This window comes from Paraburkholderia sp. J63, from assembly GCF_905220245.1.
In the GTDB taxonomy this organism is placed as follows: domain Bacteria; phylum Pseudomonadota; class Gammaproteobacteria; order Burkholderiales; family Burkholderiaceae; genus Paraburkholderia.
This window is the reverse complement of sequence record NZ_CAJMZF010000011.1, coordinates 56049-171391: the sequence shown is the minus strand read 5'-3', so window position 1 is coordinate 171391 and position 115343 is coordinate 56049. Positions and strand designations below refer to the sequence as shown.

General features: G+C 65.6%; 95 protein-coding genes, 1 tRNA gene, 2 pseudogenes and 2 riboswitches (2 of these 100 cut by a window edge). Of the genes and pseudogenes, 41 read left to right on the top strand and 57 right to left on the bottom strand.

Features of this window, described 5'->3' with window-relative positions; all coding sequences use genetic code 11:
* Positions 1 to 296 carry the 5' portion of an H-NS histone family protein gene (locus U5775_RS14760; RefSeq protein WP_322058857.1) on the bottom strand. Its footprint begins 1 nt before the window's first position, so 296 of the gene's 297 nt are visible here — the first part of the coding sequence; its start codon is at positions 294 to 296; its stop codon straddles the left edge of the window (only 2 of its three bases are visible, at positions 1 to 2).
* A 284-nt stretch (positions 297 to 580) separates the two neighbouring features.
* On the opposite strand from U5775_RS14760, the gene aqpZ reads away from it, so the two are divergent.
* Both aqpZ and U5775_RS14750 read left to right on the top strand, forming a co-directional pair.
* Positions 581 to 1327 (top strand): aquaporin Z, encoded by a 747-nt coding sequence (aqpZ, locus tag U5775_RS14755; RefSeq protein WP_322058856.1) that lies wholly within the window; start codon positions 581 to 583, stop codon positions 1325 to 1327.
* A 293-nt stretch (positions 1328 to 1620) separates the two neighbouring features.
* A complete protein-coding gene (locus tag U5775_RS14750) occupies positions 1621 to 2355 on the top strand; it encodes a histidine phosphatase family protein (protein WP_322058855.1) in 735 nt (244 codons plus the stop codon).
* Between the two features lie 71 nt (positions 2356 to 2426).
* Here the strand turns inward: U5775_RS14750 and U5775_RS14745 are convergent, their stop codons facing one another.
* Both U5775_RS14745 and U5775_RS14740 read right to left on the bottom strand, forming a co-directional pair.
* A complete protein-coding gene (locus tag U5775_RS14745) occupies positions 2427 to 3251 on the bottom strand; it encodes a Cof-type HAD-IIB family hydrolase (protein WP_322058854.1) in 825 nt (274 codons plus the stop codon).
* A 151-nt stretch (positions 3252 to 3402) separates the two neighbouring features.
* Entirely contained in the window at positions 3403 to 4287 is an 885-nt protein-coding gene (locus tag U5775_RS14740) for a BadF/BadG/BcrA/BcrD ATPase family protein (RefSeq protein WP_322058853.1), read from the bottom strand.
* A 214-nt stretch (positions 4288 to 4501) separates the two neighbouring features.
* On the opposite strand from U5775_RS14740, the gene U5775_RS14735 reads away from it, so the two are divergent.
* Together U5775_RS14735 and U5775_RS14730 are read left to right on the top strand one after the other, a co-directional pair.
* Positions 4502 to 5131, top strand: coding sequence for a DNA-3-methyladenine glycosylase I (locus tag U5775_RS14735; protein WP_322058901.1), 630 nt, complete (start codon positions 4502 to 4504; stop codon positions 5129 to 5131).
* Between the two features lie 284 nt (positions 5132 to 5415).
* Complete coding sequence (locus U5775_RS14730) at positions 5416 to 5862, top strand: hypothetical protein (RefSeq protein WP_322058852.1); 447 nt, start codon at positions 5416 to 5418, stop codon at positions 5860 to 5862.
* Positions 5863 to 6002: 140 nt separating this feature from the next.
* Here the strand turns inward: U5775_RS14730 and rpsU are convergent, their stop codons facing one another.
* On the bottom strand, positions 6003 to 6215 hold the full coding sequence (gene rpsU, locus U5775_RS14725; protein WP_006401410.1) for a 30S ribosomal protein S21: 213 nt from the start codon (positions 6213 to 6215) through the stop codon (positions 6003 to 6005).
* Between the two features lie 396 nt (positions 6216 to 6611).
* The gene (locus tag U5775_RS14720; protein WP_322058851.1) at positions 6612 to 7553 is read right to left on the bottom strand and encodes an aldo/keto reductase; all 942 of its coding nucleotides are present in this window, start codon (positions 7551 to 7553) and stop codon (positions 6612 to 6614) included.
* 381 nt (positions 7554 to 7934) lie between these two features.
* Here U5775_RS14720 and U5775_RS39465 point away from each other — a divergent pair.
* The 4 genes and pseudogenes from U5775_RS39465 to fliT form a co-directional block, all read left to right on the top strand.
* Positions 7935 to 8481, top strand: a pseudogene (locus tag U5775_RS39465) (flagellin); the annotation flags it as partial.
* 650 nt (positions 8482 to 9131) lie between these two features.
* Positions 9132 to 9677 (top strand): annotated as a pseudogene (locus U5775_RS39460) (flagellin); the annotation flags it as partial.
* Positions 9678 to 9819: 142 nt separating this feature from the next.
* Positions 9820 to 11409: a flagellar filament capping protein FliD gene (gene fliD, locus U5775_RS14710; protein WP_322058849.1), complete on the top strand. Its 1590-nt coding sequence runs from the start codon at positions 9820 to 9822 to the stop codon at positions 11407 to 11409.
* A gap of 20 nt (positions 11410 to 11429) precedes the next feature.
* The gene (gene fliT / locus U5775_RS14705) at positions 11430 to 11729 is read left to right on the top strand and encodes a flagellar protein FliT (RefSeq protein ID WP_322058848.1); all 300 of its coding nucleotides are present in this window, start codon (positions 11430 to 11432) and stop codon (positions 11727 to 11729) included.
* Positions 11730 to 11936: 207 nt separating this feature from the next.
* Here fliT and U5775_RS14700 read toward each other — a convergent pair whose 3' ends face one another.
* Positions 11937 to 14102 (bottom strand): phosphocholine-specific phospholipase C, encoded by a 2166-nt coding sequence (locus U5775_RS14700; RefSeq protein WP_322058847.1) that lies wholly within the window; start codon positions 14100 to 14102, stop codon positions 11937 to 11939.
* A gap of 55 nt (positions 14103 to 14157) precedes the next feature.
* The gene (locus tag U5775_RS14695) at positions 14158 to 14412 is read right to left on the bottom strand and encodes a hypothetical protein (RefSeq protein ID WP_322058846.1); all 255 of its coding nucleotides are present in this window, start codon (positions 14410 to 14412) and stop codon (positions 14158 to 14160) included.
* Positions 14413 to 14654: 242 nt separating this feature from the next.
* Between U5775_RS14695 and U5775_RS14690 the strand changes: the two genes are divergently transcribed.
* Entirely contained in the window at positions 14655 to 15563 is a 909-nt protein-coding gene (locus U5775_RS14690) for a LysR family transcriptional regulator (RefSeq protein WP_322058845.1), read from the top strand.
* 92 nt (positions 15564 to 15655) lie between these two features.
* Here the strand turns inward: U5775_RS14690 and U5775_RS14685 are convergent.
* A tRNA-Arg gene (locus U5775_RS14685) sits at positions 15656 to 15731 on the bottom strand.
* A 356-nt stretch (positions 15732 to 16087) separates the two neighbouring features.
* On the opposite strand from U5775_RS14685, the gene U5775_RS14680 reads away from it, so the two are divergent.
* Positions 16088 to 17014 carry a c-type cytochrome gene (locus tag U5775_RS14680; RefSeq protein ID WP_322058844.1) on the top strand — a complete coding sequence of 309 codons (927 nt, stop codon included), beginning with the start codon at positions 16088 to 16090 and terminating at the stop codon, positions 17012 to 17014.
* 120 nt (positions 17015 to 17134) lie between these two features.
* Here the strand turns inward: U5775_RS14680 and U5775_RS14675 are convergent, their stop codons facing one another.
* Positions 17135 to 19225 (bottom strand): UvrD-helicase domain-containing protein, encoded by a 2091-nt coding sequence (locus tag U5775_RS14675; RefSeq protein ID WP_322058843.1) that lies wholly within the window; start codon positions 19223 to 19225, stop codon positions 17135 to 17137.
* 303 nt (positions 19226 to 19528) lie between these two features.
* On the opposite strand from U5775_RS14675, the gene U5775_RS14670 reads away from it, so the two are divergent.
* The 9 genes from U5775_RS14670 to U5775_RS14630 all read left to right on the top strand — a co-directional run bounded on the left by U5775_RS14670 (position 19529) and on the right by U5775_RS14630 (position 33216).
* Positions 19529 to 20578, top strand: a complete 1050-nt coding sequence (locus tag U5775_RS14670; RefSeq protein ID WP_322058842.1) for an oxidoreductase — start codon at positions 19529 to 19531, stop codon at positions 20576 to 20578.
* A gap of 216 nt (positions 20579 to 20794) precedes the next feature.
* Positions 20795 to 21166: a hypothetical protein gene (locus U5775_RS14665; protein ID WP_322058841.1), complete on the top strand. Its 372-nt coding sequence runs from the start codon at positions 20795 to 20797 to the stop codon at positions 21164 to 21166.
* A gap of 118 nt (positions 21167 to 21284) precedes the next feature.
* Positions 21285 to 21400: riboswitch (glycine riboswitch) on the top strand.
* A 56-nt stretch (positions 21401 to 21456) separates the two neighbouring features.
* Positions 21457 to 21599: riboswitch (glycine riboswitch) on the top strand.
* A 101-nt stretch (positions 21600 to 21700) separates the two neighbouring features.
* The gene (gene gcvT, locus U5775_RS14660; protein ID WP_322058840.1) at positions 21701 to 22819 is read left to right on the top strand and encodes a glycine cleavage system aminomethyltransferase GcvT; all 1119 of its coding nucleotides are present in this window, start codon (positions 21701 to 21703) and stop codon (positions 22817 to 22819) included.
* 79 nt (positions 22820 to 22898) lie between these two features.
* Complete coding sequence (gene gcvH, locus U5775_RS14655) at positions 22899 to 23279, top strand: glycine cleavage system protein GcvH (protein WP_322058839.1); 381 nt, start codon at positions 22899 to 22901, stop codon at positions 23277 to 23279.
* A 67-nt stretch (positions 23280 to 23346) separates the two neighbouring features.
* Positions 23347 to 26322: an aminomethyl-transferring glycine dehydrogenase gene (gcvP, locus tag U5775_RS14650; RefSeq protein WP_322058838.1), complete on the top strand. Its 2976-nt coding sequence runs from the start codon at positions 23347 to 23349 to the stop codon at positions 26320 to 26322.
* Positions 26323 to 26690: 368 nt separating this feature from the next.
* Complete coding sequence (locus U5775_RS14645; RefSeq protein ID WP_322058900.1) at positions 26691 to 27737, top strand: alginate lyase family protein; 1047 nt, start codon at positions 26691 to 26693, stop codon at positions 27735 to 27737.
* 86 nt (positions 27738 to 27823) lie between these two features.
* Positions 27824 to 29212: an L-serine ammonia-lyase gene (locus U5775_RS14640; RefSeq protein WP_322058837.1), complete on the top strand. Its 1389-nt coding sequence runs from the start codon at positions 27824 to 27826 to the stop codon at positions 29210 to 29212.
* A 67-nt stretch (positions 29213 to 29279) separates the two neighbouring features.
* Positions 29280 to 31001 carry a thiamine pyrophosphate-binding protein gene (locus tag U5775_RS14635; RefSeq protein ID WP_322058899.1) on the top strand — a complete coding sequence of 574 codons (1722 nt, stop codon included), beginning with the start codon at positions 29280 to 29282 and terminating at the stop codon, positions 30999 to 31001.
* A gap of 289 nt (positions 31002 to 31290) precedes the next feature.
* Complete coding sequence (locus tag U5775_RS14630) at positions 31291 to 33216, top strand: clostripain-related cysteine peptidase (protein WP_322058836.1); 1926 nt, start codon at positions 31291 to 31293, stop codon at positions 33214 to 33216.
* Positions 33217 to 33291: 75 nt separating this feature from the next.
* On the opposite strand, the gene U5775_RS14625 is transcribed toward U5775_RS14630, so the two are convergent.
* Positions 33292 to 34440 (bottom strand): branched-chain amino acid ABC transporter substrate-binding protein, encoded by a 1149-nt coding sequence (locus U5775_RS14625; protein WP_322058835.1) that lies wholly within the window; start codon positions 34438 to 34440, stop codon positions 33292 to 33294.
* A gap of 92 nt (positions 34441 to 34532) precedes the next feature.
* Positions 34533 to 38486: a trifunctional transcriptional regulator/proline dehydrogenase/L-glutamate gamma-semialdehyde dehydrogenase gene (gene putA / locus U5775_RS14620; RefSeq protein ID WP_322058834.1), complete on the bottom strand. Its 3954-nt coding sequence runs from the start codon at positions 38484 to 38486 to the stop codon at positions 34533 to 34535.
* Positions 38487 to 38773: 287 nt separating this feature from the next.
* On the opposite strand from putA, the gene U5775_RS14615 reads away from it, so the two are divergent.
* Entirely contained in the window at positions 38774 to 38920 is a 147-nt protein-coding gene (locus U5775_RS14615; protein WP_322058833.1) for a hypothetical protein, read from the top strand.
* Here U5775_RS14615 and U5775_RS14610 read toward each other — a convergent pair whose 3' ends face one another.
* Positions 38921 to 41215: a primosomal protein N' gene (locus U5775_RS14610; RefSeq protein WP_322058832.1), complete on the bottom strand. Its 2295-nt coding sequence runs from the start codon at positions 41213 to 41215 to the stop codon at positions 38921 to 38923.
* A gap of 424 nt (positions 41216 to 41639) precedes the next feature.
* Positions 41640 to 42731, bottom strand: coding sequence for a uroporphyrinogen decarboxylase (gene hemE / locus U5775_RS14605; protein ID WP_322058831.1), 1092 nt, complete (start codon positions 42729 to 42731; stop codon positions 41640 to 41642).
* Between the two features lie 405 nt (positions 42732 to 43136).
* Here hemE and U5775_RS14600 point away from each other — a divergent pair, with 405 nt between their 5' ends.
* Positions 43137 to 43871 carry a transporter substrate-binding domain-containing protein gene (locus U5775_RS14600; RefSeq protein WP_322058898.1) on the top strand — a complete coding sequence of 245 codons (735 nt, stop codon included), beginning with the start codon at positions 43137 to 43139 and terminating at the stop codon, positions 43869 to 43871.
* Positions 43872 to 44430: 559 nt separating this feature from the next.
* Here U5775_RS14600 and U5775_RS14595 read toward each other — a convergent pair.
* From U5775_RS14595 to U5775_RS14460, 28 genes are all read right to left on the bottom strand, one after another.
* Entirely contained in the window at positions 44431 to 44577 is a 147-nt protein-coding gene (locus U5775_RS14595; RefSeq protein WP_322058830.1) for a hypothetical protein, read from the bottom strand.
* 153 nt (positions 44578 to 44730) lie between these two features.
* Positions 44731 to 46473, bottom strand: a complete 1743-nt coding sequence (locus tag U5775_RS14590; RefSeq protein ID WP_322058829.1) for an AMP-binding protein — start codon at positions 46471 to 46473, stop codon at positions 44731 to 44733.
* Positions 46474 to 46797: 324 nt separating this feature from the next.
* Positions 46798 to 47223, bottom strand: a complete 426-nt coding sequence (locus U5775_RS14585; protein WP_134747342.1) for a F0F1 ATP synthase subunit epsilon — start codon at positions 47221 to 47223, stop codon at positions 46798 to 46800.
* A 99-nt stretch (positions 47224 to 47322) separates the two neighbouring features.
* The gene (gene atpD / locus U5775_RS14580) at positions 47323 to 48717 is read right to left on the bottom strand and encodes a F0F1 ATP synthase subunit beta (protein ID WP_134747339.1); all 1395 of its coding nucleotides are present in this window, start codon (positions 48715 to 48717) and stop codon (positions 47323 to 47325) included.
* 89 nt (positions 48718 to 48806) lie between these two features.
* Positions 48807 to 49691 (bottom strand): F0F1 ATP synthase subunit gamma, encoded by an 885-nt coding sequence (gene atpG / locus U5775_RS14575; protein WP_322058828.1) that lies wholly within the window; start codon positions 49689 to 49691, stop codon positions 48807 to 48809.
* A 90-nt stretch (positions 49692 to 49781) separates the two neighbouring features.
* Positions 49782 to 51323: a F0F1 ATP synthase subunit alpha gene (gene atpA / locus U5775_RS14570; protein WP_322058827.1), complete on the bottom strand. Its 1542-nt coding sequence runs from the start codon at positions 51321 to 51323 to the stop codon at positions 49782 to 49784.
* Positions 51324 to 51390: 67 nt separating this feature from the next.
* Positions 51391 to 51930, bottom strand: coding sequence for a F0F1 ATP synthase subunit delta (locus U5775_RS14565; RefSeq protein ID WP_322058826.1), 540 nt, complete (start codon positions 51928 to 51930; stop codon positions 51391 to 51393).
* Positions 51931 to 51932: 2 nt separating this feature from the next.
* Positions 51933 to 52403 carry a F0F1 ATP synthase subunit B gene (locus U5775_RS14560; protein ID WP_322058825.1) on the bottom strand — a complete coding sequence of 157 codons (471 nt, stop codon included), beginning with the start codon at positions 52401 to 52403 and terminating at the stop codon, positions 51933 to 51935.
* A 143-nt stretch (positions 52404 to 52546) separates the two neighbouring features.
* A complete protein-coding gene (atpE, locus tag U5775_RS14555; RefSeq protein WP_028203308.1) occupies positions 52547 to 52816 on the bottom strand; it encodes a F0F1 ATP synthase subunit C in 270 nt (89 codons plus the stop codon).
* 66 nt (positions 52817 to 52882) lie between these two features.
* Positions 52883 to 53734, bottom strand: a complete 852-nt coding sequence (atpB, locus tag U5775_RS14550) for a F0F1 ATP synthase subunit A (RefSeq protein ID WP_322058824.1) — start codon at positions 53732 to 53734, stop codon at positions 52883 to 52885.
* A 186-nt stretch (positions 53735 to 53920) separates the two neighbouring features.
* Positions 53921 to 54586, bottom strand: a complete 666-nt coding sequence (locus U5775_RS14545; protein WP_415913578.1) for an ATP synthase subunit I — start codon at positions 54584 to 54586, stop codon at positions 53921 to 53923.
* Positions 54587 to 54857: 271 nt separating this feature from the next.
* The gene (locus U5775_RS14540; protein ID WP_322058897.1) at positions 54858 to 55967 is read right to left on the bottom strand and encodes an SLC13 family permease; all 1110 of its coding nucleotides are present in this window, start codon (positions 55965 to 55967) and stop codon (positions 54858 to 54860) included.
* Between the two features lie 62 nt (positions 55968 to 56029).
* Positions 56030 to 56917, bottom strand: coding sequence for a ParB/RepB/Spo0J family partition protein (locus U5775_RS14535; protein WP_322058823.1), 888 nt, complete (start codon positions 56915 to 56917; stop codon positions 56030 to 56032).
* Between the two features lie 19 nt (positions 56918 to 56936).
* Positions 56937 to 57707, bottom strand: a complete 771-nt coding sequence (locus U5775_RS14530; protein ID WP_322058822.1) for a ParA family protein — start codon at positions 57705 to 57707, stop codon at positions 56937 to 56939.
* 127 nt (positions 57708 to 57834) lie between these two features.
* Positions 57835 to 58533 carry a 16S rRNA (guanine(527)-N(7))-methyltransferase RsmG gene (gene rsmG / locus U5775_RS14525; RefSeq protein WP_322058821.1) on the bottom strand — a complete coding sequence of 233 codons (699 nt, stop codon included), beginning with the start codon at positions 58531 to 58533 and terminating at the stop codon, positions 57835 to 57837.
* Complete coding sequence (gene mnmG, locus U5775_RS14520) at positions 58530 to 60488, bottom strand: tRNA uridine-5-carboxymethylaminomethyl(34) synthesis enzyme MnmG (protein ID WP_322058820.1); 1959 nt, start codon at positions 60486 to 60488, stop codon at positions 58530 to 58532. Before mnmG ends, rsmG begins: the two co-directional genes overlap by 4 nt.
* 193 nt (positions 60489 to 60681) lie before the next feature.
* Complete coding sequence (locus U5775_RS14515) at positions 60682 to 61428, bottom strand: ABC transporter ATP-binding protein (protein WP_322058819.1); 747 nt, start codon at positions 61426 to 61428, stop codon at positions 60682 to 60684.
* Entirely contained in the window at positions 61428 to 63215 is a 1788-nt protein-coding gene (locus tag U5775_RS14510) for a branched-chain amino acid ABC transporter ATP-binding protein/permease (protein WP_322058818.1), read from the bottom strand. Before U5775_RS14510 ends, U5775_RS14515 begins: the two co-directional genes overlap by 1 nt.
* Before the next feature lie 4 nt (positions 63216 to 63219).
* On the bottom strand, positions 63220 to 64275 hold the full coding sequence (locus U5775_RS14505) for a branched-chain amino acid ABC transporter permease (protein ID WP_322058817.1): 1056 nt from the start codon (positions 64273 to 64275) through the stop codon (positions 63220 to 63222).
* Between the two features lie 266 nt (positions 64276 to 64541).
* Positions 64542 to 65711: an ABC transporter substrate-binding protein gene (locus U5775_RS14500; RefSeq protein WP_322058816.1), complete on the bottom strand. Its 1170-nt coding sequence runs from the start codon at positions 65709 to 65711 to the stop codon at positions 64542 to 64544.
* A gap of 318 nt (positions 65712 to 66029) precedes the next feature.
* Entirely contained in the window at positions 66030 to 67175 is a 1146-nt protein-coding gene (locus tag U5775_RS14495; protein WP_415913577.1) for an ABC transporter substrate-binding protein, read from the bottom strand.
* A 635-nt stretch (positions 67176 to 67810) separates the two neighbouring features.
* Positions 67811 to 68782, bottom strand: a complete 972-nt coding sequence (locus U5775_RS14490) for a branched-chain amino acid ABC transporter permease (RefSeq protein ID WP_322058814.1) — start codon at positions 68780 to 68782, stop codon at positions 67811 to 67813.
* On the bottom strand, positions 68782 to 69666 hold the full coding sequence (locus tag U5775_RS14485) for a branched-chain amino acid ABC transporter permease (protein WP_322058813.1): 885 nt from the start codon (positions 69664 to 69666) through the stop codon (positions 68782 to 68784). Before U5775_RS14485 ends, U5775_RS14490 begins: the two co-directional genes overlap by 1 nt.
* Before the next feature lie 155 nt (positions 69667 to 69821).
* Positions 69822 to 71039, bottom strand: coding sequence for an ABC transporter substrate-binding protein (locus U5775_RS14480; protein WP_322058812.1), 1218 nt, complete (start codon positions 71037 to 71039; stop codon positions 69822 to 69824).
* Positions 71040 to 71150: 111 nt separating this feature from the next.
* Positions 71151 to 71918: an ABC transporter ATP-binding protein gene (locus U5775_RS14475; protein WP_322058811.1), complete on the bottom strand. Its 768-nt coding sequence runs from the start codon at positions 71916 to 71918 to the stop codon at positions 71151 to 71153.
* Positions 71915 to 72694, bottom strand: coding sequence for an ABC transporter ATP-binding protein (locus U5775_RS14470; RefSeq protein WP_322058810.1), 780 nt, complete (start codon positions 72692 to 72694; stop codon positions 71915 to 71917). Before U5775_RS14470 ends, U5775_RS14475 begins: the two co-directional genes overlap by 4 nt.
* 385 nt (positions 72695 to 73079) lie before the next feature.
* Positions 73080 to 74804, bottom strand: a complete 1725-nt coding sequence (locus U5775_RS14465; RefSeq protein ID WP_322058809.1) for a GMC family oxidoreductase — start codon at positions 74802 to 74804, stop codon at positions 73080 to 73082.
* Positions 74805 to 74907: 103 nt separating this feature from the next.
* Positions 74908 to 76431, bottom strand: coding sequence for a CoA-acylating methylmalonate-semialdehyde dehydrogenase (locus U5775_RS14460; protein WP_322058808.1), 1524 nt, complete (start codon positions 76429 to 76431; stop codon positions 74908 to 74910).
* Positions 76432 to 76596: 165 nt separating this feature from the next.
* Here U5775_RS14460 and U5775_RS14455 point away from each other — a divergent pair, with 165 nt between their 5' ends.
* Positions 76597 to 77484, top strand: a complete 888-nt coding sequence (locus U5775_RS14455) for a LysR family transcriptional regulator (protein WP_322058807.1) — start codon at positions 76597 to 76599, stop codon at positions 77482 to 77484.
* A gap of 217 nt (positions 77485 to 77701) precedes the next feature.
* The gene (locus U5775_RS14450) at positions 77702 to 78229 is read left to right on the top strand and encodes a class IV adenylate cyclase (protein WP_322058806.1); all 528 of its coding nucleotides are present in this window, start codon (positions 77702 to 77704) and stop codon (positions 78227 to 78229) included.
* A gap of 52 nt (positions 78230 to 78281) precedes the next feature.
* On the opposite strand, the gene U5775_RS14445 is transcribed toward U5775_RS14450, so the two are convergent.
* On the bottom strand, positions 78282 to 78773 hold the full coding sequence (locus U5775_RS14445) for an Lrp/AsnC family transcriptional regulator (RefSeq protein ID WP_065062258.1): 492 nt from the start codon (positions 78771 to 78773) through the stop codon (positions 78282 to 78284).
* Between the two features lie 141 nt (positions 78774 to 78914).
* On the opposite strand from U5775_RS14445, the gene phhA reads away from it, so the two are divergent.
* Complete coding sequence (gene phhA / locus U5775_RS14440; protein WP_322058805.1) at positions 78915 to 79835, top strand: phenylalanine 4-monooxygenase; 921 nt, start codon at positions 78915 to 78917, stop codon at positions 79833 to 79835.
* A 190-nt stretch (positions 79836 to 80025) separates the two neighbouring features.
* Positions 80026 to 80358, top strand: a complete 333-nt coding sequence (locus tag U5775_RS14435) for a 4a-hydroxytetrahydrobiopterin dehydratase (protein ID WP_322058896.1) — start codon at positions 80026 to 80028, stop codon at positions 80356 to 80358.
* Between the two features lie 113 nt (positions 80359 to 80471).
* On the opposite strand, the gene U5775_RS14430 is transcribed toward U5775_RS14435, so the two are convergent.
* Positions 80472 to 80702, bottom strand: coding sequence for a DUF3717 domain-containing protein (locus U5775_RS14430; protein ID WP_322058804.1), 231 nt, complete (start codon positions 80700 to 80702; stop codon positions 80472 to 80474).
* Between the two features lie 123 nt (positions 80703 to 80825).
* Here U5775_RS14430 and U5775_RS14425 point away from each other — a divergent pair, with 123 nt between their 5' ends.
* Positions 80826 to 81512, top strand: a complete 687-nt coding sequence (locus tag U5775_RS14425) for a response regulator transcription factor (RefSeq protein WP_027815974.1) — start codon at positions 80826 to 80828, stop codon at positions 81510 to 81512.
* A 360-nt stretch (positions 81513 to 81872) separates the two neighbouring features.
* On the top strand, positions 81873 to 83474 hold the full coding sequence (locus U5775_RS14420; RefSeq protein ID WP_415913574.1) for a sensor histidine kinase: 1602 nt from the start codon (positions 81873 to 81875) through the stop codon (positions 83472 to 83474).
* 124 nt (positions 83475 to 83598) lie between these two features.
* Here U5775_RS14420 and U5775_RS14415 read toward each other — a convergent pair whose 3' ends face one another.
* From U5775_RS14415 to mnmC, 7 genes are all read right to left on the bottom strand, one after another.
* Positions 83599 to 84099 carry an SET domain-containing protein gene (locus U5775_RS14415; protein WP_322058803.1) on the bottom strand — a complete coding sequence of 167 codons (501 nt, stop codon included), beginning with the start codon at positions 84097 to 84099 and terminating at the stop codon, positions 83599 to 83601.
* A gap of 167 nt (positions 84100 to 84266) precedes the next feature.
* Positions 84267 to 85379, bottom strand: coding sequence for an NADH:flavin oxidoreductase/NADH oxidase (locus tag U5775_RS14410; RefSeq protein WP_322058802.1), 1113 nt, complete (start codon positions 85377 to 85379; stop codon positions 84267 to 84269).
* Positions 85380 to 85587: 208 nt separating this feature from the next.
* Positions 85588 to 86325: a glutamine amidotransferase gene (locus U5775_RS14405; RefSeq protein WP_322058801.1), complete on the bottom strand. Its 738-nt coding sequence runs from the start codon at positions 86323 to 86325 to the stop codon at positions 85588 to 85590.
* A gap of 239 nt (positions 86326 to 86564) precedes the next feature.
* A complete protein-coding gene (locus tag U5775_RS14400; RefSeq protein WP_322058800.1) occupies positions 86565 to 87203 on the bottom strand; it encodes a MarR family winged helix-turn-helix transcriptional regulator in 639 nt (212 codons plus the stop codon).
* Positions 87204 to 87871: 668 nt separating this feature from the next.
* The gene (locus U5775_RS14395) at positions 87872 to 88987 is read right to left on the bottom strand and encodes a YbdK family carboxylate-amine ligase (protein WP_322058799.1); all 1116 of its coding nucleotides are present in this window, start codon (positions 88985 to 88987) and stop codon (positions 87872 to 87874) included.
* 98 nt (positions 88988 to 89085) lie between these two features.
* Positions 89086 to 90291: a cation:proton antiporter gene (locus U5775_RS14390; RefSeq protein ID WP_322058798.1), complete on the bottom strand. Its 1206-nt coding sequence runs from the start codon at positions 90289 to 90291 to the stop codon at positions 89086 to 89088.
* A gap of 1082 nt (positions 90292 to 91373) precedes the next feature.
* The gene (gene mnmC, locus U5775_RS14385; protein WP_322058797.1) at positions 91374 to 93416 is read right to left on the bottom strand and encodes a bifunctional tRNA (5-methylaminomethyl-2-thiouridine)(34)-methyltransferase MnmD/FAD-dependent 5-carboxymethylaminomethyl-2-thiouridine(34) oxidoreductase MnmC; all 2043 of its coding nucleotides are present in this window, start codon (positions 93414 to 93416) and stop codon (positions 91374 to 91376) included.
* 428 nt (positions 93417 to 93844) lie between these two features.
* Here mnmC and U5775_RS14380 point away from each other — a divergent pair, with 428 nt between their 5' ends.
* Entirely contained in the window at positions 93845 to 94123 is a 279-nt protein-coding gene (locus U5775_RS14380) for an HU family DNA-binding protein (RefSeq protein ID WP_027815965.1), read from the top strand.
* 110 nt (positions 94124 to 94233) lie between these two features.
* Here U5775_RS14380 and U5775_RS14375 read toward each other — a convergent pair whose 3' ends face one another.
* Positions 94234 to 95568, bottom strand: coding sequence for a GTP-binding protein (locus tag U5775_RS14375; protein ID WP_322058796.1), 1335 nt, complete (start codon positions 95566 to 95568; stop codon positions 94234 to 94236).
* 254 nt (positions 95569 to 95822) lie between these two features.
* Positions 95823 to 96269 carry a lytic transglycosylase domain-containing protein gene (locus U5775_RS14370; RefSeq protein ID WP_322058795.1) on the bottom strand — a complete coding sequence of 149 codons (447 nt, stop codon included), beginning with the start codon at positions 96267 to 96269 and terminating at the stop codon, positions 95823 to 95825.
* Between the two features lie 580 nt (positions 96270 to 96849).
* On the opposite strand from U5775_RS14370, the gene gspD reads away from it, so the two are divergent.
* From gspD to gspF, 3 genes are read left to right on the top strand one after another with little or no spacing between them, the layout of a single operon-like run.
* Entirely contained in the window at positions 96850 to 99255 is a 2406-nt protein-coding gene (gspD, locus tag U5775_RS14365; protein ID WP_322058794.1) for a type II secretion system secretin GspD, read from the top strand.
* A gap of 2 nt (positions 99256 to 99257) precedes the next feature.
* On the top strand, positions 99258 to 100766 hold the full coding sequence (gene gspE, locus U5775_RS14360; RefSeq protein ID WP_322058793.1) for a type II secretion system ATPase GspE: 1509 nt from the start codon (positions 99258 to 99260) through the stop codon (positions 100764 to 100766).
* A gap of 39 nt (positions 100767 to 100805) precedes the next feature.
* Positions 100806 to 102023, top strand: a complete 1218-nt coding sequence (gene gspF, locus U5775_RS14355; RefSeq protein ID WP_322058792.1) for a type II secretion system inner membrane protein GspF — start codon at positions 100806 to 100808, stop codon at positions 102021 to 102023.
* 65 nt (positions 102024 to 102088) lie between these two features.
* On the opposite strand, the gene U5775_RS14350 is transcribed toward gspF, so the two are convergent.
* A complete protein-coding gene (locus tag U5775_RS14350; protein ID WP_322058791.1) occupies positions 102089 to 102502 on the bottom strand; it encodes a hypothetical protein in 414 nt (137 codons plus the stop codon).
* Between the two features lie 189 nt (positions 102503 to 102691).
* Between U5775_RS14350 and gspG the strand changes: the two genes are divergently transcribed.
* From gspG to U5775_RS14310, 8 genes are all read left to right on the top strand, one after another.
* Complete coding sequence (gene gspG, locus U5775_RS14345; protein ID WP_322058790.1) at positions 102692 to 103171, top strand: type II secretion system major pseudopilin GspG; 480 nt, start codon at positions 102692 to 102694, stop codon at positions 103169 to 103171.
* A 220-nt stretch (positions 103172 to 103391) separates the two neighbouring features.
* The gene (locus U5775_RS14340) at positions 103392 to 103880 is read left to right on the top strand and encodes a GspH/FimT family pseudopilin (RefSeq protein ID WP_322058789.1); all 489 of its coding nucleotides are present in this window, start codon (positions 103392 to 103394) and stop codon (positions 103878 to 103880) included.
* Position 103881: 1 nt separating this feature from the next.
* Entirely contained in the window at positions 103882 to 104328 is a 447-nt protein-coding gene (gene gspI, locus U5775_RS14335; RefSeq protein ID WP_415913573.1) for a type II secretion system minor pseudopilin GspI, read from the top strand.
* 7 nt (positions 104329 to 104335) lie between these two features.
* The gene (locus tag U5775_RS14330) at positions 104336 to 105058 is read left to right on the top strand and encodes a type II secretion system protein J (RefSeq protein ID WP_415913572.1); all 723 of its coding nucleotides are present in this window, start codon (positions 104336 to 104338) and stop codon (positions 105056 to 105058) included.
* Positions 105055 to 106209 carry a type II secretion system minor pseudopilin GspK gene (gspK, locus tag U5775_RS14325; protein ID WP_415913571.1) on the top strand — a complete coding sequence of 385 codons (1155 nt, stop codon included), beginning with the start codon at positions 105055 to 105057 and terminating at the stop codon, positions 106207 to 106209. The genes U5775_RS14330 and gspK overlap by 4 nt, the downstream gene beginning before the upstream one ends.
* A 34-nt stretch (positions 106210 to 106243) precedes the next feature.
* Positions 106244 to 107647: a type II secretion system protein GspL gene (gspL, locus tag U5775_RS14320; protein ID WP_322058785.1), complete on the top strand. Its 1404-nt coding sequence runs from the start codon at positions 106244 to 106246 to the stop codon at positions 107645 to 107647.
* A complete protein-coding gene (locus U5775_RS14315; RefSeq protein ID WP_322058784.1) occupies positions 107623 to 108171 on the top strand; it encodes a type II secretion system protein M in 549 nt (182 codons plus the stop codon). The genes gspL and U5775_RS14315 overlap by 25 nt, the downstream gene beginning before the upstream one ends.
* A 43-nt stretch (positions 108172 to 108214) precedes the next feature.
* Positions 108215 to 108994, top strand: coding sequence for a type II secretion system protein N (locus U5775_RS14310; RefSeq protein ID WP_322058783.1), 780 nt, complete (start codon positions 108215 to 108217; stop codon positions 108992 to 108994).
* 79 nt (positions 108995 to 109073) lie between these two features.
* On the opposite strand, the gene U5775_RS14305 is transcribed toward U5775_RS14310, so the two are convergent.
* Positions 109074 to 110738, bottom strand: a complete 1665-nt coding sequence (locus tag U5775_RS14305; protein WP_322058782.1) for an efflux transporter outer membrane subunit — start codon at positions 110736 to 110738, stop codon at positions 109074 to 109076.
* Positions 110739 to 110990: 252 nt separating this feature from the next.
* Positions 110991 to 111419 carry a hypothetical protein gene (locus tag U5775_RS14300; RefSeq protein WP_322058781.1) on the bottom strand — a complete coding sequence of 143 codons (429 nt, stop codon included), beginning with the start codon at positions 111417 to 111419 and terminating at the stop codon, positions 110991 to 110993.
* 232 nt (positions 111420 to 111651) lie between these two features.
* On the opposite strand from U5775_RS14300, the gene U5775_RS14295 reads away from it, so the two are divergent.
* Complete coding sequence (locus U5775_RS14295) at positions 111652 to 112182, top strand: MarR family transcriptional regulator (RefSeq protein WP_322058780.1); 531 nt, start codon at positions 111652 to 111654, stop codon at positions 112180 to 112182.
* A gap of 208 nt (positions 112183 to 112390) precedes the next feature.
* The gene (locus U5775_RS14290; protein WP_322058779.1) at positions 112391 to 113959 is read left to right on the top strand and encodes a DHA2 family efflux MFS transporter permease subunit; all 1569 of its coding nucleotides are present in this window, start codon (positions 112391 to 112393) and stop codon (positions 113957 to 113959) included.
* An 81-nt stretch (positions 113960 to 114040) separates the two neighbouring features.
* Here the strand turns inward: U5775_RS14290 and U5775_RS14285 are convergent, their stop codons facing one another.
* Entirely contained in the window at positions 114041 to 114742 is a 702-nt protein-coding gene (locus U5775_RS14285) for an OmpA family protein (protein ID WP_322058778.1), read from the bottom strand.
* A 254-nt stretch (positions 114743 to 114996) separates the two neighbouring features.
* Positions 114997 to 115343 carry the 3' portion of a hypothetical protein gene (locus U5775_RS14280; RefSeq protein ID WP_322058777.1) on the bottom strand. 142 nt of this gene lie beyond the right edge of the window, so the window shows 347 of its 489 coding nt (coding positions 143-489); the start codon falls outside the window, past its right edge; the stop codon is at positions 114997 to 114999.

Below are 115343 nucleotides of genomic sequence, written 5' to 3'. Positions count from 1 at the left end.
CAACCGATCAAATAGCGCTCGCGATTCTTGCCCGCAATCCATTTAGGCGGCTTGCCGCGCCCGCTCCAGGTCGCGCCCGTCTTCGGATCCTGATAGCGCGCGGGCAGCGGTGCCTTCTTGGGCGGGCGTCCGCGCTTCGCGGCCACCGCAAAGCCGAGGTCCTGGGCGGACAAGCCATACTCCACGATCTTTTCCCGGATCATCGCGATGACGTCGGCGATTTCGGTACGCCGCGCTTCGTCGGCCTGCGCCTGGAGTTTGGCGATCTGGGCCTTGAGTTCTGAATATTGCGACATTTCCCTCTCCCTTCATTGTCGATCTAACTGACTCGAACGGAGATTAGACGCAAATAAGAGAATTAGCAATCGATGCTAATACTGCTTTATCGGGATATTGTGGCATTTAGCGATTGCCCGCCCGATATGACATTCGGAGTGCATCCGCCGCAATAATGAGAGCAATTACTGCGGAATTGACAATCCTTGACACCCACGCTTTTCGTGAATCCCTAGAATCTGGCATTTCCTGGCGCCGGCGCTTTACGCGGCTCCCGTCAAATACCTTTTCGAGGCATCACGAAATGCACTTATCCAAACGACTTCTTGCCGAGCTTTTCGGCACTTTCTGGCTCGTGCTCGGCGGTTGCGGCAGCGCCGTGCTCGCCGCTCATTTCGACGGTCCGGTGCAGGGCCTCGGCATCGGCTTCGTCGGCGTCGCATTCGCGTTCGGCCTGACGGTGCTCACCATGGCATTCGCGATCGGCCATATTTCGGGCTGCCATCTGAATCCCGCGGTGAGCGTCGGGCTCATGGTCGCCGGGCGCTTTCCGGCGCGTGACCTCGTGCCGTACATCGTCGCCCAGGTGATCGGCGCCGTGCTCGGCGCGGCGGTGCTCGCCTGCATCGCCACCGGCAAGCCGGGCTTCGACCTCGTTGCGAGCGGCTTCGCCACCAACGGCTACGGCGACCACTCGCCGGGCCATTACACGCTCGCCGCGGCATTCGTCTGCGAAGTCGTGATGACGGCGTTCTTCCTGTTCGTGATCCTCGGCGCAACCGACAAGCGCGCGCCCACAGGCTTCGCGCCGATCGCCATCGGCCTGTGCCTCACGCTCATCCACCTGATCTCGATTCCGGTCACCAATACGTCGGTGAACCCGGCGCGCTCGACCGGCCCGGCGCTGTTCGTGGGCGGCGAGGCGCTCTCGCAGCTGTGGCTCTTCTGGGTCGCGCCGATCGTCGGCGCAGTGATCGCCGGCGTGGTCTATCCGATGATCGCGGGCCGCCGCGAAGCCGTGGCAGAACTTCCGGCTCGCGTGCAGGCATAAACCGCGTCCTCTACCCGGTTCGATACAACGGGCGCCTCGGTGCCCGTTTTCGTTTTGTCGAATCTTTTTTCGGACTTTGCTGGATCTTTACGCGTATCTATTCGCGTAGCTTTTCACACGCGCATTAATTACCGGGTGGATGCGCTTCCACGCATTGCATCATGGCCTGCCAGAACTCGCGGCGACGGTATGGCCGCGTGCAATGGCGAGCGGGATGCGTGGCCACGCGAAGCGGCTGTGGTAGCGTTGCTAGAATCGGGCGACCCGTTCATCTCGAATTCAAGGCGCACAGCATGAAGCGTTCACGATATTCGCTGGGCCGCCTCGTCGCACCGATGGTGCCTGGTGCGCTTGGTGCTCTAGCGCTTCGTCCCATCACGCGGCGTGCTGCGATTCTGGCGACGCTGTTCGCGACGGCCGCCGGCGGCGTACTTGCGAGCACGAGCCCCGCGCACGCTGCAAGTGCACAGGACATCGAAACACTGGTTTTCGTGCGTCACGGCGAAAAGCCCGCCGAAGGGCTCGGCCAGCTCAACTGCAAGGGCTTGAATCGCGCGCTCGCGCTGCCCGCGGTGATTGCGGCGAAGTACGGCAAGCCCGATGCGATCTACGCGCCGGACCCGGGCGAACAGAAAGACGACGGCGGCCACGCCTATTACTACGTGCGCCCGCTTGCGACCGTCGAGCCCACGGCCATTCAGTTCGGTCTGCCCATTCAGACGCCTTATGGCTATGCCCGGACCGACGCGCTCGAAAAGACGCTGCTCGATCCGGCGTGGCGCAACCGCACGGTGCTGATCGGCTGGGAGCACCGCGAGATCGAGACGCTGGTGCGCAAGATCGTGGCCGAGCATGGCGGACAGGCATCCGACGTGCCCAAGTGGAAAAGCGCCGACTTCGACAGCATCTACGTCGTGCGCATCGACTGGAGCGGCGCCACGCCGAGCGCGCGCTTCAGTCACGACCGCGAGGGGCTCGACGGCCGGTCGGATGAATGCCCGTGTGCGGCGCTTCCCGCTACGCAATAGGGTGAGCGTGAGGCGAGTAGCCTGAACGCCAAGCGATAAGGCCAGCGCGAATTAATGCAGGTTAATGCGGCTCAGCCCGCCAGTTCGTCATCGAGCGCAAAGAGCTTGCGCAGATGATGCGCGACACCGGCCTCGAAGTTATTGCCGATGCGCGGCACCTGAGGCAAGCGCGCGATCAGATCGGGATTCGCGTTGTTCATCATGAACGGATGACCCGCCGTTTCGAGCAGGTCGATATCGTTCATGTTGTCGCCGAACGCCACGCAACGCGCGACATCCAGATTCAACCGGTCGAGCACGACGCGCAACGCGCGCCCCTTGGACACGCCCGCGACCATCACTTCCAGGCAATCGGGCAGGGAATAGGTGATGTAGAGCGCGTCGCCGAACTCGCGCTCGAGGCTGTGCTGAACGTGCGCGAGGTCGGCCGGGTCGCCAATGTAGAGCGCCTTGGCGACACCCGCGCCGCCGAGCGCGCCGAGATCCCCGGTCACGCGATACGTGAAGCCCGAATCCTGGTGGTAGGCGAGCAGTTGAGGCGCATCGCGGTCGATGAACCATTCCTTGTCGGTAAAGAGGCTCACGATCACGCGGCCATGCGCGCCCACGGTGTCGGGCGCGACGAGGCGGCGCACTACATGCTCGGGCACGTCGCGCGCGTGGATCAGCGCGTCGTCGGGGCCATGGACGCGCGCGCCGTTCGACGTAATCAGATACGCCGGAACGCCGAGCAAGCCGCGGATGCTCGCCACATCGCAATAATGGCGGCCGGTCGCGATGATGAACTGCAGCCCTTGCGCGTTGAGCTTGTCGAACGTGGCAACCGTGAACGGATCCAGTTGATGATCGGCGTTGAGCAGCGTTCCGTCGAGATCGGTTGCGATGATCTTGTACATGGCGATTCGGAGGACTGGGGGAAACCCTCAATGCTAGCACCGGACGGCGAGCGCCGCCGCGATGCGCTTTTGAGGATCGTCTTCGGGCACGTTGAACGTGGGGCCGAGCAGCGGCATTAGCGCCAGCCAGCCAGGGCGGGTAGTGCTGCGCCTAAGCGCTTGCGATCCGCCCGGCCTCGCGTCGCGCGAGCCGCAAGGCGCCACAGGCGGAATCAGCGAGAGGCGCGCGCAAGCGCTCGCGCACCGCTTGCGGCACCCAGTCGGTAAGCGGCTGGCCGAGCCCTCCGGCAAGCGCCACGGGCAACGCAGCTTCAGGATCGAGCGCCACGATCAGGCGCGCCACGGCTTCGCCCGCCTCGGCCAGCAGCTTCGCCACGAACGGGTGATCGCGGTGCGCGAGCACCACGGGCGCGAGGCTCGCGTACGCGGTCTGGTTGGCCGCGCACTGCCAGACGATCAGGCTCTCGCGGTCGAGCGCACCGATGTGAGCGAGCAGCGCTCGCGAAAGCGCATCGGGCACGACGCGGCCATCGAGCGACTGCTGCGCCCACACGATCGCGCGCAGGCCGAACCATGCGCCGCTGGCCTCGTCGCCCGACGGAAAGCCGAAGCCGCCCGCGATGCGGCACGCACCGCGCGCATCGAGTGCAGCGGCGATGCTGCCCGTGCCGAGCGCCACGACCACGCCCGGCTCGCCGCCATGTGCGCCGAGCAGCGTCGTGTAGGCGTCGCTCTCGACCGCAAGGCCCGCGACGGGCGGCGCTGCCGCGCGAAATGCGGCAAGCCAGTCAGGATTGTTCACGCCCGCGAGGCCGCAGCCGAGCACGCACCGCGACCAGTCGAACGCCAGCCCGGCTTGTGCAAAGGCGGCGCGCGCGCCTTCTTCGATCGATTGCCAGGCGCGCTCGATGCCGAGCCCAAGCCCCGACGGACCCGCGCTCGCGCGCGCGAGTTCCGCACCCTGAGGGTCGCCCAGCGCGACGCGCGTGCCGGTGCCGCCGCCATCCACGCCGATCAACCAGGAATATTTCTGCATGATGTTTGCCGCGCCTTGCGCGGGCCGGTGAGTTGAGGATTCTCGGGCACTGAGCGAGCACTAAGCGAACACTGAGCCGTGCCGCAGAGACTAACGGCTCGGCGCCTTTCGCACAATTAGCCGGACGGCCAGGTGGCGGCGCACGGCCGATCCGCTATCCTTGCGTGGCTACTCGCATGGAGAACTCACCGTGACACACCGCTGCAACTGGGTAATGGCCGGCGCGTCGCCGCAGTATGTGCAATACCACGACGAGGAGTGGGGCGTGCCCTCGCGCGACGACCGCCACCTCTACGAAATGCTCGTGCTCGAAGGCGCGCAGGCGGGGCTGTCGTGGTCCACGATTCTCAACAAGCGCGAAGGCTATCGCCGCGCATTCGCCAACTTCGACGTGGAGAAGGTCGCGCGCTTCACGCCGAAGCACGTCGAAACGCTCATGCAGGACGCCTCGATCGTGCGCAACCGCGCCAAGATCGAGGCCACCATCCTGAATGCGCGCGCCGTGCAGCAGATCCAGGCGGAGCACGGCTCGCTCGCGGCATTCGTCTGGTCGTTCGTCGACGACACGCCCATCCAGAACGACCTCGCCTCGTATCGCGACGCGCCCACGTCCACCGAAGTCTCCGACGCGCTCAGCAAGGCGCTCAAAAAGTACGGCTGCAAGTTCGTCGGCACCACGATCTGCTACGCGTTCATGCAGGCGGTGGGTATGGTCAACGACCACGAGCGGGACTGCGCGTGCCGCCAAACCTGCGCGGTGCTCGGCGGCGCCAAATCGAAGGCCAAAGGCAAGACCGCGGCCGCGAAGGCGCGCACGCCAGCGGGAGCCCGAGCCGGCGACTGATCGGACGTAATTCAGCCCTGAATCTGCCCGAAGCCGGACACGAACCGGCCTCGATACCCCGTACCACGCTGCACGAATCGCCGATCAGCGCGATTTCCGCCTGCCTTGGTGCGCGGCCTAACGGTTTTCTTCCGGCGCGCCGTTATAACTGACAATGGATGCGTCCGCGGTTGCTGCGCCGGCAAGATGTGCCGCACGGGACGCCCGCCGCGGGGAACGCGCGCCGAAGGCACGCGGCGGCGCGTCTGCAGGACTTACCGCTGTGCGTCGCGCAGGGGGCTGAGATGAAAAACATGCACTTCCTGACCCATCAGGAGATCTTCGACCACGCCGTCGCGCATCTCTATGGACAAGGGCGCGCAGCGCTCCTGCCTTGTGGCGGCGGGGCCTATCGGGGTGGCTATAGCGGCGGTACGCGCAACTACGGCGGCTGCCCGGTCGGCAGCTTTATCCGTGCGCGCGACTACATGAGCGCGATGGAAGGCATCCCCGTGCGCTATCTCGCACGCGAGGCGAGCGAGGTGCCCATATGGATGGACGTGGGCGTCGCCGCGCTGAAAAAGGCACTTCTGCGCGCCCACATCAACATCTACGACCCCAACACCGTGAGCCTGCTGAGCTGCCTGCAAAACGTCCACGACGTATTCGGCGTCTGGGAATGGCACGACCGGCTGATTTCGATCGCCACGCAGTTCGGGCTTTCGCCGCAGCGGCTCCGGGACGCCGCCTGAACCGGCGAACCGGCGCGGCGCGCGCTCGCGCTCGCGCAATCGCAGCAGACGCGCAAGCCGAATGCGGGCGCCAGAAATGCAAACGGCGGCGCAGCTTCTTTCGAAGCATGCGCCGCCGTCTGGCGGAAGCTGAAGCGCTCTTAGTGGAGCTTCTTCGGCAGCATCTGGCTACGCAGACGCTTGTGCAGGCGCTTCACAGCAGCAGCCTTCTTGCGCTTGCGCACGGCCGTCGGCTTTTCGTAAGACTGGCGCTCACGCAGCTCGGCAATCAGGCCATTCTTTTCGATTGCGCGGCGGAAGCGGCGAATCGCCACTTCGAACGGCTCGTTTTCCTTCAGAAGAATCGTCGTCATGTATTTCCTAACTCAATCGCTTGATACGGTTCAAAGGCGCAAATGGTCAATCCATTCACGCACCGGCCCTCCGGTCGTTCGCCACGATGGGGCGTAACGAAAGGCAAGGCGGCCACGGAGGCCGGAAAAGAGAAGTAGGGGGTTCACAGCGGAACGCGATCAGGTTGACCTTGCTGCAACACACCTGACCGCCGGTTTGCGGCCGCCAACAGTAACGAACACGGCAACAAAACAGGCAAAGATCTCAATTCACTCTCAATGATATCAGGAAAAGATCGCGCCAGCCACACTTTCTTGATTCTACTCAGACACTTGCGTGGCGGACGCCGTCCGGCGGCCCCGCCACGCATCGTCAGGACTCCTGGATGAACGCCTGCGCGCCATGCCAGGCGGGGCTCAAGCGCTCGCGTCGTTGAGCGCCTGGATGTCCGCCGGGTCGAGTTTAAGGCGCACCGCGGCCACGAGGCTCGCGAGCTGCTCGAGCGACGTCGCGCTCGCGATCGGCGCGGTGATGCTCGGCCGCGCGATCAGCCACGCGAGCGCCACGGCCGCCAGCGTGCTGCCATGGCGCCCGGCCACGAAATCGAGCGCCGCAAGAATGCGCACCCCGCGATGGTCGAGATAGCGCTCGACGCGCGAGCCGCGCGTGCTCTTCGCGAGGTCTTCACGCGACCGGTACTTGCCCGACAGAAAGCCGCTCGCAAGACTGTAATAGGGCACGACCGCGAGCTTCTGCGCGAGCGCGACGGGCTCGATATCGGCCTCATAGGCCGCGCGATCGTACAGGTTGTACTCGGGCTGGACGATCTGGTACGCGGGCAGCCCGTTCTTGTGCGCGACCGCGAGGGCTTCCTCGATGCGCGCACCGGTGTAGTTCGACGCGCCCACCACGCGCACCTTGCCCGCGTCGATCAGGCGCTGGTAGGCGCCGAGCGTCTCCTCGAGCGGCACTTTCTGGTCGTCTTCGTGCGAGAAGTAGACGTCGATGTAATCGGTCTGCAGGCGGCGCAGCGAATCTTCCACGGCGGCCTGAATGTTCGCGGCCGAAAGGCCTGGGCGGCGCGGGTCCTTCGCCACCTTCGTTGCGATCACCACCTTCTCGCGCTTGCCGCTTCGGGCGAGCCACTTGCCGATGATGGCCTCCGATTCGCCGCCCTGATTGCCCGGCACCCAGGCGGAGTAGACGTCCGCGGTGTCGATGAAATTGAGGCCGGCGTCGGTGAAGGCGTCGAGAATCGAGAACGAGGTGGCTTCGTCGGCGGTCCAGCCGAACACGTTGCCGCCGAACATGAGCGGCGCGACCTGCAAGGCCGAAGTGCCGATGTTGCGTAGTTCCATGATTTCTCCTGTGTCGTCCTGTGTCGATCGGATTTGGCGCTTCGGCGCCTGGTGCGATCCTCTGCGAGGCAGCGTAAAGCGGTAGCGGAAAGGGTTGAGGATACGCCCGCTCAGGCGACGCTGCAGTGCGCTGGCGCCGGCGCACGCGCGCGCCCGACGCCTTTTGGAGCAACTCGCGTGCGCAAACGTGTGCTTGTTCGCTTCGATGCGCGAACCGCCTGCTTTATGCGAAACGCAAATTAGGTCGCAATGTTTGCGCGCGCCCCTCAAGTTTTTTTTTGCCACGCCGTCAACCTTCACTGAGGCGGCCAGCAATGAACGAGTGCTTCCGCCGCTGCCAATGTGGCGTATAGGGCTTACCGCCCGTCCAGGAGAATTTCCATGCTCGGAATTAACAGCAACATCAACTCGCTGGTTGCACAGCAGAATCTGACCAGCTCGGGCAGCGCGCTGTCGCAAGCGATCACGCGCCTCTCGTCGGGCAAGCGCATCAACAGCGCGGCAGACGATGCAGCAGGTCTCGCAATCTCGAACATCATGCAGACCCAGATCAACGGTCTGAACCAGGGCGTGTCGAACGCGAACAACGGCGTGTCGATGGTGCAAACCGCATCGTCGGGCCTGGCGTCGCTGACCTCGAGTCTCCAGACCATTCGTCAGCTTGCGACCCAGGCCTCGGACGGCAGCATGACTGATACCGACCGCCAGGCACTGCAACAGGAAGTCGCACAGCAGATCCAGGAAGTGAACCGTATCGCGTCGCAAACGACGTACAACGGCATGAACGTGCTGAACGGTTCGATGGGCAATGTCAGCTTCCAGGTCGGCGCGAACGTTGGCCAGACGATCTCGCTGAATCTGTCGCAGAACATGAGCGCGGCCTCGCTCGGCGGCGGTATTCCGCAAGCGGGAAATACGCTGGGCTCGTTCACGAACTTGGCGCTGAACGCTGATGGTTCGACGTTTGCTGCTGGTACGTCCCCGACGCAAGTTATCGATGCGTCGATGAACGTCACGAACGCGGCAAATTCGAAGACGCCGAATGGTGCGACCTCGGTTTCGGCCACAATCACGGGTTCGACGGTTTCGTACACGGACAACAAGGGTAACGTCTATACCAACACGGCTGCTGCGGGCGCGACTCCCGCATGGAATGTTTCGGTAGGTGGTGGGCCTGCAACGGCACTCGACGCGACCGACGATGCCGGTACCATTGCTGCTCTGAATGCTGCGGCAAGCTCGGTGGTCAATGTCACGACCTACTCCCAGGCATCGAACACGCAAGCCGTTACGGTGGCCGATAACGGCGTTGACTCTGTGGGTGATACAGCGGCAACATCCGTTACCGTAAACATGTCCGCTACGGGTGCTATCTCCGCGACCGACAGCGATGGCAATACCTATACGCAAGATGCGACGACGAAGGCATGGAGCGTTTCGATTAATGGTGCGACTGCTGTTGCACTCAATACGACGACGACCGGCGATGCAGGCACTATCGCTGCCCTGAACGCGGCACTCACCGGAGCACAAACGGCGGGCACGACGACTACGCCCACGGTCGTGAACCAGGCTGCTATCACGCAGATCAACGTGGAATCGGACGGTAACGGCGGCTTCACGTTCACCGACCAAAACAACCAGGCCGTTTCGGCTCAAGTTGCGGCGAAGGCTGGCATTGCTGTGACGGCAGGCGCGAAGAACGCCGATGGTTCGTATCAGCCGTCCACCATTACCAGCACGGTCGTGGATGCCACGGGCGCTTCGGAAGCGTCGGTCGGTACTCAAATCAATTCGCTGAACACGGTTTCAAAAGTTTCGAACATCGACATTTCGACGGCCCAAGGCGCATCGATGGCAATGGAATCCATCGACAACGCGCTGAACACCGTCGACAACCTGCAGGCAACGCTCGGCGCGGCGCAAAACCGCTTCACGGCGATCACCACGACGCAGCAAGCGCAATCGACCGACCTGTCGTCGGCTCAGTCGTCGATCCAGGACGCCGACTTCGCACAGGAAACGGCCAACCTGAGCAAGGCGCAGGTTCTGCAGCAAGCCGGTATCTCGGTGCTCGCGCAAGCGAACTCGCAGCCGCAGCAGATCCTGAAGCTCCTGCAGTAACGCTTCAAGCAGTACGCGTCGCGCGCGCCGCCCGCCATACCCGGCGCGCGCGACGCCCACCAACCGGGAGCCTCGTCTCCCGTTTGGCGTTTTTCAGACCTGAACCGATTCACCCGGCATCGCCGAAGCACGGAGCCTCTTCATGTCCACCGTATCCGGTAACTCAGTCACGAATACCGTCGCGGCCAACACCGCAGCGACCAACCAGGCGCTGCAGGAAGCCGCCCAGTCGATCATCAGCGGCTCGACCGGCAATTCGTCGATGGACGTGAACTCGCTCGTCACGGCGCTCGTCAACAGCAAGATTGCAGGGCAAGCCGCCACGCTGGCCGCGCAGCAATCGCTGGACAATACGCAAATCTCCGCATACGGCACGCTCTCCGCCGCGCTTTCGGCACTGCAGGCCGGGCTCACCAATCTCTCGAACGGCACGACGGTCAACGCCTTCACCGCGACCACCAGCGGCACCGGCATCACGGCCACCGCAGCCAGCGGCGCCGTCGCCGGCACGTATTCGCTCGATGTCGCCCAGATCGCGACCGCGCAGGTGCTCACGTCGAAGGGCTATAACGCAACGCAGGCGCTTGCCTCGGGCCCGGCCACGATGACGCTCTCGATCGGCGGCGCGAGCACCACGATTTCGCTGAACAGCTCCAACAGCACGGTTTCCGGCATCGCGTCAGCCATCAACAGCGCGAGCAACAACCCTGGCGTGACGGCAACGGTCGTCAACGGCGCCGATGGCGCGCACCTGGTCCTGCACGCGAATTCGACCGGCTCCCAGAACGCCATCAGCGTCCAGATCAGCGATACGGCCACGGGCGATGCACTGAACGGCCTTGCTGTAACGGGCAACGTGGGCACGTCGCTGACTGGCAACGCGAGCGCGACCAGCGATCAGCTCCAGGCCAACCAGTCGACGCTCAGCAATGTCCAGTCGTCGGGGACCCCGAGCACGCCCAACTGGACGCAGACCACGGCTGCGCAGGACGCCTACTTCACGGTCGACAACACCGGCGTCACCAGTTCGACGAACTCGGTCACTTCCGCGATTGCCGGCGTGACGCTGAGCCTGAGCGCCGCATCGGTCGACTCCACGGGCAAGTCACCACAGACACTCACCGTCGCCCAGGACACGACTTCGCAGTCGAACACGATCAACCAGTTCGTCACGCTTTACAACACGCTCGTGACGACGATGGGCACGCTCACCGCCTACAGCTCGACGGCCTCGTCGCAGGGCCCGCTGCTCGGCGACTCGACGCTGAACATGGTGCAGAACCAGTTGGCCACGATCGTCGCGAACGGCGTTAAGAACGGCAACACGTCGACGAGCCTGGCGGCGATCGGCATTACGCTGAATGCGGACGGCTCGCTTTCGATCAATAACACCACGCTGAACACCGCACTGCAAAACAACCAGTCGACCATCGCCACACTGTTCAGTTCGACCAACGGCGTTGCCGCCCAATTGAATACCAACATTACGGGCTATCTGTCGACCACGGGCGCCATCCAGACGCGCACCAACGCGATCAACACGGACCTGACGAACCTCACGACGCAGCAGACCTCGTTGACGAGTTATCAGAGCCAGCTCACCAGCATGTACAACGCGCAGTTCACGGCGCTCAACACGCTGATGGCGACGATGAACAGCAATCAGCAATACCTCACGCAGCTCTTCGGCGGCACAAACAGCGCAGGCGCGCTGGCCACCAACAAGAACTGACGCGATCGAGGCCACAGATCATGCAAGCACCGGCAAACATCGAGCGTATCTGGCAAATCACCAAGGCCATCGAGCAGGCGGCGGCCGTGGGCGAATGGGAGCAGGCGGCGCAGCTCGCGAACGAGCGCTCGCCGCTGCTGATGTCGCTCGGTGTGCAGCAAACGCCCGCCGCGCTCGACGTGCTCAAGCAGGTTCACGCCATCGACGCCCAGATTGCGCAAGCCGCGCGCAATGCCACCAACGAACTGAACACCGAATATCGGGCCGCCATGCAGGCCACCCGGAACGTGAATCAATATCAGCGCGTCGCGCAGTTCTAACGCTAAAGATTCGCGCTACGTGTACCAGACAACAACAATTCATCGCGTCCTCACCGACGCGCTCGTTCATCTCAGCCCGCCTCGCGCGGGCTTTCTTTTGCGCATACGCGCCGCAAACTCGCACCCAATCGTCGCAATAAAAAACCGCGTGGCCGGATTTGCAGCGGCCACGCGACGTGCTGATGGCGCAATACGGCGCGCGGTCGTTCAGCCCTTCACCGGCCCCGGATCGCTCTGACTCGGCCGGCCCGTTTCGAGGTGACCCGCGAAGCGGCGCACGACCTTGTCCGACGCGCCGCCGAGCGTCGCCGCCGCGATGTTCAGGTCGTACCACCCATGACTCGAGCTGAGCTCCCAGTGGTCCTGCAGCGTCTGGCCGGGCCACAACGTGTACTGGCGCGCGTTGGCGTGGCTGTACGCGTTGTCGACGCGCACGCTGCACGGCGCCGCACCGGTGTTGCGCAGCTCGAGATACACGTGGCGATTGCGCACGTCATAGCCGATGCGCGCTTCCGGGTTCGCGTGACGACGATCGCCCGCGAGTTGCGCGTTGCCCTGGAATTCGCACAGATAGCCGTTCGGGCCGTAGACCGCGAGATGGTACGCACCCTGCGCGGCGGTCGTGCTCCAGTAATCGGCGAGCTGGTCGCGCGCCGCGACCGTATAACGGCGCGGCGCATTGGCCGGGTTCAGCCGGTCGTAGACGTAGAACGCCGCGCCCGCTCTGCCCGTGTTCGCGAAGTCGAGCCACAGATTGCCGTCGCGGCCATTTACCCGGCTGTGAACGAAGACTTCATAGGGCAGCGCGCGCGCCGGCCGCGTGCCGGGCTCCTGCGCCGGCATCGTCTGTTGCGCGGGCACCTGGTACGCCTGCCCGGCCGTCTGGATGTGCTGCGGCACCGCGAAGCTCACGGTCGACGTGTCCGGCTTGCCCGAGAAGTCGAACGCCGACGTAAGGTCGCCGCAGATCGAGCGTCGCCACGCGCTGATGTTCGGCTCGTGCACGCCGAAGCGCGCCTCGAGAAAGCGCAGCACCGACGTGTGATCGAACGTCTCCGAGCAAACCCAGCCGCCCTTCGACCACGGCGAGATCACGATCAGCGGCACGCGCGGGCCGAGGCCAATCGGCTGGATGCCGCCGGGATCGGCGCCCGGGATCAGCGGGCCCATCTCCTGCGGATATTTGCCGAGGTCGAGGTATTCGTCGCCGATGTTCGAGAGCAGGCTCGACGACATCATTCCGTCGCCATTGGGCCCGCTCGCAAGCGGCGGCACCGGCGGCACGACGTGATCGAACAGGCCGTCGTTCTCGTCGTAGTTGAGGATGAACACGGTCTTCGCCCATACGTCCGGGTTCGACGTCAGCGCTTCCAGGACCATGTTGATGTAGAACGCGCCGTCGGTGGGCGATGCGGACGGGTGCTCGCTGTACTTGTACGGCGCGACGATCCACGATACCTGCGGCAACTGGTTCGCCTGCACGTCGGCCTTGAGCTCGGCGAGCGTGTGGTTCGACGCGCCCTTGTCGACGAGCGGCCCGCTCGCGCCTTCCTGCACCTGGAACTTCTTGAAGAACATCAGCGAGTTGTCGGTGTAGTTGTCGGTCGGGTCGCCCGGGATGCCGGTGCCGCCCTGGTACAGCTTCCAGCTGATGTTCGCGTTCTCGAGGCGCTCGGCGTACGTCGTCCACGTATAGCCGTTCACGTTGTCGCGCTCGCCGATGCCGGGGCCGGTCGGCGGATTGCCGTAGACGTTGCGCGAATCGATCGTGCCGGTCCACAGGTAGATGCGGTTCGGCGCGGTATCCGCGTGCGTGGAGCAGTGATAGGCGTCGCAGATCGTGAACGCATCGGCGAGCGCGTAGTGGTACATCACGTCGGCGCGCTTCAGATAGCCCATCGTCAGCACGTCCTGCTTCTGGTTCACCCACTGGTCCCACTGACCGTTGTTCCACGCGAGGTGGCCGCTGCTCCAGCCGTGGTTCGTGCCCGGCTGGAATTCGGTCGTCTGCTTCGGATCGAGATAAAACGGCAGCACGTAGGGCGCCGACGGGTCCAGGCCGCGCGCGTGATACTGCGACGTCTGCACCAGCGCAGGCGGCTGCTGCCAGACCGGCGCGCCATTGGGCAGCAGGTGCGGACGCGGATCGTCAAAGCCGCGCACGCCGCGCAAGCCGCCGAAGTAATGGTCGAACGAGCGGTTCTCCTGCATGAAGATCACGACGTGCTCGACGTCCTGAATCGTGCCCGTGCGCGTGGCGGCAGGCATCGCGAGCGCCTTGCGGATCGCGGGCGGGAAGCCCGCATAGGCGGCCATCGCGCCGGCCGAGTGGGCCGCGAGGCGCAGGAAGTCGCGTCTGTTTTTCGACGACATGGAAAGTCCTGTTATCGGGAAGAATCGGGAGGAAAAGAAATATGTGGACTGCGAATCAATGCGCGCCGCTCGCGCTGGAATCGGGCGCCCAGTGCATGTCGGGCGCGCCCGGCGGGTTGTCTTCGGCGCTCGTGTTCGCGCTGGCGCCCGCCATCTGCTGGCTGCTTTGCGGGTTGTTTTGCAGACCGTTCTGTTGACTGTTCGCGCCCGGCGAAGCAGACGGATCGCCGCTGCCACTGCCGTCACACGCGGCAAGCGCGAGAGAAAGGAGCACCGCCGCCCAGACGGCGCGCGAATCGATTCGACGCATGAGGATCGGTCCGTGAATGACGAATGCGCCCATTAACGCATCGGCGAATGTCCTCGCAGTGAACGGTTCCATCAGGTTTCTTGCGGTGTACCTCAGCTTTTTTGCTTGAAGCTTCGCTCGATGCACCGGTGCGCACACAACCATGCGCAGACAAAGATGACGTTGCGGCCGGGGCGCGCGTCATACGGCGGACACATCGGCGCGCTACGCTGTCGCGCGGACGAGGAGGAGAGGACGGGATTTTGTTCGATCAGCTAAAGGCGTTCCACGCGACGGTCCGCCAGGGCAGCATCACGCGTGCGGCGCGCCATCTCGGCGTGAGTCAGCCGACCATCGCCGCGCAGATCCGGCAAGTCGAGCAGCATTACGGTGTCGAGCTGTTCTATCGCAGCGGACGCCGCCTCGCGGTCACCGAAACCGGTATCGCGCTGTTGCCGATCGTCGAGAAGATGATCGATTTCGAGGCCCAGGCCGACGTCATGCTGCGCAACGTCGGCGGCCTGTTCGAAGGTCAATTGCGGCTCGGCGCGACGGGGCCGTACTACATCATGGATGCGATCGGCCGCTTCTCGAAGGCGCATCCGGCCATCGCGCTCACCTGCCGGATCGGCAATTCGGAAGACATCCTCAATGCGCTGCACGAGTTTCGGATCGACCTTGCGGTGTCGTCGCAGCGCAATGATGCCGAGGGGCTGGAGCGGCGCGTGATCTCGACCGATCCGCTCGTGCTCGTCGTGCATCACAGCCATCCGCTAGCGCGCTTCGAGACGATCGACGCGGCGCGCCTCGCCGAGGTGCGTCTGTTGATCCGCGAGGCTGGCTCGGTCACGCGTAGCTGCACCGAGGAGATTCTCGCCAGGGCCGGTGTCACCCCCGCTTCGATGGCGGAAATCGGTAGCCGCGAGGCGATTCGCGAAGCCATTCTGCACGGCGTGGGCGGGAGCATTTTTCCGCGCGGTGAAGCGGAGCGGCATCCGGATCTGCGTGTGATCGCGCTGCGCGGTGTGGATACGACGATCGATGAATATGTGTATTACCTGAAGGCGCGCAGGCAGAGTCCGGTGATTGAGGCGTTTCTGGCGTGTATTGTGCCCGGGGGCGAGGCGGGGGAGGCTGCGGGCGGGATGTGTGGGGCGTCGGTGGGGTGTTGAGGGCGCGGGCGTCGGTAAAGCGAAGCGCCATGGGCAACACGGCCTGCGCTTATGCGCGGCGGTAGCAGAAAATCGGGGATTTTTGTCAGACTTGGCGCGCCCGGCTGGGATCGAACCAGCAACCCCTGCCTTCGGAGGGCAGTACTCTATCCATTGAGCTACGGGCGCATCGAGAAGCGGTTGCCGCCGCCAGCCCTTATAAACCGGGCGGAGCCGCACCGCAATGAGACCGAGAGAATACCCGGTTTCGAAGACGACGTCCACCGCGTGCCCGCGCGGCCCACGCCCGGCCCCCCACCCCCGCCGCCAGCCGTTCACCCCACCCTCCCCACGATCCGGCGCCATTTACGACCGCCACCCGCCGCCGCACCGCACCACTCCGGGTAAACGCCCGCTGAAGAGCCCCGCGCGCGGCAACCGGCCGCAAAACCTTGCGTCTATAATCGTTCCTGTTTGCTCAATCGCAAGGCTGTTGCCGTCCTGCTGTACCGCTCACCAAAAAACCAACGGGAGTCGAGACAAGCATGAGCGAAGCACCCCACGGAGCCCCGATCAAAACGCCCGGCCAGCTGATTGCCGCTGTCATCGCCGGGTTTGCCGTCCCCATCGTCATCATCATTCTGCTCGCCTACTACGTCGACAACACGACGCGCACGGGCGCAGGCACCGAGGAACTCTCCGCACAGCAGGTGGCCGCGCGCATCGCGCCCGTCGCCCAGGTATCGGTGCGCGACGCCAACGCGCCGCGCGTCTACAAGACGGGCGAGCAGGTCTATCAGGCCGTCTGCTCCGCGTGCCACGCGAGCGGCGCCGCGGGCGCGCCCAAGTTCGGCAATTCCGGCGACTGGGCGCCGCGCATTTCCCAGGGCTTCGACACGCTCTGGAAAACGGCGCTGTCCGGTAAGGGCGCGATGCCCCCGCGTGGCGGCACGAGCCCCGACGACTACAGCGATTACGAAATCGGCCGCGCGGTCGTCTACATGGCGGACCACGGCGGCGCGAACTTCCAGGATCCGCCCCAGCCCGCGCCGGGTGCCGCGCAAGGTGCGTCGGCGGCGGCGGGCGCTTCGGGCGCCGCGCCGGCTTCGGGCGCCGATGCGTCCGCAAGCGCGGCCAACGCACAAGCCGCGGCCGCCGCGGCGGCGATCGCCGCGATTCCGCAAGCGTCCTCCGCGCCGGCGGCAGGCGGCGGGTCCCAAAGCGCCGATGCCTCGCAGGCAGGCAAGGCGCTCTATCAGCAGGTCTGCCAGGCGTGCCACGCGGCGGGCGTGCTCGGCGCGCCAAAATTCGGCAACAAGGACGACTGGGCGCCGCGCCTCAAGGATCCGATGGACAAGATCTACAACTACGCGCTGCACGGCAAGGGCCAGATGCCGCCCAAGGGCGGTTCGAGCGCCTCCGACGACCAGGTGAAGGCCGCCGTCGATTACATGGTGAACGCGGCGAAGTAAGTACACGCTCACGCGCCGCAGGCCCGCCGACGACGCAAGGCGCACCAAGCAAGGCGCACAAAAACAAAGGGCTGCATCACACGATGCAGCCCTTTTCGTTTGCCGGGACGTCGCCAGCGCTCAACCCTTCTGCAACAACGCCTTCAGGCTCGCGAGCCGGTCCTTCGGCGACATCGGCGCCTCTTCGGGCGTGGGCGGCGGCGCATCGTCCAGCCCCATCTCGGGGATGAAGCGCGACGCCTCGCACACCACCGTCTCGCGCGCCCGCTTGCGCTTCTTGCACCAGTTCAGATGCAGGCTGCGCTGCGCGCGCGTGATCGCCACGTACATGAGCCGGCGCTCTTCCTCGATGCGCGCGTCGTCGATCACGTCGTCTTCCGAGCCGCCGCGGTGCGGCATGATCCCTTCCTCGACGCCCACGAGGAACACGTGCGGATACTCCAGCCCCTTCGACGCATGCACGGTCGAAAGGCGCACGGCGTCCGGGTCTTCGTCCTTGCCTTCGAGCATCGACATCAGCGCGACGGTCTGGATCAGGCCCATCAGGTTCTTGCCCGTATCGGCGAGACCGTCGGTGTTGTCATAGCCGGTGGCCTCGCTGTCTTCGCCAATTTCTTGCTCGGGCTTCGTGCCCTTGCGCTTGAGCCATTCGAGGAATTCGAGCACGTTCTGCCACTTCGACTGCGCCTGGCGCTCGTCGAACGCGTCATAGAGATACGCCTCGTAGTGGATCGCTTCCATGAGGTCGTCGAGCACGACCGTCGCGGGCTCTTTCACCGCGCGCTCGGCGAGCCGCTGCATGAAGTCGCAGAACACGCGCATCGGCTCGACCTGGCGCGCCGAAAGCCGCGCCTCGATACCGCCCATGTACACGGCCTCGAACAGCGACACCTTCGCCTGCCCCGCGAACGAACCCAGCGCTTCGAGCGTGGTGTTGCCCACGCCGCGCCGCGGCGTCGTGATCGCGCGGATGAACGCGGGATCGTCGTCGTGGTTGGCGATCAGGCGCAGGTACGCGCAGAGGTCCTTGATCTCGGCCTTGTCGAAGAACGACTGGCCGCCCGAGAGCACGTAGGGAATGCGCTCGCGGCGCAGCACCTGTTCGAAGATGCGCGCCTGGAAGTTGCCGCGATAAAGAATCGCGTAATCGCGGAACTGCGCGCGCCGCTCGAACTTGTGCGCCGAAAGCCGGAACACCACTGATTCGGCCTCGTGCTCCTCGTCGTTACAGGGCGTGACGGAGATGGTGTCGCCCATGCCGTGCTCGGACCAGAGCTTCTTCTCGAACAGCTTCGGGTTGTTCGCGATGACGTTGTTCGCCGCCGTGAGAATGCGCACCGTCGAGCGGTAGTTCTGCTCGAGCTTGACCACGTGCAGCTTCGGATAGTCCTTGCCGAGCTGCGCGAGATTCTCGATCGTGGCGCCGCGCCAGCCGTAGATCGCCTGGTCGTCGTCGCCCACGGCCGTGAACGCGGCGCGCGGGCCCGCCAGCAGCTTGAGCAGCTCGTACTGGCAGGTGTTGGTGTCCTGGTACTCGTCGATCAGCAGATAGCGCAGCTTGTTTTGCCAGCGCTCGCGCACGGGCTCGTTCTTCGCGAACAGCTCGGTCGGCAGGCGGATCAGGTCGTCGAAATCCACGGCCTGGTAGGCGTGCAGTGTCGCCACGTAGTTGCGATAGACGATTGCGGCCTGGTGCTCGTCCTCGTTCGAAGCGGTCGCGAGCGCTTCCTCGGGCATCACGAGGCCGTTCTTCCAGAGCGAGATGATCGACTGGATCTTGCGGATGAAGCCCTTGTCGGTCGAGCCCACCTGCTCCTGGATCATGGCGAAGCAGTCGTCGGAGTCCATGATCGAGAACTGGGGCTTCAAGCCCAGATGCTCGGCTTCCTGGCGCAGGATCTGCACGCCGAGCGAATGGAACGTGCAGACCGTGAGCTGGTTGGTCGGCACCTTGCGGCCTTCCTTGCCGGGCGTGGTGAGCGTCTTGCCTTCGAGCAGCTTGCCCACACGCTCGCGCATTTCGGCGGCGGCTTTGTTGGTGAAGGTGACGGCCGCGATATGGCGCGGCTCGAAGCCTTTCGCTTCGATCAGGTGCGCGATCTTCTGCGTGATCACACGTGTCTTGCCGCTGCCCGCGCCGGCGAGCACGAGACAGGGACCGTCGAGATAGCGCACCGCTTCGCTTTGGGCGGGATTCAGGCCTGCGGACATCGTTGCTGGATTGGAAAAACGGGTGGTACGGCTGGGAGGCGTGCGGGCTTTCGTGGCGCTGCGGCTTCGACCGATGGTCGATGTGGTCGGCGCAAACACACGAGGGCAATCCGCACGGCGCGAGGCGTGCCACAACGTGGCGGAAGCCTCTCACGCGAGAGCTGCGATGTTAACACGAGGCGGCATCGCGCCGATGCGGCCCCATGCAGCGCGCCCGCCCCGCGTGCCACAATGTCAGGTTCCCGCCACCCGCGGCGACGGCTCGCGCCGCGCCGCCTTCTTGCTGGAAAGAGGACGCGCTTCATGACTGCACCGCTGCAAATCGGCCTGATGGGCTACGGCTTCGCCGGCCAGACCTTCCACGCCCCCGTGATCGCCCATAGCGGCGCGGCCACGCTGGCCGCCATCGCGACGAGCCAGGCCGGGCGCGCGCAGGCCGATTATCCGGACGCCGCGATCGTTCCCGACCTCGACGCCCTGCTCTCGCTCGACGCCATCGAATGCGTGGTGATCGCCACGCCCAACGACACGCACTACGAGCTCGCGCGCCGCACGCTGGAGCGCGGCAAGCACGTGCTCGTCGACAAGCCGGTCACGCTGAGCGCCGACGAAGCGCGCACGCTCGCGGCCATCGCAAAGCAGCGCGGCCTCGTGTTCGCGCCGTTCCACAACCGCCGTTGGGACGGCGATTTCCTCACCGTGCGCGAGCTGCTCGCGAACGGCGAGCTCGGGCGCGTCACACACTACGAGTCGCATTTCGACCGCTTCCGTCCGCAGGTGCGCCAGCGCTGGCGCGAGGACGCCACGCGCGGCGGCGGCCTGCTCTACGACCTCGGGCCGCATCTGATCGACCAGGCGCTCGCGCTGTTCGGCGCGCCCGAGTCGGTCACGGCGTTCGTCCACACGCGCCGCGACCACGCCACGGCGCCCGACTACGTGCATCTCGTGCTGGGCTATCCGGGCCACGACGCCGTGCTGCACGCGAGCGCGCTGGCCGCGTTCGCGCCGCGCTTCGTGGTTCATGGCACGCGCGGCAGCTATCTGAAGAACGGGCTCGATACACAGGAGGATCAGCTCAAGGCGGGGCTGCGTCCGGGCCAGCCCGGTTTCGGCGACGGCAACGAGCCGGGCCGCCTGCACATGCTCGCCGACGATGGCACGGAAACCGAACTCACCGTGCCCAACGCCGCCGGCAATTACGCGGATCTCTATCGCGCGCTCGCCGCCGCGATCCGCGATGGCGAGCCGTTCCCGGTCAGTCCGCAGGATGCCATCGACGTGATGAGCATCATCGAGATCGCCATGCAGAGCGCCGCAGAAGGCCGCACGATCGCGTTCACGCGCGCGACCTGACGCGATCACCTTGCATTTCCCCGACGCGGCTGAAAGGTCAGAACAAATAGTTACAAGTACGCGCCGTCCGGCGGTCATCGGACGGCGCGCACAACACGTTTGCCGACATACAACACAAAAAAACCGAGCAACAACGACTAGAAGCCCCACTCGCTAATGCGTGGGATCGCAGTAAGCGCTAAAGCGCCAACTGCGTTCGACACAAGGAGAGTCTCAATGACCCGTTTCAACCGTGCCATCCGCTACGCCGCCGCCGGCGCCCTCGCCTCCACGCTCGCCGCGTGCGTGGTCAACCCGCCGCCGCCGCGCCCCGTCGTCGTCAATCCCGGCCCGAATCCGCATGAAGTGGCCGTGGAGCGCCTGCATCAGGTCGATGGCCGCATCGACAATCTGAGCCGCCGCATCGACATGCGCGTGAATCAGGGCTACTACCCGCCGCCCCAAGGCGGTGCGCTGCATCACCGCCTCGACACGATCCGCGGCGAAGCGCACGACATGGCGGCCCAGCACGGCGGCGGCCTCTCCGGCGACGAGCAGCGCGTGCTGAACCAGGAACTCGACACGGCGGCACGCGCGATCGGCGAGTAAAGCAGCGGGCGCCCAAAGCGCCAGTTCAGCCCCCTCGCAGCCGCCCCACAGCCCCCTCGCGGCGCCTGCCCCCGATTTTTTCCGCATTGACACACCGCCCAGGCGTCGCGCACAATCGCTGCGCGCGCCGGGAGAGCGCGCCGTTTGTCGCACCCCGCCATCGGGTGAGTGCAACGCGCGGCGCCGCCGAAGGGGCAACCCACAAACTCTCAGGCAAAAGGACCGTGCGCGCCGGACCGCCCATTCGCCCTGCCTCGCGCCCATGCGCGAAGCGTTCGAAGCGGCTTGAAGTCCGCAACTCTGGAGAGCGGCAGTAGAACGGCGGCGGGAATCTGCCCCGCGCGCGTTCAGGCTGCCCACCGAAGGGGCGCGCGCCGTCGAGCAGCATCAAGCACGGCGCAATCTCTCAGGTATCGAGGACAGAGGGGCCATGCAAGAACCGACTCCAGGCATCGTGCCTGCGGCGTTTCCTGCATGGCCTTTTTCGTTTTCGCGCGATTTTCGCAACGAAACCTCGTGACCGCCTGAGGCCCCATGACCGAACTCAAACGCACCCCGCTGAACGACTCGCACCGCGCGCTCAATGCCCGCATGGTCGACTTCGGCGGCTGGGACATGCCCGTCAACTACGGCTCGCAGATCGACGAGCATCGCGCCGTGCGCACCGACGCCGGCATGTTCGACGTCTCGCACATGTGCGTGGTCGACTTCTCGGGCGCGAAGGCGCGCGAGTTCTTCTCCCGCGCACTCGCCAACAACGTCGCCAAGCTCACGACGCCGGGCAAGGCCCTCTACTCGTGCATGCTGAACCCCGAAGGCGGCGTGATCGACGACCTGATCGTCTACTTCTTCGCCGACGACGAATTCCGCACTGTGGTCAACGCGGGCACCGCCGAAAAAGACATCGCCTGGTTCGAGAAGCTCAACGCCGAAGGCGGCTTCGGCCTCACCATCACGCCGCGCCGCGATCTCGCGATCGTCGCCGTGCAAGGCCCGAACGCGCGCGAAAAAGTCTGGCAGGTCGCGCCCTCCTCGCGCAGCGCCAGCGAGTTCCTCAAGCCCTTCAACGCCGCGAAGATCGAAGCCACGCCGTTCGGCGAGCTGATGATCGCGCGCACGGGCTACACGGGCGAGGACGGCTTCGAAATCGTGCTGCCCGCCGTCGCCGTCTGCGAATTCTGGAACGCGCTGGAGCGCCAGGGCGTGAAGCCCTGCGGTCTCGGCGCGCGCGACACGCTACGCCTCGAAGCGGGCATGAACCTCTACGGCCAGGACATGGACGAAGGCGTCTCGCCGCTCGACGCGGGCCTCGCCTGGACCGTCGACATGAAAGCGCCGCGCGACTTCGTCGGCCGCCCCGTGCTCGAAGCCAACGGCTCGCGCATGGCCTTCGTCGGCCTGATCCTGCAAAAGGAAAACGGCAAGGCGGGCGGCGTGCTGCGCGCGCACCAGAAAGTGCTCACGCCGCACGGTGAAGGCGAAATCACGAGCGGCACTTTCTCGCCGACGATGCAGGAATCCATCGCCTTCGCGCGCGTGCCCCAGGGCGTGCAGCCCGGCGACGTCGTGCAGGTGCAGATCCGTGACAAAGCCCTTCCCGCAAGCGTGGTAAAACTGCCCTTCGTGCGCAACGGCCAGGTGCTCGTCGCTTGATCCGTGAGGATCCGCGAGGATCCGCGCCGCGCACGCCCCCCTCTTTCAAGCCATAACGAACCACGCACTGGAGCAACCCATGAGCATCCCGGCCGATCTGAAATACACCGAATCGCACGAATGGATTCGCACCGAAGCCGACGGCACGCTGACCATCGGCATCACCGACCACGCGCAGGAAGCGCTCGGCGACATCGTCTTCCTCGAACTGCCCGATGCGGGCCGCGCCGTCACGGCCGGCGACGCCGTGGCCGTGATCGAATCGGTCAAAGCCGCCTCGGACATCTACGCGCCGGTGTCGGGCGAGATCGTCGAATCGAACACGGCGCTCGTCGACACGCCGGACCAGGTGAACGGCGCGCCCTACGAGTCGTGGCTCTTCAAGATCAAGCCGGCCGCCGACGCCAAGCTCGACGCGCTGATCGACGCCGCCGCCTACGAAAAGGCCATCGGCGCCTAATCCCTGTAACCGCAATGGCGCGGCGGCGCGCTCCCATGCCACGCCGCCCGCGCCTGCAGGAACCCTTATGAAGCTCGAACACCCGGATCGTCTGATGAACACGCCGCTTTCGGCTCTCTCGCTCGCCGCGCTCGAAGCGCATGACGCCTTCGCCGCTCGCCACATCGGGCCCGACCCGGCCGACCAGCAGGCGATGCTCGACACGCTCGGCTTCGCCTCCCGCGCCGCGCTGATCGACGCGGTCATCCCGGCCGCGATCCGCCGCCAGGACGCGCTGCCGCTCGGGCCCTTCGGCGAGCCGCGCTCGGAAGCCGAGGCGCTCGCCGCACTGCGCGCGCTCGCGGACAAGAACCAGGTGTTCCGCTCCTATATCGGGCAGGGCTACTACAACACGCACACGCCGGCCGTCATCCTGCGCAACGTGCTCGAAAACCCGGCCTGGTACACGGCCTACACGCCGTACCAGCCGGAAATCTCGCAGGGCCGCCTTGAAGCGCTCCTGAACTTCCAGCAGATGATCGTCGACCTGACGGGTCTCGCGATCTCGAACGCGTCGCTGCTCGACGAGGCCACGGCCGCCGCCGAAGCGATGACGCTCGTGCAGCGCGTGGGCAAGTCGAAGTCGAACGTGTTCTTCGTCGCCGACGACGTGCTGCCGCAAACCCTCGAAGTCGTGAAGACGCGCGCGAAGCCGATCGGCATCGAGGTGAAGGTCGGCCCCGCCGCCGAAGCGGCTCAGGCGAACGCCTTCGGCGTGCTGCTCCAGTATCCGGGCGTGAACGGCGACGTGCACGACTATCGCGAACTGGCGCAAGCCGTCCATGCAGCCGGTGGCGCGGTGATCGCCGCCGCCGACCTGCTCGCGCTCACGATGCTCGCGCCGCCCGGCGAATGGGGCGCCGACGTGGCCGTCGGCAACTCGCAGCGCTTTGGCGTGCCGATGGGCTTCGGCGGCCCGCACGCCGCCTATCTCGCGGTCAAGGACGAATTCAAGCGCCAGATGCCGGGCCGTCTCGTCGGCGTGACCGTCGACGCGCAGGGCAACCCGGCGCTGCGCCTCGCGCTGCAAACGCGCGAGCAGCACATCCGCCGCGAGAAGGCCACCTCGAACGTCTGCACGGCGCAGGCGCTACTCGCGATCATGGCGAGCATGTACGCGGTCTACCACGGCCCGCAGGGTCTGAAGCGCATCGCGCAGCGCGTGAACCGCGTCGCGGCGATCGTCGCGGCGGGCGCGAAGCAACTGGGCTACGCGCTCGTGAACGAGTCGTTCTTCGACACGCTCACGTTCGAAGCCGGCGCGCGCACCCAGGCGCTGCACGACGCGGCGCTCGCGCGCGGCATGAACCTGCGCCGCGTGAGCGAGACGCGCGTGGGCGTATCCGTCGACGAAACCACCACGCGTGGCGATCTGGCCGACTTGCTCGCCGTGTTCGCGCAAGCCGCGTTCGCGAGCGAGGCGCCTTCGGTCGACGCGCTCGACACGCAAATCGCCTCGCAGCAAGCGGCCACGTTCCCGGCCACGCTCGTGCGCGAAAGCGCGTACCTCACGCATCCGATCTTCAATCGCCACCATTCGGAAACGGAAATGCTGCGCTACCTGCGCAGCCTCGCCGACAAGGACCTCGCGCTCGACCGCTCGATGATCCCGCTCGGCTCGTGCACGATGAAGCTCAACGCCACCTCGGAAATGCTGCCCGTCACGTGGCCCGAGTTCGGCGGCATCCACCCGTTCGCTCCGCCTGAGCAGACCGTCGGCTATCGCGAGATGGTCGATCAGCTCGAGCAGATGCTCGTGGCCGCCACGGGCTACGCCGCCGTCTCGCTGCAGCCGAACGCGGGCTCGCAGGGCGAGTACGCGGGCCTGCTCATCATCCACGCGTACCACGAGTCGCGCGGCGAGGGCACGCGCAACGTCTGCCTGATTCCCGCTTCGGCGCACGGCACCAACCCGGCTTCGGCGCAGATGGCCGGCATGCAGGTCGTGGTGGTCGCCTGCGACGCGCAAGGCAACATCGATCTCGCCGACCTCAAGGCCAAGGCGGAGCAGCACGCCGCGAAGCTCGCGGCGATCATGATCACGTACCCGTCGACGCACGGCGTGTTCGAAGGCAACGTGCGCGAAGTCTGCGAAATCGTCCATGCGCACGGCGGCCAGGTCTACGTGGACGGCGCGAACATGAACGCGATGGTGGGTCTCGCGGCGCCGGGCCAGTTCGGCGGCGACGTCTCGCACCTGAACCTGCACAAGACCTTCTGCATTCCGCACGGCGGCGGCGGCCCCGGCGTCGGTCCCGTGGCAGTGGGCGCGCACCTCGCGCAGTTCCTGCCGAACCAGCTTTCGTCGGGCTACAAGCGCTCGACGGATCTGGGCAACGGCATCGGCGCGGTGAGCTCGGCGCCTTACGGCTCGGCCTCGATCCTGCCGATCTCGTGGATGTACATCGCGATGATGGGCGCGGCCAACCTCACGGCCGCCACCGAAACCGCGATCCTCAACGCGAACTACGTCGCCAAGAAGCTCGCGCCGCACTTCCCCGTGCTCTATAGCGGTCCGGGCGGGCTCGTCGCGCACGAGTGCATTCTCGACCTGCGCCCGATCAAGGACGCGAGCGGCATCACCGTCGACGACGTCGCCAAGCGCCTGATGGACTACGGCTTCCACGCGCCCACCATGAGCTTCCCGGTGCCGGGCACGCTGATGGTCGAGCCGACCGAGTCGGAGTCGAAGGAGGAGCTCGACCGCTTCATCGACGCCATGGTTGCAATCCGTGAAGAAATTCGCGCCGTGGAAGAAGGCCGCGCGGACAAGGAGGACAACCCGCTGCGCCATGCGCCGCACACGGCCGCGGTCGTGGTCGCCAACGACTGGCAGCACGGCTACTCGCGCGAGCAGGCCGCGTATCCGGTGGCGTCGCTCGTTGCGCAGAAGTACTGGCCGCCGGTCGGCCGCGCCGACAACGTCTACGGCGACCGTAACCTGTTCTGCTCGTGCGTCCCTGTCAGCGAATATGCAGACGAGCACGCCGGGCAAGGCGAATAAAACGCGCCCGATCGTCCCGCCAAACTGGCTCGCACAGCCGCCGCGCGCTCCGCAAGGAGCCGCGGCGGCTTTTGCGCGCCGCACATTTGCCCCCGCAAACCCTCGCCAAACCGTTAACATCACACACCTGTCAGCCTTGAATCAGGGAGTCGCGCATGGCGCGGAAGGTGGGAACGGCCAACGCCTGGCATGCCCCGGCGACAACAGAGCCCATGCAGGCCCGGCGGGCCACGCAAGCCTCGGGCCAGCACGCGCGCGGCGTCGCGCGCGCGTTCGAAGCGGTCTGTGGCCCCGGAACGGCGGCGAAGCCGGCTTCAGCGCGGCGGCCCCGCGCCGGGCGCGCGCTCGCCACGGCCTGGCTGGTCGGCATGAGCCTTGCGGGCCTCGGCACGGCGAATCTCGCCCATGCGGCCATGAACTTCTGCGCCGCGCCCGCGCTGCAGACGAGCGAGCGCACCAACTCCGATCCGGGCGTGAAGGCGCTCGTGGCCGAGGTCCAGGCGCACGTGAACGACGTGCCGCATCCGCTCGCGAAGCTGCATACGGAAGGCACGCTCCCGCACGAGGGTATTTACGACCAGAGCATGGAGGCCGAGAAAGAGCTCGACCTGATGCGCAACGCGGCGCTCGCCTGGCGCGCCACGAGCGACGACCGCTATCTGAAGCTCGTCGACCGCTTTCTGCTTGCGTGGGTCACGACCTATCAGCCGAGCTTCAACCCGATCGACGAAACGCGCTTCGACGCGCTGATCCTCGCCTACGACCTGACCGCGAGCGCGCTGCCCGTGAAGACGCGCAACGCGACCATGCTGTTCCTGAACAAGTTCGCGAACGGCTACATCGGCCAGGTGGACGCGCAGCCGCGCCCGCTCAAGGGCACGTTCGCGAACAACTGGCAGAGCCATCGGGTCAAGCTGATCGCGATGACGGCGTTCACGCTCGACAACCGCAAGATGATTGCGGCGGCGCAGCGGCTGTTCGTCGAGCATATCGGCGACAACGTCGCGCCCGACGGCGCGACGCTCGATTTCACCGAGCGCGACGCGTTGCACTACGTGACCTACGACCTGCAGCCGCTCGTGACGGCCGCGCTCGCCGCGCGCCGCCACAACCGCAACTGGCTGCCCGAGCGCGCGGCCAACGGCGCGACGCTCGCGAGCGCGCTGAACTGGCTCACGCCCTACGCGATGGGCGAGAAGACGCACGAGGAGTTCGTGCATTCGAGCGTGCCGTTCGACGCGAGGCGTCGCGAAGCCGGGCTGCCCGGCTACAGCGGCGACTGGGACCCGAAGAACGCCGCCGAGCTGTATCACCTGGCCGCCCGACTGGACGGCCGCTATACCCCGATCGCGCTGCATCTCGCGCCCACGCCGCCCGCGTGGCTGGCCGTCTGTCTGCCGTTGGCGGCGCGCTGAACGGCGCGTCGGGGGGAAAGCGGGCAGGCAAGCGAGTTGCGCGCGACACCCACTGAAACCGACTAGACGAAGCAGGAGCAGTACCCATGGCAGTAAGCGTTTTCGATCTCTTCAAAATCGGCATCGGGCCGTCGAGCTCGCACACGGTAGGGCCGATGCGCGCAGCGCTGATGTTCGCCGAAGGACTCGAGCGCGACGCTCTGCTCGCGTCCACGGCCTCCGTGAAGGTCGAGCTCTATGGCTCGCTCGGCGCGACCGGCAAGGGCCACGGCACCGACCGCGGCGTGATGCTCGGCCTGATGGGCGATGCGCCCGACACCGTCAACCCCGACACCATCTCCGCGCGCCTGGAAACCGTGCGCGACTCGCGCCAGCTCGCGCTGCTCGGCCGTCATCCGATCCCGTTCGTGCAGAAGGAGCACATCGCCTTTTATCGCCAGGCGCTGCCCGAGCATCCGAACGGCATGAAGCTGCGCGCGCTCGACGCCGCCGGCGCGACGCTGCGCGAAAGCACCTATCTCTCCGTGGGCGGCGGCTTCGTGGTCACCGCGGGTGCGACCAACTCCAGGGTGCTGGACGCCGTGCAGCAGCTGCCGCACGCGTTCCGCACGGGCGCCGAACTGCTCGCGCTGTGCGAATCGACGGGCAAGAGCATTGCGCAACTCATGCTCGAAAACGAGCGCGTCTGGCACAACGACGAGCAAATCCGAGCGGGCCTCCTGCGCATCTGGGACGTGATGCAGTCGTGCGTCTCGCGCGGCTGCGGCATCAACAACCCCGACGCCGAGGGCACGCTGCCCGGGCCGTTCCAGGTGAAGCGCCGCGCCGCGCAGCTCTATCGCGCGCTCACCGGCAACCCCGAGCGCGCGCTGCAGGACCCGCTCTCGATGATCGACTGGATCAACCTCTACGCGATCGCCGTGAACGAGGAAAACGCCGCGGGCGGCCGCGTCGTAACCGCGCCCACCAACGGCGCCGCGGGCATCATCCCGGCCGTGCTGCACTACTACGTGCGCTTCACGCCGGGCGCCAACGAGCAGGGCGTGATCGACTTCCTGCTCACGGCCGCCGCCATCGGCATCCTCTACAAGCTCAACGCATCGATCTCGGGCGCCGAAGTGGGCTGCCAGGGCGAAGTGGGCGTGGCCTGCTCGATGGCCGCGGGGGCGCTCGCCGCCGTGCTGGGCGGCACGCCGCAGCAGGTCGAGAACGCCGCCGAAATCGGCATGGAGCACAACCTCGGCCTCACCTGCGACCCCGTGGGCGGCATGGTGCAGATCCCCTGCATCGAGCGCAACGCGATGGCCTCGGTGAAGGCCGTGAACGCCGCGCGTATGGCGCTGCGCGGCGACGGCGCGCACTACGTCTCGCTCGACTCCGTCATCAAGACGATGCGCGAAACGGGCGCCGACATGAAGACGAAGTACAAGGAGACCTCGCGCGGCGGCCTCGCGGTGAACATCGTCGAGTGCTGATGCGCCGACGCTGAACGCACGTAACGAACCGCACGTAACAAACGAAGGAGACTCAACCATCATGCAGATGCAGCAGCCGGACGATTCAGCCCGCGTTTTCGATTCCGCGACCGTGACCGGCGCGCAGCTCGTGGTGGACGCGCTCGTCGCCAATGGCGTCGAGCGTGTGTTCTGCGTGCCCGGCGAGAGCTATCTCGCCGTGCTCGATGCGCTCTCCGACGAGACCGCGCGCATCGACACCATCGTGTGCCGCCACGAAGCCGCGGCGGCCAACATGGCGGAAGCGGTCGGCAAGCTCACGGGCAAGCCCGGCATCGCGCTCGTCACGCGCGGGCCGGGCGCGACCCATGCGGCGATCGGCGTCCACACGGCTTTTCAGGACTCCTCGCCGATGATCCTCCTGATCGGCCAGGTCGCGCGCGATCAGATGGACCGCGAGGCGTTCCAGGAGATCGACTATCGGCGCATGTTCGGGCAGATGGCGAAGTGGGTCGCACAGATCGACGACGCGCGCCGCGTGCCCGAGTATCTGAGCCACGCGTTCCACGTCGCGACGTCGGGGCGTCCGGGGCCCGTCGTGCTCGCGCTGCCCGAGGACATGCTGAGCGGCGCGATTCCCGCAGCAGAAGCGCAGCACATCGCGCCCGCGGCGCAACGCGTGCAGGCCTCGCCCTCGGCGGCGCAGATCGAACAGCTCGGCACGCTGCTCGCGAGTGCGAAAAAGCCCTTCGTGATCGCGGGCGGCCACGGCTGGACGCGCGAGGCCTGCGCGGACCTGCAGCGCTTCGTCGAGAACTGGCAGTTGCCGGTGGGCCTCGCGTTCCGCTTCCAGGACACGCTCAGCAACGATCACCCGAACTATGCGGGCGACGTGGGCCTCGGCATCAATCCGGCGCTTTCCGCGCGCATCCGCGAGGCCGACGTGCTGCTCGCGCTCGGGCCGCGTCTCGGCGAAGCCACGACGGGCGGCTACGCGCTCCTCGACATTCCGAAGACGAAGCAGACGCTCGTCCACGTGCATCAGGGCGCTGAGGAACTGGGTCGTGTCTATGCCGCCGATCTGCCGATCGTTTCGGGCCTGCCCGAGATCGCGGCGCTGCTCGCGGCTCTTGAAGCGCCTGCCGCGCCTGCATGGGCGGGCTCGGCGCAGGCCGCGCATGAGGCATATCTTGCGTGGCGCGCGCCGCGTCCCATGCCCGGCGACGTGCAGCTAGGCGAAGTCATGCAGCAGTTGCGCGCGCGCCTGCCCGACGACGCGATCGTCACGAACGGCGCGGGCAATTACGCGACCTGGCTGCATCGGCACTTTGCGTACCGGCATTTCCGCTCGCAGCTCGCGCCCACCAGCGGCGCGATGGGCTACGGCGTGCCTGCCGCGATCGCGGCGAAGTCGCTCTATCCCGGGCGCACGGTGGTCGCGCTCGCCGGTGACGGCTGCTTCATGATGTCGTCATCGGAACTTGCCACGGCGATGCAGTACGGCCTGAATATCGTGTTCATCGTCGTGAACAACTCGCACTACGGCACGATCCGCATGCATCAGGAGCGCAATTATCCGGACCGCGTGCACGGCACGCAGCTCACGAATCCGGATTTCGCGGCGTTCGCGCAGTCGTTCGGCGCGCACGGCGAAGTCGTCACGACGACGGCGCAGTTCGCTCCCGCGCTCGAGCGCGCGCTCGATGCGGGCAAGCCGGCGCTGATCGAGATTCGCGTTCCCAAGGACGCGAGTACGCCCGCCACGACGCTCACGCAAATTCGCGCGACGGCGCTGAAGGCGCAGCGGTAATCCTCCTCCACAAATCGCGCGCCGCCCGGGGAACGGGTGGCGCGCCCGTCCAGCAGCGGACGAATTCAGGCAGTCGGCGCTACCCTCGACAATCGTTGTTCGCGCACCTTGTTGCGTCTTCTCCGTCGCCACACCGACACCTCCTGCTTGCGCGGCACGGCCCAATAGCCCGCTCAAAATCCCCGTTTTTTTCATGAGGAACGTCAACACATTTAGCACTATCTGTATTTCGAGATTCGTATCACCAGAGAATTTCTTGCCCGATTAATCGATATAGCAAGGAAAACTCGTGAAGCGATTCTGGAATGCCAGATGGTGGATCAGCTTGTTGATCCCCATCTTTGTCGCAGCGTGCAGTGGAGGAAACGATTCCGAATCTACGTCCACCGATCCAGCTCAGGCCGCAGCCACAGTGATGATCTACATGGTCGGGTCGGACCTGGAAACCAAGTACGACTCTGCGACGAACAACCTGAAGCAGCTTCTTGCGGCGTCTTCGTCACAGGACGTCAATATCGTTCTCACGACGGGCGGCGCAAACAAGGCCGATCCGAATGACCTCGTTACCAACTGGCGCGTAGTGCGGCGCTACCTCGTCCACGACGGCAAGCTGCAGTTGCTGGCCGAGCTGGGCACGCCGAGCATGGTCGAATCTGCCACGCTTTCCGATTTCATAGTCTGGTCCAAAAAGAACTATCCCGCGAAAAACTATCGCCTCGTGCTGTGGGATCATGGCGGGGGCTACCAGGGTTTCGCCACCGACGAAATGTTCCCCGCTTCGTACACCATGAGCTTGCCGAAGCTTCAGCAAGCGCTCAGTGACGCGCACGCGCAGTCCGGCATCCATTTCGATCTGATCGGATTCGACGCGTGCCTGATGGCGGAGGCAGAAGTTGCGAACGCACTGGCGCCCTACGCCGATTATCTTGCCGGCTCCGAGGAGCTCGAGCCGGGTACCGGGTGGAATTACGAGGCGGCATTTTCAGCGCTCGCCGACCAGCCCTCGATGAGCGGACTCCAGTTCGGCCGCATCATCGCCGACACCTACCTCGCCGGGCAGAAAAGCGACGCCGACGCCGCCGAGGCAGAGGGCGCGCTGGCTCGCGGCGATGCGTTCGTCACCTTTTCGGTCATCAGGCTCAACCAGATCGCCAATCTCATGGAGACGCTGAAGACTTTCAGTACCGAACTTGCCGCATATGCCCAACAATCCCCGGCCAACTGGGTGCGTATCGCGAACGAGCGCACGCTCACGTCGAGCTTCGGGGCGCAGGACAACGAAAACCTGATGTTCGACACGGCCGATCTGGGCGTGTTCGCCAACCGCCTCGCGGCGGCGAACATCATTCCCGAGGCCAGCCAAAGCGTTGCCGCAGCCGTGAGCCAGGCCGTGGCCTACCGTGACAATGGCCCGCTCGCCTCCGTCACGACCGGCATGAGCATCTACTTCCCGTCGCTCAAACTGAAGCCGACGTTGCTAACCGACACCTATGCGCCGCTCGATTTTCCTCAGGAGTACAAGACGCTTCTGCAGAACTACGTGAAGTATGCAGACCTGCAAACGTCGTTGATCTCGATCGACGCGAGTCATTCGAGCGGCACCACACTCGCTGCGGTGCTGAAAAGCACATTCGGCACGAAATACGCGGTGCTCATGCGGTCGGAGCCGGCAGCGACGCCGAACGTCGTGCGCCTGCTCGCGGCACAACCGCTTGACTTGACCGGAAACGGGATGGAAGTGAAATCGAATGTCAGTACCGGCTGGCCAATGCTCAACGGCCATGCGGTTGTTCTCGACCCGCTCGGCGCGGAAACCCGCGAGGTCAATGGTGTCGATAAGTCCATCACGTCCTACGGCCTCAACGTTTACGTGAACGATCAATCGGCCCAGCTGATCTTTGAAAAGGATCCCGACACAGGCAACGTACGCTACGTCACGGCCTGGGATCTTCAGAGTCAAGGGTCGTCTGCCGTAGCGGATCGGGTCACCATCGACCTCAAACCGACCGATCAGATTACGCTCGTGAACTACACCTACGACGTCGCCAAGCAGCAATACGACGAGGCGACCAGGTCTCCCAACAGCTTTGCCGCGGGCCAGATGGCGTTGACGTATGCGAACGCCACGCCAGGCGCCGGCGACGTACGTCTCATGGTCACCGACTTCCGCTCGGTACTGAAGTTGTCGGACCCGCTTCCTGTTCAGTTGCAGTAAAAAAACAAAGCCCCGCAGGCTTCAAAACCTGCGGGGCTTTTCACATCAACAGCGAATCAGCTGCAAATCAGGCGCTTACTTCCCGCCCACGCTCTGCAGCGTCGTCCACTTGCCGTCGACAACCTTGTACAGCGTGATGCCGCCGTTCTTCAGGTCGCCCTTCGAGTCGTACGCGAGATCCTTCGTCGTCACGGCCGGCATGCTGGTCTTCGCGAGGAACGGCAAGTACTTCGCCGGGTCCGTCGAGTTCGCTGCCTTCATGGCCGTGAACATCGCCATCGCGCCGTCGTAGGCGTACGGCGAGTAGGTCTGAACGTCTTCACCGAAGCGCTTCTTGTACTTCGCGACATAGGCGCTGCCGCCCGGCATTTCGTCCATCGGCAGGCCCGCGAGCGATGCCACCGTGCCGTTCGCCGCGTCACCGGCGATCTTCAGGAAGGTCGGCGTGTGCACCATTTCGCCGCCCATCAGCGGTGCCGTGATACCCAGCGACTTCATCTGCTTGACCATCGGGCCGGCTTGCGAGTCGGCGCCGCCGTAGTAGATCAGATCCGGCTTCTGCGCCTTCAGCTTGGTCAGGATCGACTTGAAGTCCACGGCCTTGTCGTTCGTGTACTCGCGGTCGATGATCGTGCCGCCCGCTTCCTTCGCAGCCTTCGCGAACTGGTCGGCGAGACCCTGGCCGTAGGCCGTGCGATCGTCAACCACGGCGATCTTCTTCATGCCCAGGCTCTTCACCGCGAACGTGCCCGCCACCGAACCTTGCTGCGTGTCCGAGGTCATCATTCGGAACGTCGTCTTGAAGCCTTGCTGCGTGTATTCCGGCGCCGTCGCCATCGCGATTTCGGGGATGCCCGCGTTCGCGTAGATGCGCGAAGCCGGGATCGTCGTGCCCGAGTTGAAGTGGCCGAGCATGCCCTTGATGCCGTCGTCCACGAGCTTCTGCGCGACCGTGGTGCCCGTGCGCGGGTCGGCCTGGTCGTCGGCGGAATCCAGCACGAAGTGCACCGGCTTGCCGCCGATCACCGGCTTGGTCGCGTTCATGTCTTCGACCGCGAGCGTGATGCCGTTCTGGAAGTCCTTGCCGTAGTGCGCCTGCGCGCCCGTCATCGGGCCGGCGAAACCAATCTTGACGTCCTCGGCTTGTTGCGCGTGTGCCGTCCCCGCCAGCGACAGTGCAGCGACCAGCGTTGCGCCTGCCAGCTGTTTCATCGTGTGTTGCATCTTTTCTCCTTGGTACCTGGTATCGAATGAGCGGCTTCGGCTCGCGCCTGCCGCTTCCTTGTCCTTAAGACGGTCGACAGTATGGCCTCTGCCTAGCCAATCGTCATCAGGTTTGCATTGCCGCCTGCCGCGGCAGTGTTCACGCTCACCGAACGCTCCGTGAGCAGACGTTCGAGCGCGTAGTCTTCGTCGCCGTTGGCGAGCGCATGCGCCGCCACGCCCTGCACCGAGACGATCGGGCCGCCGCGCCTGGCCACTTCCTTCACGAGACCGAGCAGCTCGTCGCTGTCGCCTTCGAAGAGCACGGCGTCAAATTCGGCGTCGGCGCTCTTCTTGATCGCGACGTGCGCCTTGAGCGCCGCCGGCAGCGCACTCACGAGCGCTTCGCCCGCCGCGCCCTGGAACAGCGCTTGGTTGCCCGTGGCCAGCACGACCGCGAGCTGCGCTCGCGCGCCCGTCGGCGTGGAGGCCACGCACAGCACCGTGCCGCGCGCCGACAGCGTGTAGGTGTTGCGCTCGCCCGTCGGGCCCGGCAGCACGGCCGTTGCGCCCGCAAGCACGTATTGCAGATAGCCGTCGCAGCGTGCCGCGAGTGCCGGCTCGCGCTCGGCGATGAGCCAGTCGCGCAGCGCCGTGAGCGTCGCATGAGCCGACAGCGGCGCCGATTGCGGCGCGCCGTTTGCCTCTTGCGGCGCATCCACCACGAGCGCCTTCGAGAGCGACTGCGGCAGACCCGCCGGACGCTTGGCCAGGAGACGCGAGAGATACAGCGCGCCACCCGCCTTCGGTCCCGTGCCCGAGAGCCCTTCGCCGCCGAACGGCTGCACGCCCACCACCGCGCCGATCACGTTGCGGTTCACGTAGATATTGCCCACATGCGCGCGGCCGATCACATGCGCGATGGTTTCGTCGATACGCGTATGGATGCCGAGCGTGAGCCCGTAGCCCGTCGCGCGAATCTGCTCGAGCAGCTTGTCGAGCTGGCTGCGGCGATAGCGGATCACGTGCAGCACCGGCCCGAACACTTCGCGCTTGAGCTCGTCGAGGCTATCGATTTCGATCAGCGTCGGCGGCACGAAAGTACCCGCCGCGCAGCTCTCCGCCATCGGCATCTGCGTGACCTTGCGGCCCTTCTCGCGCATCGCGCCGATATGCGTGTCGATGCCGCGCTTCGCCTCCATGTCGATCACGGGGCCCACGTCGGCCGAGAGGCGATCGGGGTTGCCCACCGCGAGTTCCTTCATCGCGCCCGTGAGCATTTCGAGCGTGCGCTCGGCCACGTCTTCCTGGAGGCACAGCACGCGCAGTGCGGAACAGCGCTGGCCCGCCGAGTCGAACGCGCTTTGCAGCACGTCGGCCACGACCTGCTCCGCGAGCGCCGACGAATCGACGATCATCGCGTTCTGGCCGCCCGTTTCGGCGATCAGCGGAATCGGACGGCCATCCGAATCGAGTCGCTGCGAAAGCGTCTTGTTGATGAGGCGCGCGACTTCGGTCGAGCCAGTGAACATCACGGCGCGCGTGCGCGCATCGGCCACCAGCGCGGCGCCAACCGTTTCGCCGTCGCCGGGCAGCAGTTGCACGGCGCCTGCGGGCACGCCCGCTTCGCGCAGGATGCGCACGGCCTGGGCAGCGATCAGCGGCGTCTGCTCCGCGGGCTTCGCGAGCACCGTGTTGCCGGCGGCCAGCGCGGCGGCCACCTGGCCCATGAAGATCGCCAGCGGGAAGTTCCACGGGCTGATGCACACCACGGGGCCGAGCGGACGATGCGTGTCGTTCGAGAATTCTTCGCGGATCTGCGTCGAGTAATAGCGCAGGAAGTCGATGGCCTCGCGGATTTCCGCGACGGCGTTCGGCAGCGACTTGCCCGCTTCGCGCACGATCAGGCCCATCAGCGTATGCATCTGCGCTTCGAGCAGGTCGGCGGCGCGCGCGAGGCAGTCGGCGCGTGCTTCCACGGGCGTGGCCTGCCAGATCGGCGCGGTGGACACGGCGTGCGAGAGCGCGGCGCTCACGTGCTCGCTCGTTGCTTCCACAACGGTCCCGACGAGATCGCGATGATCAGACGGATTGCGCACGTCGCGTGCGGTGCCCTCGGCGAGATCGACGTCGGCGAGCATCGGCGCGGCACGCCACGGATGATGCGCGCTCGCGAGCAGCGCCGACGACAGCGAGGCAAGGCGATGCTCGTTCGAAAGATCGAGGCCCATCGAATTCTGGCGCTCGTTGCCAAAGAGATGGCGCGGCAGCGGAATCTTCGCATGCGGCGCGCCCACCGGCACAACCTTCGCGGCTTCGTCGATGGGGTTCGCCACCAGCTCGCTCACCGGCACGGTTTCGTCGGCGATGCGGTTCACGAACGAGGTGTTCGCGCCGTTTTCGAGCAGGCGGCGCACGAGGTACGCGAGCAGCGTCTCATGCGTGCCGACCGGCGCGTAGACGCGGCACGGGCGGTTGAGCTTGCCCTGCGAGACCGGGCCCGTGACTTCTTCGTAGAGCGGCTCGCCCATGCCGTGCAGGCACTGGAATTCGTACTGGCCGGGATAGTAGTTCTGGCCCGCGAGGTGATAGATCGCCGAGAGCGTGTACGCGTTGTGCGTGGCGAACTGCGGATACACGGCATCGGGCGCGTTCAGCAGCCGCTTCGCGCAGGCGATGTACGAGACGTCGGTGTAGATCTTGCGCGTGTAGACGGGATAGCCTTCGAGGCCATCGACTTGCGCGCGCTTGATTTCCGTATCCCAGTACGCGCCCTTCACGAGGCGCACCATGATGCGGTGACGGCTGCGGCGCGCGAGATCGACGATGTAGTCGATCACGAACGGGCAGCGCTTCTGGTAGGCCTGCACCACGAAGCCGATGCCGTTCCAGCCCGCGAGCTCCGGATCGAAGCACAGCGCTTCGAGCAGGTCGAGCGAGAGTTCGAGGCGGTCGGCTTCTTCGGCGTCGATATTGAGGCCGATGTCGTAGCGGCGCGCGAGCACGGCGAGCGCGCGCACGCGCGGCAGCAGCTCGCTCATCGTGCGTTCCTGCTGCGCGCGCGAATAGCGCGGATGCAGCGCGGAGAGCTTGATCGAAATGCCGGGGCCTTCGTAGATGCCGCGTCCGCCCGCAGCCTTGCCGATCGCGTGGATCGCCTGCTCGTAGGACGCGTAGTAGCGCTGCGCATCGGCTTCGGTGGTGGCCGCTTCGCCGAGCATGTCGTACGAGTAGCGGAAGCCGCGCGCTTCGAACTTGCGGCTGTTGGCGAGCGCTTCGGAGATGTTCTCGCCCGTGACGAACTGCTCGCCCATCAGGCGCATCGCCATGTCAACGCCCTTGCGGATCAGCGGCTCGCCGCCCTTGCCGATCATGCGCGTGAGCGCCGACGAAAGGCCGGTTTCGCTATTCGTCGTGACCAGCTTGCCGGTGATCATGAGGCCCCAGGTCGCGGCGTTCACGAACAGCGACGGCGCGTGGCCCACGTGCGATTTCCAGTCGCCCTTGCTGATCTTGTCGCGAATGAGCGCGTCGCGCGTGGCGCGGTCGGGAATGCGCAGCAGGGCTTCGGCGAGGCACATCAGCGCGACGCCTTCCTGGCTCGAGAGCGAAAACTCGTGGATCAGCCCTTCGACGCCGCCGCCGGTGCCCTTGGCGCGCAGCGTCTCGACGAGCTTCGTCGCGAGCTTGGTGACGTCGCCGGTGAGGTGCGCGGGCAGCTTCGCCTCGCCGATCAGGAACGGCACGCACTCGGGTTCGGGGCGGCGGTACGCGGCCGTAATCGCCGCGCGCAGCACCGATTGCGGTTGCACGTTCTGGGCGAATTCGAGGAACGGGTGCGACGCCGCTTCTTCGTCGTTATCGCCGGTTGCGCCCTCGCCGAGATCGGCGGCGCTCACGTGGCCGTTCAGCTCAGGCGGCAACTGGCCGTGCTCGATCTTCTCGAGATAGGCAAAGATCGCCTGCTTGATGAGCCAGTGCGGGGTGCGCTCGAGGCGCGTGGCGGCATCTTTGAGCCGCGAGCGGAGCAGGTCATCGACCTTGACGCCAAGGGTAGTGCTAGCCATGTTTCCTTCGTATGCCGGCTGACCCGCACCGGCGAAAGACCAAAAAGTTGGCGAATCGTACCGCTCCAAATAAAAAGGTGCAACCATCTGACGCACTTGGTTGCACCCTTCGCGAAGCCTTGTGGGACGTGGGTTTGCGGCCAGTGCCCGCCGGCAAAGGCTCAAGCGTTGCACTCGGTATTTTCCCTGGCCCGCAACAGTCAGGTGAACCCTAATCGATTCCGTCGCCGCGCCGTTATACAAACATCACGGGGGCCGATCATCGAATCTGGCGCGAGGACCGAAAAATGGAAAAATGGCTGGTAGTGGCGGGTGTGTGGTTCATGTGCGCGCTGTGCGCCGTGTTGTTCATTCGCGGCGCGACGGCGCCGGCCACGCGCAAAGTGCGCGTGCGGGACGGGCGTGGGGATCCGTTCCATCCCGCGCGGCACTGATCAAATATCGAGCGGATCGACTTCGAGATTCCAGCGCAGCACGCCCCGCAAGGCGCGCAGCGCCGGTTGCCACGCCCGCAGCGTCGCCTGCAGGGCGGCGCGCGACTGGCTCTCCACGAGTAGCTGCGCGCGATGCACGTTCATCACCTTCACGATGGTGAGCGGCACGGCGTCGTAGGCGGTGACGCGCCCGGCGGCCGGGATCGCCGTGAGCGCCTGCGCGGCTTCGGCGAGAAACGCCAGCGCCGTCTCCAGCGTGCGGCCTTCGGCGCGTAGCAACGCCTGATAGACGAACGGCGGCAGATGCGCGTCGCGGCGCTCGGCAATCTGCGAATTCGCAAAACCGACGTAGTCGTGGCGCGCCAGCGCGTGATAGATCGCGTGACGCGGGTAGCGCGTCTGCACGATCACTTCGCCCGGCAAGCCCGCCCGTCCCGCGCGGCCGCTCACCTGCATCAGCTGCGCGAACAAGCGCTCGCTCGCCCGGAAATCGTGCGAAAAGAGCGCGTTATCGGCATTGAGCACGCCCACGAGCGAGACGCGCTGGAAGTCGTGCCCTTTCGCGATCATCTGCGTACCCACGAGGATGTCGACGTCGCCGGCGTGGACGTCGGAGAACAGCGCCTGCGCGCTGCCCTTGCGGCGCGTGCTGTCGGCGTCGATGCGCAGCACCCGCGCGCCCGGCACCGCGCTCGCGAGCGCCTCCTCGATGCGCTGCGTACCGCGGCCCATCGGCGCGATATCGACGTTGCCGCACTCGGGACATGAATGCGGGATGCGCGATTCCCAGCCGCAATGGTGGCAGCGCAGCGCCCGCTCGGGCTTGTGCAGCACTACGTAGGCGCTGCAGCGCGGACAGCCCGCCACCCAGCCGCAGGCGTCGCACGAGAGCACGGGCGCGTAGCCGCGCCGGTTCAGGAAAACGAGGCTTTGCTCGCCGCGCTCGAGGCGGGCCTTCATCGCCGCGATCAGCGGACCGGTCAAGCCCTCGAACGACGCGCGGCCGCGCCGGCGCTCCTCTTCCAGATCGATGAGCTTCACGCTCGGCAGCACCGCATCGGCGATGGCCCGGCGCGAGAGCGTGAGGCGCGTATAGCGGCCCTGCTCGGCCTGCCACCAGCTTTCGAGCGACGGCGTGGCCGAGCCCAGCACCACGGGCACGCCAAGCTGCTTCGCCCGCCATACGGCCAGATCGCGCGCCGAATAGCGCAGCCCTTCCTGCTGCTTGTAGGCGGGGTCGTGCTCCTCGTCCACCACGAGCATGGCCAGGCGCGGCAGCGAGGCCATCACGGCGAGGCGCGTGCCCAGCACGATGCGCGCGCGGCCCGTATGCGCGGCGAGCCAATGGTGCGCGCGCTCGCCTTCCGCGAGGCCACTGTGCAGCGTGACGATGGCGTCGTCGGGCAGCACGCCCGCAAAGCGCGTGCGGAACGCCGCCTCGAACTGCGGCGTGAGGTTGATTTCCGGCACGAGAACGAGCGCCTGGGCGTCCGGCTCGCGTTCGAGCAGGCCCGACAGCGCGCGCAGATAGACCTCGGTCTTGCCGCTGCCGGTCACGCCGTGGAGCAGAAAGGGCGCGAAGCCGCGCGCCTCGAGGATCGCCTCGACGGCCTCAGCCTGCTCGCCGCTCAACTGATGCAATGCCGCCGCCGCGATGGCGCCTTCGGTGGCGTAACCGGGGCTTGCGGCGCCATCGGCATCGTTTGCTCCGGACGAGCGCCCTGCTTCGCCAAACGCCACGCGTTCGTATTCGACCCAGCCCGCCTCGCGCCACGATTCGAGCGTGGCAGCCGCCTTCGGGTGCAGCGCGCGGGCATCGGCAAGATCGAGCTCGCCCGCGTCCAGCAAAGCCTGCGCAAGCCGCCGCAACGCCTGCGCGCGCGCGGGCAGCGCGTCGGGCAGCGCCTCGCGTCCCGCCGGCAGCAACCGGTAGCGCTCCTCGGGTGCGAGCAGGCGCGGCCAGCGCGCCGGATCGCGCAGCGCCTGCGGCAGCGCCGGCAGCGCGACTTCGCCCATTCCCCGCTGATAGTAGTCGGCGGCAAAGCCCGCGAGCGCAAGCCATTGCGGCGAAAGCGGCGGCAAGTCCGCGCAGACGGCGCTCACGTCGCGCAGCTTGTTGGCGGGCACCTCGCTGTGAGCGCTCACTTCGCAGATCAACCCCACCGCCTCGCGGCGGCCGAACGGCACGCGCACCAGCATGCCGGGCTGCGGCACCGGGCCGTCGGACGGATAGCGGTAGTCGTAAAGGGCGGGCAGCGGATGATCGAGCGCCACGCGCACGAAGCATGGCGTCATGCGGGGCCCCGCTGGAGACGGCGTAAACACCATGGGTCGGCGTACCGACGGCCGAAGTTAAAGTAGAACTTCACTTTCCGCGCTAAGTTTTGAATTCCGCAGAACAATCGCGCTCCCTGCGCCGCGCCTGTGGATAACTTTGTTAAGAACTTGGCCGCCGCGCCTTGCCGGCCCGGCTTCGGGGTCATTATGTGGGACACCGCACAAATCGCCGTGGAGCGCCGAAACCCTTATCTGTCAAGGGCCCGAATGATTGCTCTCAAGCCCCGCTGACGCCATGCGGCAATATTTCCCTCTTGCGCGCCGCAACGAGGTAAGTGTGTATAAGTCAAGTCTTGACAGCGGCGCAATGGCATCTGGATGGCCTCTTGAGCGACGCTGGACCCTGATACCCAGAGCCCAGTTCGCTGCGCCGCAACAGAAATCACGCCGCAGGAGCGCGCAAAGCCCGGCTGTGGCGATGCACTTCGTCGACCAGTTCGGCGACGTTTTCGGGCGGCGTGAACTGCGAAATACCGTGTCCGAGATTGAACACGTGGCCCGGATGCGCGCCGAAGCTGTCGAGTACCGCGCGCGCCTGCTCGCGGATCGCCGCCGGCGAGGCGAACAGCACCGTCGGATCGAGGTTGCCCTGGAGCGCCACGCGCTCGCCCACGCGCTCGCGCGCGCGGCCCAGGTTGACGGTCCAGTCGAGCCCGACCGCATCGACGCCCGTTTCGGCGATCTCGTCGAGCCACAGGCCGCCGCCCTTCGTGAAGGTGATGACGGGCACGCGCTCGCCGTCGTGCTCGCGCTTGAGCTGCGCCACCACGCGCTTGATCCAGGCCAGCGAGAAGCGCTGATAGATGCCGTCCGCGAGCGCGCCGCCCCAGGTGTCGAAAATCATGACGGCTTGTGCGCCGGCTTCGATCTGCGCGTTGAGATACGCAGCCACGGCCTGCGCGTTGATCTCGAGAATGCGCTCCATCAGATCGGGGCGCGCGTAGAGCATCGACTTCACGGTACGGAAGTCGTCCGAGCCGCCGCCCTCGACCATATAGCAGGCGAGCGTCCAGGGGCTGCCCGAGAAGCCGATGAGCGGCACGCGCTGGCGCCCTTGCGCGTCGGTGAGCGCGCGGCGGATCTCGCGCACGGCATCGGTCACATAGCCGAGCGTCGCGCCGATGTCGGGCACCGCGAGCTTCGCGACGTCCTCTTCGCTGCGCACCGGATGCGCGAACTTCGGCCCTTCGCCCGCCTGGAACGACAGGCCGAGACCCATCGCGTCGGGAATCGTGAGGATGTCCGAGAACAGGATCGCGGCGTCGAGCGGATAGCGCTCGAGCGGCTGCAGCGTCACCTCGGTCGCATAGTCGGGGTTCTTGGCGAGGCCAAGAAAACTGCCCGCGCGGCTGCGCGTGGCGTTGTACTCCGGCAGATAGCGGCCCGCCTGGCGCATGAGCCAGATCGGTGTGTATTCGGTCGGCTGACGCAGCAAGGCGCGCAGGAAAGTGTCGTTCAGGAGAGTGTGGGCCACGAGCTGAGGCGCTTGTCGCGCGAGATTCGAAAGCAGACGGCCATTCTACCGGAGCGGCCGCCGCGACATGGCGCTGATGACCGGGATAAGCACCGCGCGCCGCGCTCGGCGCATGCAGACCTCTCGCGCCAAGACTGAATCGCGCGCGCCTTTCGCATCCGCGCCAACCAGGTCAGTCCATGCTTAACGCGTGCATTTGCGCGGGCTATGATCGGAAGCCTTTCCGATCCATTACGCCCCTGCATCGAGACATCCACCGGGACACCCATAAAGGAAGAGGAGACATTCAGCATGACCCAAAAGAAGAACGCTGCCGCCACCTGCTCGTTGATCGCCGCGCTTGTCGCGAGTCTCGCCGGAACGCCTGACGCATTCGCCGAAGGCGTCGCTGCACAGGACGTGGCCATGCCGGGCGCCACGGCACCTGGCAGCGCCGCCCCTTCGCGGCTCGACGAAGTGCTCTCGCGCGGCACGCTGCGCGCGTGCACGACGGGCGACTACAAGCCCTACTCGTTCTACAAGCCGGACGGCACCTTCGAAGGCATCGACATCGACATGACCGAGTCGCTCGCGAAGTCGCTGGGCGTGAAGGCCGAGTTCGTGAAGACGACGTGGTCGAACCTCATGAACGATTTCCTCGCGAAATGCGATGTCGCGGTGGGCGGCGTGTCGACTTCGCTGGAGCGGCAGAAGCGCGCATTCTTTACCGAGCCCTATCAGGTCGACGGCAAGACACCCATTGTGCGCTGCGATGACGTGAACAAGTACCAGACCGTCGCGCAGATCGACCAGCCATCGACGCGCGTGATCGTGAATCCGGGCGGCACGAACGAGCGCTTCGCGAAGCAGTTTTTCCCGCACGCGAAGCTCACCGTTTATCCGGACAACGTGACGATCTTCAAGCAGATCCTCGCGGGCAAAGCGGACGTGATGGTCACCGACGCTTCCGAAACGCTACTGCAGCAAAAGCTCAATCCGGGGCTGTGCTCGGTGCATCCCGACAAGCCGTTCCAGTATGGCGAGAAGGCATGGATGGTGCCGCGCGGCGACGTGGTGTTCCAGCAATATGTCGATCAGTGGCTGCATCTCGCGCGCGAGAGCGGCGAGTATCAGGCGATCTCGGACAAATGGCTCAAGTAATGTGAAGGGGCGATAGCGGGCGCCGGGACGCACTTCCGGCGCAGCGTCATTCGTCAAACCATATGAGGAGTTGCAACCACTCGTTGCAGTGCGATATGAGCCATCCTTGCATCGCACGCATGGATTCCTCATCGAATGCCTGCTGCATCTGCGTAAGAGATTGGCGTTTTCATGCGCTGGACTTCCCGCGATGCCCATAGACCGGGGCTTTCTTCATGCAAGAGGAATGACGCATTGAACATCCGTTTTCGCATTGTCCGAGAACAATAAAAAACGCCGGTAAAAATGACTTTCGCAAAACGATCAGGATGGCAAAAAGACCTGCAGCGCCTTATCTGACGGGCGTTACAACCTGAAACACTTTGTTACCGCGAACGTCGATTAATTCGCCCACAATGCCTTCAACGGTTTCAACACGGATGTGGTTCGGTGCGAGTGTGAGCGGACACGATACACCAGCCGGTCGGCGTCATGCCGAAGCCCTCCTTGGGGCATCCTTGTTGGAGCCGTAACCGGCGTTTTGGCTGTTGAACCCGGCTCCTCTTTTGGTCTCCTCGCGCTAACCCCGTAGCGTGTGGTTTTTAGCGGGCTCCAGGCCCGCTTTTTTTTCGCCCATTTTTTCCTTTCCCGCACTTTTCGTCATCGGTTTGTTGCGACGGCAGGAATAATCGCGCGCACCAATTTCCTGATCGGAATTCATTGTCATTTAGCTTTCGGCGTTAGCCATCGCCGTTAATCCATCACCAAGCCAATTCGTCGGCCAATTCATTCGGTATCCAAAGCATTAGGGTTTTTATCGACTTTGGCGCGCATTCGCTGTTGCGCGGCGGCACACTCGCACCGCCGCGCGACATCGGCATCAAGCGGTCTTTTGCTCGCTGATTTTCAGTTCGTCGATCATCTGCGACCGCATCACGAACTTCTGCACTTTGCCCGTCACCGTCATCGGCATTTCGTCGACGAAGCGGATGTACTTCGGGATCTTGTAGTGGGCGATTTGCCCCTGGCAAAACGCCTGGATCTCCTCGGGCGTGGCGGCTTCGCCCGGACGCAGCACGATCCACGCGCACACTTCTTCGCCGTACTTCGCATCGGGCACGCCGAACACCTGCACCGACTGCACCTTCGGATGACGGAACAGGAACTCCTCGATCTCGCGCGGATAGATGTTCTCGCCGCCGCGGATCAGCATGTCCTTCAGGCGCCCGACGATGTTGCAGTAGCCCTCGGCATCGAGCGTCGCGAGGTCGCCCGTATGCATCCAGCCGTCGACGATCGCTTCGGCCGTCTTCGCTTCGTCGTCCCAGTAGCCGCGCATCACCGAGTAGCCCTTCGTGCAGAGCTCGCCCGTCTCGCCCACGGGCACGATATTGCCGAGCGCATCGACGATCTTCACTTCGAGATGCGGCTGAATGCGCCCCACCGTGGTCGTGCGCTTGTCGAGCGGGTCGGTCGTCGCGCTCTGGAACGACACGGGGCTCGTCTCGGTCATGCCGTAGGCGATGGTGATCTCGGCGAGATGCATCTTCGAGACCACGCGCTTCATCGTTTCGATCGGGCACGGCGAGCCCGCCATGATGCCCGTGCGCAACCGCGTGAGATCGAAGCTCGCGAAGTCGGGATGATCGAGCTCGGCGATGAACATCGTTGGCACGCCGTGCAGCGCCGTGCAGCGCTCCTCGGCCACCGCCGCGAGCGTCGCGCGCGGATCGAAGGCCTCGCCGGGGAACACCATGGTCGCGCCCACCGATACGCATGCGAGCACCGCGAGCACCATGCCGAAGCAGTGATAGAGCGGCACCGGGATGCAGAGCGAGTCGTCTTCGGTGAGCCGCATCGCCATGGCGATGAAGCGCCCGTTGTTGAGCACGTTGCGGTGCGTGAGCGTGGCGCCCTTCGGGTTGCCCGTGGTGCCGCTCGTGAACTGGATGTTGATGGGATCGTCGGCGGTGAGCGGCGCGCCGATCGCGTCGAGTTCGGCGTTGCCGTCGCGCTCGAGCCGCTCTCGCCCCGCTTCGATCAGCTCGCTGAAATTCAGCATGCCGGGCGTTTCGGTGTCGCACATGCGGATCACCGCACGCAGCCCGGGCAGCTTCGCCGCATGCAGATCGCCCGGCGTCGCGCTCGCGAGCTCGGGCGCGAGCGCCTGCAGCATCTCCAGATACTTCGACGTCTTGAAGCTCTCCGCCGCGACGACGGCCTTGCAGCCGACCTTGTTCAGCGCGTATTCGAGTTCGGCCAGCCGGTAGGCCGGGTTGATGTTGACCAGCACCGCGCCGATGCGCGCCGTGGCGAACTGCGTGAGCAGCCACTCGAAGCGATTGGGCGACCAGATGCCGACGCGATCGCCCGGCACGATGCCGAGCGAGAGGAAACCGGCGGCGACGACGTCCACTTCGTCGGCAAACTCGCGCCAGGTCCAGCGGATGTCCTGCTCGCGAAACACCACTGCGGGACGCTCGGGAAAGCGCCGCGCGGTCTCTTGCAGGAAAGTGCCGATCGTTGCATCGGAAAGCGGCGTAGTAGTCTCGCCGCGCACGTAGGAAAGCCCGTCTTTCGGCGCGATGAGCGCCTCGCGCGCACCTGCTGCGTCGATTGCCATGATGGCTGTCTCCCCGGGAGTCCCGCTCCCGATTGAAATGGATTTGAAAACCATTGTGCCACCGTGCGCGCGGCCGGCAGCATCAAGTTTTACCCGCAGCGCATGGGCTGCGGGCCACGCCTGCGAGCGTTGCGCCGGCAGGCACGAAGGCATGATTTCGCATTACCTTTCCGTAAACGTCAAGTGATTTTCTCGTGTCGGCGCTGGGAGACGAAATGTCCGGCGTTCTCGCTGCGGCGAGCGCACCAAAAAAAACGGGCTCCCCAATCGGGGAGCCCGTTTCAGCCCGGTCGGCACGCACCCGTGGGGCGTGCCGTCGCGAGATCAATGCTGGTTCATCTTGCGCAGGCGCTGGATCGCCGCGAGTTGCGCGACGGCGTAGGCGAGTTCCGCCTGCGCCGTTGCGTACTCGAGGTTCGAGCCGGCGTTCTGCAGCGCCTCTTCGGCGCGCTTGCGGGCCTCGGCGGCCTTCGCCTCGTCGAGATCCTTGCCGCGGATCGCGGTGTCGGCGAGGACCGTCACGGCACCCGGCTGCACTTCGAGAATGCCGCCGGCGACGAACACGAACTCTTCATCGCCGTCCGCGCCCACGATGCGCACCGCACCCGGACGAATCCGCGTGATGAGCGGCGTGTGGCCCGGCAGAATGCCCAGCTCGCCCGCTTCGCCCGGAAGCGCGACGAACTTCGCCTGGCCGTCGTAGATGCTCTCTTCGGCGCTGACGACGTCTACCTTGATGGTTGCTGCCATATGTGTCGACTCCTTGGGGTCAGTGGGTTGCAGCGGCGAGATAAGTCAGCACTGACTTAACCTGCGCGACGCATCTCGCCTCTCTACTGCAACTAACCCTTACTGGATCTTCTTGGCCTTTTCGAAGGCCTCGTCGATCGTGCCGACCATGTAGAACGCCTGCTCCGGCAGGTGATCGCACTCACCGTCGACGATCATCTTGAAGCCGCGGATGGTTTCCTTCAGCGGCACGTACTTGCCCGGCGAGCCCGTGAAGACTTCCGCGACGTGGAACGGCTGCGAGAGGAAACGCTGGATCTTGCGAGCGCGCGCGACCGACAGCTTGTCTTCCGGCGACAGTTCGTCCATGCCCAGAATCGCGATGATGTCGCGCAGTTCCTTGTAGCGCTGGAGCGTCTGCTGCACGCGGCGCGTGATCGAGTAGTGCTCTTCGCCGATCACGTTCGGGTCGATCTGGCGCGAGGTCGAGTCGAGCGGGTCGACTGCCGGGTAGATACCGAGCGAGGCGATGTCACGCGACAGAACGACGGTTGCGTCCAGGTGGCCGAAGGTCGTAGCCGGCGACGGGTCGGTCAAGTCGTCCGCAGGGACGTACACGGCCTGAACCGAGGTAATCGAGCCCTTCTTCGTCGACGTGATGCGCTCTTGCAGCTTGCCCATTTCTTCAGCCAGCGTCGGCTGATAGCCCACTGCCGAAGGCATACGGCCGAGCAGTGCCGACACTTCCGTGCCGGCCAGCGTGAAACGGTAGATGTTGTCGACGAAGAACAGCACGTCGAGGCCTTCGTCACGGAAGTACTCGGCCATCGTGAGGCCCGTCAGCGCAACGCGCAGACGGTTGCCCGGCGGCTCGTTCATCTGACCGTACACGAGCGCGACCTTGTCCAGAACGTTCGAGTCCTTCATTTCGTGGTAGAAGTCGTTGCCCTCACGGGTACGCTCGCCCACGCCCGCGAACACGGAGAAGCCGCCGTGTTCCTTCGCGATGTTGTTGATGAGCTCCATCATGTTGACGGTCTTGCCCACGCCTGCACCGCCGAACAGACCCACCTTGCCGCCCTTTGCGAACGGGCAGATCAGGTCGATCACCTTGATGCCGGTTTCGAGCAGTTCAGCCGACGGCGAAAGCTCGTCGAACGCCGGAGCCTTCTGGTGGATCGCGCGCTTGTTTTCGCTGACGATCGGACCGGCTTCGTCGATCGGACGGCCGAGCACGTCCATGATGCGGCCGAGCGTCGGCTTGCCGACCGGCACGCTGATGGGCTCGCCCGTGTTCTTGACCACGGTGCCGCGGCGCAGGCCGTCCGACGCACCGAGACAGATGGTGCGCACGACGCCATCGCCGAGCTGCTGCTGCACTTCGAGGGTCAGCTCCGACCCGTCGAGAATGAGCGCGTCGTAAATCTTCGGCATGTGCTCACGCGGGAATTCCACGTCGATCACCGCGCCGATGCACTGTACGATCTTGCCTTCCGGCAAAGCAGTTGTACTCATCGATTTTCCTTTAGATACCTGAATTCTTCACTCGGCCGCCGCTCGCCCTACGGCGCAGCGGCGCGGTTTCGCGTTCGGCTTGTGCCCGGTCAGACCGCTGCTGCGCCGCCGACGATTTCCGAAAGTTCCTTCGTAATCGCGGCCTGGCGGCTCTTGTTATACGAGAGCTGCAGTTCGTTGATGACCGTCTTCGCGTTGTCCGACGCTGCCTTCATCGCCACCATCCGGGCCGACTGCTCCGACGCCATGTTTTCCGCCACGGCCTGATAGACCAGGGCTTCGACATAGCGGACCAGCAGTTCGTCCACGACGGTTTGCGCGTCCGGCTCGTAGATGTAGTCCCACTGCGACTTCGGCGTCGCGCCATCGTCTTCGCCGCTTTCGAGGCGCTCGTTCGACAGCGGCAGCAGCTGCTCGATCACCGGCTCCTGCTTCATCGTGTTGACGAAGCGCGTGTACGCGAGGTACACCGCCGAGAGCTTGCCTTCCGAGTACTGGTCGAGCTGCACCTTCACCGCGCCGATCAGCTTTTCGAGGTGGGGCGTGTCGCCGAGCTGCACGACGTTCGAGACGACTTTCGCGCGCAGACGGTTCAGGAAACCGAGCCCCTTGCCGCCGATCGCCGTTGCTTCGATCGTCTTGCCGGATGCTTCGAGATCCTTGAACTTCTGCAGCGTCGCGCGCAGCACGTTGGTGTTCATCCCGCCGCACAGACCCTTGTCGGTCGTGACGAGAATCACGCCGGCGGTCTTCGCATCGTTGTTTTCCGTCATGAACGGATGGCGATACTCGGGATTCGCACGGCTCATGTGCGCAGCGATGTCGCGGACCTTGTCGGCATACGGGCGGGCGGCGCGCATGCGCTCCTGGGCGCGGCGCATCTTCGACGCCGCGACCATTTCCATCGCCTTGGTGATCTTGCGCGTGTTTTGCACGCTCTTGATCTTGCCGCGAATTTCCTTCATTCCAGCCATTGCTTGCTCCTTAATCGAAGCGCGCGCCGTGCTTTACGACGCGGCGCCGCGCTTCAATGTCCGTTTATCGTGATTGATTCGCGGACGGGATCAATATGCGCCGGACTTCTTGAAGTCCTTGAGAGCCGCGTGCAGCGCGTTCTCGTCGTCCTTCGACAGGTCCTTCTTGTCCTCGATGCGGCCGATCAGGTCGGCGTGCTTCGACTTCAGGTATTCGCGCAGGCCCTTCTCGAACGGCAGGACGTCCTTGACTTCGAGGTCGTCGAGGTAGCCATTGTTCGCCGAGAACAGCGCGACCGCGAGTTCCCACACTTGCAGCGGCTGGTATTGCGGCTGCTTGAGCAGTTCCGTCACGCGGCGGCCGCGCTCGAGCTGCTTGCGGGTCGCTTCGTCGAGGTCCGAGGCGAACTGCGCGAACGCCGCGAGTTCACGGTACTGCGCGAGGTCGGTACGGATACCGCCCGACAGCTTCTTGACGACCTTGGTCTGAGCCGCACCGCCCACACGCGAGACCGACACGCCGGCGTTAATAGCCGGGCGGATGCCTGCGTTGAAGAGGTCGGTTTCCAGGAAGATCTGGCCGTCGGTAATCGAGATCACGTTCGTCGGAACGAATGCCGTGACGTCGCCGGCTTGCGTTTCGATGATCGGCAGCGCGGTGAGCGAGCCCGTCTTGCCCTTCACTTCGCCGTTCGTGAACTTCTCGACGTAGTCGGCCGAGACGCGCGCGGCGCGCTCGAGCAGACGCGAGTGCAGGTAGAACACGTCGCCGGGGTACGCTTCGCGGCCCGGCGGGCGGCGCAGCAGCAGCGAGATCTGACGGTATGCCCAGGCTTGCTTGGTCAAGTCGTCATAGATGATCAGGGCGTCTTGACCGCGGTCGCGGAAGTATTCGCCCATCGTGCAGCCGGCGTACGGCGCGAGGTACTGCAGCGCGGCCGATTCCGAAGCCGAAGCCGCGACGACGATGGTGTACTCCATCGCGCCCGTTTCTTCGAGCTTGCGCACCACGTTCTGGATCGACGAAGCCTTCTGGCCGATCGCGACGTAGATACAGATGAGGTCCTTGCCCTTCTGGTTGATGATCGTGTCGACGGCCACCGCGGTCTTGCCGCACTGACGGTCGCCGATGATCAGCTCACGCTGGCCGCGGCCGATCGGCACCATCGCGTCGATCGACTTCAGACCGGTTTGCACCGGCTGCGAGACGCCTTCACGCCAGATCACGCCCGGGGCGATCTTTTCGATGGCGTCGGTGAGCTTGGCGTTGACCGGGCCCTTGCCGTCGATCGGGTTGCCGAGCGGATCGACCACGCGGCCGATCAGTTCCGGACCCACCGGCACTTCAAGAATGCGGCCCGTCGTCTTGACGATGTCGCCTTCCGAGATGTGCTCGTACTCGCCCAGAATCACGGCGCCGACCGAGTCGCGCTCGAGGTTCAGCGCGAGGCCGAAGGTGTTGCCCGGGAATTCGAGCATTTCGCCCTGCATCACGTCCGACAGGCCGTGGATACGCACGATACCGTCGGTCACAGAGATCACGGTGCCCTGGTTGCGAACGTCCGTGCTCGCTTCGAGGCCCTGGATCCGGCTCTTGATCAGCTCGCTGATCTCAGAGGGATTGAGTTGCATTATTCGCTCCTGATGTTCAATTCTGTTGCGTGCCAGCCGCCGCGCCCGATCTTTATGATCGGGGCGCTCAGGCGGTCAGAGCCACCTGCATGCTGGCGAGCCGCGCGCGGACCGAGGTATCGAGCACTTCGTCGCCGACCGTGACGCGCACGCCGCCGATGAGCGACTTGTCGATTTCGACGGCCGGCTTCAGCTTGCATTTGAACTTGCGTTCGAGGCTGGCGACGAGGTCGTTCAACTGCGCGCCGTCAAGCGGGAACGCGCTGACGATCAGCGCGTCTGCGGCGCCGGCCTTGGCGTTCTTGAGCGCTTCGAACTGTGCGTGAATTTCCGGCAGCAGTTCCAGGCGGTGGTTCGCGACCAGCATCTGCACGAAGTTCTTCGCCTCGGGCGCATCCTTGAGAGGGGACTTCACCGCCGCGAGCAGGAGCTCGACGACCTGAGCATGGCTCACTTTCGGGCTCGTCGCGACCGACAGCACCTCGGGCAAGGCCGCAACCTGTGCCAGCTCCGCGACGAGCGTGGACCAGGCGGCGGTGTCACCAGCTTCGGCCACGCCAAACAGCGCTTCTGCGTACGGGCGGGCGATGGTTGCAAGTTCGGCCATGATCAGAGCTCGGCTTTCAGTTGATTCAGCAGGTCGGCATGGGCGGCCTGGTCGACTTCACGCTTCAGGATCTGCTCGGCGCCTTGCACGGCGAGCGCCGCGACCTGGCCGCGCAGCGCTTCGCGTGCCTTCACGACCTGCTGGTCGGCGTCGGCCTTCGCTTGAGCAATGATGCGTGCCGCTTCGGCATGTGCCTGAGCCTTGATTTCTTCTGCGACGGCCTGCGCGCGCTTTTCTGCGTCGGCGATACGGCTTTGGCCCTCGTTACGGGCCGTAGCGAGTTCTTCGCCTACGCGCTTGTGCGCGGCTTCGAGTTCCGCCTTGCCCTTTTCCGCAGCGGCGAGGCCGTCCGCGATCTTCTTCGAGCGCTCGTCGAGGGCGTTGACCAACGGCGGCCACACGAATTTCATCGTGAACCACGCGAGGATCAGGAACACGACCATTTGCGCAAACAGGGTTGCGTTGAGATTCACGGTGTTTCCTTTTACGTTGCTATTCCGGGGAGTTGAAACGGCAAGGCGCTCATCGGTTGTGAAACTCGATCAGCGCCTCGTCACCCGTTCCGTCCTGCGTCCGCACCCTATGCTTCCAGGTCGGGCGCAACCTTCCAGGGAACTTAGCCCGCGAGCTTCGAGAGCAGCGGGTTAGCGAACGCGAACAGCATTGCAACACCCACGCCAATCAGGAACGCCGCGTCGATCAGACCAGCCAGCAGGAACATCTTCGTCTGCAGCGGGTTCATCAGTTCAGGCTGACGTGCGCAGGCTTCGATGTACTTGCCGCCCATCAGGCCGATACCGATACAGGCGCCGATTGCACCCAGGCCGATGATGATGCCGATACCGATGGCCGTGAAACCCTGGATGTTGGCGATGAAAGCTTGCATGATCACTCCTTTGTGAGATTTTTTGGAACTGGGGATTTAAAACTGCAAATCGGGTTTGACGAGCACTTAGTGCTTGTCGTGTGCCTGGCCGATGTACACCAGCGTCAGCATCATGAAAATGAACGCCTGCAGCAGAACGATCAGGATGTGGAAGATCGCCCAGACGCTGCCCGCAATCACGTGGCCGATGAAGCCAAGCACCGTCGTGTCCGCGCCGAAGCTCCACAGACCGCCCAGCAGCGCGATCAGCAGGAACAGCAGCTCGCCTGCATACATGTTGCCGAACAACCGCAGGGCAAGCGAAACCGTCTTGGCGACGTACTCGATGATGTTCAGTGCAAGGTTCGGGATCCACAGGAGCGGGTGCGCGCCGAACGGGGCCGAGATCAGCTCGTGCATGAAGCCGCCTGCGCCCTTGATCTTGAGGCTGTAATAGATCATCAGCACGAACACGCCGAGCGCGATGCCGAACGTGCCGTTCAGGTCGGCGGTCGGGACGATGCGCTGATGCGGGAACACTTCGGACAGGCCGAGCCAGCCGATCACGCGCGTGGGCAGATCGACGGGAATGAAGTCGAGGGAGTTCATGAGCGCGACCCAGATGAAGACGGTCAGCGCGAGCGGTGCGATGAAGGCACGATTGCCGTGGACGATGGACTTCGACTGGTCCTCGACCATCTCGACCAGCATTTCGATGGCGCACTGGAAGCGGCCCGGCACGCCCGGGGTGGCCTTGCGCGCGGCGAGACGCAGGATGAGGAGGGTCACGACGCCGCACAGAATCGACCAGAACAGCGTGTCGATGTTCCAGACATGGAAGTCGACGATCGACGTCTGGTGCCCAGTGGCAAAGTTCTGCAAGTGGTGCGCAATGTACTCGGACGGACCCGGAGCGCTCGTTCCTTCGCTGGCTGCCATATCGTTAAAACCACCCAAATTGTCGAAAATCGGTTCCGGCCAAACGGCCCAGGCCGCTCCCGCGCAATGCTTTATTGCGGGAACGCACCGCCTCGGATCGTGTCCCACTCCAACATGTGCCAACCGCTTGCCGCTTCGATCGCTTCGACGCCTTTCACACGAAAGACGGCGCGATGTCAGCGCGGGTCAGCGCCACGCGAGCGCGATCCAGTATGTCTTCAATACGATCAGGTAAGTGACGAGCAACGGGATCCACTGCACGTCGCGATACCAGAACGCGATGGCAACGAACATCGCAATCGTTGCCCCCATCTTGACCGCTTCGCCGAGCATCCAGTTCAGCACGGTGCCGGCTTGGCTCAACTGCTTCAGGCGCGCCGCGAACAGCGCACCGGGTATCCAGCAGATCGCTCCTCCCAGTAGCGCCGACACCGGAACGGCGCTCGGCGCAGCACTGCCCGGCGGCTTATAGAACAGCCACCACAGCAGTGTAGCAAGCAGGGACAAAGCCACTTGCGCTGCCACGACACGAAACGGCGTGACGCGCGACGGGCGGCTCACCTGTGCGCCGAAAAGTTGCTCGGCTTCGGCCCGGGTGAGCGGAACGATGTCGTTGTTATCTTGCTGGTCGGCGTCTAGCTGATCCCACCGCGCGTTGTGATCCGTCGTGCGATCAGCGTTGAGCTCCGCATGGGGATCATGACGCGCAGCAGCCGCGTTTGCTTTTCCTCTATCCGGACCCGCACCCTGCTTCTCGCCGGATGCTTCGGCTCCGCGTTGCGGACCATCGGGCCCTCCATGCGCCTTACGCGCTTCGTCTGGCCTCTGACCCACCATTGCGTTATTCCGGATATTTGGCTTCCGCCTGATTTCTTGCAACGTGCTTACGCCGCCGCCAACCAAATAAATCCGGGCGATTGTAAGCGATAGTTGCAGCCAATTCAAGACTTTAGGCCGTTCAATAACACGCATGAAATGCTACTTCATCATGCGGAAAACTCACCATTACTCCGCAGGTAACGGAAACTGTAAGGAAGTGCGGGACCGTCAGGACAGCCAGGCAAAACGGGGCGCGATTTTACCCTGGAACGGCGAATGTATCGGTGCTCTTGTCGTTTTTCTGTCAGAAAAAATACAACAGCAAGCCGCCGCCGAGCACGGCGATAGCCCAGAACGGGATCGAGATCAAATGGAACGAGAGCCACACGCCGCGCTCGCCCGAGAGCCGCACGGCGATGAGATTCGCGAGCGAGCCGATGGCGAATCCGAAGCCGCCGACGCTCACGCCGAATGCGAGCGCGCGCCAGTCGTGCGTGAAGCCGGCCAGCACGATGGCGGCCGGCACGTTGCTGATGGCCTGCGAGAGTACCGCGCCGGCGGCGTAGGCGCGCAGCGGCGTCTGCAGCCCGAGGTTCGCGAGCGCGTGATGAATCCACGGCAGCGCGGCGGCGCTACGCAGCACGATGAACATCAGGACGAAGATCAGCAGCAGCAGCCAGTCGATCTTCAGCACGATGCGCGTGCGCCAGATGAGGAAACCCACGCCGACGCCGGCCAGCGCGATCCCCGCGCGATGCGTATCGGCGAGCAGCACGAATGCAACGAAAAGCAAGGCGGCGACGCCGGCCAATACCCGATCGACCGAATGCTGCTCCACGTCCTTCGTCAGATCGAGCGGCCGTGGACGAAAAAGCAGCGCGGCGAGCACGAGCAGCAGCACCATCAGCAGCGCGCACAACGGCGCGAGGGCGGCAACGAAGCGACCAAATGACGCACCGCTCAATTGCCAGAGAAACAGGTTTTGCGGGTTGCCGAGCGGCGTGAGCACCGAGCCCGCATTCACGGCGAGCGCAATGATGATTACAAGCCGCTTTAATGGCAGCGGCGTGAGCTTGTGAAGTGAAAGCACGAGCGGCACGACGACGAAGAGCGCAACGTCGTTCGTCACGACCGTCGATAGCGCCGCCGCGAATGCGACGAGGAGGAACGCGAGCGCGCGCTCGGAACGAATCTGGTGCACCAGCCGGTGCGCGGTCCAGGTCAGGAATCCTGAATATTCGAGCGCCTTGGTGAGAATCAGCAGCCCGGCGAGCGTCATCACCGTCTGCCAGTCGACCAGCGCGGGAAGTGTGGACCACGCTCGCGGCGCGCAAATCTGCAGCGCCGCGAGCGCCGCGACGAGTATCGTCAGAACCGGTTCGGCGCGTGCAAATGCGCCGAGCCGGCATAGCAAGCCGAGCGGGCCGCGCGCGGCGGCATCGGATTCACGCACCGGGAGCGACGCCGGACTTCAAATCAAACAGCGGTTTCGCCACGCAGGCGGAGCAGAATGCCGTCGAGTGCATCAAGATCGCCGAAATCGACGGTGAGCTGACCGCGCCCTCGCCGGCCGAGCTTGATCTTGACGGTCGCGGCCAGCAAATCGGACAACTCGTCTTCGAGCCGGCGCGTGTCGCGGCCGCCGTCGTGCGCCGCCTTGGCTTTCAGCGCAGGCGTGGCTTTGGTTGTGGCCGCAACGAGTTTTTCGGTTTCGCGCACCGACAGGCGCCGGTTGACCACCTGGTTGGCCAGCGTGATCTGCGTGGCGGCGTCGACGGCGAGCAACGCGCGCGCGTGGCCCATGTCGAGATCGCCGGCGAGCAACATGGTCTGCACCGGCGCGGCAAGATTGAGAAGACGCAACAGGTTCGACACCGCGCTGCGCGAGCGCCCCACCGACTCCGCGGCCTGCTCGTGCGTGAAACTGAATTCGTCGAGCAGACGCTGGATGCCCTGCGCTTCTTCGAGCGGGTTCAGGTCTTCGCGCTGGATGTTCTCGATCAGCGCCATCGCGGCGGCGGCCTGGTCGGGCACGTCCTTCACGAGCACCGGCACTTCGGTGAGGCCGGCAATGTGCGCCGCGCGGAAGCGCCGCTCGCCCGCAATGATCTCGTAGCGCTCGGGCCCGACCGGACGCACGAGGATCGGCTGCATCAAGCCCTGCGCACGGATGCTCGCCGCAAGCTCCTGCAGCGCGCCTTCGTCCATGCGCGTGCGCGGCTGGTACTTGCCCGCCTGCATCTGCGTGAGCGCGAGCGTGTTGGGCGCGCCATCGATCTTCACCGCTTCGGTGATGTCCGCGCTGCCTCCGAGCAATGCTTCCAGTCCTCGGCCCAGCCCCTTCTTCCGTGCTACTGCGTTCATCGTGCTCCCCATTCTTTCGTCAGAGTGCGCGCACGCGCTCGATCATTTCCGCGCCGAATTGCACATAAGCCTGCGCGCCACGCGACGCGCGGTCGAACACCACGCCCGGCAAGCCGTAGCTGGGCGCCTCCGCAAGCCGGACGTTGCGCGGAATCACCGCGTCGAACACCTTGTCGCCAAAGTGCTCCTTCAGTTGCTCCGATACCTGTTGCTGCAGCGTGATGCGCGGATCGAACATCACGCGCAACAGACCGATCACCTTCAGGTCGCGATTCATGTTCGCGTGCACCTGCTTGATCGTGTTGACGAGGTCCGAGAGTCCCTCGAGCGCGAAATACTCGCACTGCATCGGAATCACGACGCCGTGCGCCGCGCACAGTCCGTTGAGCGTGAGCAAGGACAACGCCGGCGGGCAGTCGATCAACACGAAGTCGTATTCGTCGTCGACCTCGGCGAGCGCGGCCCGCAGGCGGCGCTCGCGCTGCTCGACCGTCACGAGTTCCACTTCGGCGCCGGCGAGCTCGCGGTTAGCGGGCAGCACGTCGTAACCGACCTGCTCCGGACGCGTGCGCGCCTGCGGCACCGAAACGCCGTCCACGAGGACTTCATAAACCGTGTTCTCGCACGCCGCCTTGTCGATGCCGCTGCCCATCGTGGCATTGCCCTGCGGGTCGAGATCGATGAGAAGGACACGTTGTCCCTGCGATGCGAGGCTCGCGGCGAGATTGACCGTTGTCGTCGTCTTGCCGACGCCGCCCTTCTGGTTCGCAACGCAGAAGATTTTTGCCATCTTTTGTGTGTCCCTTTTACTGCCTTAAAAAGTTTGCTTACGTTATAGCGCAACTCCTTTCGAGTGCGCTATTCGGCCATCTGGCCTGGGCCATCCCGGCCAGTGAACCACGCTACTGTGTCAGCGATCAGACCGTGGAGACCGGCTCGACCACCACCTCGGTCAGATGCCGCTCCGCATCGAGCATCGGCACGGCGAGGCGGATCGTCTGCAGCGCTCGCGAGCCGGCTGGCAAGCGTTCAATCTCGCCTTCCGGCCGCACGCCCTTCATCGCCCAGATCGCTCCGCCGTCCGCAACGAGGTGACGGGCCAGTGTAACGAAATCGGCCAGTTCCGCGAATGCCCGCGAGACGATCAAGTCGAATTTTTTTGGTACTTCGACGCCGGGGCGCAGCGATTCGACTCGCCCCGTCACCACGGAAAGATTCGTGAGGCCCAATTCCGCCTTGGCCTGCGACTGAAACGCCGACTTCTTCTGCACGATGTCGTTCAGCGTGACCTGCCAGTCGGGGCGAACGATCGCCAGCACGATGCCAGGCAAGCCGCCGCCCGAGCCGACGTCGAGCACCGTGGCGTCGGCACGTGTGGGCAAGTGCGGCAGGATCGAAAGCGAATCGAGGATGTGCTGAATCAGCATCTGGCGCGGATCGCGGATCGCCGTCAGGTTGTAGACGGCGTTCCACTTCGCCAGCAATGCGACGTAGGCCAGCAGTTGTTCGTGCTGCCGCTCGCTCAGATCGACCGAGAGCGCTTGTGCGCCCTCCGTCAGCAGCCGGGCGAGGGCATCGCGGTCCGCGATGCCGGGTTGCCGTGCGCGGCCCGTCATTGGGCCACCGGCGCGTTGTCGGTGCCCTGGTCGGACGGATTCTGACGCCGGCGTCCAAGGCCGCGCTTCAGGTGAACCATCAGCAACGAAATGGCAGCGGGCGTGATGCCCGAGATACGCGACGCCTGGCCGATCGTTTCTGGACGGAACTGGTTCAGCTTTTGGCGTGCCTCGAACGACAATCCGCGCACTTCTGCGTAATCGATGCCCTCGGGCAGACGCGTGTTCTCGTGCGCGCCGTTGCGCTCGATCTCATCGGCCTGACGGTCGATATAGCCCTGATATTTGATGCCGATTTCGATCTGCTCCTTGATCTGGGCGAGCAGAACCTCGTCGTCGGCGAGCGGCGCCTCCGGCGCACAGGCGCCCTCGCGCAGACCGCAGACGCCGTCGTAGCTCACGCCAGGACGACGAAGCAGATCCGCGAGGTTGTATTCGCGGTCGATCGGCTTGCCGAGCAGCGCCGTCGCCTCTTCCGCGCCCAGCGTCTTCGGGTTCACCCACGTCGACTTCAGGCGCTCTGTTTCACGTGAAACAGCGTCGCGCTTACGGCTGAATGCGTCCCAACGGACGTCGTCGACGACACCGAGCTCGCGCCCCATCTCCGTCAGGCGCATATCGGCGTTGTCCTCGCGCAGGCTCAGGCGGTACTCGGCACGGCTCGTGAACATACGGTACGGCTCGGAAACGCCACGCGTTACCAGATCGTCGACCAGCACGCCAAGGTACGCCTGGTCGCGACGGGGACACCATGCGTCCTTGCCTTGCACCTGCAGACCGGCATTGATACCCGCGAGCAGGCCTTGCGCCGCAGCTTCTTCGTAGCCCGTGGTGCCGTTGATCTGGCCCGCAAAAAACAGGCCGTTGATCACCTTCGTTTCCAGCGACGCCTTCAGGCCGCGCGGGTCGAAGTAGTCGTACTCGATTGCATAGCCAGGGCGCAGGATGTGGGCGTTCTCGAGGCCGCGCATCGAATGGACGAGCTCGAGTTGAACGTCGAACGGCAGGCTCGTCGAGATCCCGTTCGGGTAGAACTCGTTCGTCGTGAGACCTTCCGGCTCGAGGAAGATCTGATGCGATTCCTTTGAGGCGAAGCGGTGAATCTTGTCCTCAATCGACGGGCAATAGCGCGGCCCCACCCCTTCGATCACGCCTGTATACATAGGCGAGCGGTCGAGGCCGCCGCGAATGATGTCGTGCGTGCGCCCGTTGGTGTGGGTCACCCAGCAAGGAATCTGCTTCGGATGCTGCTCGGCCCTGCCGAGAAACGAGAAGACCGGCACCGGATCGAGGTCGCCCGGCTGCTCTTCGAGCACGGAAAAGTCGATCGATCGACCGTCGATACGGGGTGGCGTGCCCGTCTTGAGGCGGCCCTGCGGCAGCTTCAGCTCCTTCAGGCGCGCCGAGAGCGTCACTGCGGCGGGATCGCCCGCGCGGCCGCCCGTGTAGTTGTTCAGGCCCACGTGAATCTTGCCGTCGAGGAACGTCCCCGCCGTCAGCACCACGGCGCGCGCCCGGAAGCGCAGACCCACCTGCGTCACGGCCCCGACCACGCGATCGCCTTCGACCATCAGGTCCTCTACCGCCTGCTGGAACAGCCAGAGATTCGGCTGATTCTCGAGGCGATGACGGATCGCCGCCTTGTACAGGATGCGGTCGGCCTGCGCGCGCGTCGCCCGCACGGCCGGCCCTTTGGACGAATTGAGGATGCGGAACTGGATGCCGCCCTCGTCGGTGGCCGCGGCCATCGCGCCGCCCAGCGCGTCGACTTCCTTGACCAGATGGCCCTTGCCAATGCCGCCGATCGACGGATTGCAGCTCATCTGGCCGAGTGTTTCGATATTGTGCGTGAGCAGGAGCGTCTTGACGCCCATGCGGGCCGCGGCAAGCGCAGCCTCGGTGCCGGCGTGACCGCCGCCGACGACGATTACGTCAAACTCTGTGGGAAAAAGCATGGCGGGGACCTCACGCACGGACGAATGGACCGCGTGAGCCTTCTCAGAAAAAAGTGGTATGCGCGGATTATAACGGTTTCGGGTTTGCGGCCGTTCACACCCGAATATTGCGCCAGCGCTAAACGAAAAAGCGGTGTGTTTCACGTGAAACACACCGCCCTTCCCTACGAAATTTCTACAGCGACTGACGAGATCAGACCGGCTTCTTGGCCAAGCCCAGATACGTCTCGATCACGCGTGGATTCTGCGCCAGTTCGTTGGCCGGCCCCTCCAGCGCCAGATCGCCCGTTTCCAGCACGTAGCCGTAATCGGAGATTTGTAGCGCGGCACGCGCATTCTGCTCGATCAGGAGCGTCGCCACGCCCGTCTGCCGCAGCGCACTGATGATGTGGAAGATCTCCTTCACGATCAGCGGCGCCAGCCCGAGGCTCGGCTCGTCGAGCATCAGCAGATCAGGCTTGCCCATCAGCGCGCGCCCGACCGCGAGCATCTGACGCTCCCCGCCCGAGAGCGTGCCGGCCGCTTGGGCACGCCGCTCCTTGAGCCGCGGGAACAGCTGAAACACGTGGTCGAGCTGATCGAGGAAATTGCGCTCACCCGCCCGCTTGCGTCGATACGCGCCGAGCACGAGGTTGTCTTCGACGGTCATCGACGCGAACAGCTCGCGCTTTTCCGGCACCAGGCACATGCCGCGCGCGACGCGCCGCTCGATCGGCAGCATGCCGATTTCCTCGCCCAGCCAGGCAATCCGGCCGCTCACATGCCCCGTGAGCGGCAGCGAACCCATGATGGCGTTGAGCAGCGTGGACTTGCCGGCGCCGTTCGGGCCGATCACGGAGACAATCTGCCCCGCGCCCACCTTGATCGCCGCCTTGTGCAGCGCCTCGATCTTGCCGTAGCGCACGGCGAGCCCCGAGACTTCGAGTACGGGAGCGCTCATTATTCCACCCCGCCCAGATAAGCCTCGAGCACCGCCGGGTCTTGCTGCACCTCTTCGGGCAATCCCTCGGCGATCCGCGTACCGAATTCCATCACGACCAGGCGGTCGGTGAGATTCATCACGAAATCCATGTCGTGTTCGACCAGCAGCACGCTCATCCCCTCATCTTTCAGCCTGCGCAGCAGGCCGGCCAATTGTTGTTTCTCCTGATAACGGAGGCCGGCGGCGGGCTCGTCGAGCAGCATCAGGGTCGGATCGCAGCAAAGCGCCCGCGCAATTTCGAGGATGCGCTGCTGTCCGAGCGCGAGACTGCCGGCCTCATCGTACATATGCTGCTCCAAGCCCACGCGGCGAATCTGCTTTGCCGCCTCGCTCATCAGACGGCCCTCCTCCGCGGCATTGAGCTTCACGACGCTGCGCAGTACGCCCGAATGGCCGCGCAGATGCGCGCCGATCGCGACGTTCTCCAGCACGCTCATCGTCGGCAGCAGCTTGACGTGCTGGAACGTCCGCCCGATGCCGCGCGCAACGATTTCACGTGAAGCGAGCCGGTCGATGCGCTCGCCGTGGAACGTGATCGCGCCGCTGGTCGGCTGGAGCACGCCCGTCACGAGATTGAACGTCGTGGACTTGCCCGCGCCGTTCGGGCCGATCAGGCCGATGATCTGCCCCGCCCTCACCTCGAAGCTCACGTCGTTGACGGCCACGAGGCCGCCGAACTGCTTGCGCGCCTTATCGACGGTCAGTAGCAGTTCGCCCGCCTGCGGCTTGCTGCGCTGCGGCAAGGACTCGGCGTGCTCGGGCACGTGCGCCTGCGGGCCACGCGGAAAGAAGCGCGCCACGAACGGCCATACACCGCGCCGGGCGTACTGGAGCAGCAGCACCATCAAAATGCCGAACACGATGATCTCGAAGTTGCCGTTCTCGCCCAGCAGCTTCGGCAGCAGCGTTTGCAGCCAATCCTGCAGGAGCGTGAGGATCGCCGCGCCCAGCACCGCGCCCCAGACGTGCGCCACGCCGCCCACCACGGCCATGAACAGGTATTCGATGCCGTGATTCAGGCCGAACGGCGTCGGGTTCACCGCGCGCTGCAGATGGGCGTAGAGGAACCCCGAGACCGCCGCGAGCACCGCCGCATAGACGAAGATCACGACGCGCATCCATGCCGTGTTCACGCCCATCGCCTCGGCCATCAGCCCACCGCCGCGCAGCGCGCGGATGGCGCGGCCCGTGCGGCTATTAAGCAGGTTCTGAACGGAGATGACCGACGCCAGCACGACCACCCAGATCAGGTAATAGATATGACGTCCCGATTCGAGGTCGATGCCGAGCACGTTGAGCACGGGAATGCCGTTGATCCCGTCGTACTTGCCGAGCATGTCGAGGTTGCCGAACAGGAAGAACAGCGCGAGGCCCCAGGCGATGGTGCCGAGCGGCAGGAAGTGCCCCGAGAGCCGCATGGTCACGAGCCCCAGCACGAGCGCGACGAGCGCCGTAATCACCACGCCGACGATCAGCGCGAGCCACGGCGAGACGCCGTACTGCGTCGTCAGATACGCGGTCGCATAGGCGCCGAGCCCGACAAACGCGGCCTGCCCGAAGCTCGTCATCCCGCCGATGCCGGTGAGCAGCACGAGCCCGATCGCGACGATCGAATAAAGGCCGATGTAATTGAGCAGCGTGATCCAGTATTCGGGCACGTGCACGGGGCGCGGCAGCACCGGCAGCGCGAACATGACCACGAGGAACAGCCAGAAGAAGCGGTTATGCAGCACAAGTCGTTTCATCGCGTCACTCCTCTTCCTCTTCGGCATGCGGCGTGGAAAGGCTGCGCCACAGCAGCACGGGAATGATCAGCGTGAACACGATCACTTCCTTGTACGAGCTCGCCCAGAACGACGAGTACGACTCCAGCAGGCCCACGAGCACGGAGCCCGCGGCGGCCAGCGGATAGCTCACGAGACCGCCGATGATGGCGCCCACGAAGCCCTTCAGGCCGATCAGGAAGCCCGAGTCGTAGTAGATGGTGGTGAGCGGCGCCACGAGGATGCCGCACAGCGCGCCCAGGCCCGCCGCGAGCGTGAACGCGAGCCGCCCGGCCTGCGTGGTGCCGATGCCCACGAGACGCGCGCCCAGCCGGTTCACCGAGGTCGCGCGCAGCGCCTTGCCCGAGATCGTGCGGTCGAAATAGACGTACAGCGCGACGATCAGCACCGCCGCTGTGCCGATGACCCAGAGGCTCTGCCCCGAGACCGAGAGGCTGCCGACGTTGAACGTCGCATCGGTGAACGCATTCGTGCGCGAACCCTCCGCGCCGAACATCACGAGCCCGAGGCCCACCATCGCGAAATGCACGGCCACCGCCACGATCAGCAGCAGCAGCGTGGTCGCCTCGGCGATGGGCTCATAGGCGAGCCGGTAGACGAACGGCCCCATCGGCACGACGATCGCGAGCGTGAGCGCGATCTGCGCGAGCATGGGCAATTGCAGGCCGGCCACGCCACGCGTGAGCGCGTAGAGCGCGATGGGAAAGAGCAGATACTTGCCCGCGAGCGTCACGAGCGTGCGCGGCGCATGCTTGCGCCGCTCGGCATGCCGCACGAGCCCCGCCGTCTCCACGATGAAGCACGCGGCGCCCAGCGCGACGAGCAGCCAGCAGGTGGCGGGAAACTTCTGCGATTGCAGCGCGGCGAGCGTGAGCGCACCATACGAGACGAACTCGCCCTGCGGAATGAAGATCACCCGCGTCACGGAGAACACCAGCACCAGGGCGAGCGCGAGCAGCGCGTAGATCGCTCCGGTGGTGATGCCGTCCTGCGCGAGGATCGCGGCGATCGATAAATCCATAACCCCTCTTTCTGTAGCGCGTGAAACCAGGAACAATGAGCAGGAACAACGAGGAACAACCGCCGATACGTCGGCAAAGATGGCGATGCGGGAAAAACGCGCGGCGCAGCCGCCCAGGCTGCGCCGCGTTTGAACGATGCACTACGAAGTGCGCACCGCGAGGCCGTGGGGCCGCGGTGCACGGCCATTGTCGGTGGCCGAAATGAAGCGTGGAACGGTTTCACGTGACATTGCGCGCGTACGCAACATCGCGCGCTACGCCACGCTCATTCGCTTTGCAGCTTCCACTTGCCGTTGACGATCTCCACGATCACGCGCGCGCGGTCGTCGAGGCCGTTGTGATCGGTGGGCGTGGTGTTCATGATGCCGTGTGAGAGCGGCAGTTCCTTGACGTTCTCGAGCGCGTCGCGCAGCGCCACGCGGAACGCTTCCGTGCCGGGCTGAGCCGACTTGAGCGCAACCGGAATCGCGCGCTGGAGCATCTGGCCCGCGTCCCACGCGTGGCCGCCGAAGGTCGCCACCGAGCCTGCGCCATAGGCCTTTTCGTAGGCCGCCTTATAGGCAAGCGCCGACTGCTTCACGGGGTTCGAATCGGGCAGCTGATCGGCGACGAGAATCGGGCCTGCGGGCAGGATCTCGCCTTCGCAGTCCTTGCCGCACACGCGCAGGAAGTCGTTGTTGGCCACGCCGTGCGTCTGATAGATCTTGCCCTTGTAGCCGCGATCCTTGAGCGTCGTCGCGGGCAGTGCCGCAGGCGTGCCCGAGCCTGCGATCAGCACGGCGTCGGGATTCGCCGACATCAGCTTGAGCGCCTGGCCCGTGACCGACGAATCGGTGCGGTTATAGCGTTCGTTCGCGACGATCTTGAGGTTGTGCTTCGCGGCCGCCGCGCTGAACTCCTTGTACCAGCTGTCACCATAGGCGTCCGTGAAGCCGATGAAGCCCACCGTCTTCACGCCGTGCTTCTCCATATAGCCCGCAATCGCGTTGGCCATCAGGTCGTCGTTCTGCGGCGTCTTGAAGGCCCATTTGCGCTTGTCGTCCATCGGATGCACGATGGCCGCCGACGCCGCGAGCGAGATCATCGGCGTCTTGCCCTGCGCGACGACGTCGAGCATCGCCAGCGAATTGGGCGTCACCGACGAGCCGATGATCGCGTCCACGTGGTCCTCGTCGATCAGCTTGTGCGTGTTCTGCACGGCCTTGCTCGTGTCGGAGGCGTCGTCGAGCACGATGTACTGCACGCTCTTGCCCGCGATCTCCTTGGGCAGTAGCGCGATCGTGTTCTTCTCGGGAATGCCGAGCGACGCCGCCGGCCCCGTCGCCGAAAGCGTCACGCCGATCTTCACCTGCGCGGCGGCCATGCCGGCCACGCCCATCAGCGCCGCTGCGAGTCCGGCGCTAATCGACCTCAAAACCCACTTCTTCGTTTTCATTGCGCGTCTCCAAACGCTTGGTCTGCGTGTTGTCGTGTCATCCCGCACCGATTGCTACGATCTTCGTGAAACCGGCGCTGGCCTCTGAGTGTAGTAATCGGGATCGCGCGTGTGATGCATGGTTTTCCCTGCCCGCGGCGCGGCGCGGCGCGGCGCTTGCCGCCGCACGCACGGTGCGCGTTCCGCTTTGTCGACTGCTCCCCTCTCCCGCTTCGCGCCAGCCCCGCGTCGTTGCATCGGCAACAAAAAAGGCACCTCAAAAATCTGAGTGTGCCTTTTAGGTGCTTGCTTGATGGGCTTGCGCGTTCCTTGTGAAACTCAGTCGCCGGCCAGCTTCCACTTGCCGCCGGTGATCTCCACCATCACGCGCGCGCGCTGATCGAGGCCTGAATGATCGGTCGCGCTCATGTCGAAGATGCCATGCGCGCCCGCGACGTCGTGCGAGTCTTCAAGCGCCTTGCGCAACGCTTCGCGAAACGCCTTCGTACCGGGCTGGCCCGCCTTCAGCGCGACCGGAATCGCGTGCTGCAGCAGCAGACCCGCGTCCCACGCGTGGCCGCCGAACGTCGAGATCGAGCCTGCGCCCCAGGCCTTTTCGTAGGCCGCCTTGTACGCGAGCGCCGATTGCTTGACGGGGTTCGTGGCCGGCAACTGGTCGGCCACCAGCAGCGGACCGGCGGGCAGATAGGTGCCCTCGCAATCCTTGCCGCAAACGCGCAGGAAGTCGTTGTTGGCCACGCCATGCGTCTGATAGATCTTGCCCGCGTAGCCGCGCTCCTTGAGCGTCTTCTGCGGCAGCGCGGCCGGCGTGCCCGCCCCCGCGATCAGCACGGCGTCGGGATGCTGCGAGAGCACCTTGAGCACCTGGCCCGTGACGGACGTGTCGTTGCGCGCGAAGCGCTCGCTCGCCACGACTTTAATGTTCTGCTTCGCGGCGGCCGCGCTGAATTCCTTGTACCAGCTCTCGCCATAGGCGTCCGAGAAGCCGATGAAGGCCACCGTCTTCACGCCGTGCGCGGCCATGTGCTGGGCGATGGCGCCGGCCATCAGCTGATCGTTCTGCGGCGTCTTGAAGACCCATGCGCGCTTCGCATCCATGGGCTCGACGATCGAGGCCGCGGCGGCCATCGAGATCATCGGCGTGGCCGTTTCGGCGGCGACGTCGATCATCGCGAGCGAATTCGGCACCACGGTCGAGCCGATCAACGCATCCACGTGATCTTCGCTCGTGAGCTTGCGCGCGTTCTTCACGGCCTGGGTGGAATCGGTGGCGTCGTCGAGCACGATGTAATCGATCTTCTGCCCCGCAATTTCCTTCGGCAGCAGCCCGATGGTGTTCCTTTCGGGAATCCCCAGCGAGGCCGCGGGCCCGGTGGCCGACAGCGTCACGCCGATCTTCACGTCCGCCTGCGCCACACCCGCTGTCGCCGCGAGCACCCCGGTCGCGACACAAGCCGCGTTCATCCAACGCCAAACCAACCGCATCTCCACTCCTTCGATCATCGTTTTCTTATTGCCCCGGATTAATCCCTGCGAGCCGATAATGCTGACCGCATGGTCGGCGAATGGCGAGTGTAACGGAGTGATGTTTGGCGCGGCAAGCGCTTTCCAATGGCTTACATTGCGAGCGCAACGCGCATCCAAAGCCGCGTGCAATGCGTAACGCGCCAAGCCCTATGTGCTGGGCGTCGTGCGCTTTATCGCGAAATTTGCGTAATTCGTGGAATGGAAAAACGCGCGCGCAAATGCCGATTATCGGCGAACGCCGTGGGGAAATAACGCGAAGGAGAAAAAAGGAGAAACGGAGCGAGAAAAGATAATCGGAGGAATGAGACAGGCGTGAAGAAAAACCGCCGCACAAATAAAAAGCGCTGTTGGATTCCCATCCAACAGCGCTTCCTTGTCCGGGCACTTTGTGCCTCAGTTGTCTCCTCGTTCTCCACCTGCAAATTCGGTGCATCAGAACTAGGTGAGACTTTAAACTTCACCCCCCTTTCGGGCAACTAGCATTTACCCTAGTGGTGCAGTGTGGCACCTAAATGGGGCGTTTCGACACATCATTGTCTCACTGGCCGCAACAAAAGACCACTTCCCCCGAATCAGGCCCGCAGCGGCCGCACGCGCGAGACAATCTCACCGACGATCCCGCGCCGGAACGCCAGCACGCAGGCAATGAAGATGAGGCCGGTGACGATCGTCGCCGACTCGCCGAGCGAGCGGAACCAGTCCACGCCCGTCAGATGCGCGAGCAGCGTGCCGATATCGCCGAGCCGGTCTTCGAGCGCCACGATCAGCGCCGCGCCCACGAGCGGCCCGAACAGCGTGCCCATGCCACCCACGAGCGTCATCAGGATCACGAGGCCGGACATGGTCCAGTAGGCGTCGCCGAGCGTCTCGAAGCCGAGCACGAGCACCTTGAGCGAGCCCGCGAGGCCCGCGAGCCCAGCCGAAAGCACGAACGCGAGCAGCTTGAAGCGGTCGGTGTCGTAGCCGAGCGAAATGGCGCGCGGCTCGTTCTCCTTGATCGCGCCCAGCACCTGGCCGAACGGCGAATGCACGATCCGCACGATCAACAGGAACGCGAGCACCATCACCACAAGCACGGCGTAATAGAGCGCGAGATCGGAGTCGAGCGAGATGAGCCCGAACAGCTTGCCGCGCGGCACACCCTGCAAACCGTCCTCGCCGTGCGTGAACGGCGCCTGCAGGAACACGAAGTAGACCATCTGCGCGAGCGCGAGCGTGACCATCGCGAAGTAGATGCCCTGGCGGCGGATCGCGAACAGGCCCACGATCAGCCCGAGCACCGTGGCGGCGGCCGTGCCGGCCAGCACGCCCAGCTCGGGCGTGAAGCCGAGCGACTGGATCGCATAGCCGGTGGTATAGCCCGCCGTCGCGAGGAACATCGCATGCCCGAACGAGAGCAGACCGGTATAGCCGATCAGCAGATTGAACGCGGCGGCGAACAGCGCGAAGCACAGCACCTTCATCACGAAGAGCGGATACGCGCCAATGAAAGGCGCCGCGATCAGCCCGATCAGCAGCACGCCATAGAGCACTTTTCTTTGCATCACCGTTCCTTGCCGAAGAGGCCAGCGGGGCGAATCAGCAGCACGATCGCCATGATCACGAACACCACGGTCGCGGACGCCTCGGGCCAGAACACGCGCGTGAAGCCTTCGATCACGCCGAGCAGCAGGCCCGTGATGATCGAGCCCATGATCGAGCCCATCCCGCCGATCACGACCACGGCGAACACGGTGATGATCATCGGCTGGCCCATCAGCGGCGAGACCTGGATGACCGGCGCGGCCAGCACGCCCGCGAACGCGGCGAGCGCGACGCCAAAGCCGTAGGTGAGCGTGATCATGAGCGGCACGTTGATACCGAACGCCTCGACGAGCTTGGGGTTCTCCGTGCCCGCGCGCAGATAGGCGCCCAGACGCGTCTTCTCGATCACGAACCACGTGGCGAAGCACACGGCCAGCGACGCGACCACGACCCACGCGCGATAGTTGGGCAGATACATGAAGCCGAGATTGGTCGCGCCCGAGAGCGCGTCGGGCACGTCGTAGGGCTGACCCGACGAACCGTAGATGGAGCGGAACACGCCTTCCACCACGAGCGTGAGCCCGAAAGTCAGCAGGAGTCCGTACAAATGATCGAGCCGATAGATCCAGCGCAGCATCGAGCGCTCGATCACCATGCCGATGAGACCCACCACGATGGGCGCGACGAAAATCATCACCCAGTACGGCAGGTTGAAGTAAGCGAGGCCCATCCACGTGAGCATCGCGCCGAGCATGAACAACGCGCCGTGCGCGAAGTTGATCACGTTGAGCATGCCGAAAATCACCGCGAGGCCGAGGCTCAGGATCGCGTAGAACGAGCCGTTCACGAGCCCGAGCAGCAACTGGCTCAGCATTGCCGGAAGCGGAATGCCAAAGATCGTCATGAAAGCCGCCATGAATGCCAACAACGGTTACACACGCAGGCGGCACGCGGCGCGGGCGCTTTTCCTGCTGCGCCGCGCCGCGTGCCGCCTGCCTGACACACGTCCCACCAACCGTCCATCGCCCCTTTTTCAGGGCCGACCGGGCTCCTGCGCGCTTACTTCCACAGCGCGCATTTGCTCTCCTGCTTCGTCGTATAGGCCTGCTCGCCCGGAATCGTCTGCAGCACCTTGTAGTAGTCCCACGGCTTCTTCGACTCGGACGGCTTCTTGACCTCGACCAGATACATATCGTGGATCAGCACACCGTCCTGGCGGATATAGCCGTTGTTCGTGTACATGTCGTCGATCTTCGTCTTCTTGAGCTGCGCCATCACCTTGTCCGGATCGGTGGTGCCGGCCGCCTGCACGGCCTTCAGATACGTCGTCGCCGCTGAATAGTCGGCTGCCTGGAGCTCGGACGGCATTTTCTTCGTCTGGTCGTAGTAGCGCTGCGCCCACTTGCGCGTGGCATCGTTCTGATCCCAGTACCAGCCGGTCGTGAGCACGAGGCCCTGCGTGGTCTCGAGCCCGAGGCTGTGCACGTCGGGCAGGAACATCAGCAGCGCCGCGGTCTTCATCGTCTTGTTGATGCCGAATTCCTTCGCGGCCTTGATCGCGTTGACGGTGTCGCCGCCCGCATTCGCGAGGCCGAGGATCTGCGCCTTCGACGCCTGCGCCTGCAGCAGGAACGACGAGAAGTCCGACGCCGAGAGCGGATGCCGCACTTCGCCGAGCACCTGGCCGCCGTTCGCCTTCACGACGTCGGCCGTGTTCTGCTCGAGCGACTTGCCGAACGCGTAGTCGGCGGTCAGGAAGAACCAGGTCTTGCCGCCCTGCTTGAGCACCGCGAGGCCCGTGCCCTTCGCGAGCGCGACCGTGTCATAGCCGTAGTGAACCGTGTACGGCGTGCACTGCGCGTTCGTCAGCGCATCCGTTCCCGCGCCGGTGTTGATGTACACCAGCTTCTTTTCCTGCGCGACCTGATTCATCGCGAGCGCGGTAGCGGAATTCGTGCCGCCGAGCAGCAGATTGAGCCCGTCGCGGTCCGCCCATTCACGCGCCTTCGACGCCGCGATGTCCGCCTTGTTCTGGTGGTCCGCGTACATCACCTGGATCGGCTTGCCCAGCACCTTGCCGCCGAAGTCCGCCACCGCCATCTTGATGGCGGTGAGGCCGCCCTGGCCGTCGTCGTCCGCATAAAGGCCCGACATATCGGTGATGAAGCCGATCTTCACCGCGTCGTTGGCGGCCTGCGCACTCCCCGCGCTGAACGCCATCACGGCTGCCGTGGCGGCAGCGAGGCCCGCAAGCCGCGCGAACGTGGTTTTCTTCATTGCAGTCTCCTTCATTGGTTACGTTGTTATTCAGGAACACTCCATGAACAAGCGGAGGCAAAACAGGTCGCGCGGCGCGGTCCGTCGCCGCGCGCGATGCACAAACGGAAACTAGACGCCCAGCAGATCGTGCAGCACTGGCATCTTGCCTTCGAGCTCGGCAATGCCGAAGCGCTCGACGATGCGCCCGTGCTCCATCACGTAGAAACGGTCGGCGAGCGGCGCCGCGAAGCGGAAGTTCTGCTCGACCATCACGATGGTGTAGCCGCGCGACTTCAGCGTGACGATCATGCGGGCGAGCGTCTGCACGATCACGGGCGCGAGGCCTTCGGAGATTTCGTCGAGCAGGAGCAGGTTCGCCCCCGTGCGCAGGATGCGCGCCACGGCGAGCATTTGCTGCTCGCCGCCCGAGAGCCGCGTGCCCTGGCTGTGGCGGCGCTCCGCGAGATTGGGGAACATCGAGTAAATCTCGTCGAGCGACATCCCCTTCGCGCCCGCACCCTTCACGCCGATCGCCGGCGGCAGCAGCAGGTTTTCCTCGCACGAGAGGCTCGCGAAGATGCCGCGCTCCTCGGGGCAATAGCCCACGCCGCAATGCGCGATGCGATAGGTGGGCATATGGATGGTCTCGCGCCCGCCGATGCGGATCGACCCGGTGCGCCGGCCCGTGAGGCCCATGATCGCGCGCAGCGTGGTGGTGCGCCCCGCGCCGTTGCGCCCGAGCAGCGTGACGACTTCGCCGCGTTTCACGCAGAGGTCGACGCCGTGCAGAATATGCGACTCGCCGTACCACGTCTGCAGACCCGCGATCTCGAGCGCGCTTTCGCCGGGCGCGGCATCCACGGCCGCCATGTGTCCTTGCTCGGTCACCGTGCTCATGCGTGCGCCCCCGCGAGCGCCGCATCGGCACTGCCCATATAGGCTTCGGCCACGAGCGGATTCTTCGAGACTTCCGCGTAGCTGCCCTCGGCCAGCACCTCGCCGCGCTGCAGGACCGTGATGGTGTCGGAGATGCCGGCAATCACGTTCATGTTGTGCTCGACCATCAGGATCGTGCGGCCGCTCGACACTTTCTTGATGAGCGCCGTCACGCGGTCCACGTCTTCGTGGCCCATGCCCTGCGTGGGCTCGTCGAGCAGCATGAGCTCGGGCTCCATCGCGAGCGTCGTCGCGATCTCGAGCGCGCGCTTGCGCCCGTAGGCGAGCTCGACGGTGGGCACGTCGGCGAAATCGGTCAGGCCCACCTGGGTCAGCAGGTCCATCGCGCGGTCGTTGAGCTCGGCGAGCGAGCGCTCGGACTTCCAGAAGTAATACGCGGTGCCAAGCTGGCGTTGCAGGCCGATGCGCACGTTCTGCAGCGCCGTTAAATGCGGAAACACCGCCGAAATCTGGAACGAGCGGATGATGCCGCGCCGCGCGATCTGCGCGGGCCGCTCATGCGTGATGTCGATGCCGTTGAAGACGATGCGCCCCGCGCTCGGGACGAGAAATTTGGTCAGGAGATTGAAGCAAGTGGTCTTGCCCGCGCCATTCGGTCCAATGAGCGCGTGAATCGACCCGCGGCACACGCGCAGGTTCACCCCGTTCACGGCCGTGAAACCCTTGAACTGTTTCGTGAGGCCGCGTGTTTCCAGAATCGTGTCGCCGAGAATCATGTCCCCTTCCACGCGAAGTAAGGCGTAACGCTCAAGAATCGTTCGTGCGTGGCTACGCACGACTGTGTATCGCGCGCCATGTTTCGGCTCGCGCTTGCCCGCTTTTGCCATTCCGCGCCATTGTCTCGCCAATGATGCAGCGCAATCATTGGGATTTGCACTTACGGGTGCGAGGCATTGTTCATGCGCACGCGACGCGAAATTTGGCAGCAAATAGCGGCACGATGACGTCGCGATGGCAGCAATTTCGACGTAGCGCAGTTGCACCGAAAACGTGCGAAAGCGCATGCGCCGCTTGCGCGGCGCATGTCCTGGATAGTGGTTCGAAACGCGCGTCGTCTTCGGCCTTCTCAAGGCCGTCGACTTCGGAAGTTAAGCGCGCGTTTCACGCCGGCGTTGCGGATACGGCGGCCTCGCTGCGCACGTTCGTGGACGCGCCCGCACGACGGTCTTCGCGCAACATCTGCGCTGCGCGCTCGGCAATCATCAGCGTGGGCGAATTCGTGTTGCCCGAGGTGATGAACGGCATCACCGATGCGTCCACCACGCGCAAGCCCTGCACGCCGCGCACGCGCAAGCGCGCGTCGACCACGGCGTCGGCATCGTCGGCGCGGCCCATGCGGCAGGTGCCCACCGGATGGAAGATCGTCGTGCCCACGTTGCCGGCCGCCTCGTGCAACTGCGCCTCGCTCTGGAACGCGGGCCCCGGCAGAATTTCCTCCGGCCGATAGCCCGCGAGCGCGGGCGAAGCCGCAATGCGCCGCGTGAGCCGCATGGCATTGGCGGCCACGCGCAAGTCCTCCTCGGTCGACAAATAATTTGGTGCGATCGCGGGCGCGTCCTCGGGGTTGGCCGACACGGCATGAATGCTGCCGCGCGACGTGGGCCGCAGATTGCAGACCGATGCCGTGAACGCATTGAAGCGATGCAGCGGCTCGCCGAAGCGGTCGAGCGAGAGCGGCTGCACGTGATACTGGAGATCGGGGCGCGCCATCTGCGCCTCCGACTTCGCGAACGCGCCGAGCTGCGAGGGCGCCATCGACATCGGGCCGCTCTGGAACAGCGCGTACTGCATGCCGATCATCAGCTTGCCCCACCAGTGCGCGGAGGCCGTGTTGAGCGTGCGCACGCCGTTCACACGAAACGCCATGCGCAGTTGCAGATGGTCCTGGAGGTTCTCGCCCACGCCGCGCAAATCCTGCACGACGTTCACGCCGATTCGCGCGAGCCGCGCCGCATCGCCGACGCCCGAGCGTTCGAGCAGTTGCGGCGAGTTCACCGCGCCCGCGCTCAGGATCACTTCGCCGCGCGCACGCGCGACATAGGGAACGTCGCCGCGATATTCGACGCCCACGCAGCGCGCGCCTTCGAAGATCACGCGCTCGGTGAGCGCGCCCGTGACCACGGTGAGATTGGGCCGCTTCATGGCCGCGCGCAGGAAGGCCTTCGAGGTGTTCCAGCGCACGCCGTGCTTCTGGTTCACGTCGAAATAGCCCACGCCGCCGTTCGGGCCGCCGCTGTCGCCGCGATTGAAATCGTCGGTGGCGGGAATGCCCTGCTCCTGCGCGGCCCGCGCGAACGATTCGAGAATCTTCCATTTCAGGCGCTGCTTCTCGACGCGCCATTCGCCGCCCGCGCCGTGATAGGCGTTCGCGCCGCCGTGATAGTCCTCGCTCGCACGGAACACGGGCAGCACCGAATCCCACGACCAGCCCGCGTCGCCGGTCGCGTGCGCCCACGCGTCATAGTCTTCGCGCTGGCCGCGCATATAGATCATGCCGTTGATCGACGACGATCCGCCCAGCACGCGCCCGCGCGGATACGAAAGCGCGCGGCCATTGAGCCCCTGCTCCGCCGCGGTCTTGTAGAGCCAGTCCGTGCGCGGGTTGCCGATGCAGTACAAATAGCCGACCGGAATGTGAATCCAGTGATAGTCGTCCTTGCCGCCCGCTTCGATCAGCAGCACGGAGACGTCGGGGTCCTGCGTGAGGCGGTTGGCGAGCACGCAGCCCGCCGTGCCGGCGCCGACGATCACGTAATCGAATTCGCCTTCCAGGCGGCGCGGGGGCGCGTCGCGTCCTCGCGTGGATTCGCGCGTCGTTGTAGCCATGGTGGTGTCTCCTGTCGACGGGACCTCGCGCTCGCGCGCCGGGTCCCATCCCATGCAAAAGCTCTTATCTGTTTACGGCCCCTCGCACGGGACCGCGAGCGCCTTACTTCGCCACCGGCATCGTGAACTCGGCGCCCTTCGCGATGCTGTCCGGCCAACGCTGCATGATGCTCTTGTAGCGCGTATAGAAGCGCACGCCCTCTTCGCCATAGGCATGGTGGTCGCCGAACAGCGAGCGCTTCCAGCCGCCGAACGAGTGCCACGCCATCGGCACCGGAATCGGCACGTTGATGCCGACCATGCCCACCTTGATCTGCCGCGAGAACGCGCGCGCGACGCCACCGTCGCTCGTGAAGCACGACACGCCGTTGGCGAATTCGTGCGCATTGATGAGCGCGACCGCGCTCGCGAAGTCGGGCACGCGCACGACCGAGAGCACGGGCCCGAAGATTTCTTCGCGGTAGATGCTCATATCGGTCTGCACGTGATCGAACAACGTGCCGCCGAGGAAGAAGCCGTTTTCGGCGCCTTCGACCCGATGGCCGCGCCCGTCCACCACGAGCTGCGCGCCCGCGGCCACGCCCGCCTCGATATAGCCCTGAACCTTGGCGCGATGCGCCGCCGTCACGAGCGGTCCCATTTCCGAGGCGTCGTTCATGCCGTCGCCGATCTTCAGCGCCTTCACGCGCGGCGTGAGACGCTCGATGAGCTCGTCGGCGATATGGCCCACCGCGACCGCCACCGAGATCGCCATGCAGCGCTCGCCCGCCGAGCCGTAAGCCGCGCCGATCAGCGCATCGACGGCCTGGTCCATGTCGGCGTCGGGCATCACCACGAGGTGATTCTTCGCGCCGCCGAGTGCCTGCACGCGCTTGCCGTGCTTCGTGCCTTCGGTATAGATGTATTCGGCGATCGGCGTGGAGCCGACGAACGAGAGCGCGCTCACGTCGGGATGCGCGATGAGCGCGTCCACCGCCACCTTGTCGCCGTGCACGACGTTGAACACGCCATCGGGCAGGCCCGCTTCCTTGAGCAGCTCGGCGAGGCGCAGCGTGACGGACGGATCGCGCTCCGAGGGCTTCAGCACGAAGGTATTGCCGCAGGCGAGCGCGACGGGGAACATCCAGCACGGCACCATCATCGGGAAATTGAAGGGCGTGACGCCAGCCACCACGCCCAGCGGCTGGCGCAGGTTCCAGTTGTCGATGCCGCCGCCGATCTGGTCCGTGAAATCGGTCTTGAGCAGATTGGGAATCCCGCACGCGAATTCGACCACTTCGATGCCGCGCATCACCTCGCCTTTGGCGTCGGAGAACACCTTGCCGTGCTCGCGCGTCACGAGCGCGGCGAGTTCGTCGTGATGCTGGTCGAGCAGATCCTTGAACTTGAAGAGGATGCGCGCGCGCTTGATGGGCGCCATCTCGCTCCACGCGGGAAACGCGGCGTTGGCGGCGGCGACCGCGGCATCGACTTCGGCCACGCTCGCGAGCGGCACGCGCGCGCTCACCTGGCCGCTCGACGGATTGAAGACATCGGCAAAACGCCCGCTCGTGGCCTCCAGCGGCTTGCCGTTGACGTAGTGCGTGAGAGTGCGCACGCCCGCTTCGCTGCGATGTGTCTCGCCCATGTTGTGCCTCTTCAGTGGAGGTTTATGCAGGCGCACCGTGCACAACGAGAGGAAACGCACGCGCACGGTACCGCCTGATCGGTGCCAGTTAGCGTAATCGCGCGGGGCATCGGCGATCCAATGATTAATCCTCAACTGCGATATAAGGCGAGTTAATATCAGCGCATGGATCTGACCTTGTTGCGCGCGTTCGTGACGGTCGCGCGCGAGGGCAATCTCACGCGCGCGGCCACGCATCTGCATCTGACGCAGCCCGCCGTGAGCCTGCAGATCAAGCATCTGCAGGAGACGCTGGGCGTCACGCTCTTCACCCGCACCTCGCATGGCCTCGTGCTCACGCGCGACGGCCAGGCGCTGCTACCGCACGCCGAGCGCGCGCTCGCCGCGGCCGGCGACGTGCAGCGCGCCGCCGCCGCGCTGCGCCATGAGGTGCGCGGACGGCTGCGCATCGGCACCATCCTCGACCCCGCGTTCCTGCGTCTGGGCGGCTTTCTGCGCCAGCTCGTGGAAACCTGGCCGCAGATCGAGACGGCGCTGCGCCACGGCATGTCGGGCTGGGTGCTCGACCAGGTGCGCGCGCGCGAGCTGGACGTGGGCTATTACATCGGCCAGCCCGGCCCCGATCCCGACACCTTCCACACCCTCACGCTCACGCGCTTTCAGTACCGCGTGCTCGCGCCCGCCGGCTGGAAGGAACGCGTCAAGGACGCGCGCGACTGGCGCGCGCTCGCGGCGCTGCCGTGGATCTGGACGCCGCCCGCGTCGGCGCACAACCGGCTGCTTTCGGGGCTCTTCGAAGCCGCGCACGCGAAGCCCGTGAAGGTGGCTGAAGTCGACCAGGAGCCCTCGATGCTCGACCTCGTAAAGTCGGGCGTGGGCCTCTCGCTCGCGCGCGACGCCACGGCGATTGCCGAAGCGCACGCCCATGCGCTCACCATCGTCGAAGGCGTGACGGTACCCACCGAGCTCACCTTCATCACGCTCGCCGCGCGCCGCGACGAGCCCGCCATCGCGGCGGCGCTCAAGGCCATCGAGACCCAATGGGCGATATGAGCCGCGCTCATGAACGCGCGGCGCATCGCGGCGGGGCGCCGCGTTCAGGTCCGATATTTCTCGACGCGCGCAGTTCGCCTGTAACAGCGCGGTCACACAAGTTTTGCTAGATTCGCAGTTCGCTCCGCGTTTTGCGCGTGCCTGACACGCGTGCACCGGCTCGGCGCGTTCCGAGCCTCCCCCATCGTTCCCCCGTTCCGTTCCACAGGAGCTTTGCATGGCCCGCAACATCGAAATCAAAGCCCGCGCCCGTCATTTCGACACCCTGCGCGAGCGTGCCGCCCAGCTCGCCCCCGATGCGCCGCTGATCTTTCGCCAGCAGGACTTCTTCTACGACGTGCCGCGCGGACGTCTGAAGCTGCGCCAGTTCGACGACGGCACGCCGCCCGAGCTGATCTTCTACCAGCGCGACGACCGCGACGGCCCGAAGGCCTCGTACTACACGCGCAGCCCCGTCACCAATGCCGAGGCCATGCACTCGCTGCTCGCCACGGCGCTCACCACGCGCGGCATCGTCTCGAAGGAGCGCCACGTGTATCTGGCGGGCCGCACGCGCATCCATCTGGATCGCGTGGATGGTCTGGGCGACTTCGTCGAGCTCGAAGTGGTGCTCGGCCCCGAGGACGACGAGCAAGGCGGCGAAGCCGAAGCGCACGCGCTGTTCAAGCAGCTCGGCGTGGAGGAAAGCGATCTGGTGGCCGTGGCCTACGTCGATCTGCTCAACGCGCCGGCCGTGGCGGCTTGAAGATCATCCGCACGCCCTTGAGCGTGACTTTGGCTCGCGCACGGCGCCGACATCAAGGCGCCGCCGCGCCGGGCTCCAGATGCCCGAGCGGCAACGGGCCATTGCGCTTGAACGTCGTGAGCACGATGTTCGAGCGCACGCTGTCCACGCCCGGCACCCGCATGAGCTTCTTCATCACGAACGACGACAGCGCGTTCAGATCCGGTGCCACGATGCGCAGCAGGTAATCGGCGTCGCCCACCACGGCATGGCATTCGAGCACTTCGGGCAGCACGTCGATCTGCTGCTGGAACTGCTCGATGATCGAATCCCCGTGGTGCTTCAATTTCAGGCTCGTGAACGCCGTGACACCGAGACCGAGCTTTTCGGGCCGCAGCACGACGCGATAGCCGTCGATCACCCCTGAGGCCTCCAGCCGCTGCAACCGCCTGCCGATCTGCGAGGGCGAGAGCGGCACCTGCTCGCCGAGTTGCTGATGCGTGGCGCGGCCAAAGCGCTGCAAAACGTCGAGCAGCGCGAGATCGAAGTGATCGAGTTCGAGCATGAAAAATTTCCGCATAGATTAGTTTATTGACGCTCGATTATTGCATATCGATCGCCACCTTCGCCTGAAATGCGCGCATGCCGCGCCCGCTCCGCTCTACACTTGCCTATCCCCAAGTGCTTTTATTGGAACGTTACGAACATGGCCGTCGCCGCCACCGCGAAGCTGCAGGAGCAGTTCGACGCGGGCCTCGAAACCCGTCCCGACTTCACCATCGACCAGCCGCTCGAACGCTATGGCGCCGTCGATCACGCCGTCTGGGACCAGCTCTACCGGCGGCAGATGGCGCTGCTCGAAGGACGCGCCTGCAAGGCGTTTCTCGACGGCGCCCAGCGCATCGGCCTGAACGTCGCGCACGTGCCCTCCTTCGAAGCCGTGAGCGAGCGGCTGATGGGCGCCACGGGCTGGCGCATCGTCGCAGTGCCGGGGCTCGTGCCCGACCGCATCTTCTTCGAGCACCTGGCCCATCGCCGCTTTCCGGTGACGTGGTGGATGCGCCGCCCCGATCAGCTCGACTACCTCCAGGAACCGGACTGCTTTCACGACCTGTTCGGCCATGTGCCGCTCCTGACCGACCCCGTTTTCGCCGATGCGATCCACGCCTATGGCCGCGCCGCGCTCAACGTGGACGAACGCGCGCTGCCGCTGCTCGCGCGCCTCTACTGGTACACGGTGGAATTCGGCCTGATACGCGATGCGAGCGGCGACACCAGCGGCGATACAGGCGCGCCGCAAGCCGTGAAGATCTACGGCGCGGGCATCGTGTCGAGCAAGGGCGAATCGCTCTACAGTGTGGAAAGCGCCGCGCCCAACCGGCTCGCCTTCGGCCTCGAGCGCGTGCTGCGCACGCGTTATCGCATCGACACGTTCCAGAAGACCTATTTCGTGATCGACTCGTTTGCGCAGTTGTTCGAGGCGCTCGGCGCCGGCATTGCCGCGCATCTCGCCGATCCTGCGCCGCTCATCGCCACGGCGCCCTACGCCGCTGGCGATGTGCTGCATAGCGACACGGTGTACACGCGCGGCACGCGCGAAGGCTGGCTCGAAGACGGCGACGTCTGAGCAGGCGGCGCGGCGAGTCACAACACGGCCATCGGCATGAACGATGCGCTTATCCGGCTAGCACCCGGATCACAACCTGGCCGCCCCCGCGCGAATTGCCGCACCGTCGCCCGGTCGGCTCGCACAGGTCGCGCATCCGTGAAAAAATGACTCATCGACCCAGCGCCTTCGCCGGGCCCCCCAAGTACACATAGCGCATACAGGTGCCACGATGATCAACCGACTCACATCCGAAGAGCGCGCTACCGAGCTCGCCCATCTGCGCGGCTGGCACGCCGTCGCGGGCCGCGACGCCATCCAGCGCCATTTCCGTTTCGCCGACTTCAATGAAGCGTTCGGCTTCATGACGCGCGTGGCGATCAAGGCGCAGGAAATGAACCATCACCCCGAATGGTTCAACGTCTATAACCGCGTGGAAATCACGCTCTCGACTCACGAGGCCGAAGGCCTCACCTCGCGCGACGTCGAACTCGCGTCCTTCATCGATTCGATCGCGCCCGGCCCGCTCGCGGCCTCAGCATGAAGAACGCGTAAGCGCTTTGCGTGCGTCGTGCGTTAAACAGAAGCCCGCACGACGCACAACACGCAGAAGCGCTGCAATGAAAGCATAATGCAGGGTGTCAGGCGTCCAAACCTTCAGCTTTGAAGGCCATTTTTGAGGGATACGTAAGACTCCCAGGCAGCCCTTGCTGCGGGGTCCAAACGTTCCGGTGAGAAGACGTTCCGACGCTGTACAATCAGCAGCGCATACGGCTTGGAAAGCGCGCTTGCTTCCTTGCACAACGCGAGTTCGTCGCCGCTCGAAGGTGAGCGGTTGCGCCAGAAGTTGATTGCGGCTTCGAGTTCGGTGATCGAAATATCGGACATGATGGTCGTGATCGTGCAACCGCGGCACGCGGCGCCGCTCAGTCGCTGTGCCTTGATGCCGCGAGCGCCGCTTCGCGAACTGCGTGCCTGAAACGCTAAACCCATTGTACTTGAGCGAATCCCATGCGACTCCTTCTGATCGAAGACGACCGCCCCATCGCACGCGGTATCCAGTCCAGCCTCGAACAAGCCGGCTTCACGGTCGACATGGTCCACGACGGCATCTTCGCCGAGCAGGCACTCACGCAGAACCGCCATGAGCTCGTGATACTCGACCTCGGCCTGCCCGGCATCGACGGCATGACGCTGCTCTCGCGCTTTCGCCAGAGCAACCGGCACACGCCCGTCATCGTGCTCACCGCGCGCGACGAGCTGAACGACCGCGTGCAAGGCCTCAATTCGGGCGCCGACGACTACATGCTCAAGCCGTTCGAACCCGCGGAACTCGAAGCGCGCATTCGCGCCGTGATGCGCCGCAGCGGCCCGCACGGCGACGTGCCGCGTCCTGAAGTCTCGCTCGGCGGCGTGCGCCTCTCGGGCGTCGACCGCCGCATCTTCAACGACGACAAGCCGCTCGAGCTTTCGCCGCGCGAGTTCGCGGTGCTCGAAATGCTGCTGCTGCGTCATGGCCGCGTCGTGAGCAAGGCGCAGCTCCAGGACCACCTCACGCACTTCGGCGGCGACCTCGGCGATACCGCGATCGAAGTCTACGTGCACCGCGTGCGCAAAAAGCTCGAGAACTGCCGTGTCGAGATCGTCACGGTGCGTGGCTTCGGCTACCTGCTGCAGGAAATCCGCCAGGCCGCCTGAGGCCGTCTGAGGCCTTTTGCGCGCCATCAGGCGCCAGCCCGGCGGCGCATTCGCATGCGAACATGCGCCGCCGCACTCCTCGCACGAGCAGAGCATCCTCGGCCCGGCCACACGCCGGGCTGAAGCGCGTGGTGCGCACCGCCGCTATTCCACAGGTCTCCTGAGCATCGCGCGGCTATGTAAATACCCACGCGAACAGCCGGCCACCCGGAAAGCCCCTTAAATCGCCATGGCGACGGCAAGGGCTGCCCCGGTCTGCCGCAGGGCCGCCCACCCGCGTAAAATGGGTCCGTCCGTGCGGCGCTCATGCCCTTCCAGGCTGCGCCGCGCCTGTGTGACCCTTCACCGCCCGAACCGACCATGTCCCTACCGGCCGCAAGAAGTCTGCGGCGCACGCTATTGCGGCGCCTCGCCGCTCCACTTTCGCTGCTCGCGCTGATGAGCGGCCTGATTGCCTATTGGCTCGCGTGGCAGTACACGCAGCACGTGGTCGACCGCTCGCTCGCCGACCTCGCCACCGCCATTTCCAGGCAGATCCAGATCGCCGGACCCGAGGCGCCCGTCACCGTGCCGCCGCTCGCCCAGGCGATGTTCTCCGACCCCGTCGAGCACCTCGTCTACCGCATCAGCAATGGCGAAACCGAAATTGCCGGCGACCACGAGCTGCCGCTGCGCGGCACCAACGTGCGCCGCATGCATTATGCGTACGTGTTCGAAACCGTCTATAAGGGCGTGAGCGTGCGGGTCGCCCAGGTGCGCGTGCCGCAGCCCTTGGGCAACCCCATCGTCGTGGAAGTGGGCCAGCCCGTGCATCACCGCTTCCGGATCGCCGCCGAATTCCTCGTGGCGATCATGATGCCACTGCTGCTACTGCTGCTCGCGGGCTGGGCGATCGTGTGGCGCGTGGTGAACCAGCAGCTCAACCCGCTCACCGACCTCGCCGACTCGCTCAACCGGCAGACGCACACCTCGCTCGAACCCGTCGACGAAACCTTCGTGCCCGTCGAGATCCGCCCGCTCACGGGCGCGCTTAACGCGCTGCTCGGGCGCCTGAAGACCGCGCTCGACGCCCAGCGCAAGTTCATCGCCGATGCTGCGCATCAGCTACGCACGCCGCTCACGGCCGTGAAGCTGCATGCCGAGCAGGCCGTGAACGCGCGCGAGCCGCAGAAGGTCAGCGACGCCGTGCGCGAGCTGCGCGCCGCCGCCGACCGCGCCGTGCGTCTCTCGAATCAGTTGCTCTCACTCGCGCGCGCGGAGCCTGGCGAGCAGGCTGCGCGCTTCGTCGATATCGACATGGCCGCGCTGGCGTTCGAGACCGGTGCCGAGTGGGTGCCGCGCGCGCTTGCGAGCCACGTCGACCTGGGCTTCCAGCGCCTCGACGACCCCGAGAACGACACGCCGCTGATGGTGCGCGGCAACCCCGTGCTGCTGCACGAAGTGATCGCCAATCTGCTCGACAACGCGCTCAAGTATTTGCCGCCTGCGCGCGTCGATGGTGGGCGCATCACCGTCACCGTGACCGAGGCGCTCGTCGATGGCACGCCGATGGCCGAGATCGTCGTCGAGGACAATGGCCGCGGCGTACCGCACGCGCAGCAGGCCGACCTCTTCAAGCGCTTCTTCCGCGGCGACGGGCAAACCGAGAGCGGCGTGGATAGCGGCGCGGGCTTGGGCCTCGCAATCGTGCACGACATCATGACGCTCCATCGTGGCAGCGTGCACTACGAAGACGCGCCGGAAGGCGGTGCGCGTTTCATCGTGCGCGTGCCGCTCACAAACCGTCGCGCGCCCGATACGAAGGATGGCAAACAAACGAAACGCGCGAAAGACACGAGCGTGGGCGATCATGCGCTGGGCATGAGCGCGGCGCATGCCAACGATCAGGAAGCCGGTTCCGAGGCAACGTCCGCACAATCGTCCGCGAAAAAGCCCACGCATCAGGCGCCTGTCGATAACTGACGGTAATGATGCGCGGCGCGATCCGCCGCGCCTCCAGCATCGATAAACGAATATGGGCCGCATTAGCGGCCCATATCTTTTCAGCACTACGTGGTAGCGATTCGCATCGGCGTGCCCGTCACGCTCACTTCTTTTTCTTGCTCTTCTTCGACTTGCCGCCCTTGCCCTCGCCCTTCTCTTCGGGCGGCGCGAGCATCGTGCCACGGCACTTGCGTGCGCCGCAGCGGCACTCGTATTCGCGCTTGAGCTTCTTGGTCTGCTTCGCGTCGATCACGAGACCGTAGTCGTAGAAAAGCTCCTCACCCTCGGCGATATCGCGCAGCGCATGAATGTAGACGTGACCGTCGATCTCTTCGGCTTCGCAGTTCGGCGCGCACGAGTGATTGATCCAGCGCGCGCTGTTGCCGTTCACCTTGCCGTCGATCACGTCGCCGTCGTCGAGCGCGAAATAGAAGGTGTGATTCGGTTCGTCGGGATTATGCGGATGACGCCGCAATGCTTCCTTCCACGAGATGCGTTCGCCCTTGTATTCGATCAGACGTTCGCCGGCCTCGATAGACCCGGCCGCAAATACGCCCTTGCCGTGTACGCCCGACTGGCGCACGACGATCCTGCGTACACTCATTGAATGAATCCTTGTTTAGTCATTCGACGCAAACGCGGCGCCTCATCGGCGCCGCGCTCATGAGCACGCATCCAGTCAGGACGCGCGCCGCAACCGGCATCGTACACGTTCGCGCCTCTTTCGTTCAACTCGCGCGACGCGCGCCGGCGCCAGGTTGCGCTCCGTACTCAGCGTTGGCCCAGCGTGGTCTCGCCGAAAAGCGCCTTGTGCTCGCGAGGCTGCGAGCGCCAGTATTGCGGCGGCGCGCTCACGCTCGCCCCCAGTTGCGCAGCGGCGTGCCACGGCCAGCGCGGATCGTAGAGCATCGCGCGCGCCATCGCGATCATGTCGGCTTCACCGTCTTCGAGAATCTGGTTGGCCTGCAGCGCGTCGGTGATGAGCCCCACCGCGATCGTGTTCACGCCGGTCTCCTGCTTGACCTTGCGCGCGAACGGCACCTGATAGCCGGGCTCGAGCGCAATCTTCTGCAACGGCGAGACGCCGCCCGACGATACGTCGACCCAGTCCGCGCCGCGCGCCTTGAGCGCCTGCGCGAACACGACCGTGTCCTCGGGCGTCCAGCCACCTTCGACCCAATCGGTTGCCGAGACGCGCACGCCCACGGGACGATCGTCCGGGAATTCCGCACGCACCGCATCGAACACTTCGAGCGGGAAACGCATGCGGTTTTCGCGCGATCCGCCATATTCGTCGCTGCGCTGGTTGGCGATCGGCGAGAGAAATTGATGCAGCAAATAGCCGTGCGCCGCGTGAACTTCGAGCGCGTCGATGCCAAGCCGCGCAGCACGCCGCGCCGTTGCCGCAAACGCGTTGCGCACGCGATTCAGGCCCGCGGTATCGAGCGCGAGCGGCGGCGTCTCATCATCCTTGTGCGGCAAGTCGGAGGGCGCGTGCGGCAACCATCCGCCATCGGTCACGGAAATCAGCTGGCCGCCTTCCCAGGGCACGCGGCTCGACGCCTTGCGCCCCGCGTGCGAAATCTGCATGGCGATGCGGATCGGCGAATAGCGGCGAATGGCGGCGACCACGGGTTCGAGCGCGGCCTCGGTCACGTCGTCCCAGAGTCCGAGATCGCCCGGCGTGATGCGGCCATCGGGCTCGACGGCGGTCGCCTCGATACACAGCATCGCCGCACCCGAGAGCGCGAGATGGCCGAGGTGGATCATGTGCCAGTCGGTGGCCTCGCCTCGCACGGCCGAGTATTGGCACATCGGCGACACGACAATGCGATTGGCGAGCGTCACGCCACGCAGCTCGAGCGGAGTGAAGAGCTTGCTCATGGGAGGAGTGCGAACGGTGGTGGGAGCGTTCGAGAATAGCACGCGCTTTTGACAGGCGCAGGCAGCGCCTACGGGCGCTCTCGGGCGTAAAGCGGGTGCGGAATGGGGGCAAAGCGGAAATACAAAGCGGTGCTAATTAAGCAGACCGCAAAACCGGCGCGCTGCAGCCCGCAGGCGCATGCAAAAAACGCGAGACGAGGCCGAAGCCTCAGGGCTGCTTCGTGGGTACGCTGGCCGCCAGGCTGTCGACGGCGTCGAGCCACTCGCCGAACATGCGGCTCGCCTGCGCTTCGAGACGTGGACCGTGCTGCGCCGTCTGCGCGCGCAAGGTATTGACGTCGATGCCCGCCGCCGCGATCTCGGCCGCATGGCCGATCAGCCAGGGCTCGAAGCGGTCGGCGCGTACCTCGGGATGACACTGCAGCCCGAGCACGTGCGAGCCCCACGAGAACGCCTGGTTTTCGCATAGCGGCGTGGACGCGAGCCGCGTCGCGCCTTGCGGCAGATCGAACGTGTCGCCATGCCAGTGCAGCATCGAAGTGGCCGCGCCATCCACGTGCCGTAGCGGCGACGCGTGGCCCGCATCGGTGAGCGTGAGCGGCGTCCAGCCGATTTCCTGATGCCCGGCGGCATAGACGCGCGCACCGAGCACGCGCGCGATGAGCTGGGCGCCGAGGCAAATGCCGAGCGTGGGCAGACCGGCGGCGATACGCTTTTCGATCAGCGCGGCGATGGGGGCAAGCGTGGGATAGCGTGCGTCGTCGCAGGCATTGATGGGGCCGCCGAGGATCACCATCAGCGAGGCCGAAACGGGATTGAGCGCCCCGACGCGCGCAAAGCCGACATCGACATAGCGCACCGGACGCCCGCGATCGCCGAGCACTCGCTCGAAGCTGCCGAGGTCCTCGAAATATACGTGGCGAATAGCCAATACTTCGCGATTCATCGGCAAATCCTTGGGGTCTGCTAGACAATATGCAACGCGTCGCGCGAACGGCATGCGAGGTGCATGCCGGAATCACACGATAAACACATGCTGGGGCACGCACATGCGTGCAACGATAAGCGCGCCGGCGCAAATGCGTCGCGCGCACGACCGAACCGGACACTTCAGGCGAGCAAACCGGCTGCGGACGACCGCCGGACTCGCCAGGCGCCACGTGAAATCACATGGCGCCGCGACGATTACGCCGCGAAGATCTTCCAGTTTTTCTTCTGCGTGATCGCGTCGGCCTGTGCGTACACCGAGCAATCGAGACGCAGATCGGTGTCCGACATGTCGATCTTGAGCAGCGCGCAGTGATGCGGCGTCTTCTTCGCGTTCTTGCTCGGCTCGAAGTGCGAGCAGGTGAGGCACATGCGGTGCTGCGGCATGGCGTCCTGCGACTCCAGCACGTAGACCGTCTTGAGCAGCGTGCGGTAGACCGCCGACTGCTCGTCGGCGCGCAGCGTGCCGACGGCCTTCGAGAGGAAGTCAGGCCATTGCGCGGCCTTCTTCGCGGCCGTACGGCCACGCGCGGTCAAACGCACCGCGAGCGCGCGGCCGTCGTCGAGCGCACGGCGCTTTTCGACGAGACCCTTGGTTTCGAGCGTGCTTACCGCATCGCTGGTCGTTGCGGCAGTCAGTGCCGTCTCGCGGGCGATCTCGCCGAGGCGCATCGGCCCCTTGCGCTGCATCAGCAGCACGAGAATTTCGCCCTGGGTCGGCGTGAGTCCTGCCCCTTCGGCCCAGTCCCACGCCTGGCTCCGCATTGCCGTGCTAAGTCGCAGCAGGCTATGGGTCACCCGCCCGGCTGCCTGCTCTCCGTATACGCCTTCGCTCATAGTCTTTCGCTGGTTATTTGGCAGCTTGCGCTGCATCGTCAGCCGCCGCACCTGCCGGCGGCCTTGTGGGAAAGTTCGCGCCCGATTCCAGGAAATCGGCCACACCATCTCAAAAAATTCCTGCTTCGCCGGCGCAAGAAACGCACGCTGCGCACAGTCATTCCTTCTCGCCTTGCAGGCCCAAAGCGTCCTTCGCGACCTCGTGCCTGCGCAGCAAACCGACATTCTATGCGAGAGTAGCAAATCGCACAGCTAACTTATCCAACCGGAATTGTGGATAACCAGTTGGTAAGTACACCATTGGTATGTGGACTGATTCTTGATGCCGCACAATCTCAGCCCCAACCGATACCTGGTTATCCCTGATTTTTTCCCCTCGCGCAACTGCAGTCTACTCGCGCGATGCGTGCGCAGGCCATTGAGTTTTCAGGCATTTCGAGGGTTACCCACAGGACGCCGCCCGTCTCGTCAGCAACGATTGACTCTCTTTAGGCGAACATCAAAAAAATAAGAACCCCCTGGTAACTTGCCTGGGACAAAAAAATCTTTTTTCCTCCAGCGCAAGATTGCGCGGAGCGCCCTGAAAACGCAAGGGCAGCCCGCAGGCTGCCCTCTTTCATGGTGTTTTTTAGCACTCCGGCGTTGTCCGGATGGCACACACGGGCCGCTCAGGCGCGCCAGCGCAAACATTGTTGCCGCACCGCTTCATGCAGGGACTTTTCCTCGGCCACCACGCCGCGCAGCCAGGTCGCGTCGTTGCTCTGGGCGCGCGCGATCGTGCCGATTTCGGCGAGCGCGCGCGTCGAGCCGAGCGCTTCGCCATGCGGCGCAATCTTGTCGAGCGTGGCCAGAATGTCTTCGGAGATGGTGCGGCGCTCGCCCGTCTGCGGATCGACGCAGGTGCCAGCCATGCCGAAACGGCAGGCCTGGAAGCGGTTGAACGTGTAGACGAGGTAGTCGTCTTCGCGCGGGTGGATCGGCCGGTCGGTCAGCAGATGCCGCGCGAGCGTCTGGATATAGCAGGCGATTGCCGCCGCGCGCTCGACCGAGAGCGGCGTATCCATGACGCGCACCTCGATCGTGCCGAAGCCGGGTTTCGGGCGAATATCCCAGTAAAAGTCTTTCATGCTGTTGACGACGCCCGTATGCACCATCTTCGAGAAGTACTCCTTGAACTCCTCCCAGCTCAGCATGAACGGCGCGCGGCCCGAGAGCGGGAACGCGAACACGGAATTTAGCCGTGCCGAATGAAATCCGGTGTCCACGCCCTGCACGTACGGCGACGATGCCGACAGCGCGATGAAATGCGGAATGAAGCGCGAGAGCGAATGCAGCAGGAACAGCGCGCTGTCGGCGTCGGGGCAGCCGATGTGCACGTGCTGGCCGAACACCGTGAACTGCTTCGCGAGGTAGCCGTACAGCTCCGAAAGGTACTGAAAGCGCGGGGTATCGACGATCCGCCGGTCGCTCCACTGCTGGAACGCATGCGTTCCGCCGCCGCACAGGCCGACGTTCAGGCGGTCGGCGGCGGCGACCAGCACGTCGCGGATCTTGCGCAGATCGGCCACGGCCTGCTCATGGTGCGTGCAGATGCCCGTGGAGAGCTCGATCATGCTTTCGGTGATTTCGGGCGTGATGTTGCCCGGAATCTCCTGATCCTTGATGAGGCGCATGAGGTCGCTGCCCGCCTTGGTCAGATCGTAATCGTGCGTGTTGACGACCTGCATTTCGAGTTCGACGCCGAACGTGAACGGCTTCGAATCGACAAAAGTTTCCAGTGACATGACATCCCCTCTTTCGGCCGCGCCGCGCGGGTGGCCGATCATGGTGTCGGCGCGTGGCGCGGCGGGCGGTGTTTCCCTGGCGGCCGGAGCCGCCGCATTCATTTTTCGCCGCGTTCGCCGACGAGCGCAAGCGCACGGTAGACGAGCCACGGCCCGAGCAACTGCAGCACGACGATCGCGCACATCATGATCGCGCGCAGGCGCGGATCGAATGACGGATAAAGATCGTAGGTGTCCTCCACAAGCAGCAGCGCGAGCGCGGACATGGGTGTCAGCGCCAGACCGAGCGCGATGCCCTGCTTCCATTCGAGCCCGCTCGGCTTAGCGAAGATCAGGACCCCGACGAGTTTCGCCACGAGCCGTGCGACGATGAGTCCCGCCGCGGCCACGCCGCCGACCAGAATGTCGTGCCATTCGAAGGTGGTCATCGTGAGCACGAACAGGATCACGGTGAGCAGCCATCCGGCCGTGCCGAAATGCTGCGGCCACAGTTGCGGCCGCGCCTCGAGGTTCTTCACGATGATGCCGGCAGCCAGCAGGCTCAGGATGGTCGAGAGCTTGAGCAGATGCGCCACGGCAATCGCGAGCAGCACGAGGCCGAACAGCGCGACGAACGAATGCTCGTCCTGCGGGCTCAGGCGCCGGTAGAACAAGGTGCAGGCGCGCGCGAGCACATACGCGACGACGATCGAGCCCACCAGCAGATAGAGCGGCTGCAGGATGGTGGCAAAAACGTTGCCGTAGATCTCCTGGTGCAGCCAGCCCGACGCGAGCTTTTCGATCACGACCGCGTACATGCTGTTGAGCGCCGTGAGCGTGAGCAGGCGCTGCGTGACCTGGCCTTCGGCGCGCAACTCGGTCTTGAGCTGGATCACCATCGCCGGGGACGTCGCCATGGCGATCGAGGCCACGACGATGGCCACCATTGCCGGCACCGAGAGAAACAGCAGCACGACGAGCACAAGCACGAAGGTCAGCGTGGCCTCGGCGAGGCTCGAAAGAATGAGCCATGGATTGCGGCGGATCCAGCGCAGATCGAGCCGGCTGCCGAGTTCGAACAGCAGCAGGCCGAGCGCGACGTCGAGCAATGGCCGCGCGGCATCGGCGGTATCGATACCGATCACGCCGAAGCCCGCCGAGCCGGCAATCAGCCCGATGATCGCGTAACCCGAAATGCGCGGCAGCCGCCAGGCGCGATAGCACAGCTCGCCGACGAGACCGGCCGCGAGCAGCGCGAGCCCCGCCCAGAATATGCCGTCTGGCTGCAACGGCCACGCAGGAAAGAACGAAAACGCCGACTTCATCGTAGTGGCTTCTCCTTGGCAGAACATCTTGCATGGGATCGGACCTGGCGCCCCGCCTGGGCGCGCAGCGAGTGCCTAGGCACGACTGCGGGCGATGGCTCGAGTACCGGGTCCGATCGACCCAGAAGACAGTCCGGCTGTCCGACGCGACGTCAAAACCTCTCGCGCCTGGCACATGGGCAAGCCGCGTGCCGGGCGGGCGCAGCGCGAGCAACGCAACCGTGGTGCGAGACGCCTCGCACCACGGTTGCGCCCGCGTCGTCGCACCGGGCCCCGGGCGCCATGCGGCGCTTTTGACGCTACAAGCGCTGACAGACGGGGCGCGCAGGCTCGCAACCTGATGAGGTGGCGGCCAGACACGACGGACGACAACGGGAAACCTCTGCACCGGCGCCGCTCGCGCGGCGAACAGCCGGTACGGGCGCGTTCTTGTGGATTGTCAGCGCCCGTGTTGGGTGAACGAACGCTGCCGACTCTCCTGAGCACTCAGATTCAGGATAAGCGGCATCCGTTCCGTGGACGCGCTGGCCGTCTGTTGCGGCGCATGACGCGGAAAAAGAACGGCGATTGTGCCATAGCTTTTTTGCAGTTGTGCCGACCTGACGGCAAAGGTTGGCAAAGCCGGTAAATCCGTCCGTTTTCACCGACTTTTCACGACGATAAGGAAAAAATGACCGTCGCGGCCGTTCGGTGGCGCACTGTCTGTGGTGGGCGCTCCCGCGCCTTGGGCGTTTTTCAGGCCGATAGCGATGGCGCCAGCTTCGGGTTTACGGTTTACCGTATGTATACGTAGTAGAAGTTAACAAAGGCGGGGCTTTTCTGTGGATAACCCCTGTATACCTATGTGAATCATCGGCTTGGCGCTCGCACAACCCACTGCGAAGCGTGTGAGGTGCGCGATGGCATCGAAGAATAACTTTTGGGCCGCGCGAATGGGCCGCCGAGTTACCCCGTTTACGTCCACATCGCGTCCACACTCGATTTACCCACAATTCGCGCGGTTATCCACAGGCTCGCGTGGACAACCGTATTGGTCGGGGGAATGGCTCGCCCGCGTCTCATGCGCGGGCGCAGGCGTGTGGCTAGAGACTGCGCTGGCGCAAGGCGCGCTGAAGGAAACGCGCTGGATCGACCTGTTCGGCGAGCTCGCGCTCGATCGGCCAGGGCTCGCCTTCTAGCTGAGAGGCGATGAGCTCGGCGCCGAGCGCGGCCCATATGAGCCCGCGCGAGCCGAACGCGAACGCGCCGTAGAGCCCGGGGGCGCGAGGCAGATCGAGCGGCCAGGCGCCGGAAAGCCGTTGCGCGTCGCGGCGTGCGGCCGCTTCGTCGCCGAGCTGGCCCAGCATGGGCAAGCGGTCGCTCGTGACGCAGCGCAAGGCCACACGGCCTCGCCAGGCGTCCTGGGAGGCGCCGGCTGCGGCATCCGCGGCGGCTTGCAGGCCCGGCAGCATGCGCGCGACGCGCTCGAGGTTTTCCACGTGGCCAGCTTCGCGCAGGTCGGTGTCGGTGTCGTCGACTTCGTAGGTGGCGCCCGTGAGCGTCACGCCGTGCGGCAAGGGCACGGCGTAGCCATCGCCGATCACGGGCACGCGCAGCGACGCGAGCGGGCTTGCGTCGAGCAGCGTGAGCTGGCCGCGCACGCTGCGCGTGGGGGCGAAGTCGAGCGCCGCGGCGCGCGCGGCGTCGTGCGCGTTGGCGAAGATCACCGCGCCGGCTTGGGCGATGAGCGCGCCGTTTTCATCGAACACTTGCCAGGCGTCGCCGGCGCGCGCGATGCGTGCGACCTGCACGCCGTAGCGCAGGTCGATCTGCGCGCCCGCAAGGCTCCTTGCCGCGGCAATCTGCGCGCGGCACAGCGACGCCGGATCGATCGCGCCGCCGCGCGGATAGAACCAGCCGCCCTGCGCGAGCGCGACGCCGGCAATCGACTCGGCCTCGGCGCGGTCGACGCCGCGCACGAATTCTTCGGGATAACCAAATGATGCGAGCGCGGCGGCGACGGCTTGAGATTCGTCGTCCGTAGCAAGATGCAGGAGTCCTGAGTGCGAGCGCACCGGCGCCTCGATGGCTCCTGGCGCACCCGCCTGAGCCGCGACATCGAGCGCGGCCCAGCGCCGCAGCGCGTAGAGAAACCCGGCGCGCGTGATGCGCGAGGCGCTGCTGTCGTCGCGCGAGACGAGCGGATGGAACACGCCCGCGGGATTGCCCGACGCTTCGCGCGCGGGCGCCGCGTGCCGTTCGACGAGCGTGACGTGCCAGCCCCGCGCCGCGAGCCGCTCGACCAGCGCGCTACCCGCGAGCCCCGCGCCGATCACCACCGCGTGCCGATGCCCGAGCACGAGCGGCAGCGGCGGCTCGTAGCGCCGCACGCGCCAGCGCGGCGCGAAGCGGCCCACCAGCATGGTCCATTTCGTCCCGAAGCCGGCCGTCTTGCGGTATTCGAAGCCGTTCTGCTCGAGCGCGCGCTTCACGTCGCCTGCGCTGCTCCACGTCGCGAACGTGGCCTCCTCGCCCGCGACGCGCGCGAGCGCCTTGAAGATCGCCGGCGACCAGAGCTCGGGATTCTTCGAGGGGGCGAAGCCGTCGAGATAGATGGCGTCGGCGCGTAACCACATTTTGGGAAGCGTTTCGAGCGCATCGCCGAACGCGAGCGTGAGCGTCACGCGCCCGCCTTCGAATTCGAGCCGGTGCATGCCGGGCACGAGCATCGGCCAGGCCTCGACGAGCTCGTGCGCAAGACGCGCGATCGAAGTCCCCGACATTCCCGAGGTTCCTGACGTTTGCGGTGCGTGCGCAACCACCGCATCGAGCGCCGCGCGCAGATCGTCGCGCGAAAACGGATGCTTTTCCACCGAGACGAAATGCAGGCGCTCGCAGCGCGCGCGTGCGTTGCGCCACGCGGCCCACGTCGCGAGGAAGTTCACGCCCATGCCAAAACCGGTTTCGAGCACAGTGAAAATGCGCTTGTTCTGCCAGCGTTCGGGCAGGCCGTTGCCGCGCAAAAACACGTATTCGGCCTGCTCGAAGGCGCCGAAAGTGCTGTGATAGACGTCGTCGAAACGGGGCGAATACGGCGTGCCGTCTTCGCGAAAGGCGAGCGTGGCGGGGATCAGTGTGGCGGTCATGACTCACGCGGTGGCTGGAAACGGCGGGCTTCGAAGTGGGAGGGCCGGCGGCAAACGCCCATGGGCATTGGGTTTGCGGGCGCAAAGCGTTGGCGCGGCGCAACGCCGCGAAGGTTAAATCGGCGGACGCGGCGCGCTTTTGCCGGGCGGCGCGCGTCAAAAACACGAGCCAGCGCGTAAAACCCGCGCGAACCCCTCGAAATCTTCGAAACCCTTGTCGTTATTGGGTTTGCGCTGCGCTATCATAGCAAGCGCCGCCCAGGGAAGCGGCAGCACGGACGTCGCGGCGAAGCGTACACGCTGGCCGCCGCAACGAAAACACGCCGGAGTGCTCCGGATCCGATGCTGCTCGACGGCGCGGCACGCGACCGTATAATCGGCGCGTTCGCGCTGTTCGTGTCAACCTAAACACAGAAAGGAACTTCTCAATGAATAAACAGGAACTGATCGACGCCGTCGCAGCACAGACGGGCGCTAGCAAGGCACAAACCGGCGAAACGCTGGACACGCTCCTCGAAGTGGTCAAGAAGGCTGTGTCGAAGGGCGACGCGGTCCAGCTGATCGGCTTCGGCAGCTTCGGCTCGGGCAAGCGCGCAGCGCGTACGGGCCGCAACCCGAAGACGGGCGAAACCATCAAGATTCCCGCAGCCAAGACCGTCAAGTTCACGGCTGGCAAGGCGTTCAAGGACGCCGTCAACAAGCGCTAAAGCATTGCCGCTTTAAGTTGACACCCGCCCCTGGCGGGTTTTTTTTCGCCCGCCGGTTTCTGACAGACAATGTCTGACAGCCGGCGGGCGTCGCTTCGCGCATGGCGCGCTCAGTCGTGACGGTGGACGATTTCGCCGCCGTGGTCGTGGTCGCCGTCGTGATCATGGTCATGATCATGATCGTCGTCGTCGAAATCCCAGGACGGGAACGGATCGGCATAAGCCTGCCAGGCGTCGGGGCCCGCGGTAAATTCGGCGTCGCTCACGAGACACGCATCGAGCCTGGCCTGCCACGCGTCGGGATCGATATCGACGCCGATCATCACCAGTTCCTGGCGCCGGTCGCCGATGCGCGTATCGTTCGCGTCGCCGAACCAGTCGGCCGCGATCTCCTGTTCCAGCTCGGCATCCTGCGGCCAGTCCTCGCGCGGCTGCGCGGCCCACCAGGTGCCCGCCGGGCCGTGGCGGCACACGCCGCCCGCCTGCGAGAGCGAGCCAGCCACGTCGTTGCGCGTGGCGAGCCAGAAGAAGCCCTTCGAGCGCAGCACGCCCTTCCACTCCTCGTGGAGCAGCGCCCATAGACGCTCGGGATGGAACGGCTTGCGCGCGCGATAGATGAAATTGCCGATGCCGTACTCGTCGGCCTCGCTGTGATGCGCGTGCGGCGCGTCGCCGCCTTCGTGGTCATGGTCGTGCTCGTGCAGCGACGAGAGCCAGCCCGGCGCGCTCGCGGCGGCGTCGAAGTCGAAGCGGCCCGTGTTGAGCACCTCGGCAAGCGGCACCTGGCCATGGCGGCTCACCACCTGCACCGCGCGCGGATTGATGCGCGCGAGAATGCGCTGCAGGCGCGCGAGTTCGTCGGCGCTCACGAGATCGGCCTTGTTGATCACGAGCACGTCGCAGAATTCCACCTGTTCGATCAGCAATTCGACGATCGTGCGGTCGTCGGTGTCGCTGGCCGCCACGCCGTGCTCGGCGAGCGGGTCGGCGCTCGCGTAGTCGCGCAGGAAGTTGAACGCGTCCACGACGGTCACCATCGTGTCGAGGCGCGCGACGTCGGAGAGCGTGACGCCGTCGTCATCGGTGAAGGTGAAGGTTTCGGCGATGGGCATGGGCTCGGCGATGCCGGTCGACTCGATCAGGATGGCGTCGAAGCGCTGGCCGGCCTGAGCGGGATCGGCGAGGCGCCGGATCTCGGCGAGCAGGTCGTCGCGCAGCGTGCAGCAGATGCAGCCGTTGGACAGCTCGACGAGCTTTTCCTCGACATGCGAGAGCGTGGCGGCGTCGCGCACGAGCGCGGCGTCGATATTGACGGCGGCCAGGTCGTTGACAATCACGGCCACGCGCAGGCCGGCGCGGTTCGCGAGGACGTGGTTGAGCAACGTGGTCTTGCCCGCGCCCAGAAACCCGGAGAGCACCGTGACGGGCAGTGGCGGCTGATTCATTGCAATGTGCGATAAAGAAAGGCGGGGAGTCGGGCCGCGCGGGCCGGCGGGCGTGAGGCGGATGCCGGACGCGGCCAGAGCGGCGCAAGCCTGCATTTTGCACCATGCGCGCGCGGCGCGCTGACGGACGAGCCTGACCCAAGCCTCAGGCGACGCCTCAGATCCATGCCCGGCGACGCGGCCTCGCCGCGCTTACCCTGCCCCGCAATGGCGGCGCGGTGCCGCGCCGCCCAGCGCGTTTCAGCGCATCGACCTCAGGGCATCAGCTTCCATTTGCGCAGGATCGCGGCGATCTGCTGCGCATATTGATCGCGCAATGCGGGCGTTTCGGAGTGGTACGCGCCCACGGCCGCCCAGGTATTGCCGTATTTGTTCATCTTCTGGCGCAAATGCCAGGCGGCGATGTAGACGTTCTTGCACGGCTCCATCAGCGTGCTCGACGAAATGCCGTATTGCGCAAGCGTGGGAAGATGAACCGAGTTGATTTGCATCACCCCGTAGTCGACCGAACCATTCGCATTCCTGTGCGTTGCGTCGGGCGTGTTGTGCGATTCCTGCCAGGCGATGGCGCGCAGAATGAGCGGATTGACCTTCTGGTAGCGGGCCGCCTCGTCGAAGCAATCGGCGCGCGCCGGCGCGCTCGCGCAGACGGCGGCGAGCGTGAGGACAGCGGTGATCGTGGCGGATGCAACCTTTTTCATGGGAACGTCGAGGGAAGTCGCGATGCGCCGGGACGGCGGCTCGTTCTTCCCGCAAGGGGGAAAACCGCGCCTGCCTGGCGGATCCGGGCATTCTGCGCAATGGACCGCCCGTATCATACCGGCAGACGAAGTCGCGTCAAGCCGGCCAAACGGCATGCGAGCCGCCTCGCATGCGGGCAGTGCGAATCGCCGGGAATCTCGCGGAATTGCCGCTAGTTGCGGGGGAATTGTTGGATATAAGCGGCGTGACTTGAAGGTCGATACTGTTTCCAACCCTTACAGAAGGCTTCTGGGTCTTGCCGCAAGTTAGAGGAAATCCCCAGACGTGATTTCTTTGTGACAAATTCGACACGAAAAGCTGCTACTGTTGCACTTTTTGCTGGTCGGTCAGCCGGGAGGAGCGGCGCCGGCGGGCCGCAGCCAATGGGCCGTTGAGTCGACGGTCTGTGCGGGCAGGTCCCGCAGGCTGCCTGGCCTCGCGAGGCGCGACGACCATATCAAGCACGTTGAGCACGATAAGTACGACTGGCCGGTGGCGTCCGTCCCCGGCTTCGATATGACATCCATGAGAATAAATCGTATGGCTTTGCGTCGCGTCGCCACGGCGCTGCTCGTGAGCGGACTGATGGCGGCGCAGTTCGCGCATGCCCAGGTCACGCTCAACTTCGTCAACGCCGACATCGATCAGGTGGCGAAGGCAATCGGCGCGGCCACCGGCAAAACGATCATTGTCGATCCGCGCGTGAAGGGGCAGCTCAATCTCGTCTCCGAGAACCCCGTGCCCGAGGACCAGGCGCTCAAGACGCTGCAATCGGCGCTGCGCATGCAGGGCTTCGCGCTCGTGCAGGATCATGGCGTGCTCAAGGTCGTGCCCGAGGCCGATGCCAAGCTCCAGGGCGTGCCGACCTACGTGGGCAATGCGCCCTCGGCGCGCGGCGACCAGGTGGTCACGCAGGTGTTCACGCTCAGGAACGAATCGGCGAACAACCTGCTGCCCGTGCTGCGGCCGCTCATTTCGCCGAACAACACCATCGCGGCCTATCCGGCCAACAACACGCTCGTCGTGACCGACTATGCGGACAACGTGCGCCGCATCGCCGCGATCATCGCCGGCGTGGATACGGCCGCGGGCCAGCAGGTCCAGGTGGTGCCGCTCAAGAACGCCAATGCGCTCGACATCGCGCCGCAGATTGCGAAGATGCTCGATCCGGGCGCGATCGGCGCCTCGGACCCGTCGCTCAAGGTGTCGGTCGTCGCCGACCCGCGCACCAACTCGCTGATGCTGCGCGCATCGAATGCGCAGCGCCTCGCCGCCGCGATCCAGCTCGCGAAGCAGCTCGACGCGCCCACGAGCATGCCGGGCAACATGCACGTCGTCACGCTGCGCAACGCCGATGCGGTGCAGCTCGCCAAAACGCTGCGCGGGATGCTGGGCAAGGGCGGGAACGACTCGTCGTCGGGCAACAGTGCGAACTCGTTCAACCAGAATTCGGGTGGCGGCGGTGGTGGTGGCAGCGGCAATAACTCGACCGGTCTTTCGGGCACGCCGCCGCTGCCCAGCTCGCTCGGCGGCGGCATGTCCTCGGGCAATTCGTTGACGGGCGGCGGCTCCGGCTCCGGCGGCAGCAACGATGCGCCGTTCCTCGGCGCCGACAAGGACAAGGGCGACGACAACCAGCCCGGCGGCATGATCCAGGCCGACGCGGCAACCAACTCGCTGATCATCACGGCGCCGGACCCGGTCTACCGCAACCTGCGCTCCGTGATCGATCAGCTCGATGCGCGGCGCGCCCAGGTCTACATCGAAGCGTTGATCGTCGAGCTGAACTCGAACACGAACGCCAATCTCGGCATCCAGTGGCAGATCGCGAACGGCAACGTGCTGGCCGGGACCAATCTCGCCACGGGCAATGGCAACAGCATCATCGACCTGACCGCGAACGCGGTGGCCAACGTCGCCACCGGCGGCCTCGTCAACTCGCTCGGCGGCCTCCAGCAAGGCCTGAACGTGGGCTGGATCCACAATCTGTTCGGTGTGCAGGGGCTCGGCGCGTTGCTGCAGGCGCTCTCGCAGACCAACGACGCCAACGTGCTGTCCACGCCTAACCTCATCACGCTCGACAACCAGGAAGCGAAGATCGTCGTCGGGACGAACGTGCCGATCCAGACGGGCTCGTATTCGAATCTCACGAGCGGCTCGACGAGCTCGGCGTTCAACACCTACGATCGCGTCGACGTCGGCCTCACGCTGCACATCAAGCCGCAGATCACCGAAGGCGGCATCCTGAAGCTCCAGCTCTACACGGAAGATTCGGCGATCGTCACCGGCACGACCAACGTGTCGACGAACCCGGCCGGCCCCGAGTTCACCAAGCGTTCGATCCAGTCCACCGTGCTGGCCGACAACGGCGAGATCATCGTGCTCGGCGGCCTCATGCAGGACAACTACCAGGTCAGCAACAGCAAGGTGCCGCTGCTCGGCGACATTCCGTGGATCGGCCAGTTGTTCCGCTCGGAAAACAAGACGCGCCAGAAGACCAATCTGATGGTGTTCCTGCGCCCCGTGATCATCAACGACCGCAACACGGCGCAAGCGGTGACGTCGAACCGCTACGACTATATCCAGGGCGTGACGGGCGCTTACCGGTCCGATAACAACCTGATCAAGGACAAGGACGATCCGGTGGTGCCGCCGATGCCGCTCGGTCCGGCCGAAGGTGGATCGGCGCTGAACCTGTTCGATCTCGACAAGATGCGTCGCGAGCAGGCGGTGCGGACACTGCCTGCGGCCCCGGCAACCGCTCCCGCAAATGGCGCGGATGCCACGACGCCCGGCGTGAATAGTTATCCCGTGCCGAATGGCGCGGCGCCCGCCAACGCCACGCAGATGCAATCCGCCTATCCCGGGACCGCGCCCGCGCAATATCCACCCGCGCAGATGGCGCCCACGCAACAGCCGCTCACCCAGCCGAGGGTGCAGCCTTGAGCATGGCCGACACGCCCCGCCCGTCCTCCGCGGCCGCGCACGACAGTGCGGTGCCGCGCGAGGCGCCCTCGCCCGTCGCCGCGCGGCTCGTGCCGTACGGCTTCGCGAGGAGCGGCCAGATCCTCGTCGCGCAGCAGCACGCCGACGGGCTCGAGGTGTGGATCAGCGAGCGCACGACGGGCGCGGCGATCGCCGAAGTCGCGCGCAATTTCGGGGCGTTCACGCTCGTGCGCATTCCCGCCGACGAGCTCGCGCAGGCGATCAACCAGGCGTACGCGCGCCAGGACGGCAGCGCGGCGCAGGTGGTGGGCGAGGTGGAAGGCGAAGTCGATCTTTCGCGCCTGATGCAGGACATTCCCGAGGTGGAAGACCTGCTCGAATCCGAAGACGACGCGCCCATCATCCGCATGATCAACGCGCTGCTCACGCAGGCCGCGCGCGAGCAGGCCTCGGACATCCACATCGAGCCGTTCGAGAATGCCTCGGTGGTGCGCTTTCGCGTCGACGGCACGCTGCGCGACGTGGTGCGCCCGAAAAAAGCGCTGCACGGCGCGCTGATCTCGCGCATCAAGATCATGGCGCAGCTCGACATTGCCGAAAAACGGCTGCCGCAGGACGGCCGCATCACGCTGCGCGTGGGTGGCCGGCCCGTGGACGTGCGCGTTTCCACGCTGCCCACGGGCCACGGCGAGCGCGCGGTGCTGCGTTTGCTGGAAAAGGACGCGCAGCGCCTGAACCTCGAAGCGCTCGGCATGGCCGCCGACACGCTCAAGCAGTTCGATCAGCTGATCGCCAAGCCGCACGGCATCGTGCTCGTGACGGGGCCGACCGGCTCGGGCAAGACCACCACGCTCTATGCGTCGATGTCGCGGCTCGAGACCACCACGACCAACATCATGACCGTCGAGGACCCGATCGAGTACGACCTCGCGGGCATCGGCCAGACCCAGGTGAACGAGCGCATCGGCATGACGTTCGCGCGCGCGCTGCGCTCGATCCTGCGCCAGGACCCGGACATCATCATGATCGGCGAAATCCGCGACCTCGAAACCGCGCAGATCGCCGTGCAGGCCTCGCTCACGGGCCACCTCGTGCTCGCGACGCTCCATACCAACGACGCCGCTTCGGCGGTCACGCGTCTGACCGACATGGGCGTGGAGCCGTATCTGCTCGCATCGTCGCTGCTCGGCGTGCTCGCGCAGCGTCTCGTGCGGCAGTTGTGCCCGCACTGCAAGGAAGCGCGCGTGGAGGACGACGGCCGCACGCGCTGGCATCCGGTCGGCTGCGAGCGCTGCGGGCATTCGGGCTATTCGGGGCGGCGCGGCGTGTACGAACTGCTCACCATCGACGAGCCGATTCGCAACCTCATTCACCGCAATGCCGCCGACGCCGAGATTTTCGCCGCAGGACGGGCGCAGGGCATGCGCACGCTGCGCGACGACGGCGAGCGCTGGCTCGACGCGGGCACGACCTCGCTCGAGGAAGTGCTGCGCGTGACGGGCGGCGTGTAAAGCGGCCGAACGGAGCCAGATAGGGAGGCGAAGAGGATCATGCCGGCATTCCGTTTCGAAGCGATCGACGCCGCGGGCAAGGCGCAAAAAGGCGTGCTCGACGCGGACAGCGCGCGCGGCGCGCGTGCGCAGCTACGCGGCCAGGGTCTCACGCCGCTCGTGGTCGAGCCGGCGGCGAGCCGCACGCGCGGCGCGCGGCAGCAGCGCCTCGCGCTCGGGCGGCGCCTTTCGCAGCGCGAGCAGGCGATTCTCACGCGCCAGCTCGCGAGCCTGCTGGTCGCGGGGCTGCCGCTTGGCGAAGCGCTCGCGGTGCTCACCGAGCAGGCCGAGCGCGACTACATCCGCGAGCTGATGGCCGCGATCCGCGCAGAGGTGCTGGGCGGCCATTCGCTCGCCAACGCGCTCGCGCAGCATCCGCGCGACTTCCCCGATATCTACCGCGCGCTCGTCGCGGCGGGCGAGCATACGGGCAAGCTCGGCATCGTGCTTTCGCGCCTCGCCGACTACATCGAGCAGCGCAACGCGCTCAAGCAGAAGATCGTGCTGGCCTTCACCTACCCGACGATCGTCACGATCATCGCGTTCGGCATCGTCACGTTCTTGCTGAGCTATGTGGTGCCGCAGGTCGTGAACGTATTTGCGAGTACGAAGCAACAGTTGCCGTTTCTGACCATCATGATGATGGCGCTCTCGGGCTTCGTGCGGCAATGGTGGTGGGCCGTGCTGATCGTGGTGGCCATCGTCGCGTGGATCGTGCGCGCGACCTTGCGTCGGCCAGGACCGCGGCTCGTGTTCGACCGGTGGCTCCTCACGGCGCCGCTCGCGGGCAAGCTCGTGCGCGGCTACAACACCGTGCGCTTCGCGAGCACGCTCGGCATTCTGAGCGCGGCGGGCGTGCCGATCCTGCGCGCGCTGCAGGCGGCGGGCGAGACGCTCTCGAACCGCGCGATGCGCATGAACGTGGACGACGCCATCGTGCGCGTGCGCGAAGGCACGTCGCTCTCGCGCGCGCTGGGCAATACGAAGACGTTTCCGCCCGTGCTGGTGCATTTGATCCGCTCGGGCGAGGCGACCGGCGACGTGACCACCATGCTCGACCGCGCCGCCGAAGGCGAGGCGCGCGAGCTCGAGCGGCGCACGATGTTTCTCACGAGCCTGCTAGAGCCGCTTTTGATTCTGGCGATGGGTGGTGTGGTGCTCGTGATCGTGCTCGCGGTGATGATGCCGATTATCGAGCTGAACAATCTCGTGCAATGAGTGGTACAGCAAGCGCAGCAGTCAGTCGCGCGCGCGTTTGTGCAAGCGTGGCCGCGTGGCGCCGATCAGCGCACGTAGATGGTGGGGCCGGCGGCGTTGGCCGGCAGGAAGATTTCCGAATGCACGCCGTGGCGGTCGATGACGATCGAGCGGGCGCGCACTTCGGCGAGCGTCGCGTCCTGGCCGATGGGGCCGCCGAGCGAGATGGCTCTGGCCGGCTCGCCGCCGATGCTCACGATGGCCGCCGCGCCCTGCTGGAGCGCGAGGATGCCGAACAGGTGGATGTCCTGCGCGACGTTGTGCTCGAGCTTGCCGCCGAACAGCGTGCCGGCCTCGGCGACCGAGACGCTCGCCTGGGCGGCGGCGGCCTGCACGGGAGCGGCGCGCGAAGCGGCGATTTCGAGCGTCCACCACGCAGCCGTGGCGCAGAACGCCGCGAACGCGGCGAGTGACAGAAGGCGGATTTGCAGTGGGTTCATGCGCTCCATTGTACGGAGTATTGTGGACCTTTTGATGGCGTACGCGAGGGCTGCACGAACGGGTCTCAATGACGTCATCGTGTGACATTACAATGACCCGTCACGCGCGCGAACGCTGTTTCGCGCACGCAACGAAACAGGGCGCGCACCGTGCGCCGCAACGATTATCCGCCAGGAGGGAAAGAACTCATGTCCATATGGGCCAACAGTCGGGCGCAGCGCAGCCGTACCGAAATCGAGCGTCTGCGCGCACGTCGCCAGCGCGGTTTCACGCTGATCGAAATCATGGTCGTGATCGCGATCCTCGGCATTCTCGCGGCGCTCATCGTGCCGAAGATCATGAGCCGTCCCGATGAAGCGCGCCGCGTTGCCGCGCGCCAGGACATCGGCACGATCATGCAGGCGATGAAGCTCTACCGGCTCGACAATGGCCGCTATCCGACCCAGGACCAGGGCCTGCAGGCACTCGTGCAAAAGCCCACCACCGACCCCATCCCGAACAACTGGAAGGACGGCGGCTATCTGGAGCGCCTGCCCAATGACCCGTGGGGCAATCCGTATCAGTATCTGAATCCCGGCGTGCATGGAGAAATCGACGTCTTCAGCTATGGCGCCGACGGCAAGCCCGGCGGCGAAGGCAACGATTCCGACGTCGGCTCCTGGCAATAGCGAACCGGACCGGGCGAGGCCGGCCGCCGCGTGAAACGGCGGCCCGCTGCGCGGTTGTTCGTGCGCTTGAGTCCGGACCTGAATCCGCGTGAATCTGCCTGAATCCGCATCAATCCGTTCGAATCCGATAGAGCCGTCCGCGTTTCGTTTCCCGTCCATCGCCTCCAGCTTCGCGTTCCTCAGCCCCATGCACGCCCGCCCCCTCCGCCGTCGCGACCGCATGCCGATGCGTACCCCGCAAGCGGCGCGCGTGCGTTCGGCGGGCTTCACGCTGCTGGAAATGCTGGTTGTCCTAATGATAGCGGGGCTGCTGGTGTCGCTCGCCTCGCTCTCGCTGACGCGCAATCCGCGCACCGATCTGAACGAGGAGGCGCAGCGTCTCGCGCTGCTGTTCGAATCGGCTGGCGATGAGGCACAGGTGCGCGCGCGCGCCATCGCGTGGCAGCCGATCGAAGGCGGCTTTCGCTTCGACGTTCATACCGAGGACGGCTGGCGCCCGCTACGCGACGACCTGCTCGGCCCGCGCAAGTGGGAAGGCGGCGTGACGGGCGTGTCGATCACCTACCCCGGCGGCGACGACGACCTTCATGCGAATCGTCTCGTGTTCGGCACCGAGGCCGTCGAGCAGCCGGTCGAGATCACGCTTTTCTCGGCGGCGGGCCGCGCCACGATCATCGGTACCGGCACGGGCCGGTATGAGGTCCGCTGAGATGCGCGTCGCCTCGCGTCGTGCCGCCCGCTCCCCTGCGCTTCTCCGTGCGCGCCGGCCGTTGCCGCGGCGCGCCGCGATGCGCGGCTTCACGATGATCGAGGTACTGGTTGCGCTCGCAATCGTCGCGATCGCGCTTGCGGCTTCTTTGCGCGCCGTGGGCAGTCTCGCGGCAAGCGAAGCCGAGCTGCACGAGCGCCTGCTCGCGGGCTGGAGCGCCGACAACGCGCTCGCGCAGCTGCGTCTCGCGCATGCGTGGCCCGAGCTCGGCGAGCAAAGCTTCGACTGCTCGCAGGGCAATCTGCAGCTCATCTGCACGCAGCACGTCACGGCCACGCCCAATCCCGTCTTCCGCCGCGTGGAGGTGTCGGTGTCGATGCCGGGCCGCATCGGCAATCTCGCGCAACTCGTCACGGTGCTCGGCAATGAGACGAACCGGTCACTGTGATCCTTCGATGAGCCGAAATCGTCTCCCGCGCGTTCCGCCGGCGTGGCGGCGCGGGCGGAACGCCGTGCAGGGCGCGTCGCGCACGCGCCGCGCCGCCGGCTTCACGCTGATCGAGCTGCTCGTCGCGATTGCGATTCTCGCCGTGGTCGCGATCCTGTCGTGGCGCGGCCTCGATGAGATCGTGCGCGGCCGCGACGTCGTCACGCACTCGATGGCCGAGGAGCGCGTGTTCGCGCAGATGTTCGACCAGATGCGCATCGACGCGCGCCTGGCCGTGAGCGACGATGAAGCGGGCGCGCCCGCGGTCTCCGTCGACGGCGGCGCATTGCAGATCGTGCGCGCGTTCGCCGTGCCGCCCGGCGCGCCGCCGCGCCTCCAGGTGGTGCGCTACCGCGTGAGCAACGGCGTGGTCGTGCGCTACGCCTCGCCGCCGCTCGCCAACCTCGGGGAGCTGCGGCGCGCGCTGCGTGGCGGCGAGAGCGGCACCTGGAGCGCCTTGCCGATGATGCAGGGCGTGGGCGCGATCGACGCGCGGCTTTACGTGCCGAACGAGGGCTGGACCTCGAACATGGACGAGGTGCGCCGGCAGATCGCGGCGGGCCTGAACAACGTGAAGGTCCCGCAACTCGGCAACGCGCCCGTGCCGCGCGCGGTGACGGGACTCGAGGTGAGCGTCGCGGCCCACTCGCTCGCGCGGCCGGTCACGCGCGTCTTTCTCGTGGGGGAATGAGCGTGCGCCAGCCTCCCTGTTCCCACTCTTCGCGCCGCCCGGCCGTTTGCGATGCCGCGCGCCGCCGTCCGCAGCGCGGCGCGGCGATCATCAGCGCGCTGCTGGTGGCCGCGCTTGCCGCGATCCTCGTCTCGGGCATGCTGTGGCGCCAGCAGGTTCAGGTGCGCCGCATCGAGAATCAGCGGTTGCTCGCGCAGGCGCAATGGATCGCGCGCGCCGCGCTTGACTGGACGCGCCTCGTGCTGCGCTCCGAAGCCGATACCGCGCCCGGCATCACTTATCTGGGCGGCGCGTGGGGCATGCCGGTCGCGAAGACGCGCCTGTCGGACTTCCTCGGCCAGATCGGTGAGACACGCGCGCAACAGGGCGCCGATACCTGGCTCTCGGGCTCGATCGAAGACGCCCAGGCGCGCTTCAATCTGCGCAATCTCGTGTCGGCGTCGGCGCCCGGCGCGCTCCAGCTCAATCTCACGCAGATCCAGGCGTTCGCGCGTCTGTTGCAACTACTCGGCCTCGATGGCCAGCTCGCGAAGAACACCGCCGTCTATCTGCGCTCGGGCCTCGCTCACTCGATCACGCGCTTTCAGACCGGCACGACGGCCGCGGCCGGCACCGGCACGGCCTCGAGCCCGGTGAGCACGCAGCAGCTCGTGGGCGGCGCGGGCGGTGGTGCGAACTTCAGCGACAACCCGGGCCTTTCCGACGACGATACCAACAGCGCCGTCGCGCCGCTCATGATGACGAGCGTCGATGCGCTGCTCGACGTGCCGGGCTTCACCGCCGAGGCCGTCGCACGCCTGCGCCCGTTCGTGACGATCCTGCCCACCACGACGCCCGTGAACATGAACACGGCGAGCGCCGAGGTGATTGCGGCGATCGTGCCGGGCATGAGTCTGTCGAGTGCGCAGGCCTTCGTGGCGCGACGCCAGACGGTGTTTTTCCATAACCTCGCCGACGTGCAGCTTGCGCTGCAAGGCGCCGGGGCTCCGGAGTCGAGCGTCGATTCGACGCTCTGCGACGTCAATACGAGCTATTTTCTGGTGCATGGGCGCGTGCAGCACGAGCGCGCCGTCGTGGACCGTGTCACGCTCGTGTGGCGCGATCCGCTCACCCATACGACGCGCATCGTGCGCGTGCGCGACGAACCATGAAACCGTACCCGTCCAACATCGAAAAGAGGTGCGTTTGAGCACGCTGATCGTCCTGATGCCGCCGCGCGATCCGGCGGTCCACTCGCAGGAATGGCAATTGCCGGAGCTGCCGTTCGTGCTGCTCGACAAGGCGGGCCAGACGCAGCGCGCGGGCCGTGCGGCGCTCGGCCTGCTGCCGAAGGCATCCGCCACCGTGCTGCTGATCGCCGCGCGCGACCTGCTCATCGTGGCTGCCACGGTGCCGCCGCTCAAGGGGCCGCGGCTGCGCCAGGCGCTGCCGAACGTCGTCGAGGATCATCTGATCCAGGATCCGCAGACCTGTCATCTCGCGCTCGATCCCGCGCGGCTGCCCGACGGGAAGCAGACTGTCGCGGCCATCGACCGCGGGTGGTTCCGTTTTCTCGTGGAAGGCTTCACGGGCAGCGGGCACCGCAACCTGCGCGCCGTGCCGGTGGCGCGCTGCTTGCCCGTTGTGCAAGGCGAAGGCGGGGCTGGGGCGGCACAAACCGCGCAAGCCGGGACCGCTGCCGCCGACACACAGGCGGCCGAATCCGCCGCGCCCGCGGAAGCAGCCGATAGCGCCAGCGTCCCGGTAACGGCCTGCGTATTCGGCCCGGTCATGTCGACGGCGCCGGCGCTGCTCCCCGACGTTGCCGCCTCGATGGCAAGCACCGCCGCATCCGCGCCCGGCGCGCTGCTCGAGCTCACGATTGCGCGCGGTCCAACGGCTGAAGGCTTCGCGGTGCCGGCGGCGAGTCTCGCCGCAACGGTCGAGGCGCTGGCCGGCGACGCGAGCGTCGCGCGCTACGTGCTGACCGGCGTGCCGGGCGAGCCCGCGAGCGCTGCCGAGAAAGCCGCGCTTGCCGCCACGCTGCCCGGCGCCCGGCCGCTCGGCTTCGAGACGCTCGCGAAGCGCGCGCTCGCGTGCAAATTCGACCTTTGCCAGTTCGAGTTCGCGGTGCAGCCGTGGCGTCTGGACCGCGCGACGCTGCGCCGGCTGCGCGTGCCGATCGCGCTGGTGGCGGCCTCGCTCGTGGTGGCGATCGTCGGCGCGAACGTGCAGTGGCTGATGCTCGCGCGCCAGCGCGACGCCATCAACACGCAGATGACCGAGCTGCTGCTCAACGCCTTCCCGAAGACCACGGTCGTGCTCGATCCCGCCGGGCAGATGTCGCGCCAGCTTTCGCAGTTGCGCGTGGCCGCGGGCGAGCCCTCGCCCGATGATTTCCTCGTGCTCGCCGACGGCCTCGCGCGCTCGCTCGGACCCGTGCCTGCCAACGGGATTGCGGCGCTCGACTATCACGACCGGCGCCTCGACGTGACCTTCAAGCCCGGCGTCAATATCGACGCCGACCTCACCCAGCGCCTCGCGCGCAATGGCCTTGCGGGCACGCAGGACAGCAGCAGCGGCAAATGGACGATCAGGAGCGCATCGTGAAGACATCGGCTTCCAGCGCATGGGCCCAGGCTTTGAGTGACCAGTGGAGCGAGTTCTGGGAAGCGCGCACGGCGCGCGAAAAAGTGCTGCTGACGTGGGGCGGCGCGGTGCTGGCCGTGGCGATCGGCTATTCGGTGCTGTGGCAGCCCGCAGCGGACGGCCGCGCGCGTCTGCGCGAGAGCCTGCCCGCGATGCAGCGCCAGCTCGCGCAAATGACGGCGCAGGCCGACGAGGCGCGCGCACTGGCGGGCGCGGCGGCGAGTGTCGCGCCGGGCGGCCAGGCGCTCAAGGATGCGCTCACCGCTTCGCTTTCCGACCACGGCATGCCGGGCGCGCAGGTGCAACTGATCGGCACGGCGGCGCAGGTGCAGATGAAGAATGCCTCGTTTCCGGCGTGGTCAGCGTGGCTCGACGACGTGCGCAAGCAGTACAAGGTGCAGGTGGTCGAGGCGCACATCACGGCGCTCAAGGCCGATGGCCAGGTCGATTTGACCGCGTCGCTGCAGCCGGCGAACGCGCGCTGAACGCGGGCGGCCTTTGCATCGGAGCCGACAGGAGATCCTTAGCATGTCTTACTGGATGCGGCGCGCACGCGCCGCGTTGCCCTGGCTATTTGTGGCCGTGTTGTCGGTGGGCGCGGTGCTGCTCGTGCGGCTGCCTGCTGCGTGGATCACGCCGCAATTCGCGCGCGCGACCCAAGGCCACATCAATCTCGTCGATCCGCAAGGCTCGCTCTGGCACGGCTCGGCCACGCTCATGCTCGCCGCCGGCCACGACGTCGAAGGCGCGACGCTGCTGCCGGGACGCATCGAATGGCGCACGTCGTTCTGGGCGCTCCTCACGGGCCGCGTGCGCATGCAGATGCGTCAGACCGAGGCCATGCCCGACCCCGTCGACGTCGAAGCCACGCTGCGCGGCGCCACTGTCGCGCCGGGTGCGATCGCGGTGCCCGCGTCGTTGCTCGCGGGGCTCGGCGCGCCGTTCAACACGCTCGATCTCGATGGCAACGTACGGCTCGCGTGGAGTCCCTGGCGCGTATTCGGCACCGATGCGTTCGGGCGCCTAACCGTCACGCTCGCCGACATGAGCTCGCGCGTCTCGCTGGTAAAGCCGCTGGGCTCGTATGAGGCGGTGCTCCAGGCGCAGGGGGCGTCGTCCACGCTCGATCTGAGCACGCAAAAGGGACCGTTGCTGCTCGATGGGCATGGCACGTTCTCGCGCACGTCGGTGGCGTTCAACGGCACCGCGAGCGCGACGCCCGATCAGCGCGAGAATCTGGCGGGGCTGCTGAACCTGCTGGGACGGCCCACGGGGCCTGGGACCGTGGCGCTGACGTTCATGCGTTGAAGTCCTTGGTTCGCAAGCTCGGGCACGCGCGGCGTCAGGCGGCCCGAAGCAGCCCACGGCGCCCCCCGCGCCGCCCGATTTACTGCGATCGAGCGCCTTGTGCCGCCGCGTCTTGCGTTGCGCCGCGCGTCGAGGACACTGAACCTTGCACGCCCGACGCCACCACCGGCGCGGGCGCCGTCACGCTGCCCGTTTCGCGATCCATCTGCGAGACGTCCCAGCCGCCGCCGAGCGCCTTCACGAGCCCCACCGACGACACCATGCGCTGCCCCGCGATGCTCGCGAGCTTCTGCTGCGCCGTGAATGCCGTGGTCTGGGACGACAGCACGTTCTGGTAATCGGTCGTCCCCGCCTTGTATTCGTTCGTGACGATTGAGAGCGCGTGCTGGGCCGATTCCACGGCCTGCTGCTGCACGACGATTTCCTGCGCGAGGATGCGTTGCGACGCCAGGTTGTCCTCGACGTCCTGGAATGCGGCCAGCACGGTCTGCCGGTAGACCGCGACCTGCTGGTCGTAGGCCGCGCGCGCCGCTTCGGTCTGCGCGCTGCGCAAGCCCGCGTCGAACACGGTGGCCGCAAGCGACGGCCCGAGCGTCCAGAAGCGCGACGGCATGGAGAGCAGCTGCGAGAGCACCGAGCTTTCGAAGCCGCCGCTGGCCGAGAGCGTGAGCGTGGGAAAGAACGCCGAGATCGCGACGCCGATCTGCTCGTTCGCCGCCGCCGCCTTGCGCTCCGCCGAGGCGATGTCGGGGCGCCGTTCGAGCAGCGCCGAAGGCATCGTGACCGGCACGACGGGCGGCGTGGCCGTGAGCGGCGACGGCGGAATCGAAAACGCCGAAGCCGGCTGGCCGACCAGCACGGCGATCGCGTGCTCGTCCTGCGCGCGCGCCACGCCATTGTCGATGGCGGCGGCCTGCGCCGACTGGAGCTGCGTTTGCGCCTGGATGACGTCGGCGCGACCCGCCACGCCTTGGGCGTACTGGTTCTGCGTGAGCTGCAGCGACTTCTGGTACGCCACGACGGTGTCGTCGAGCAGCTTTTGCTGGGCGTCGAGCGAGCGCAGCGTGAAGTACGTCTGCGCGAGCGTGGCCTGCGCCGAGAGCCGCGCGTTGGCCAGATCGGCGGCGGCGCCCTGCTGGCCTGCCTCCTGCGCGCTGACCGTGCGGCTCACCTTGCCCCAGAGGTCGGGTTCCCAGGTGGCGTCGAGGCCCAGATTGACGTTGTTGGTGATCGAGCCGCTCGGGAAGCTGCCGTTGGTGTTCGAGACGCGCGTGGGCGTGCGCGAGCGCGAGCCCGAGAACGAGGCGCTCACCACCGGGAAATACGCGGCGCGCGCCTCGCCCACCAGCGCGCGCGCCTGACGGTAGGCGGCGGCGTATTGGGCGACGGTCTGGTTGTTGGCGTTGAGCTGATCCATCAGCCCGGTGAGCTGCGCGTCGTCGTAGACGAGCCACCAGGGGCCGCGATCGGCGGTATCGGCGGGCTGCGCGACCTTCCAGCCCTCGGGGGCTTCCTTATAGGACGCGGGCACGGCGGCGGCCGGCTTGTGATAGTCGGGACCCACGGCGCAACCGCTCAACTGGAACGCGAGCGCGGCCGCCGCGCCCAGCAGGGCAAGCCTGGGCGTGCGGCGTGCGGTGCGGGCGACTCGAGCGGCACCGGTGGCATCGTCGGCGAGCGCGCCCTCGCGCAGGCGGCTCGGCGTTTGAAGGGGGCGGCCGGGATGGACGAAACGGCAAGACATGCAAGGAATTCCTGTCGAGGCGGCTGGCGAATGAAGTAGGTGAAAGTCGCGAGTGGCCAGGGCGCACATACGTCGCGCCTACGCGCGGCGTCGCGCGCCATTGTCATTGCGTGCAGCAGTACGCCGAGGTCCGGCACGGATCGCGAGGCCAGCGGGTTGCGGCAATGGTAGCGCACGCGCCGCGCGCGGTGCGGAACCTGCAAGGGTAAGCGGGGAATCAGTGAGGATGTGTTACGGCGCGCCGGCCGCAAATTACGCTTCGTTACCGCGCCAGCGGCGCAGCGCATGAACGGCGTGAAGCGCGGCCGTGCCTGCGCGCGTACGCGCGCGCCGCGCAGTGCCGGCCCGGCGGCATGCGGCCTGGACGCCGGTGCAGGCGGCCTTGGCTGCCGCCGCGCTCATCGCCGTTGCGACCACGTCGAGACCGGACGCGCCGGGCGTGGCGGCGCTGGCCGCGCTAGACGTCGTCACGGCGGTGCCCGCCCCGCTCCGTTGGGCCCGGCGGCGGTCGGCCCACATCATCAGCACGACGGCAATCGAGCCGCCGGGCAGCACGAACATCGCCGCGTAGACCGCGAGCTTGCGCCAACGCGCCGCCCCACCGGCTTGTGCGAAGGCAAGCCGGGCAGTGCAGGAGACCGAGCGGCCGATGCCGCCGAGCGCGTTCTTGAGGTACAGCATGGCGCAATCAACAGGAAAATTAGGGAAAGTCGGGAGTCTAAGTGCTTGCCTGTAATAATATTGACTATGCAAGCAAATAACAACATACTTTGCGCTGCATCAATTGCGCTGTTGTTTTTACGCCGCGATAGCGACGAATCGATGACCGATGCATCCCCCATCTACCTGCCCAGGCAGACATACAACCGGCTAGAATTCGCTTGTCTTCGAGATGCGTGAGAACGATTTCCCCATGAGCGAGGGCTCGTATGTGCCAGGCAAGGTCGGTGTCGTGCCGAGCCTCGGCTATTTCCTGTCGACGGCCCGCAACGTGCTGGCCGCGCGGATGGACCGCGCTGTCGCGCCGCTCGGGCTGACGTCGTCGCAGATCGGCGTGATTCTGCTGCTGTGGTTCGAGCACGCGCGCACGCCCAATGAGATGTCGCGCGTACTCTCGTACGACACCGGCTCGATGACGCGCATGCTCGACCGGCTGGAAAAGAAAGGCTTTCTCGTGCGCCAGCGCAGCCATGCGGACCGCCGCGTGGTCGAACTGGCGCTCACGCCGCTCGGGCGCGACGCGGCGCAGCAATTGCCGGAGCGGATCGCCTCGGTGATGAACGACCAGCTGCGCGGCTTTTCCGCCGATGAAGTAACGACGCTTGTGAACCTGCTCCAACGTTTCATCGCCAACGACGCCGATACGACCATGGTCTGCGGCCACGCGGAAAGCCGCGTGGATGGACCCTTCGGGGAGCCCGGCGAAAACCGCGACAAAACATAGAGGGCCGGGTTCGGGGCGCTTTTGCGCCCGCCCAAGCCCTGTCTCCGCCGCGCCGTATTGCGGATGGATTGCTGTCTGGGCAGACAATGCCTCGACATGAAATTGCGGAACGCCACCGCTACGCAGCTCGTTGCAGCAGCAACGGTCTGCCCCGAACCACAAATCGAACCAGAAACTTCAGTCACGAAGCTGAGCAAGGATCCTGAAGATGGACGCTTCCACCGCCGCGCCGTCCCCCGCTCCCGCGAGTGCGGAGCCCGCGCCGCTCTCCGGCGGCACGCTCGCGCTGCTGACCGTGGGCCTCGCCCTCGGCACCTTCATGGAGGTGCTGGACACCTCGATCGCCAACGTCGCCGTGCCCACCATTTCCGGCAATCTCGGCGTCGCCAATAGCGAAGGCACGTGGGTGATCTCCTCGTACTCGGTCGCCTCGGCGATCGCCGTGCCGCTCACGGGCTGGCTCGCGCGGCGCGTGGGCGAAGTGCGGCTCTTCACGCTCTCGGTGATCCTGTTCACGTTCGCCTCGGCGGCGTGCGGCTTCGCCTCCAATTTCGAGACGCTGATCGCCTTCCGCCTCGTGCAGGGCCTCGTCTCCGGCCCGATGGTGCCGCTCTCGCAAACGATCCTCATGCGCTCCTATCCGCCCGAGAAGCGCGGGCTCGCGCTGGGACTCTGGGCGATGACGGTGATCGTCGCGCCCATCTTCGGCCCGGTCATGGGCGGCTGGATCACGGACAACTACACGTGGCCGTGGATCTTCTACATCAACGTGCCGATCGGCCTCTTTTCGGGCATCTGTGCCTACCTGCTGTTGCGCGGACGCGAAACGAAAACCACGAAACAGCGCATCGACGCCGTGGGCCTCGCGCTGCTCGTGATCGGCGTGTCGTGCCTGCAGATGATGCTCGACCTCGGCAAGGACCGCGACTGGTTCAACTCGAAGTTCATCGTGGCGCTGGCGATCATCGCGGCCGTGTCGCTGGCGTTCATGCTCGCGTGGGAAGCCACGGAGAAGGAGCCGGTCGTCGATCTCTCGCTTTTTCGCGACCGCAACTTTGCACTCGGCGCGCTGATCATCTCGTTCGGCTTCATGGCGTTCTTCGGCTCGGTGGTGATTTTTCCGCTCTGGCTGCAAACGGTGATGGGCTACACCGCCGGCATCGCCGGCCTCGCGACGGCGCCCGTGGGACTGCTCGCGCTCGTGCTCTCGCCGCTGATCGGACGCAACATGCACAAGCTCGATCTACGCATGGTGGCGAGCCTCGCGTTCATCGTGTTCGCGTTCGTCTCGCTGTGGAACTCCACATTCACACTGGACGTGCCGTTCAGCAAGGTGATCTTGCCGCGCCTGGTGCAGGGCATCGGCGTGGCGTGCTTCTTCGTGCCGATGACGACAATCACGCTGTCGAGCATCTCCGACGAGCGCCTCGCGAGCGCCGCGGGTCTCTCGAACTTCCTGCGCACGCTTTCTGGTGCGATCGGCACGGCGGTGAGCACGACGTTCTGGGAGGACGCCGCGATTTATCACCACGCGGTGCTCTCGGAGTCGGTGAGCGTGTATTCGCAGAACACCAATGCGTACAGCGATGCGCTGACTGGCCTCGGCGTCACAGGGTCGAGCTTGACTGCCCAGCTCAATCAAGTGGTGACGGCGCAGGGCTACATGATGGCGACCAACGACTTCTTCCGCATTTCGTGCGTGGTGTTCATCGTGCTTGCGGTGCTGGTCTGGATTACGAAGCCCAAAAAAGGAGCGGGACCGTCGATGGGCCATTGATGGCCTGCTGACGGTCCCGCGGTGATCGGCCCGCGATGGACGCGGGCGGCATGTGCTGTTGCAGCCGTGATGAAGCGCAGGTTAGCGCGCGGTCACGCCCTGGGTCTGGATTTCGACGCGGCGGTTTTGCGCGCGGCCTTCCACGGTGGCGTTCGACGCGATCGGCTTCGTCTTGCCGTAGCCGTGCACTTGGTACTGGCCGGCATGCAGGCCGTGCGACTGCAGGTAGTTGCGCACGGTTTGCGCGCGGCGCAGCGAGAGGCGGTCGTTCAGTGCGTTCGAGCCCGTGGAATCCGTATGGCCATCGATCACGACCGTGCCGATATTCACGCCGTCGCTATCCGCGACGAACTTGTCGAGCGCCTGCTTGCCGGCCGGCAGCAGGTCGTACTTGTTGACGGCGAAGTTGGCGTCCGCGTTCAGCGTGATGGTACGCGGCTGCGTGTCGACTTGCGGGGGCGGTGGGGGCGGCGCCTGGACCACAGGAGGAGGCGGCGTCTGGCAAACGAACATGATCTCGCGCGGATCGTTCTCGGGCTTGAAGCCGGACACGGCGCGATCGGTCGACGAGACGCGCAACGGCTCCTTGTCGCCGCAGATCTCGGTGACCTTCGCCATACAGGCCTTCGAGCTTTCGAACAAGCCGAGACACTGTACGCGATAGGCCTGCGTGCCGTTGGCGAGCGTCACGATGTCGAGGTTGTAGGTAGGGCCCGACGCGGTGCTGCAGCCAGCCGCGACGACGGTGAGGGCAGCCAGTGCGCTGGCGGGCAGAAGTCGCATTTTCATTTTCGATTTGAATGATGGAAGAGGAAAGTACTGTCGTCCGGCGCACGCCGAAGCAGAGCCACAATACGATTCCTCGACACGTCACCCAATCAGATAATGCTTAAATGCGCAATCGAAGTGATTCGATTCAGAGTGCACGAGATCAAAATGAGCGAGCCCACGATGGGCCAGCCAGCCACTTTGTCTCATGCGTTGCGCGCCCTGACAGACGCGCTACGTTAGTCAGGGCGCCGAAGTATCACGCGGCTTCAGGGAGAGGATGCAGTGGGCGCGGCGCCCGGCACTGCCGATGCGGGCGCGGAGTCTGCACCGGTCTCGGCGGAGTCGTTGCCCATGCCCTGGACCGGCTGTTCGATGCCGGTGCGCACGTATTGCTTGAACGCCGCGCCTGCGGCCCAGGGATCGGGCTTGCAGCCGAGCGAGCTGTCGCAATGCGCCGCAAAGCCGATGGTGGTCGTGCCGTCGTTATTGTGGGTCCGCGTGATTTCGTAGGCCAGTGCGCGCTTGCCGCCGCCGGGGCCGGCGGTCTGGATCAGCGTGTCGGTCACGGTTTGCACTTCATACTTCGAATGACCTCGCACCCAGTCCTGGGCGC

Bases quoted from the DNA above. Each gene is read 5' to 3' on its own strand.
- aqpZ (WP_322058856.1), top strand. From the start codon at position 581: ATGCACTTATCCAAACGACTTCTTGCCGAGCTTTTCGGCACTTTCTGG.
- U5775_RS14750 (WP_322058855.1), top strand. From the start codon at position 1,621: ATGAAGCGTTCACGATATTCGCTGGGCCGCCTCGTCGCACCGATGGTG.
- U5775_RS14745 (WP_322058854.1), bottom strand. From the start codon at position 3,251: ATGTACAAGATCATCGCAACCGATCTCGACGGAACGCTGCTCAACGCC.
- U5775_RS14740 (WP_322058853.1), bottom strand. From the start codon at position 4,287: ATGCAGAAATATTCCTGGTTGATCGGCGTGGATGGCGGCGGCACCGGC.
- U5775_RS14735 (WP_322058901.1), top strand. From the start codon at position 4,502: ATGGCCGGCGCGTCGCCGCAGTATGTGCAATACCACGACGAGGAGTGG.
- U5775_RS14730 (WP_322058852.1), top strand. From the start codon at position 5,416: ATGAAAAACATGCACTTCCTGACCCATCAGGAGATCTTCGACCACGCC.
- rpsU (WP_006401410.1), bottom strand. From the start codon at position 6,215: ATGACGACGATTCTTCTGAAGGAAAACGAGCCGTTCGAAGTGGCGATT.
- U5775_RS14720 (WP_322058851.1), bottom strand. From the start codon at position 7,553: ATGGAACTACGCAACATCGGCACTTCGGCCTTGCAGGTCGCGCCGCTC.
- fliD (WP_322058849.1), top strand. From the start codon at position 9,820: ATGTCCACCGTATCCGGTAACTCAGTCACGAATACCGTCGCGGCCAAC.
- fliT (WP_322058848.1), top strand. From the start codon at position 11,430: ATGCAAGCACCGGCAAACATCGAGCGTATCTGGCAAATCACCAAGGCC.
- U5775_RS14700 (WP_322058847.1), bottom strand. From the start codon at position 14,102: ATGTCGTCGAAAAACAGACGCGACTTCCTGCGCCTCGCGGCCCACTCG.
- U5775_RS14695 (WP_322058846.1), bottom strand. From the start codon at position 14,412: ATGCGTCGAATCGATTCGCGCGCCGTCTGGGCGGCGGTGCTCCTTTCT.
- U5775_RS14680 (WP_322058844.1), top strand. From the start codon at position 16,088: ATGAGCGAAGCACCCCACGGAGCCCCGATCAAAACGCCCGGCCAGCTG.
- U5775_RS14675 (WP_322058843.1), bottom strand. From the start codon at position 19,225: ATGTCCGCAGGCCTGAATCCCGCCCAAAGCGAAGCGGTGCGCTATCTC.
- U5775_RS14670 (WP_322058842.1), top strand. From the start codon at position 19,529: ATGACTGCACCGCTGCAAATCGGCCTGATGGGCTACGGCTTCGCCGGC.
- U5775_RS14665 (WP_322058841.1), top strand. From the start codon at position 20,795: ATGACCCGTTTCAACCGTGCCATCCGCTACGCCGCCGCCGGCGCCCTC.
- gcvT (WP_322058840.1), top strand. From the start codon at position 21,701: ATGACCGAACTCAAACGCACCCCGCTGAACGACTCGCACCGCGCGCTC.
- gcvH (WP_322058839.1), top strand. From the start codon at position 22,899: ATGAGCATCCCGGCCGATCTGAAATACACCGAATCGCACGAATGGATT.
- gcvP (WP_322058838.1), top strand. From the start codon at position 23,347: ATGAAGCTCGAACACCCGGATCGTCTGATGAACACGCCGCTTTCGGCT.
- U5775_RS14645 (WP_322058900.1), top strand. From the start codon at position 26,691: ATGAGCCTTGCGGGCCTCGGCACGGCGAATCTCGCCCATGCGGCCATG.
- U5775_RS14640 (WP_322058837.1), top strand. From the start codon at position 27,824: ATGGCAGTAAGCGTTTTCGATCTCTTCAAAATCGGCATCGGGCCGTCG.
- U5775_RS14635 (WP_322058899.1), top strand. From the start codon at position 29,280: ATGCAGCAGCCGGACGATTCAGCCCGCGTTTTCGATTCCGCGACCGTG.
- U5775_RS14625 (WP_322058835.1), bottom strand. From the start codon at position 34,440: ATGCAACACACGATGAAACAGCTGGCAGGCGCAACGCTGGTCGCTGCA.
- putA (WP_322058834.1), bottom strand. From the start codon at position 38,486: ATGGCTAGCACTACCCTTGGCGTCAAGGTCGATGACCTGCTCCGCTCG.
- U5775_RS14615 (WP_322058833.1), top strand. From the start codon at position 38,774: ATGGAAAAATGGCTGGTAGTGGCGGGTGTGTGGTTCATGTGCGCGCTG.
- U5775_RS14610 (WP_322058832.1), bottom strand. From the start codon at position 41,215: ATGACGCCATGCTTCGTGCGCGTGGCGCTCGATCATCCGCTGCCCGCC.
- U5775_RS14600 (WP_322058898.1), top strand. From the start codon at position 43,137: ATGCCGGGCGCCACGGCACCTGGCAGCGCCGCCCCTTCGCGGCTCGAC.
- U5775_RS14595 (WP_322058830.1), bottom strand. From the start codon at position 44,577: ATGACAATGAATTCCGATCAGGAAATTGGTGCGCGCGATTATTCCTGC.
- U5775_RS14590 (WP_322058829.1), bottom strand. From the start codon at position 46,473: ATGGCAATCGACGCAGCAGGTGCGCGCGAGGCGCTCATCGCGCCGAAA.
- U5775_RS14585 (WP_134747342.1), bottom strand. From the start codon at position 47,223: ATGGCAGCAACCATCAAGGTAGACGTCGTCAGCGCCGAAGAGAGCATC.
- atpD (WP_134747339.1), bottom strand. From the start codon at position 48,717: ATGAGTACAACTGCTTTGCCGGAAGGCAAGATCGTACAGTGCATCGGC.
- atpG (WP_322058828.1), bottom strand. From the start codon at position 49,691: ATGGCTGGAATGAAGGAAATTCGCGGCAAGATCAAGAGCGTGCAAAAC.
- atpA (WP_322058827.1), bottom strand. From the start codon at position 51,323: ATGCAACTCAATCCCTCTGAGATCAGCGAGCTGATCAAGAGCCGGATC.
- U5775_RS14565 (WP_322058826.1), bottom strand. From the start codon at position 51,930: ATGGCCGAACTTGCAACCATCGCCCGCCCGTACGCAGAAGCGCTGTTT.
- atpE (WP_028203308.1), bottom strand. From the start codon at position 52,816: ATGCAAGCTTTCATCGCCAACATCCAGGGTTTCACGGCCATCGGTATC.
- atpB (WP_322058824.1), bottom strand. From the start codon at position 53,734: ATGGCAGCCAGCGAAGGAACGAGCGCTCCGGGTCCGTCCGAGTACATT.
- U5775_RS14535 (WP_322058823.1), bottom strand. From the start codon at position 56,917: ATGAACGCAGTAGCACGGAAGAAGGGGCTGGGCCGAGGACTGGAAGCA.
- U5775_RS14530 (WP_322058822.1), bottom strand. From the start codon at position 57,707: ATGGCAAAAATCTTCTGCGTTGCGAACCAGAAGGGCGGCGTCGGCAAG.
- rsmG (WP_322058821.1), bottom strand. From the start codon at position 58,533: ATGACGGGCCGCGCACGGCAACCCGGCATCGCGGACCGCGATGCCCTC.
- mnmG (WP_322058820.1), bottom strand. From the start codon at position 60,488: ATGCTTTTTCCCACAGAGTTTGACGTAATCGTCGTCGGCGGCGGTCAC.
- U5775_RS14515 (WP_322058819.1), bottom strand. From the start codon at position 61,428: ATGAGCGCTCCCGTACTCGAAGTCTCGGGGCTCGCCGTGCGCTACGGC.
- U5775_RS14510 (WP_322058818.1), bottom strand. From the start codon at position 63,215: ATGAAACGACTTGTGCTGCATAACCGCTTCTTCTGGCTGTTCCTCGTG.
- U5775_RS14505 (WP_322058817.1), bottom strand. From the start codon at position 64,275: ATGGATTTATCGATCGCCGCGATCCTCGCGCAGGACGGCATCACCACC.
- U5775_RS14500 (WP_322058816.1), bottom strand. From the start codon at position 65,711: ATGAAAACGAAGAAGTGGGTTTTGAGGTCGATTAGCGCCGGACTCGCA.
- U5775_RS14495 (WP_415913577.1), bottom strand. From the start codon at position 67,175: ATGAACGCGGCTTGTGTCGCGACCGGGGTGCTCGCGGCGACAGCGGGT.
- U5775_RS14490 (WP_322058814.1), bottom strand. From the start codon at position 68,782: ATGCAAAGAAAAGTGCTCTATGGCGTGCTGCTGATCGGGCTGATCGCG.
- U5775_RS14485 (WP_322058813.1), bottom strand. From the start codon at position 69,666: ATGACGATCTTTGGCATTCCGCTTCCGGCAATGCTGAGCCAGTTGCTG.
- U5775_RS14480 (WP_322058812.1), bottom strand. From the start codon at position 71,039: ATGAAGAAAACCACGTTCGCGCGGCTTGCGGGCCTCGCTGCCGCCACG.
- U5775_RS14475 (WP_322058811.1), bottom strand. From the start codon at position 71,918: ATGAGCACGGTGACCGAGCAAGGACACATGGCGGCCGTGGATGCCGCG.
- U5775_RS14470 (WP_322058810.1), bottom strand. From the start codon at position 72,694: ATGATTCTCGGCGACACGATTCTGGAAACACGCGGCCTCACGAAACAG.
- U5775_RS14465 (WP_322058809.1), bottom strand. From the start codon at position 74,804: ATGGCTACAACGACGCGCGAATCCACGCGAGGACGCGACGCGCCCCCG.
- U5775_RS14460 (WP_322058808.1), bottom strand. From the start codon at position 76,431: ATGGGCGAGACACATCGCAGCGAAGCGGGCGTGCGCACTCTCACGCAC.
- U5775_RS14455 (WP_322058807.1), top strand. From the start codon at position 76,597: ATGGATCTGACCTTGTTGCGCGCGTTCGTGACGGTCGCGCGCGAGGGC.
- U5775_RS14450 (WP_322058806.1), top strand. From the start codon at position 77,702: ATGGCCCGCAACATCGAAATCAAAGCCCGCGCCCGTCATTTCGACACC.
- U5775_RS14445 (WP_065062258.1), bottom strand. From the start codon at position 78,773: ATGCTCGAACTCGATCACTTCGATCTCGCGCTGCTCGACGTTTTGCAG.
- phhA (WP_322058805.1), top strand. From the start codon at position 78,915: ATGGCCGTCGCCGCCACCGCGAAGCTGCAGGAGCAGTTCGACGCGGGC.
- U5775_RS14430 (WP_322058804.1), bottom strand. From the start codon at position 80,702: ATGTCCGATATTTCGATCACCGAACTCGAAGCCGCAATCAACTTCTGG.
- U5775_RS14425 (WP_027815974.1), top strand. From the start codon at position 80,826: ATGCGACTCCTTCTGATCGAAGACGACCGCCCCATCGCACGCGGTATC.
- U5775_RS14420 (WP_415913574.1), top strand. From the start codon at position 81,873: ATGTCCCTACCGGCCGCAAGAAGTCTGCGGCGCACGCTATTGCGGCGC.
- U5775_RS14415 (WP_322058803.1), bottom strand. From the start codon at position 84,099: ATGAGTGTACGCAGGATCGTCGTGCGCCAGTCGGGCGTACACGGCAAG.
- U5775_RS14410 (WP_322058802.1), bottom strand. From the start codon at position 85,379: ATGAGCAAGCTCTTCACTCCGCTCGAGCTGCGTGGCGTGACGCTCGCC.
- U5775_RS14405 (WP_322058801.1), bottom strand. From the start codon at position 86,325: ATGAATCGCGAAGTATTGGCTATTCGCCACGTATATTTCGAGGACCTC.
- U5775_RS14400 (WP_322058800.1), bottom strand. From the start codon at position 87,203: ATGAGCGAAGGCGTATACGGAGAGCAGGCAGCCGGGCGGGTGACCCAT.
- U5775_RS14395 (WP_322058799.1), bottom strand. From the start codon at position 88,987: ATGTCACTGGAAACTTTTGTCGATTCGAAGCCGTTCACGTTCGGCGTC.
- U5775_RS14390 (WP_322058798.1), bottom strand. From the start codon at position 90,291: ATGAAGTCGGCGTTTTCGTTCTTTCCTGCGTGGCCGTTGCAGCCAGAC.
- mnmC (WP_322058797.1), bottom strand. From the start codon at position 93,416: ATGACCGCCACACTGATCCCCGCCACGCTCGCCTTTCGCGAAGACGGC.
- U5775_RS14380 (WP_027815965.1), top strand. From the start codon at position 93,845: ATGAATAAACAGGAACTGATCGACGCCGTCGCAGCACAGACGGGCGCT.
- U5775_RS14375 (WP_322058796.1), bottom strand. From the start codon at position 95,568: ATGAATCAGCCGCCACTGCCCGTCACGGTGCTCTCCGGGTTTCTGGGC.
- U5775_RS14370 (WP_322058795.1), bottom strand. From the start codon at position 96,269: ATGAAAAAGGTTGCATCCGCCACGATCACCGCTGTCCTCACGCTCGCC.
- gspD (WP_322058794.1), top strand. From the start codon at position 96,850: ATGGCTTTGCGTCGCGTCGCCACGGCGCTGCTCGTGAGCGGACTGATG.
- gspE (WP_322058793.1), top strand. From the start codon at position 99,258: ATGGCCGACACGCCCCGCCCGTCCTCCGCGGCCGCGCACGACAGTGCG.
- gspF (WP_322058792.1), top strand. From the start codon at position 100,806: ATGCCGGCATTCCGTTTCGAAGCGATCGACGCCGCGGGCAAGGCGCAA.
- U5775_RS14350 (WP_322058791.1), bottom strand. From the start codon at position 102,502: ATGAACCCACTGCAAATCCGCCTTCTGTCACTCGCCGCGTTCGCGGCG.
- gspG (WP_322058790.1), top strand. From the start codon at position 102,692: ATGTCCATATGGGCCAACAGTCGGGCGCAGCGCAGCCGTACCGAAATC.
- U5775_RS14340 (WP_322058789.1), top strand. From the start codon at position 103,392: ATGCCGATGCGTACCCCGCAAGCGGCGCGCGTGCGTTCGGCGGGCTTC.
- gspI (WP_415913573.1), top strand. From the start codon at position 103,882: ATGCGCGTCGCCTCGCGTCGTGCCGCCCGCTCCCCTGCGCTTCTCCGT.
- U5775_RS14330 (WP_415913572.1), top strand. From the start codon at position 104,336: ATGAGCCGAAATCGTCTCCCGCGCGTTCCGCCGGCGTGGCGGCGCGGG.
- gspK (WP_415913571.1), top strand. From the start codon at position 105,055: ATGAGCGTGCGCCAGCCTCCCTGTTCCCACTCTTCGCGCCGCCCGGCC.
- U5775_RS14315 (WP_322058784.1), top strand. From the start codon at position 107,623: ATGGACGATCAGGAGCGCATCGTGAAGACATCGGCTTCCAGCGCATGG.
- U5775_RS14310 (WP_322058783.1), top strand. From the start codon at position 108,215: ATGTCTTACTGGATGCGGCGCGCACGCGCCGCGTTGCCCTGGCTATTT.
- U5775_RS14305 (WP_322058782.1), bottom strand. From the start codon at position 110,738: ATGTCTTGCCGTTTCGTCCATCCCGGCCGCCCCCTTCAAACGCCGAGC.
- U5775_RS14300 (WP_322058781.1), bottom strand. From the start codon at position 111,419: ATGCTGTACCTCAAGAACGCGCTCGGCGGCATCGGCCGCTCGGTCTCC.
- U5775_RS14295 (WP_322058780.1), top strand. From the start codon at position 111,652: ATGAGCGAGGGCTCGTATGTGCCAGGCAAGGTCGGTGTCGTGCCGAGC.
- U5775_RS14290 (WP_322058779.1), top strand. From the start codon at position 112,391: ATGGACGCTTCCACCGCCGCGCCGTCCCCCGCTCCCGCGAGTGCGGAG.
- U5775_RS14285 (WP_322058778.1), bottom strand. From the start codon at position 114,742: ATGCGACTTCTGCCCGCCAGCGCACTGGCTGCCCTCACCGTCGTCGCG.